Origin of the sequence: Streptomyces scabiei 87.22 (assembly GCF_000091305.1) — a bacterium.
In the GTDB taxonomy this organism is placed as follows: domain Bacteria; phylum Actinomycetota; class Actinomycetes; order Streptomycetales; family Streptomycetaceae; genus Streptomyces; species Streptomyces scabiei.
The window spans coordinates 8418190-8533532 of sequence record NC_013929.1 but is presented as its reverse complement, the minus strand read 5'-3'; the positions used below and the strand labels follow the sequence as shown (position 1 = coordinate 8533532).

97 protein-coding genes, 3 rRNA genes, 11 pseudogenes and 1 riboswitch (2 of these 112 only partly in view) are annotated in these 115343 nt (G+C 69.3%); of the genes and pseudogenes, 43 read left to right on the top strand and 68 right to left on the bottom strand.

Features of this window, described 5'->3' with window-relative positions; all coding sequences use genetic code 11:
- From SCAB_RS36980 to SCAB_RS36970, 3 genes are all read left to right on the top strand, one after another.
- On the top strand, positions 1-430 hold the 3' portion of the coding sequence (locus tag SCAB_RS36980) for a glycoside hydrolase family 3 protein (protein ID WP_006378679.1). It extends 1406 nt beyond the left edge of the window; 430 of the gene's 1836 nt are visible here — the last part of the coding sequence; the start codon falls outside the window, past its left edge; its stop codon occupies positions 428-430.
- 43 nt (positions 431-473) lie between these two features.
- Entirely contained in the window at positions 474-2891 is a 2418-nt protein-coding gene (locus SCAB_RS36975; protein ID WP_223786224.1) for a glycoside hydrolase family 3 N-terminal domain-containing protein, read from the top strand.
- A 200-nt stretch (positions 2892-3091) separates the two neighbouring features.
- A complete protein-coding gene (locus SCAB_RS36970) occupies positions 3092-4705 on the top strand; it encodes a GH35 family beta-galactosidase (RefSeq protein WP_006379260.1) in 1614 nt (537 codons plus the stop codon).
- Here SCAB_RS36970 and SCAB_RS36965 read toward each other — a convergent pair.
- From SCAB_RS36965 to SCAB_RS48780, 7 genes and pseudogenes are all read right to left on the bottom strand, one after another.
- Complete coding sequence (locus SCAB_RS36965; RefSeq protein ID WP_010354077.1) at positions 4699-5469, bottom strand: SDR family NAD(P)-dependent oxidoreductase; 771 nt, start codon at positions 5467-5469, stop codon at positions 4699-4701. The genes SCAB_RS36970 and SCAB_RS36965 overlap by 7 nt on opposite strands.
- A 55-nt stretch (positions 5470-5524) precedes the next feature.
- Positions 5525-8422 carry a glycosyl hydrolase gene (locus SCAB_RS36960; protein WP_006378968.1) on the bottom strand — a complete coding sequence of 966 codons (2898 nt, stop codon included), beginning with the start codon at positions 8420-8422 and terminating at the stop codon, positions 5525-5527.
- A 181-nt stretch (positions 8423-8603) separates the two neighbouring features.
- A complete protein-coding gene (locus SCAB_RS36955) occupies positions 8604-8789 on the bottom strand; it encodes a hypothetical protein (protein WP_006378702.1) in 186 nt (61 codons plus the stop codon).
- Complete coding sequence (locus SCAB_RS45575) at positions 8731-8979, bottom strand: alpha/beta fold hydrolase (RefSeq protein WP_231885298.1); 249 nt, start codon at positions 8977-8979, stop codon at positions 8731-8733. Before SCAB_RS45575 ends, SCAB_RS36955 begins: the two co-directional genes overlap by 59 nt.
- A 243-nt stretch (positions 8980-9222) precedes the next feature.
- The gene (locus tag SCAB_RS36950) at positions 9223-10026 is read right to left on the bottom strand and encodes an IclR family transcriptional regulator (RefSeq protein ID WP_010354078.1); all 804 of its coding nucleotides are present in this window, start codon (positions 10024-10026) and stop codon (positions 9223-9225) included.
- A 224-nt stretch (positions 10027-10250) separates the two neighbouring features.
- A complete protein-coding gene (locus SCAB_RS48785) occupies positions 10251-10685 on the bottom strand; it encodes an FAD-binding protein (protein ID WP_306080762.1) in 435 nt (144 codons plus the stop codon).
- Between the two features lie 196 nt (positions 10686-10881).
- Positions 10882-11184: pseudogene (locus SCAB_RS48780) on the bottom strand (FAD-binding protein); the annotation flags it as partial.
- Between the two features lie 264 nt (positions 11185-11448).
- Here SCAB_RS48780 and SCAB_RS36940 point away from each other — a divergent pair.
- On the top strand, positions 11449-12450 hold the full coding sequence (locus SCAB_RS36940; protein WP_006378900.1) for a MarR family winged helix-turn-helix transcriptional regulator: 1002 nt from the start codon (positions 11449-11451) through the stop codon (positions 12448-12450).
- Here SCAB_RS36940 and SCAB_RS36935 read toward each other — a convergent pair.
- Both SCAB_RS36935 and SCAB_RS49115 read right to left on the bottom strand, forming a co-directional pair.
- Positions 12437-12733: an oxidoreductase C-terminal domain-containing protein gene (locus SCAB_RS36935; protein WP_006378921.1), complete on the bottom strand. Its 297-nt coding sequence runs from the start codon at positions 12731-12733 to the stop codon at positions 12437-12439. The genes SCAB_RS36940 and SCAB_RS36935 overlap by 14 nt on opposite strands.
- A 703-nt stretch (positions 12734-13436) precedes the next feature.
- Positions 13437-13562 (bottom strand): hypothetical protein, encoded by a 126-nt coding sequence (locus SCAB_RS49115; RefSeq protein ID WP_010354081.1) that lies wholly within the window; start codon positions 13560-13562, stop codon positions 13437-13439.
- A 102-nt stretch (positions 13563-13664) separates the two neighbouring features.
- On the opposite strand from SCAB_RS49115, the gene SCAB_RS48070 reads away from it, so the two are divergent.
- The 3 genes from SCAB_RS48070 (at position 13665) to SCAB_RS36910 (ending at position 15180) form a co-directional block, all read left to right on the top strand.
- Positions 13665-13958: a hypothetical protein gene (locus SCAB_RS48070; RefSeq protein WP_037727451.1), complete on the top strand. Its 294-nt coding sequence runs from the start codon at positions 13665-13667 to the stop codon at positions 13956-13958.
- 165 nt (positions 13959-14123) lie between these two features.
- A complete protein-coding gene (locus SCAB_RS48065; RefSeq protein ID WP_010354083.1) occupies positions 14124-14744 on the top strand; it encodes an enoyl-CoA hydratase/isomerase family protein in 621 nt (206 codons plus the stop codon).
- Between the two features lie 64 nt (positions 14745-14808).
- Entirely contained in the window at positions 14809-15180 is a 372-nt protein-coding gene (locus SCAB_RS36910; protein WP_010354084.1) for a hypothetical protein, read from the top strand.
- Between the two features lie 97 nt (positions 15181-15277).
- Here SCAB_RS36910 and SCAB_RS36905 read toward each other — a convergent pair.
- Positions 15278-16153, bottom strand: a pseudogene (locus tag SCAB_RS36905) (helix-turn-helix domain-containing protein); the annotation flags it as partial.
- A 455-nt stretch (positions 16154-16608) separates the two neighbouring features.
- Between SCAB_RS36905 and SCAB_RS36900 the strand changes: the two are divergent.
- Positions 16609-17799 carry an IS110 family RNA-guided transposase gene (locus tag SCAB_RS36900; RefSeq protein WP_006378715.1) on the top strand — a complete coding sequence of 397 codons (1191 nt, stop codon included), beginning with the start codon at positions 16609-16611 and terminating at the stop codon, positions 17797-17799.
- Positions 17800-17847: 48 nt separating this feature from the next.
- On the opposite strand, the gene SCAB_RS36895 is transcribed toward SCAB_RS36900, so the two are convergent.
- Both SCAB_RS36895 and SCAB_RS48775 read right to left on the bottom strand, forming a co-directional pair.
- Positions 17848-18285 carry a VOC family protein gene (locus SCAB_RS36895; protein WP_010361140.1) on the bottom strand — a complete coding sequence of 146 codons (438 nt, stop codon included), beginning with the start codon at positions 18283-18285 and terminating at the stop codon, positions 17848-17850.
- A 384-nt stretch (positions 18286-18669) separates the two neighbouring features.
- A complete protein-coding gene (locus tag SCAB_RS48775; protein ID WP_223786220.1) occupies positions 18670-18984 on the bottom strand; it encodes a hypothetical protein in 315 nt (104 codons plus the stop codon).
- Positions 18985-19594: 610 nt separating this feature from the next.
- Between SCAB_RS48775 and SCAB_RS45560 the strand changes: the two are divergent.
- Positions 19595-20832: pseudogene (locus tag SCAB_RS45560) on the top strand (IS256 family transposase).
- A 224-nt stretch (positions 20833-21056) separates the two neighbouring features.
- On the opposite strand, the gene SCAB_RS36885 reads toward SCAB_RS45560, so the two are convergent.
- On the bottom strand, positions 21057-21827 hold the full coding sequence (locus tag SCAB_RS36885) for a recombinase family protein (protein ID WP_006379225.1): 771 nt from the start codon (positions 21825-21827) through the stop codon (positions 21057-21059).
- Between the two features lie 134 nt (positions 21828-21961).
- Positions 21962-22237 (bottom strand): annotated as a pseudogene (locus tag SCAB_RS49565) (zinc finger domain-containing protein); the annotation flags it as partial.
- A 133-nt stretch (positions 22238-22370) separates the two neighbouring features.
- Here SCAB_RS49565 and SCAB_RS36880 point away from each other — a divergent pair.
- The 5 genes from SCAB_RS36880 to SCAB_RS47590 all read left to right on the top strand — a co-directional run bounded on the left by SCAB_RS36880 (position 22371) and on the right by SCAB_RS47590 (position 26322).
- The gene (locus tag SCAB_RS36880; protein WP_010358267.1) at positions 22371-23186 is read left to right on the top strand and encodes an oxidoreductase; all 816 of its coding nucleotides are present in this window, start codon (positions 22371-22373) and stop codon (positions 23184-23186) included.
- 76 nt (positions 23187-23262) lie between these two features.
- Positions 23263-24174, top strand: coding sequence for an alpha/beta hydrolase fold domain-containing protein (locus SCAB_RS36875; RefSeq protein WP_006378832.1), 912 nt, complete (start codon positions 23263-23265; stop codon positions 24172-24174).
- 74 nt (positions 24175-24248) lie between these two features.
- Positions 24249-25262, top strand: coding sequence for an NADP-dependent oxidoreductase (locus SCAB_RS36870; RefSeq protein WP_006378619.1), 1014 nt, complete (start codon positions 24249-24251; stop codon positions 25260-25262).
- A 137-nt stretch (positions 25263-25399) separates the two neighbouring features.
- On the top strand, positions 25400-25990 hold the full coding sequence (locus SCAB_RS36865) for a TetR/AcrR family transcriptional regulator (RefSeq protein ID WP_006378871.1): 591 nt from the start codon (positions 25400-25402) through the stop codon (positions 25988-25990).
- Between the two features lie 182 nt (positions 25991-26172).
- Positions 26173-26322 (top strand): hypothetical protein, encoded by a 150-nt coding sequence (locus SCAB_RS47590; RefSeq protein ID WP_162138053.1) that lies wholly within the window; start codon positions 26173-26175, stop codon positions 26320-26322.
- Positions 26323-26330: 8 nt separating this feature from the next.
- On the opposite strand, the gene SCAB_RS36860 is transcribed toward SCAB_RS47590, so the two are convergent.
- From SCAB_RS36860 to SCAB_RS36835, 6 genes are all read right to left on the bottom strand, one after another.
- Positions 26331-27026 (bottom strand): Tn3 family transposase, encoded by a 696-nt coding sequence (locus SCAB_RS36860; RefSeq protein WP_006378841.1) that lies wholly within the window; start codon positions 27024-27026, stop codon positions 26331-26333.
- A gap of 373 nt (positions 27027-27399) precedes the next feature.
- On the bottom strand, positions 27400-29910 hold the full coding sequence (locus tag SCAB_RS36855; protein ID WP_006378563.1) for an ABC transporter permease: 2511 nt from the start codon (positions 29908-29910) through the stop codon (positions 27400-27402).
- Positions 29911-29990: 80 nt separating this feature from the next.
- Positions 29991-30770, bottom strand: coding sequence for an ABC transporter ATP-binding protein (locus SCAB_RS36850; RefSeq protein ID WP_013005175.1), 780 nt, complete (start codon positions 30768-30770; stop codon positions 29991-29993).
- 1299 nt (positions 30771-32069) lie between these two features.
- Positions 32070-34226, bottom strand: a complete 2157-nt coding sequence (locus tag SCAB_RS36845; protein ID WP_006378768.1) for a DUF6351 family protein — start codon at positions 34224-34226, stop codon at positions 32070-32072.
- 237 nt (positions 34227-34463) lie between these two features.
- Entirely contained in the window at positions 34464-35471 is a 1008-nt protein-coding gene (locus tag SCAB_RS36840; RefSeq protein ID WP_010358260.1) for a Gfo/Idh/MocA family protein, read from the bottom strand.
- Between the two features lie 456 nt (positions 35472-35927).
- Positions 35928-37217 carry a glycoside hydrolase family 1 protein gene (locus SCAB_RS36835; RefSeq protein ID WP_010358259.1) on the bottom strand — a complete coding sequence of 430 codons (1290 nt, stop codon included), beginning with the start codon at positions 37215-37217 and terminating at the stop codon, positions 35928-35930.
- Positions 37218-37556: 339 nt separating this feature from the next.
- On the opposite strand from SCAB_RS36835, the gene SCAB_RS36830 reads away from it, so the two are divergent.
- Positions 37557-38564, top strand: coding sequence for a LacI family DNA-binding transcriptional regulator (locus tag SCAB_RS36830; RefSeq protein WP_006379104.1), 1008 nt, complete (start codon positions 37557-37559; stop codon positions 38562-38564).
- Positions 38565-38816: 252 nt separating this feature from the next.
- On the opposite strand, the gene SCAB_RS36825 is transcribed toward SCAB_RS36830, so the two are convergent.
- Positions 38817-39248: a TetR/AcrR family transcriptional regulator gene (locus tag SCAB_RS36825; RefSeq protein WP_006379224.1), complete on the bottom strand. Its 432-nt coding sequence runs from the start codon at positions 39246-39248 to the stop codon at positions 38817-38819.
- 154 nt (positions 39249-39402) lie between these two features.
- Between SCAB_RS36825 and SCAB_RS36820 the strand changes: the two genes are divergently transcribed.
- Positions 39403-39684 carry a metal-sensitive transcriptional regulator gene (locus tag SCAB_RS36820; protein ID WP_010358257.1) on the top strand — a complete coding sequence of 94 codons (282 nt, stop codon included), beginning with the start codon at positions 39403-39405 and terminating at the stop codon, positions 39682-39684.
- Between the two features lie 112 nt (positions 39685-39796).
- Here the strand turns inward: SCAB_RS36820 and SCAB_RS36815 are convergent, their stop codons facing one another.
- The 4 genes from SCAB_RS36815 to SCAB_RS36800 all read right to left on the bottom strand — a co-directional run bounded on the left by SCAB_RS36815 (position 39797) and on the right by SCAB_RS36800 (position 43014).
- The gene (locus SCAB_RS36815; protein ID WP_010358256.1) at positions 39797-40372 is read right to left on the bottom strand and encodes a rhodanese-like domain-containing protein; all 576 of its coding nucleotides are present in this window, start codon (positions 40370-40372) and stop codon (positions 39797-39799) included.
- 136 nt (positions 40373-40508) lie between these two features.
- Positions 40509-41252 (bottom strand): sulfite exporter TauE/SafE family protein, encoded by a 744-nt coding sequence (locus SCAB_RS36810; RefSeq protein WP_006378575.1) that lies wholly within the window; start codon positions 41250-41252, stop codon positions 40509-40511.
- A complete protein-coding gene (locus tag SCAB_RS36805; RefSeq protein ID WP_010358255.1) occupies positions 41249-41614 on the bottom strand; it encodes a rhodanese-like domain-containing protein in 366 nt (121 codons plus the stop codon). Before SCAB_RS36805 ends, SCAB_RS36810 begins: the two co-directional genes overlap by 4 nt.
- 35 nt (positions 41615-41649) lie before the next feature.
- On the bottom strand, positions 41650-43014 hold the full coding sequence (locus SCAB_RS36800) for an MBL fold metallo-hydrolase (protein WP_006378722.1): 1365 nt from the start codon (positions 43012-43014) through the stop codon (positions 41650-41652).
- Positions 43015-43210: 196 nt separating this feature from the next.
- Here SCAB_RS36800 and SCAB_RS45555 point away from each other — a divergent pair.
- Positions 43211-43599: pseudogene (locus SCAB_RS45555) on the top strand (DUF302 domain-containing protein); the annotation flags it as partial.
- A 52-nt stretch (positions 43600-43651) separates the two neighbouring features.
- Here SCAB_RS45555 and SCAB_RS36795 read toward each other — a convergent pair.
- From SCAB_RS36795 to SCAB_RS36780, 5 genes and pseudogenes are all read right to left on the bottom strand, one after another.
- Positions 43652-43927: pseudogene (locus tag SCAB_RS36795) on the bottom strand (4-hydroxy-2-oxovalerate aldolase); the annotation flags it as partial.
- Positions 43924-44376 (bottom strand): annotated as a pseudogene (locus SCAB_RS36790) (acetaldehyde dehydrogenase (acetylating)); the annotation flags it as partial. The pseudogenes SCAB_RS36790 and SCAB_RS36795, both read right to left, overlap by 4 nt.
- A 243-nt stretch (positions 44377-44619) precedes the next feature.
- Positions 44620-45258, bottom strand: a pseudogene (locus tag SCAB_RS36785) (LutC/YkgG family protein).
- Positions 45255-45847: pseudogene (locus tag SCAB_RS45550) on the bottom strand (lactate utilisation protein LutB domain-containing protein); the annotation flags it as partial. The pseudogenes SCAB_RS36785 and SCAB_RS45550, both read right to left, overlap by 4 nt.
- A gap of 180 nt (positions 45848-46027) precedes the next feature.
- Positions 46028-48298: an MMPL family transporter gene (locus tag SCAB_RS36780; RefSeq protein WP_006379207.1), complete on the bottom strand. Its 2271-nt coding sequence runs from the start codon at positions 48296-48298 to the stop codon at positions 46028-46030.
- A gap of 242 nt (positions 48299-48540) precedes the next feature.
- Here SCAB_RS36780 and SCAB_RS36775 point away from each other — a divergent pair, with 242 nt between their 5' ends.
- The 3 genes from SCAB_RS36775 (at position 48541) to SCAB_RS47130 (ending at position 50842) form a co-directional block, all read left to right on the top strand.
- Positions 48541-49269 carry a response regulator transcription factor gene (locus SCAB_RS36775; RefSeq protein ID WP_006378898.1) on the top strand — a complete coding sequence of 243 codons (729 nt, stop codon included), beginning with the start codon at positions 48541-48543 and terminating at the stop codon, positions 49267-49269.
- Positions 49263-50366: a sensor histidine kinase gene (locus tag SCAB_RS36770; RefSeq protein WP_010358252.1), complete on the top strand. Its 1104-nt coding sequence runs from the start codon at positions 49263-49265 to the stop codon at positions 50364-50366. The genes SCAB_RS36775 and SCAB_RS36770 overlap by 7 nt, the downstream gene beginning before the upstream one ends.
- 266 nt (positions 50367-50632) lie before the next feature.
- Positions 50633-50842, top strand: a complete 210-nt coding sequence (locus SCAB_RS47130; RefSeq protein WP_143673346.1) for a hypothetical protein — start codon at positions 50633-50635, stop codon at positions 50840-50842.
- 1682 nt (positions 50843-52524) lie between these two features.
- Here SCAB_RS47130 and SCAB_RS49465 read toward each other — a convergent pair.
- The 4 genes and pseudogenes from SCAB_RS49465 to SCAB_RS46705 form a co-directional block, all read right to left on the bottom strand.
- Positions 52525-52767 (bottom strand): annotated as a pseudogene (locus SCAB_RS49465) (ArsR family transcriptional regulator); the annotation flags it as partial.
- A gap of 6 nt (positions 52768-52773) precedes the next feature.
- Positions 52774-53634: a restriction system modified-DNA reader domain-containing protein gene (locus tag SCAB_RS36760; RefSeq protein WP_006378819.1), complete on the bottom strand. Its 861-nt coding sequence runs from the start codon at positions 53632-53634 to the stop codon at positions 52774-52776.
- Positions 53635-53743: 109 nt separating this feature from the next.
- Positions 53744-55327: an ATP-binding protein gene (locus SCAB_RS36755; RefSeq protein WP_225966632.1), complete on the bottom strand. Its 1584-nt coding sequence runs from the start codon at positions 55325-55327 to the stop codon at positions 53744-53746.
- A 234-nt stretch (positions 55328-55561) separates the two neighbouring features.
- A complete protein-coding gene (locus tag SCAB_RS46705; RefSeq protein ID WP_143673463.1) occupies positions 55562-55987 on the bottom strand; it encodes a hypothetical protein in 426 nt (141 codons plus the stop codon).
- 63 nt (positions 55988-56050) lie between these two features.
- Between SCAB_RS46705 and SCAB_RS45535 the strand changes: the two are divergent.
- From SCAB_RS45535 to SCAB_RS36740, 3 genes and pseudogenes are all read left to right on the top strand, one after another.
- Positions 56051-56191, top strand: a pseudogene (locus tag SCAB_RS45535) (undecaprenyl-diphosphatase); the annotation flags it as partial.
- Between the two features lie 100 nt (positions 56192-56291).
- Entirely contained in the window at positions 56292-56474 is a 183-nt protein-coding gene (locus SCAB_RS36745) for a hypothetical protein (RefSeq protein ID WP_013005172.1), read from the top strand.
- Positions 56471-57073 (top strand): chloramphenicol phosphotransferase CPT family protein, encoded by a 603-nt coding sequence (locus SCAB_RS36740; protein ID WP_013005171.1) that lies wholly within the window; start codon positions 56471-56473, stop codon positions 57071-57073. The genes SCAB_RS36745 and SCAB_RS36740 overlap by 4 nt, the downstream gene beginning before the upstream one ends.
- A gap of 333 nt (positions 57074-57406) precedes the next feature.
- On the opposite strand, the gene SCAB_RS36735 is transcribed toward SCAB_RS36740, so the two are convergent.
- The gene (locus SCAB_RS36735; RefSeq protein ID WP_013005170.1) at positions 57407-58147 is read right to left on the bottom strand and encodes an SDR family NAD(P)-dependent oxidoreductase; all 741 of its coding nucleotides are present in this window, start codon (positions 58145-58147) and stop codon (positions 57407-57409) included.
- Between the two features lie 222 nt (positions 58148-58369).
- Between SCAB_RS36735 and SCAB_RS36730 the strand changes: the two genes are divergently transcribed.
- On the top strand, positions 58370-59338 hold the full coding sequence (locus SCAB_RS36730; protein WP_013005169.1) for an expansin EXLX1 family cellulose-binding protein: 969 nt from the start codon (positions 58370-58372) through the stop codon (positions 59336-59338).
- 151 nt (positions 59339-59489) lie between these two features.
- A complete protein-coding gene (locus SCAB_RS36725) occupies positions 59490-60320 on the top strand; it encodes a DUF6585 family protein (RefSeq protein ID WP_041670070.1) in 831 nt (276 codons plus the stop codon).
- 32 nt (positions 60321-60352) lie between these two features.
- Here SCAB_RS36725 and SCAB_RS36720 read toward each other — a convergent pair whose 3' ends face one another.
- A complete protein-coding gene (locus SCAB_RS36720) occupies positions 60353-61003 on the bottom strand; it encodes a DUF4291 domain-containing protein (protein ID WP_013005167.1) in 651 nt (216 codons plus the stop codon).
- 182 nt (positions 61004-61185) lie between these two features.
- On the opposite strand from SCAB_RS36720, the gene SCAB_RS36715 reads away from it, so the two are divergent.
- Both SCAB_RS36715 and lnt read left to right on the top strand, forming a co-directional pair.
- Positions 61186-61680: a nuclear transport factor 2 family protein gene (locus SCAB_RS36715; RefSeq protein WP_013005166.1), complete on the top strand. Its 495-nt coding sequence runs from the start codon at positions 61186-61188 to the stop codon at positions 61678-61680.
- A 222-nt stretch (positions 61681-61902) separates the two neighbouring features.
- Positions 61903-63477, top strand: coding sequence for an apolipoprotein N-acyltransferase (gene lnt / locus SCAB_RS36710; protein ID WP_013005165.1), 1575 nt, complete (start codon positions 61903-61905; stop codon positions 63475-63477).
- Here the strand turns inward: lnt and SCAB_RS36705 are convergent.
- Entirely contained in the window at positions 63423-64331 is a 909-nt protein-coding gene (locus tag SCAB_RS36705) for a Gfo/Idh/MocA family protein (protein ID WP_013005164.1), read from the bottom strand. The genes lnt and SCAB_RS36705 overlap by 55 nt on opposite strands.
- A gap of 73 nt (positions 64332-64404) precedes the next feature.
- On the opposite strand from SCAB_RS36705, the gene SCAB_RS36700 reads away from it, so the two are divergent.
- On the top strand, positions 64405-64917 hold the full coding sequence (locus SCAB_RS36700) for a DinB family protein (protein WP_013005163.1): 513 nt from the start codon (positions 64405-64407) through the stop codon (positions 64915-64917).
- Positions 64918-65061: 144 nt separating this feature from the next.
- Entirely contained in the window at positions 65062-65574 is a 513-nt protein-coding gene (locus SCAB_RS36695) for a lipoprotein (protein ID WP_013005162.1), read from the top strand.
- A 27-nt stretch (positions 65575-65601) separates the two neighbouring features.
- On the opposite strand, the gene SCAB_RS36690 is transcribed toward SCAB_RS36695, so the two are convergent.
- The 7 genes from SCAB_RS36690 to SCAB_RS36660 form a co-directional block, all read right to left on the bottom strand.
- On the bottom strand, positions 65602-66144 hold the full coding sequence (locus tag SCAB_RS36690; protein WP_049875893.1) for a hypothetical protein: 543 nt from the start codon (positions 66142-66144) through the stop codon (positions 65602-65604).
- 197 nt (positions 66145-66341) lie between these two features.
- A complete protein-coding gene (locus tag SCAB_RS36685; RefSeq protein WP_013005160.1) occupies positions 66342-67025 on the bottom strand; it encodes a uracil-DNA glycosylase in 684 nt (227 codons plus the stop codon).
- A gap of 132 nt (positions 67026-67157) precedes the next feature.
- Positions 67158-68738 carry an ABC transporter substrate-binding protein gene (locus tag SCAB_RS36680; RefSeq protein ID WP_037729140.1) on the bottom strand — a complete coding sequence of 527 codons (1581 nt, stop codon included), beginning with the start codon at positions 68736-68738 and terminating at the stop codon, positions 67158-67160.
- A 188-nt stretch (positions 68739-68926) separates the two neighbouring features.
- Positions 68927-69694: an SDR family oxidoreductase gene (locus SCAB_RS36675; RefSeq protein WP_013005158.1), complete on the bottom strand. Its 768-nt coding sequence runs from the start codon at positions 69692-69694 to the stop codon at positions 68927-68929.
- A gap of 12 nt (positions 69695-69706) precedes the next feature.
- Entirely contained in the window at positions 69707-70468 is a 762-nt protein-coding gene (gene fabG, locus SCAB_RS36670) for a 3-oxoacyl-ACP reductase FabG (protein ID WP_013005157.1), read from the bottom strand.
- A gap of 176 nt (positions 70469-70644) precedes the next feature.
- Entirely contained in the window at positions 70645-71055 is a 411-nt protein-coding gene (locus SCAB_RS36665) for a DUF3037 domain-containing protein (protein WP_013005156.1), read from the bottom strand.
- The gene (locus SCAB_RS36660; RefSeq protein ID WP_013005155.1) at positions 71052-71807 is read right to left on the bottom strand and encodes a HipA family kinase; all 756 of its coding nucleotides are present in this window, start codon (positions 71805-71807) and stop codon (positions 71052-71054) included. The genes SCAB_RS36665 and SCAB_RS36660 overlap by 4 nt, the downstream gene beginning before the upstream one ends.
- 201 nt (positions 71808-72008) lie before the next feature.
- Here SCAB_RS36660 and SCAB_RS36655 point away from each other — a divergent pair, with 201 nt between their 5' ends.
- Positions 72009-72509: a Rieske (2Fe-2S) protein gene (locus SCAB_RS36655; protein ID WP_037729138.1), complete on the top strand. Its 501-nt coding sequence runs from the start codon at positions 72009-72011 to the stop codon at positions 72507-72509.
- On the opposite strand, the gene SCAB_RS36650 is transcribed toward SCAB_RS36655, so the two are convergent.
- A complete protein-coding gene (locus SCAB_RS36650; protein ID WP_013005153.1) occupies positions 72496-73170 on the bottom strand; it encodes a cysteine hydrolase in 675 nt (224 codons plus the stop codon). The two genes, SCAB_RS36655 and SCAB_RS36650, sit on opposite strands and share 14 nt — an antisense overlap.
- Before the next feature lie 109 nt (positions 73171-73279).
- Between SCAB_RS36650 and SCAB_RS36645 the strand changes: the two genes are divergently transcribed.
- A complete protein-coding gene (locus SCAB_RS36645; protein WP_037729353.1) occupies positions 73280-73741 on the top strand; it encodes a pyridoxamine 5'-phosphate oxidase family protein in 462 nt (153 codons plus the stop codon).
- Between the two features lie 73 nt (positions 73742-73814).
- Here the strand turns inward: SCAB_RS36645 and SCAB_RS36640 are convergent, their stop codons facing one another.
- Positions 73815-74723, bottom strand: a complete 909-nt coding sequence (locus SCAB_RS36640) for a LysR family transcriptional regulator (protein ID WP_013005151.1) — start codon at positions 74721-74723, stop codon at positions 73815-73817.
- A 74-nt stretch (positions 74724-74797) separates the two neighbouring features.
- On the opposite strand from SCAB_RS36640, the gene SCAB_RS36635 reads away from it, so the two are divergent.
- Positions 74798-75727: a DMT family transporter gene (locus SCAB_RS36635; protein WP_013005150.1), complete on the top strand. Its 930-nt coding sequence runs from the start codon at positions 74798-74800 to the stop codon at positions 75725-75727.
- Between the two features lie 15 nt (positions 75728-75742).
- On the opposite strand, the gene SCAB_RS36630 is transcribed toward SCAB_RS36635, so the two are convergent.
- Positions 75743-77074 (bottom strand): aminotransferase class I/II-fold pyridoxal phosphate-dependent enzyme, encoded by a 1332-nt coding sequence (locus tag SCAB_RS36630; protein ID WP_086022910.1) that lies wholly within the window; start codon positions 77072-77074, stop codon positions 75743-75745.
- Positions 77075-77109: 35 nt separating this feature from the next.
- Between SCAB_RS36630 and SCAB_RS36625 the strand changes: the two genes are divergently transcribed.
- Positions 77110-77796 carry a pyridoxamine 5'-phosphate oxidase family protein gene (locus SCAB_RS36625; protein ID WP_013005148.1) on the top strand — a complete coding sequence of 229 codons (687 nt, stop codon included), beginning with the start codon at positions 77110-77112 and terminating at the stop codon, positions 77794-77796.
- Positions 77797-77844: 48 nt separating this feature from the next.
- Here SCAB_RS36625 and SCAB_RS36620 read toward each other — a convergent pair whose 3' ends face one another.
- Together SCAB_RS36620 and SCAB_RS36615 are read right to left on the bottom strand one after the other, a co-directional pair.
- The gene (locus tag SCAB_RS36620) at positions 77845-78843 is read right to left on the bottom strand and encodes an EamA family transporter (RefSeq protein WP_037729137.1); all 999 of its coding nucleotides are present in this window, start codon (positions 78841-78843) and stop codon (positions 77845-77847) included.
- Between the two features lie 52 nt (positions 78844-78895).
- Positions 78896-79438, bottom strand: coding sequence for a Clp protease N-terminal domain-containing protein (locus SCAB_RS36615; protein WP_013005146.1), 543 nt, complete (start codon positions 79436-79438; stop codon positions 78896-78898).
- Between the two features lie 343 nt (positions 79439-79781).
- Between SCAB_RS36615 and SCAB_RS36610 the strand changes: the two genes are divergently transcribed.
- On the top strand, positions 79782-80210 hold the full coding sequence (locus tag SCAB_RS36610) for a type II toxin-antitoxin system Rv0910 family toxin (RefSeq protein WP_013005145.1): 429 nt from the start codon (positions 79782-79784) through the stop codon (positions 80208-80210).
- Between the two features lie 116 nt (positions 80211-80326).
- On the opposite strand, the gene SCAB_RS45530 is transcribed toward SCAB_RS36610, so the two are convergent.
- Positions 80327-80965: a PadR family transcriptional regulator gene (locus tag SCAB_RS45530; protein WP_078580248.1), complete on the bottom strand. Its 639-nt coding sequence runs from the start codon at positions 80963-80965 to the stop codon at positions 80327-80329.
- 110 nt (positions 80966-81075) lie between these two features.
- Here SCAB_RS45530 and SCAB_RS36600 point away from each other — a divergent pair, with 110 nt between their 5' ends.
- From SCAB_RS36600 to SCAB_RS36590, 3 genes are all read left to right on the top strand, one after another.
- Entirely contained in the window at positions 81076-81747 is a 672-nt protein-coding gene (locus SCAB_RS36600; protein WP_037729133.1) for an HAD family hydrolase, read from the top strand.
- A 9-nt stretch (positions 81748-81756) separates the two neighbouring features.
- On the top strand, positions 81757-82536 hold the full coding sequence (locus SCAB_RS36595; protein ID WP_013005142.1) for an SDR family NAD(P)-dependent oxidoreductase: 780 nt from the start codon (positions 81757-81759) through the stop codon (positions 82534-82536).
- A gap of 230 nt (positions 82537-82766) precedes the next feature.
- Complete coding sequence (locus tag SCAB_RS36590; RefSeq protein ID WP_013005141.1) at positions 82767-83576, top strand: PhzF family phenazine biosynthesis protein; 810 nt, start codon at positions 82767-82769, stop codon at positions 83574-83576.
- A gap of 13 nt (positions 83577-83589) precedes the next feature.
- Here the strand turns inward: SCAB_RS36590 and SCAB_RS36585 are convergent, their stop codons facing one another.
- Positions 83590-84390, bottom strand: a complete 801-nt coding sequence (locus tag SCAB_RS36585) for a CPBP family intramembrane glutamic endopeptidase (protein ID WP_013005140.1) — start codon at positions 84388-84390, stop codon at positions 83590-83592.
- A gap of 90 nt (positions 84391-84480) precedes the next feature.
- Entirely contained in the window at positions 84481-85995 is a 1515-nt protein-coding gene (locus SCAB_RS36580) for a glutamate--cysteine ligase (RefSeq protein WP_013005139.1), read from the bottom strand.
- A 570-nt stretch (positions 85996-86565) separates the two neighbouring features.
- Between SCAB_RS36580 and SCAB_RS36575 the strand changes: the two genes are divergently transcribed.
- Entirely contained in the window at positions 86566-87150 is a 585-nt protein-coding gene (locus SCAB_RS36575) for a hypothetical protein (protein WP_013005138.1), read from the top strand.
- 390 nt (positions 87151-87540) lie between these two features.
- Positions 87541-87741 (top strand): DUF5999 family protein, encoded by a 201-nt coding sequence (locus SCAB_RS36570; RefSeq protein WP_013005137.1) that lies wholly within the window; start codon positions 87541-87543, stop codon positions 87739-87741.
- Positions 87742-87856: 115 nt separating this feature from the next.
- Here SCAB_RS36570 and gcvP read toward each other — a convergent pair whose 3' ends face one another.
- Positions 87857-90742: an aminomethyl-transferring glycine dehydrogenase gene (gcvP, locus tag SCAB_RS36565; protein ID WP_013005136.1), complete on the bottom strand. Its 2886-nt coding sequence runs from the start codon at positions 90740-90742 to the stop codon at positions 87857-87859.
- A gap of 172 nt (positions 90743-90914) precedes the next feature.
- A riboswitch (glycine riboswitch) is annotated at positions 90915-91011 on the bottom strand.
- 123 nt (positions 91012-91134) lie between these two features.
- On the opposite strand from gcvP, the gene SCAB_RS36560 reads away from it, so the two are divergent.
- Positions 91135-91503, top strand: coding sequence for a PRC-barrel domain-containing protein (locus SCAB_RS36560; protein ID WP_013005135.1), 369 nt, complete (start codon positions 91135-91137; stop codon positions 91501-91503).
- A 78-nt stretch (positions 91504-91581) separates the two neighbouring features.
- Here the strand turns inward: SCAB_RS36560 and SCAB_RS36555 are convergent, their stop codons facing one another.
- The 13 genes from SCAB_RS36555 to SCAB_RS36495 all read right to left on the bottom strand — a co-directional run bounded on the left by SCAB_RS36555 (position 91582) and on the right by SCAB_RS36495 (position 107095).
- The gene (locus SCAB_RS36555) at positions 91582-92922 is read right to left on the bottom strand and encodes a DNA polymerase IV (protein WP_013005134.1); all 1341 of its coding nucleotides are present in this window, start codon (positions 92920-92922) and stop codon (positions 91582-91584) included.
- 123 nt (positions 92923-93045) lie between these two features.
- Positions 93046-93729 carry a MerR family transcriptional regulator gene (locus SCAB_RS36550; protein ID WP_173402936.1) on the bottom strand — a complete coding sequence of 228 codons (684 nt, stop codon included), beginning with the start codon at positions 93727-93729 and terminating at the stop codon, positions 93046-93048.
- 259 nt (positions 93730-93988) lie between these two features.
- Complete coding sequence (locus tag SCAB_RS36545) at positions 93989-94462, bottom strand: bifunctional nuclease family protein (RefSeq protein ID WP_005475662.1); 474 nt, start codon at positions 94460-94462, stop codon at positions 93989-93991.
- Between the two features lie 84 nt (positions 94463-94546).
- Positions 94547-95302, bottom strand: coding sequence for a transcriptional regulator FtsR (gene ftsR / locus SCAB_RS36540; RefSeq protein ID WP_013005131.1), 756 nt, complete (start codon positions 95300-95302; stop codon positions 94547-94549).
- Positions 95303-95343: 41 nt separating this feature from the next.
- A complete protein-coding gene (locus SCAB_RS45525; protein WP_078580247.1) occupies positions 95344-96315 on the bottom strand; it encodes an FHA domain-containing protein in 972 nt (323 codons plus the stop codon).
- 61 nt (positions 96316-96376) lie between these two features.
- Positions 96377-97258, bottom strand: coding sequence for a DUF881 domain-containing protein (locus SCAB_RS36530; RefSeq protein WP_013005129.1), 882 nt, complete (start codon positions 97256-97258; stop codon positions 96377-96379).
- A 5-nt stretch (positions 97259-97263) separates the two neighbouring features.
- Positions 97264-97596 (bottom strand): small basic family protein, encoded by a 333-nt coding sequence (locus SCAB_RS36525; RefSeq protein WP_009343209.1) that lies wholly within the window; start codon positions 97594-97596, stop codon positions 97264-97266.
- Complete coding sequence (locus SCAB_RS36520) at positions 97593-98498, bottom strand: DUF881 domain-containing protein (protein WP_086022909.1); 906 nt, start codon at positions 98496-98498, stop codon at positions 97593-97595. The genes SCAB_RS36525 and SCAB_RS36520 overlap by 4 nt, the downstream gene beginning before the upstream one ends.
- Before the next feature lie 98 nt (positions 98499-98596).
- Positions 98597-101092 carry a mannose-1-phosphate guanyltransferase gene (locus SCAB_RS36515; protein ID WP_013005127.1) on the bottom strand — a complete coding sequence of 832 codons (2496 nt, stop codon included), beginning with the start codon at positions 101090-101092 and terminating at the stop codon, positions 98597-98599.
- Between the two features lie 116 nt (positions 101093-101208).
- Positions 101209-101817, bottom strand: a complete 609-nt coding sequence (locus SCAB_RS36510) for a CDP-alcohol phosphatidyltransferase family protein (RefSeq protein WP_013005126.1) — start codon at positions 101815-101817, stop codon at positions 101209-101211.
- 109 nt (positions 101818-101926) lie between these two features.
- A 5S ribosomal RNA gene (rrf, locus tag SCAB_RS36505) occupies positions 101927-102043 on the bottom strand.
- A gap of 94 nt (positions 102044-102137) precedes the next feature.
- Positions 102138-105260: ribosomal RNA gene (locus SCAB_RS36500) — 23S ribosomal RNA — on the bottom strand.
- Positions 105261-105569: 309 nt separating this feature from the next.
- Positions 105570-107095, bottom strand: a 16S ribosomal RNA gene (locus tag SCAB_RS36495).
- The 16S, 23S and 5S rRNA genes sit together here, the layout of an rRNA operon.
- Before the next feature lie 533 nt (positions 107096-107628).
- Here SCAB_RS36495 and SCAB_RS36490 point away from each other — a divergent pair.
- Positions 107629-108078 carry a PTS sugar transporter subunit IIA gene (locus tag SCAB_RS36490; RefSeq protein WP_013005125.1) on the top strand — a complete coding sequence of 150 codons (450 nt, stop codon included), beginning with the start codon at positions 107629-107631 and terminating at the stop codon, positions 108076-108078.
- A gap of 77 nt (positions 108079-108155) precedes the next feature.
- On the top strand, positions 108156-109826 hold the full coding sequence (gene ptsP, locus SCAB_RS36485; protein ID WP_037728310.1) for a phosphoenolpyruvate--protein phosphotransferase: 1671 nt from the start codon (positions 108156-108158) through the stop codon (positions 109824-109826).
- Positions 109827-109888: 62 nt separating this feature from the next.
- On the opposite strand, the gene SCAB_RS36480 is transcribed toward ptsP, so the two are convergent.
- Together SCAB_RS36480 and SCAB_RS36475 are read right to left on the bottom strand one after the other, a co-directional pair.
- On the bottom strand, positions 109889-110797 hold the full coding sequence (locus tag SCAB_RS36480) for a hypothetical protein (RefSeq protein WP_041670065.1): 909 nt from the start codon (positions 110795-110797) through the stop codon (positions 109889-109891).
- A gap of 80 nt (positions 110798-110877) precedes the next feature.
- Positions 110878-112845 (bottom strand): acetoacetate--CoA ligase, encoded by a 1968-nt coding sequence (locus SCAB_RS36475; RefSeq protein WP_013005122.1) that lies wholly within the window; start codon positions 112843-112845, stop codon positions 110878-110880.
- A gap of 214 nt (positions 112846-113059) precedes the next feature.
- Between SCAB_RS36475 and SCAB_RS36470 the strand changes: the two genes are divergently transcribed.
- Positions 113060-115343, top strand: partial view of a glycoside hydrolase family 31 protein gene (locus tag SCAB_RS36470; protein WP_013005121.1) — the 5' portion only. Its footprint extends 89 nt past the window's final position; only the first 2284 of its 2373 coding nucleotides appear in the window; the start codon lies at positions 113060-113062; its stop codon lies beyond the right edge, outside the window.

Here is a 115343-nt window from a genome sequence, read left to right as displayed (position 1 = left end):
CGGCCGGGAGTTCACCCCCGTGACGACGCCGCAGGAGGCAGAACTGGCCATCGTGCGCATCGACGCACCGTTCGAGCCGCGGGACGACCTGTTCCTGGAGTCGTATTTCCACCAGGGGTCTCTTGACCTGCCCCCCGGCCTCGTACACCGACTGCGTAGGATCGCCCACTACGCCCCGCTGATCGTGGATGTCGCCTTGGACCGCCCGGCCATCCTCACGCCGCTCGTCGACGCGCTCGCCGGACTGACCGTCACCTTCGGTGTCTCGGATGACGCTCTGCTCACCGCCCTCACCGGCCGCATCGCTCCGGAGGGCAAACTTCCCGTCGAGCTTCCGCGGTCGATGCAGGCCGTACGAGAGTCCGCGCCGGACGCGCTGGCGGACACCGCCGACCCGCTGTTCCCCCTGGGATCGGGGCTGGAGATCTGATGTCCCGTTCGTGGAACCCGCACTCGCACAGAAGGATCACGTCATGACCGACGCACGTTCCCGCGCCATCGAGTTGCTCGGTCGCATGACCCTGCACGAAAAGGTCGCGCAGCTGACGTCGCTGATCCCGACAATGCTCTTCGACGCCAAAGGCATCCGCCCGGACGTCGCCGCGGCCAAGCTGGCGAATGGCATCGGCTACATCGAACCGCACATGGGGGGCTTTCCGGCGAACGCGGCCGAACTCGCCCGGCTCAACAACGCGGTACAGCGCCACCTGGTCGAGAACACCCGCCTGGGCATTCCCGCGATCATGCACATCGAGGCGCTGAACGGTGTGAACGCCCCCACCTTCACATCCTTCCCCACCGCGATCGCCCTCGCGGCCACCTGGGACACCACCGGGGTGGGCGAGATGGCCGCACTGACCCGTCGGCAGATGCGATCCGTGGGCCTGCACCACGCCCTGTCGCCGCTGCTCGACATCGCCCGCGACGCGCGATGGGGCCGAGTTCACGAGACGTACGGCGAGGATCCATACCTGGTCAGCGCGCTGGGAGTGTCCTTCGTACGCAATCTTCAAGGCGAGTCGCTGCTGGACGGGGTCATCGCCACCGGCAAGCACTTCCTCGGCTACGCAATGAGTGAGGCCGGTCTCAACATGGCGACCGTGCCGATGGGAGCGCGCGAGCTGCGGGAGGTGTACGCGCGCCCCTTCGCCGCCGCCATCCAGCTCGCGGGACTGGGCTCGATCATGAACTCGCTCGCCGACTGGGACGGAGTGCCCGCTGCCGCCGACCCTCGGGTGTTCCGCAAGATGTTGCGCGACCAACTCGGGTTCAACGGCACCGTCGTGTCGGACTGGCTGTCGATCGAGAACCTCGTGACCCATCATCGCGCCGCGCGCGATGCACGCGAAGCGGGCGTGCTCGGCATGCGGGCCGGCATCGACGTGGAAATGCCCGAGCCGTTCGGCTACGGCGACAACCTCGTCGAGGCCGTCCGCGACGGCGAGATTCCCGAAACGACCGTCGACGAGTCGGTCCTCCGCGTACTGACGCACAAGTTCCAACTGGGCCTGTTCGAGAACCCCTACGTGGAAACCGACCCGGTGGAGATCATGTCCGTGGCGCAGGAGGGCCGCGACCTCTCCCTGCGTCTTGCGCGCGAGTCCGTCACGCTCCTCAAGAACGACGACGGGGTGCTCCCACTCAGCGGCGCCCCGCGCATCGCGGTCGTCGGACCTCATGCCGAGGCTGTGGGCACGGCCTTCGCCCCGTACACCTTCCCCTCCTTCATCGAGCTGACCCGAGCACTGCTGAACGGCAAGACGAGTTCCATGGTCGGTGTCGAAAACCTCGACTCCTTCGGCCCCGACGACGCCTACGTGCACGAGGAGATCGGCGACCTGCTCGCCATGAGCGAGGACGAGTTCGCGAGGTCGCGCTACGAAGCGGTCTCCCTGGCGGACGCCCTCCAAGCCGCGCTACCCGACTCCGAAATCCTCGTCGCAACTGGATGCGGAGTCACCGACGGGGCCGAGGGGATCGGCGCGGCAGTCGACGTCGCGCGTGATGCGGATGTCGTGGTCCTGGCACTGGGCGGCGTGGCGCGATGGTTCTTCGGTGAACGGACGGAGGGTGAGGGTGCGGACACCGCCGATGTGACGCTGCCGGATGTACAGCGTCGGCTCGTGCACGAGATCGCCGCGCTCGGCAAGACGACCGTCGGCGTGATCTTCTCGGGCCGCCCTCTCGCCCTTGGTGACGTCGAGCCCGAGCTCGACGCCATCCTGCTCGGGTACTACGGCTCGCAGTTCGGCACACCTGCCGTCGCGGAGATCCTCAGCGGCACGGCCGAGCCGCAGGGCCGCCTGCCGTACACGATCCCCCGCTCCAGCGGTCAGGTCCCCCTCCATGCGGGCCAGCGGTTCGGCAGCGGATACCGCCGTCGGGAAGGCGATCCGCACGGCGGATACGTGGACGAGTCCGCGGCACCGCTCTACCCGTTCGGGCACGGCCTGACGTATACCGAATTCGTCTACTCCGACCTCCAGCTGAGCAGCACGTCGATCGCACCCGACCGCACCGTCGAGGTCACCGCGACCGTCACGAACACGGGCGACCGCCCAGGCGTAGAACTCATGCAGCTCTACGTCGAGGACGATGCGCCCGGCGTGTCGAGGCCGGCGCTCCAGCTCGCGGGGTTCCATCGCCTCGAACTGCAGCCAGGGGATCAGGCGACGGTGAGATTCGCTCTGGAACTCCCGCTGCTGGCCTACCTGTCCCTGGACGACAGATGGGTCGTGGATCCGGGCCCGATGTGGATCTCGGTCGGCTCGTCGTCGAGTGACCTTCGCCTGCGCGGTCGCCTGGACGTCGTCGGTGACACCGTGGACGTCACGCGACGGAGGGTGTACCTGACCCACTCTGCACGGACCGCTCCTACGACGGGAACGTGACACGCGAGACCGCCGCCCCGCCAGCAGCCCGTGGGGAGCGGACCTGACACCGCTCCCCACGGGCCTTCGCCTGGCCAACTATCCGGCATCGCGCCGCACCCCTGGGACGGCGATGGCTGAGAGCGCCGGCAGCGACCTGGCGCCGTCCGCCGCCCTCGCCCGAAGACACCGCTCAACCGGAAGACATCGATGGGAGCCCCTTGCAACACCACGGCATAGACCAGGCCACGGGCCAGCTGATCGTCGGCGGTACGCCGTACCTGATCCGCGGCATCGAGGTCCACAACTCCACCTCGTCCCACGCCGACTACCTGGAACCCGTGTGGAAGCGGTGTGCGGACGCAGCGGTCAACACCGTTCTTGCACCGGTCAGTTGGGAGCTTGTGGAACCGACGGAGGGAGAGTTCGACTTTCACTTGGTCGACGCCATGCTCTCCGGTGCGCGCGACCACGAGCTCAAGCTGGTGCTTCTCTGGTTCGGCAGCTGGAAGAACGCTTCGTCGAGCTACGTGCCGGCCTGGGTCAAGCTCGATCCGGTCCGTTTTCCGCTGCAGGTCGACGAGGCCGGCGATCCGCTGGACAACCTCAGCCCGTTCTCCACGAACAACCGCGACGCCGACGCGGCCGCTTTCGCGGCCTTCATGGAGCACCTCGCACGCGTCGACGGCCGCGAGAAGACCGTGATCATGGTGCAGGTCGAGAACGAGGTCGGGCTGCTCGGGGCACCGCGCTCCTACGGAGCGGACGCGGCAGCCGCATGGGCGGCTCCCGTTCCGGCAGCCCTTGCGGAAGCACTGCGCAACGGAGCCTCCCCGTACGTCCAGGCCCCGGACGAGCCGTCCACCCCGACGTGGGACCTCCTGACGGGCGACTCCGACCGGAAGGCCGAGTTGTTCATGGCCTGGCACTACGCCTGCTACATCGAGCACGTCGCCGCCGCAGGCCTGGCCCGCTACGACATCCCGCTGTTCGCCAACGCCTGGCTGGACTCGAGCGTGCCGAACGGATCGGAGTCCGCGAACATCGCCGTCGCCGGCGGCAGCGCGCCGGGGGTGTTCCCCAGTGGGGGGCCACTACCGCATGTCAGCGCTGCCTGGAAGCTGGCCGCTCCCTCGCTCGCGTTCCTCGCCCCAGACGTGTACTTCGGCGACTTCGACATCCCGTTCAAGCGCTACGCGGACACGAACACCACCTTGTTCGTGCCCGAGATGCGCGCCGACTGCCACGGGGTCTCGCACAGCTTCCTCGCCATCGGACAGTACGGTGCCATCGGGGTCTCGCCGTTCGGCTTCGACTCCCTCGACGATGACCGCACGGTGGAGCTGCGCCGTATCTATGCGCAGCTCGCGGCGCTGGAGAACGACATCCTTGCCGCACAGCCGCGAGGGCGCGTGCGCGGCTTCCGGGTCCCGGCCTCCAAGGAGGAGACGTTCGCCCTCGGCAAGTACGAGTTCGTGATCAGGGCCTATCCGGAACACGGCAACGGCGAGCGGTTCGGCTATGGGCTCCTGCTGCAGTTCGACGACGACGTGTTCATCGCCGTCGGCGACAACTTCACGGTCTGCCCGCGCTCGCCGGACGGCCGGCCGGTGGCCATCTTGCAGGCGGACGAACTCGTGGCAGGCACGGGCCGGCTCCGTCCGCGAAGGCGCCTCAATGGTGACGAGACGTTGTCCGGCACCGGCATCAGGATCGCGGAGCACCCGGCCCCGATGCACGGTTTCATGGCGACCAGCGGGATCCCGTCAGGGGTGGTGAGGTTCTCGCTGTACTTCCCCGGGGCGCCGAGGGGCACCGCCGCCCCGGACTACTGATGGGTGCCGCCGTCAATACGGATCTCCGTGCCGGAGATGAAGGCGCCGTCGTCGGAGATGAGCGTGGCCACGACTGCTGCCACCACCTCCGGCGACCCGTAGCGCTCCCGGACTGCGGGAGTGAGCTTCGCGAAGAGGCTCCAGTCGGTGTCCTCCGGCACCAGTGACGCGAAGTTCTCGGTCATGGCGCTGACGATGCCGCCAGGGCAGATGTTTACCGCGCGCAAGCCCTGCTTGGCGTACTCCTGGGCGATGCTGTGCGTGAAGGACAGGATCCCGCCCTTGCTGGCGGAGTACGCGGCCAGGAACGGATGGGCGAACTGGGCTGACGTGGAGCTGAAGTTGACCACGACGCCGTTACCCGTCTCCAGCAGCGCGGGCAACGCGGCCCGGGTGACCAGGAACGTGCCCGTGAGGTTCACGGCAAGGACGCGGTTCCACAGCTCGAGCGAGCACTGGTGTGTATGCGCTCCGCGCAGCATGCCGGCGATGTTCACGAGCGCGTCGAGCCCGCCGAGGGTGGCAATCGTTTCACCCACGACGTCGACGACCGCGTCCGCGTCCGCCACGTCCAGCGCCGCGGTGACGAGCCGCTCGCCGGTGCCGGCCTTCGCGGCCAGGCCGGCGGTCCCGCTGAGCCCCTCTTCCTCGATGTCCGTCGCGACGACCGCCGCTCCTTCCTCGAGCAGCCTCAACGTCGTCGAGCGTCCGATGCCCGAAGCGGCTCCGGTGACGAACACGCGTCTGCTGCTGAGTCGTTCCATGAGGTTCCTCCAGGTCTCGACGGTGCGCTTGCCCTGGCCGCGAATCGCCGCCCGCTCATTCCGGGATCGGTACCTGGCGGTACGGCGCGATACGGACCGGCCCCATGAGGCCGTATTGCTGCCGGGGCTTCTCGGCCTGACCCGGGAAGCCTTCCGTGACCCGAAGGCGATTGCGCAGCGGTGTCGCCACCCGGACCGTGATGCTGTTGTCTCCTTGCTTCACGTAGCCACTGAGATCGATCCGCCGGCCGACCTGGTCGGACGGTGGCAGCGTCGTGCCGTTGACCGTCACCTCGAAGGTGTCGGTGACCTGTCCGAGGTCGAGGTAGGCCCCGTCCAACCGCACGAGCCGTACCGTGGTGCGATAGGTGCCGACCCCGGAGACGTCCTCAAGGCCGGGGATGGCGGACCAGGGTGCAAGGCGGTTCAGGTGATGCTCGTGCTCGCTGACTTCGAGCTTGCCGTCCGGGCCTCGGTGCCAGTCCTCGACGGAGAGCTCCCACACGTTCAGCTCCTGGGCTGCCCCGGTGGGAGGAACGGTCACCCTCCGTTCGGAGCCGTCGTCAAGCTTCACGGTGTACGAACCAGCCGTTGAGCCCCGCAGGAGCAGACCGCCACCGGGCGCCGTCACGACCTCTCCGCCCGTGGTGGCGACCACATGACGGGCACTGCCCGGTACGAGAACGATGATGGTGGATTCGCCGGGTGCGAGCCGCACCGGGACTGTGATCCGCCCGCGTTCTGTTCGGTACTGGGCGACTGAGGTGACCGTGCCCGTCCAGGCATCCAGTTCGTAGGGGGTGCCTCGGCCCTCCAGGGCGACCTCCTCGGACACGGCTCTTTCCGAGGAGTTGTGCAGGTGATACAGCGCGCCTCGCGACAGTGTGCGACGCAGGGCGAGCACGGCGGGAGCGACGCGCGTGTCCGCTGCGGGACGGATGCCGAGCACCTCGAAGACGGCGGGCAACCCGCTCGGTTCGGCGACGTGGCGTACCGAGGCCTGCTTGAGCAACAGGTCCATCAACTCGGCCAGTGCCGCATCCTGCTGTGCCGCCCGGTGGGCGCCAGGCGTGCGGGTCGGCGGCGCACCGACGATCACTACGGGCAGGCCGCTGCGGGCGTGCGACAGCAGCAGTCGGGCGGTGGCTATGGGCAACGTGGGCTGGCGGTCGAGGATCAGCGCACGATAGGCGGGTCCTTCCGGGGCAAGGCGCCGGTCACGTACGCGGGTTCCGTCGAGTTGTGCCGGGCCGGCGAAGTCGTAAGTGAAGCCGTCCAGCCCGGCCGGGATGCGCATGCCGGTCCCGTAGGCGTGGCGGTAGACGACCAAGTCCACCGAAGGCCTGCCCTGGCGCAGGGCGAACTGCGTGCGCGCAGTCCAGTCGACGATCTTGCCGGTGTCGTTCCACGTGGGCTGGCGCGGCCCCCATGCCTCGGAGAAACCGTTGCCGCCCTGGAGGGTGAACGGTGAGAAGCCGGGCCAGGTGGTTCCCAGGCCCGCCTCGGTGGCGAAGCCGTGATAGACGACCTGGTTGACACCGTGGGCGAAGGCGGCGTTGAAGTGCTTGAGCATCTGCGGCCAGGTCTGCGCGTACGCCTCGCCGTAGATCGCGCAGCCTTCGAGCGAGAAGACGCGCTGCCCGGACAGGTGCACCGCACCGGACGAGAGCCATCGGTATGGCTCGTCGGTGTAGTCGGGCGCCGCGCCGAGCGACTCGGTCTCGTTGATGTCGAGGGCCGCGCCGATCGTGGGAACGTCGGTGGTGGTGCCGTAGGGCTGGGCCCGCAGTCTCAGGCCCATGGCGTGCGCCCAGGACTTCAGTGGCTCGACGTGCTCACTGATGTACAGGTCCGTGAGCGTGTGATAGTAGTCGTCGCGGACGCGGGCGCCACTGTCGTCGGTGAACGCGAAGTCCGGGGTGTCGTCGGGTGTCACGCTCGTGTACTGCCGGTGGATCCGGTCGATGAACAGCACCGGCAGGTTGTCGATCAAGGAGTAGCCGCGCAGCTTCTTGAAGCGCGCCGGAAGTTCCCGGGACCAGTGCTGGGCGGAGTCCAACTCCAGGGAATCTTCGAAGAGATCCCCTCCGTTGTCCTGCAGCAGACTGCGCAGGCGGGGCGTCAGGACGCGCTCGTCCCAGTAGCTGGTTACTGCCCGGGTACCGGCGGCACTGAAGTGGTCGACGACATACGCCGCCTCTGTCGTGGCGGCCTGGCCGACGACGGCGGCCTGGCCGGTGCCGCGCTGCCAGAACGCGAACAGCAGCCACTGCCCATCCGCTGGGGCGGTCCAGGCGAGGGTGCCGTCGCTCACCCGTCCTGTGAGGTCGATCCGGGAAGCCCGCTCGAGCAGTACGGGCTTCGCGTCGGTTGGGCCCGCGCAGCGAAACGCCTGGACCGCTATCAGGGTTTGCTCGGTGACGCCCGCGTGCGGCTGCGGGGCCGCCGGCACGGGCCCGTCGTATGCTTCGCCGCCCGCAAGGACCGCACGCCCGTAGGCGATCTCCTGGGCTGCTTCCGGGCTGTCCGGCGACAGCCCGGGGGCCACCAGCGGCCAGGCCGGGCCCACGGTGAGATCGATGCGCACCCCGTGCCTGTGACCGGCGGCGACCGCCTGCTCCAGGCGCTCGGTGAGCACAGCGCTGCCCCAGCCGTACTGCTGAGCGTCGGCGGTGACGATGCACTGGATCTCGACTGCGCCGAAACCTCGGCCTGCGATCGCCTCGATCTCCGCGTCGATGGTTTCCGCCGCGATCTCTCCGCACGGCCACCAGTAGCGGATCTTCGGCCGGGCATTCGCAGGCGGGTGAGCGAACCGCCGGACGAAGGCGCTGTCCAGCCCGGTCGACGAAGAGGCGGCAGCGCTCTTGGCCCCGGCCCACAAGGTCCCCGTGGGTGCCAGCGTCACCGCGGCCGCGGTCGCACAGAACTGTCTGCGGGAGAAACGGGACACAGCGGCTCCAGATGAAGTGATCCCCGGCAGTCGGGAGTTGGTGTGCCGGGCACCCTTTCATCGCCTGGGCCGTTCGGTGTCGGTCGATCCCGGTGACCGGGAGCGCCTCACGTGGTCCCTCAACCCTCAAGAAGAGGCAGCAGTCCCGCCGTCAGCAAAGTTGCGCCATCCGGCGGGGCGTTCAATCACCCTCGCCGCCGTCGAGCACCTGGTGCAACCAGGCGCGTTCGGCCTGGCTGATGCTGCGGACCATGAGCAGCATGCCGCGGCGGTAGGGATCGGCGGTCTCCTCCGCGGACAGCGGACGATCACCCTCGTAGAAGAAGCTCGCGGAAGTCTCCAGGAACTCCAGCCGGCGCCGCAGCACGGCGTGCTCGCCGGAAGAGCTCCGGTTTGCCGATCGCAAGCTGAAGTGCGACGACTCCGCCCATAGAGTTGCCGACAACGTCGGCCTGCTGCAGTCCGAGCCCGTCGAGCAGCGCTCGCACGGCCCGCGGCGCGGCCAGCATGGGGTGCCTGTCGGTCGGATCGCTGATACCGAAGCCAGGGAACTCCAGGACGAGACAGCGGAATTGCCGCGCAAGCGTCGGCAGGTTGTGCCGGAAGTTGCGCCAGCCGGTGACAACCGGGCCCCGACCCGTGCAGCAGGAGCGGGTCAGAGCGATCCAGAGAAGCGCTTCCTCCCGGGCGTGAACGCCCGGGGTTCCGCGCTAGATCAAGCTGAACTCCCCGGTCGCCGGCAGGGGGACCGGCGACCGGGGTCTGTACAGGGACCAGGAATCTACGCGCAGAGGCGCCGCTCAGGCCGTGCCTACGCGTGCCGTGCGCAGTGCGCTTTCGCCGAACAGGTCCAGAGTGATCCGCTGCGCCATGTCGTACACCAGCGGCGCGATGCGCTCCAGTGGCGACGCGTGCCCGGCGACCAGGGAAATAGCGCCGACCGGACCCTCAGGTCCCCGGATCGCCACGCCGACGCACGCGATCCCCTCGACGCACTCCCCCCGTTCGACGGCGAGCCCTCGGTCACGCCGGATACGGCCGAGTTCACGGTGAAGTGCGGGAAGGCCGTCGACGCTCGCGCCCGTCGCGGCCGGCACCCCGTCGGCGTACAACTCGTCGATCTCTTCCGGCGGCAGCCAGGCGAGCATCGCCTTGCCGAGCGCCGTGCAGTGCGCGGGTGCCCGGCCTCCGACACGGGAGGCGACAGCGGCAGCCCGGCGGCCGCCGACCTTGTCCAGGTACTCGACATACGTCTCGTCGAGGGTGCCCAGATGTACGACGAGGTCAGTCATGACGGCGAGCTCGTGCAGCCACGGCGCGGCGGCCGCGCGCAGATCCGAGTGCCCGCTCTCCCGCGCCCCCCAGGTCCGCACTCGCCGCCCGAGGTGGTAGCCAGAGCGGGTGTGCTCGACCCACTGCAGCCGCACGAGCTGGTCGAGGATGCGGTGCGCGGTCGACCTCGGAAGTCCGGTGCGGCGGGAGACCTCCTCCAACAGCAGCCGGGTCTTCGGTCCCTCGAAGCAGTCCATGATCAACGTCATTCGCTCGACCATCGAGGGCGGTCGCACCGCGACCTCCGGTCGTGACGACAGCGCCAGCGTCATTGTCAGCACCCTTCGGCCACTGGAATTGATTTCAATTCTAGTGACGCCACGGTTACTGCCAAGAGATGTGCATGCCTTTTATCAAGTAATTTTGAGCCCGCTTTCCTCCGCTACAGAATGGAGGAATCGGGCGAAATGGCCCCAACTTGAAGGACAGCTCGGACAGATGACTGTATGCAGCCAAGTAAGGTGTGCGCCCCTCGGGGAGTACCTTGGCAGGGCACTCAGCCCGCGGCGCTCTTCGCCGCGTGCTCCATCGCCAGGTAGCTGAACACCATGGCGGGACCAATCGTGGCTCCTGCCCCGGCGTACTCGTTGCCCATCACCGCGGCCGATGCGTTGCCCGTGGCGTACAGACCAGGGATCACGCTGCCGTCCGGCCGCAGCACGCGGCCCTGAGCGTCCGTCAGTACGCCGCCCTTGGTGCCCAGATCCCCCGCCTCCGATCCGGATCGCGTAGAAGGGTCCGCCGTCAATCGTGTCGAGATTGGGGTTCGGCAGTGAGTGGTCGCCGTAATAGTTGTCGTACGGACTGTCGCCGCGCCCGCAGTCCTCGTCCCTGCCCTTGGCCGCGAAGCCGTTGAAGCGAGCGACCGTGGCCTCCAGGGCGTCCGGCGGGACCGCGATCTTCTCGGCGAGTTCGCGCAGCGTGTCCGCATTCGCCACCAGGCCGCTGCGTAGAACGAGCAGCCACGGCGCGGCGGCCGCGCGCGAGACGACCCGCCAGGCCGCCACGCCCAGCATCCGCCGGGCCTTCCACTCGCGCCGGATCATCATGAGGTTACGCGCTTCGTAGCCCGTGAACCACAGACCGAGCGGCATGGGGACGTCCAGCGCTAGCAACTTCCGCTCCTCGTCCCCCAGTTTGCGGACGTCGATCGGACGCGGCTGGATGGTCCTGCCCGCCGCCCTGCCGCCGGGCAGCTCAGGGTGATAGTCGGAGTAACCGGGACACCAGGAGAACTCCATGTGCCGACTGACGCGATGCAGCATCTCGAGCACCTCGAGCCCGCAGTCGACGTAGGCGTCGATCCGATCGGCCGCGACGCGGTCGCCGACGACAGCCCGCAGATAGTGCCGCACGTCCTCGACATCGTCCGTCTGCCCCTCCTTGCGCGGGGTGGGATTGTTGGGGATCCAGATCCCTCCGCCGGACATCGCGGTCGAGCCGCCGATCCCGGCCGCCTTCTCGACCACGAGCGACGTGAGCCCGAAGGTGTTGGGCCGTGATGGCCCCGACCATTCCGCCGGCCCCGCTGCCGCCGATCAGTACGTCGACCTCGTGGTTCCAAATGGTCCCGTCAGTGCTGGGCACCGCTGCCGACTCTCTGCCACCCGCATGGATGTGCAATGCTTGATAGATGTCCCGTATCTCGGCATACGGGCTGCCGTTCATGGAGTGGTGGGGGAAGGGGAGTCCGCGTGGACCGGGTGCCCGAGGAGCTCGCGCTGGAGAGGGCGACGCTCAGACTCATCAACACGGTCGCCTTCATGTCCGGTACGCGGGCGCACAGCCGCGGGTTGCGAGCGGTGACCGGAACCGAACTGTCGCCCTCCGACCTGCGCTTCATCGAGCTCCTCGGCAGCCGTGGCGCGGTGCCGACCAGCACGGTGGCACGCGAGCTCGGCATCGATCTCGGCCAGACGAGCCGACAGGCGGCCCAGCTCGAGGCTGCCGGACACCTCGTACGCAGCACGGATCCTGCGGATCGCCGCCGGACCCTGTTGGAACTGTCGGAGCCGGCCGCGGCGACGCTCGACCGGTGGCTGCTCGCATGGAGCCGCGACTACCTGGTGGCGGAACCCCGGTGGTCCGCTGACGGCATCGCGGCGCTCGCCGAATGGTTCACGCTCGTGTATGACCGGCTGGTGACGGCGCTGCCCGACAGCCCCCGGTCCGCGGCCGCTGACCGCTGGACGGAGCTTGCGGGTGACGACTACGACGCCGGAACCCGCGCCTTCTTCCGCCCAGTCATCGGAATCGTCACCTGGGTCGGCCAGTCCAGCGGGTTCAACGATCTGCTGGAACTCATCGACGCGCCCGTACGGCAGACCGGGCTGTTCGCCCTCCAAGTGATCCAACGCAGCGGCCCTCTCCCCGTCGCAGAGGTCGCGGCCCGGCTCGCGATCGACCCTTCGCAGGCGAGCAAGCGCCTGCGCCAGCTCACCCAACTGCGGCTGGTGGACCGCGCGGTGGACGGGTTCGACCGCCGCAGCACACTGGTCCGCATCTCGCGCAAGGGGGCGGCGCTGCTCACGCGCGTGCTCGAAGTCCAGCTGACGGTATTCCAGAAGCTGATCGACGACCTCAGCTCCGAGGACCGACAGCGCTGGACGCCCTTGGTCGAGTCGTATGTCACCACGCTGCTCGACGCTCGGGGCTCGACCGGCCCGTCCGGAGGAGATCTGTTCAGCCGGAACTGACCGCATTCGCGGTCACCGCCTTGATGAGCGTCTTCAGCGATACGTCCGGATCCATGAGATCGGAAGCCGCGATCTCCGTTCCGGAGGCCAGCGCCTTCTTCAAGGCCATGAAGTCGGCGGTCGCGTTGACGGCCTCGACAGCCGCCAGTCGCCCGTCCCGGTAGTAGCCGACGAGGCATCTGTCGCGATCGCCGAATTGGCGTGTGACAGCAGTGTCGTCGCTCGCACGCAGTCCGACGATCCGGATGCGCAGGCTGCCCTGATCCGACCAGAACCACGGCACGCACGTGTACGGACGACGCTCGCCGAGGATCGTGGCGGCCGCGGCATCGGGCCGGGCCCTGCGCGGCGAGTTCCACCACGCGCACGCCCGCCAGCGGTCCGCTTCCGGTCGCCATCAGAACCCCTCGGGAGCGGTGCCGACGACGCCCTGCTCCACCAGGCCGGCGTACGCCTCCTCGGTCAGCCCCAGTTCACCGATCAGCACCTCGCGATTGTGTTCGCCCAGGGTCGACGGGCGCCGAGTGAGCCAGGCGGGCCGGCCTCGGTGGCGGAACGGGAGAGTCGGCAACGGAACCGTGCCGGCATAAGGCAGTTCGGCCGTTTCGTACGCGCCTCGTCCTGCGAGGTGAGGGTGCTCGTGCACCCACCGACTGTCGATGGACACGGCGGCGGGGACACCGGCCGCGAGGAGCAGACCGACGACTCATCGGCCTCACGCTCCGCGACCCAGGCGCCGATTCGGGCCTCCACCTCGTCCGCAGCCTGCCGGCCGTCACGGTCGGCTAGGGTTGGATCGGTGCGCCAGTACGTCGCCCGGCTTCCATGCCCGTCTCGACGGCCGCACCTGGCGGGTCGACGGCGCGATGTCGCACGATACGCGCGTGGCGCCGGGCGAGCGCCTGGCGCACCGAAGGGTCGTCCAGGACATACGAGCCATCAGGCGCCTTGGTCTCGGCGGCCCACGCCCGCACACTCGCGAGGATCTACTCGAAGGGCGCCGTGGCCACCACGGCGACGCGTTCGGTGTTGAGCTGACCGGTGATCATGGCCCAGCCGTTGTTCTCCCCACCGATGCAGTTCTCCACCGGCACCCGGACGTTGCGGAGCACTTTCTCCTTAGGGGAACAGGTCTTACTGTGTGGGACACATAACCGCTTCGCTGTTCGCAGGACACCTGCCAACAGCGCAGATGCGGGAGAACTAACGGCTTCATGACAAGCAAATTCCTGATGAGCGGCCGCCTGGAACTCACCGCAGCGGGCGCCCCGGTGACGCCGCTTCATGTCGTTCCGCTCGACGGCATGGACTGGGACGACCCCTTGCTCCCGCCTCGCGTAGCTCCTGCTCCGCTGCTCGTGGGCGTTGCCACCGCGCCGCTCCCACCCGAAGCGGTGCCGGTCGTCGAGCAGCTCACGGTCACCCTCGGCGGCGGACTCGCCCCGTACTGCGCGGGGACTGCTTCGGATGTCGACGCCGTCCGTGCCACGGTCGCCGGCGCTCCGTAGGCTGCGCTGACGCTGGACGAAACGCTCCGAGCGACGCCCAAGGCGACGGTCGCCGAAGGACTGCTCATCGAGTCCCTCTCATACTCGATACTGCTCGGCGCCAGGGAGTTCGCGGCTTGGCGATCGCGCTCCAAGCCGCGCCCCACGGCGGCCTGTGCGGATCCGGTGCTCCTCGACCGGGACGACGGCACGCTACGGATCACTCTCAACAAGCCCAAACGGCATAACGCGTTCGGCCACGCCGTGCGCGACGGGCTGCTCGAAGGGCTGGAGTTAGCGCTCCTCGATCGAAGCGTGGAACACGTTGTGGTGAGTGGCGCAGGCCCGTCGTTCTGCAGCGGTGGCGACCTGGACGAATTCGGCACGGCGCCGGACATGGCGACCGCTCACCTCCTCAGGCTGCACCGCTCCGCCGCGCGTCATGTCGCCGCTCTCGGCGACCGAATCCGCTTCGAGGTGCACGGTGCCCGCGTCGGCGCGGGCGTCGAAGTACCGTCCTTCGCACCCCGCGTGACGGCGGCAGACGACGCGTACTTTCGGTTGCCCGAGCTGGAGATGGGCCTGATCCCGGGAGCCGGGGGCACGGTTGGCGTCACACGCAGGATCGGGCGGTGGCGGACGGCGTATCTCGCGTTGACCGGGCACGCCATCGATGCGACGCCGGCGCTGGACTGGGGACTGGGGGACGCACGTGCCGAGAGAGGGGATCCGCACCGGCGGAGCATGGAGGAACTCCCGTGCCGACACGGTCTTCCGCGACGTCGAGGTCGACGGCCGAAGGGTTGACGTCCACGTACGCGGTGCGACCGTCGTGGCGGTCGGTTATATCACCCCCGTCGCAGGGGCAGAGGTGGTCGAGGGTCATGGCGACGCTCTGCTGCCCGGGCTGCACGACCACCATCTGCATCTCCTCGCGATGGCGGCCGCCGCGTCCTCCGTCGACTGCGGTGTCCACGCGGGCGACCCTGACGGGCTGGCCGCCGCGCTGCGCTCGGCCCCCGGCACCTGGGTGCGCGCCGTCGGCTACCACGAGCGCACAGCGGGCCACCTCGACCGGCAGGGTGCTCGACGCATGGGTGCCCGACCGGCCGTGCGTGTCCAGCACCGCAGCGGGGCCCTGTGGATTCTCAACTCCCCTGCGCTGGCTCTCGTCCACCACATCCTGGACCACTCACCCGAAGTGGAACGCGATGCCGTCGGCCGCCCCACGGGCCGACTGTGACGCTACGACGGCCCTGTTCTCGTATAGCTACGGCGAGGGGGCAAGTAGCTCAGTGTGATTTCAGGGCCTCTGCACGGAAGATTTCAAGTCCAGTGAGACGGTCGTACACCGGAGGGCCGGCGGCTTCTTGCATCCGCTTGGCTGCACTCCGCGCGTGCTTGATCCGGTCCTTCGCTTCAGCCTTGCGACCACCGCGCGCGGCAGAGACAGCAGCGCGCAGTTGCAATGTCCCCCAGGCCCGAACAGCCAGCGGGTCACCGCGGTCGTACTCTCGCTGCACGCTGCGAATCGCCTTGTCGGACAGGGCAACAGAGTCGTCCCAGTCTGCCGTTGCCCACATGTCCCACACGCGCATCCAGTCGGCGACGGCAGGCATCACCGGGTCGCCCGACAGCCGCGCAGACCAAGCAGCTCGTTCGCATGCCATGGCCACCAGCTCCGGGTGTCCAAGCGCGTGCGCGGCAGTGTGGGCGAACTTGCAGCACACCGCGTAGATGGCATACGCCTCTTCCTGCTCATGGCCCGTGGCGACTTCGGCCAGGGCGCGCGCCTCACGGAACAGGTCGGGGAGCACCTGCACGATCGCCACGTTCGCGGCAGCGTCGCGGAGGCGATGCAGGCGGGTGGTTTCCTGCCACAGCTGACCGGCTGTACGGGGCGTTCCGTCGAAGACGGGAGCGAGGTCGTAGCGGCGCAGCTCGCGCATGATCGCGGCGGCAGACACCTGCCACTGGTTCTCGGCCGGTGCGGTGTTGTTGTACGGACGCCCGATCAGGTCGTTCGGGTGTACATGCAGTTCCGAGGCGAGCAGGTTGAGCAGGCCGACGCGGTCGAGTTCGATGTGGCCGCGTTCCATCTTGGACACCCAACCCTGTGTTTTGCCCAGGGCGGCAGCGAGGTCGGCTTGCGTCATGCCAAGGCGGAGCCGTGCGCGACGTGCGCGACGGCCGATCTCTTCGGCTTCTTCCAGCATCAGCGCGCCCCCCTGGGGGTGAGGCGCCAGCGTTCGAGAGGGCGGCGAGGCATCGTGCTCCATCCATCAGGGCTTGTCCCCTTGACGGTACCGAGGTCGCTGGGCCGAGTGTGGAGTGCCCAGGGCAGGAGGTGACTACTTGTGGTGCCTGGGTCAGTCCAGCCCCGACGAACCGGCGGCTGGCTGCCATGGCTCCAGCCCAGCCTGCCGGGCTGCACTCAACAGTTCCCTACGTTGTCTGCGGGACAGGGCGAGCCCTTCGTATGGTTCTTCCACCCAGGGGCGTCGGGCGTGGCTTTCAAAGTTCTGCCGCTTGGGGCAACCAGCGATTGGCCACCCGACGCCCCACGACGACTCGGCTGCCAATTAGGAATTGCGAATGATCGCTCCGTAGGGAATCGACAGCGAGGTCGTCCGTCGGGAGGCACCGAGCACACCCACCGCACGGAGGCACCATGGCCGCGATCTGGGCCGGCATCGACGCAGGCAAAACCCACCACCACTGCGTCGCGATCAACGAGAGCGGCCACCGGCTGCTGTCCCGGCGCGTCGCCAATGACGAGCCCGAACTCCTAGAACTCCTCACCGACGTCCTAGCCCTTGGCGACGAGGTGACCTGGGGCATCGACCTGGCCGACGGCGGAGCCGCCCTGGCCATCACAGTCCTCTTCAACCACGACCAGCAGGTCCACTACATCTCCGGCCGCGCCATCCACCGCGCCTCCGAGAGCTACCGCGGCGAAGGCAAGACCGACGCCAAGGACGCCGCCGTCATCGCCGACCAGGTCCGCATCCGCCGCGACCTGAACCCCTTACGCACCGGCGACGAGACCGTCACCGACCTCAAGATCCTCACAGGTCGCCGTATAGACCTGGTCGCCGACCGCACCCGCATCGTCAACCGGCTCCGGGCCCAGCTGCCCGGCATCTTCCCCGGCCTGGAACGGGTCCTGGACCTCACCAACAAGGGCCCGCTGACCCTGCTGACCGGCTACCAGACCCCCGCGGCCATCCGCAGACTTGGCGCCAAGCGCCTGGAGACCTGGCTGCGGAACCGCAAGGTCCTCCGAGCCGACCAGCTCGCCGAGGCCGCGGTCGAAGCCGCCGAACGCCAGCACACCAGCCTGCCCGGCGAGAAGCTGACCGCCCAGATGGTGCACACCCTGGCGAAGGAGGTGATGGCCCTCAACGAGCAGGTCGCCGAGCTCGGAAAGCTCATCGAGGCCCGATTTCGCGATCACCGACACTTCGAGGTGATCACCAGCATGCCCGGCCTCGGCATCATCCTCGGTGCCGAGTTCCTGGCCGCCACCGGCGGTGACATGGCCGTCTTCGGAACCCCCGACCGCCTCGCCGCCTTCGGCGGCGTCGCCCCGGTCCCGCGCGACTCCGGCAAGATCAGCGGCAACCTGCGGCGCCCGCAACGCTACAACCGCCGGCTCCAGCGCGTGCTCTACACCTCCGCGCTGATCAGCATTCGGCGGTCCGAGGCATCCCGGCGGTTCTACGACCGCAAACGCGCCGAGGGCAAGCGCCATACCCAGGCCGTCCTTGCCCTCGCACGCCGCCGCGTCAACGTCCTCTGGGCCCTCCTCCGCGACGGACGGCGCTACGAGCCCGCTCCGCCGACAAGGGCTGCCGCATAGGAAGGGACGCGACACGCTGCGCGCGGCCAATTGGCCTGACCGACCCCGTCAGACCAGGCAAAACTCGTTACCTTCCGGGTCTGCCATCACCACGTGATCCGGCCTGCCCTGCAACTCGTCCTCGCGGACCACGGTCGCGCCCGCAGTGGTCAACCGCTGCACCGCCTCGACCACGCGCGGCCAGCGCACCTCCCACGGGGTTTCACGGCCGCCACCAACTTGCACGTCGATATGCAGCCGGTTCTTCGCCACCTTCGGCTCCGGCACCTTCAGGAAGGACAAGGTGGGGCCCACGCCATCCGGATCTGACAGGTACGCCCCGTCATCCCACTCGTCCTCCGGAACCTCATGATGCGAGAACCACTCCTCCCAGCTCCCGAACCCTGCGGGCGCGGGCTTCTCCGCGTAGCCCAACGCCAGCGCCCAGAACGCGGCCAGTTTCCCCGGGTACGCACAGTCGATCGTCAAGCTCCACTTGGTCGCCATGAGCCCTCCCCAGTCGGATGAACGGACTGTACCCCGCACCTCCGACACCTCCTGCCCGCTACCTCAGGCGTGCGCCACGGCTTGACGAACGGCATTAGGAATCGCCGACCGCAGCCCCCGTTTTTTGGGGCCCCGGCCACGTGCTGAGATCCAGGGCTTGCCGTCGGCCCTCACTCGTGTCGTGGTTCTGAGCGCGCCAATCCGGCATGACTCGGTTCGGTGGCAAAAAGACTAAGTTCAATTTCGAAACAATGAAATCCGGAGCTCACCCGAGACACCAGCCGGACTATAGATTTGCCCACCAAGAGCCACGGAAAGCGAAACGACCTGCCAACGGAGTCGGCAGGTCGTCACGAAGGATCGAGCTTCTTTAAGGCCAGTCAGCTACTTTCTCGTTATCCATATAGCAACCGACGACACCTGGTCATTCCACGGCAAATTGGGTATGCCTTGATCGAAATTGAAGCGCTGGGCATTGTTGGAGCTGCTCGCCCTGAACCGTGTTTCGTACTCTCCGAGCGGCACCTGCCCGCCATTGTCTCGATAAAATTGCTGATGAATCGTGACTGTTTCATTCGGGTGATTGGCGCGCGACATCACACTCCCGAGAATGCGAAAGGAGGACATGGTGTCGCTCTGGTCGCGGTACAGTTCATGGAGGTCAATTGTCGATACCGTCGGCCCGTCATCGAAATTCACTGACCATCTGCTACTCGAGCCACTACCTCCCGCACACTGGTAATTCGTGTCGCAATACCCCACAGCAGTGAAGGTGGAATTGGCGAACGCAGCGGAAGGATTTGCGACCACAACGCCCGACGCGGCGAGAATAGTCGCAAGGCTCGTAAGAACGCGACGCTTTGGCGAACTTGATTGAGTCTTTGGCGTCACTCCAGAGGTTCGCATGAGATCTCCAAGAGTGCGAATTTTCAGATTCACTACACGTCCTCTCTGCAGGCGAGGTGTTTTAAAAGGCGCTTTCAGGAAGAAGCATACCGGCCCAAGCACTGGTTGGCCCCCGTTACGTCCGGGGCTTCCGTTCGCGCTCATCTTCGCGCTGTCTCGGCGTGGGCACCTCGACCGAAAGGCCAGAAACCTGCAGACCTTGACCCGCAGTCTGGCCGAATGGCTGAGGCGATTGGCGATCTGAAGTGCTAGCAGTTCGCTCCCGCCGTGGTTGCGTCCATGGAGATGGTGTACGGGTTCGACCTGATCCGGGGGTTTGCTCCGGCGTCGGGATGAGGCCCGCATAGATGAACGGCCACCGGCTGATCTTCGAGGTGTCGAAGCCTCGAAGGAGATCAGCACGATGACCGCATCCGACAGTCTGCCCCTGCACGCCCTCGCCGAAGACAACCTCGCCGCGGCGAGTCCCGATCTGCTGCGCGCGATGGTCAAGACGTTCGCTGACGCGCTCATGTCCGCGGAGGCGGATGCCCTCTGCAATGCTGAATACGGGCAGGTCAGCGAAGAGAGAGTCAACCACCGGAACGGATATCGCCCGCGCGAGTGGGACACGAGGGCCGGCACCGTCGAACTCGCCATCCCCAAGCTCAGGAGCGGGAGTTACTTCCCGCACTGGCTGCTGGAGCGACGTCGCCGGGCCGAGCAGGCCCTCATCTCGGTGGTCGCCACCGCCTACCTGCTGGGCGTGTCCACCCGCCGTGTCGAGAAGCTCGCCGAGTCCCTCGGCGTCACCCAGCTGTCGAAGTCCCAGGTCAGCGCGATGGCGAAGCACCTGGACGAGCAGGTCGCCGCTTCCGCAACCGGCCCCTGGATCAGGGCCCTTACGCGTTCGTCTGGGTGGACGCGCTGACCCAGAAGGTCCGCGAGGGCGGCCGGATCATCAACGTCCACGCCTTGATCGCGGTCGGCGTCAACGCCGACGGGCACCGCGAGATCCTCGGCATCGATGTCGCCACCGCCGAGGACGGCGCCGGCTGGCTGGCCTTCCTGCGCTCGCTGATCGCCCGCGGCCTGTCCGGCGTCCAGCTGGTCATCTCCGACGCGCACGCCGGCCTGATCGACGCCATCGGCGCGGTCCTGCCCGGCGCGAGCTGGCAGCGATGCCGCACTCATTACGCCCGCAACCTGCTCAGCCAGGTCCCGAAATCGGCCCAGCCCTGGGTGGCCACGCTGCTGCGGACCGTCTTCGAACAACCCGACACCGACGCCGTGAAGGCCCAGATGCAGCACGTCCTGGACGCGCTGGAGGCCAAGTTTCCCAAGGCCGCAGCCCACTTGGACACCGCCCAGCACGACCTGCTGGCCTTCACCGCCTTCCCACGCGAGATCTGGCGGCAGATCTGGTCGAACAACCCGCAGGAACGGCTGAACAAGGAGATCCGCCGCCGCACCGACGTGGTCGGCATCTTCCCCGACCGCACCGCCGTCATCCGGCTCGTCGGCGCCGTGCTGGCCGAACAGAACGACGAGTGGACCGAGGCCCGCCGCTACATGGGACTCGACCTGCTGGCCAAAGCCTGCCTCCACCCGATCGAGTCAGAAACCCACGAGACCGACCTGCCCACCGAACTCACCGCATAGCCTCAAAAGGAGATCACCGAGTGGCCGTCAATACACCACTCCAGCGGACGTGACCCCCGCCGTGGTCGCCAGTCAGGGGCATTGCGTGAACGAGATCTGTCTGGGCGCGGCGATGTAGGTCTGGCGTCCGGCTGTCCTGGCGGAAGACGCTGATGGCGAGGTTGCGCAGGGAGGCCATGGCGCGGGGCAGCTTGCCGATTTCTCACACACACCGAGGGACCCTGCTATCCAGGCAGGGCCCCTCGAAGCAGCTCAGTCACCCAATTCGATACCCAAACTGTCCGCGAGTTCGCGGAGGTCTTCAACCGAGATCTGGGGGGCTTTCGCCGCTTGCCGAGATGCCCAACGCTCCAAAATTTCGTCCATGGCGGCTCTGACCTGCACTTTCTCCAAGTGTCTTGACTCAAGTATCTGACGGAAGGCTTGTGTCCCTTGCGCTTGCCGGTGGGGATGAACAGGTCGGGCTGGATCTGCCCGACGGACTCGCCGCCGGCCCGGCGCCGGAGCACGGTGTGCAGCATGTCGTCGGTCATCGCCGGGGGCCGGCCGCCGTGCTTGCCCTTGCGGGCCGCGGTGTCCAGGCCCTCCAACGTGGACTCGCGGATGTTCTCTCGCTCGGTCTCCGCCATCGCCGCGAAGTACGCGAACAGCAGCTTGCCCGGGCCAGTGGGGTCGTAGATGCCGGGCAGGGGTCCGGCGAGCATCTCCAGGACCAGGCCGTGGGCGGTGAGGTGGTCGGTGAGCGCGGTGAGTTCGGCGGCGTCGCGGCCGAGGCGCTTCATCTCGTACACGGTGAAGATGACCCGGCAGTGCGGGGCGTGCGCCTTGACCTCCCGCGCGGTTCGCAGCGCCTTCTCGAACCGGGGCCGGACCCGCACCCGGGTGCTGATCTTCTCGCTGAAGATCTTGCCCCTCGGGATGCCGTGCTTGCTGAGCGCGTCGAGCTGGGAGTTGAGCGTCGAGCATCGCGCGTTAGCCGATGTGGATGTCCGCACTCGGCAGGTCCGGGTCGATCGGCGCCGGTGGCGGGGTGCCGGGCCGCCACGGCCGACCCCGGCCCACGGTCGGCCGGGGTCGGCACCCGCAGCGCCTTCTTCAGCCGGGGCACCTTCGTGAAGCGGCGGGTGTGGTAGGCGGAGGCGACCGCGCCGCCGCGCGAGCGGCACGGGGAACCGGGCTGGGCGACGCACTTCGGACAGGCGTGCTGTTCGGCGTCGTCGGCGTCCGACCGGTCGGTTGAGGAAGGAAGCCGAGGGTCCGTCACGGGCCCGGATCTTCGCACAATGCAAGTCTCAGAAGGAGGCCCGTCCTGCTTCTTAGTGAGAACGGGTTCTGCGAACGAACCCGGGATCGGCGGGGGTCCGGCGGCCCGCGATTGATCTTGCTCGCGCAAAGGACTGTTCATGAGAGAGCTCTGGATGAGACGGGCAGGCCGGAGATGCCGGCGCCTTCGGAGCGGCCTTGCCATCCACTCCGCCCCGCAATAACATTACGACAGTAAGCCATACGATCGAAATTCAATGTGTAAGGAGTCCGTCATGGCGACACAACGGCCGGTAGCACTCGTGACGGGGGCGTCATCGGGGATCGGTAACGCAACCGCTCGGGCCTTCGTCACAGCCGGGTTCGAGGTGATCGGAACCGGACGGAACACCTCGGGGCTCACCCCGCCCGCCGGTGTGGCCTTCCTCGACCTCGACGTGACCAGCGACGAATCCGTCACCGCCGCGGTCCGGGAAGTGATCGAACGGTTCGGACGGATCGACGTCCTGGTCAACAACGCCGGTCTGGGCTCGGCCGGCGCCGCCGAGGAGAGCTCCGTCGCCCAGGCCCAGCGCCTCTTCAACCTCAACTTCTTCGGTCATGTCCGCATGGCGAAGGCCGTTCTGCCGCACATGCGCACCCAGGGCCGTGGACGTATCGTCAACGTCTCGTCCGTCCTCGGCGTCATCCCGCAGCCCTACATGGCCCTCTACGCCGCCGCGAAGCACGCCGTCGAGGGCTACTCCGAGTCCCTGGATCACGAGGTCCGCGAGCACGGCGTCCGCGTCCTGCTCGTCGAGCCCGGCTACACCCGGACCGCCTTCGATGCCAATGCCGCGCAGCCCGACACCCCGCTGCCGCTGTACGCGGAGCGGCGGCGTGTCTTCGACGAAGTGGTCGCCGCGGCGATGAAGACCGGCGACGACCCCGCCGTCGTCGCCAAGGAGATCGTCACGGCAGCCACCGCCTCGAAGCCGAAGCTGCGCTACACCGCCGGACCGCTCGCCTCACGCATCACCACCGCGCGACGCCTCGTCCCCGCCGGGATGTTCGACAAGCAGATCCGCAGGTTCAACCGGATGCCCGGCTGAAACGTCGCACCCGGCCCATCGACCCGCAGCGCGCGCGAGAGGCGCGTTCAGCTCTGACCTGACAAGGAGCATCACCATGGGAATGAGCACGGAAGCGCAGCAGTTCGCGCAGTTCCTCGACAGCGTGCGTGCGAAGGCGTCGACGCCGGGACTCGATCTGGCCGTCGTCCGCGACATCGTCGACACACATGCTTCGGCATCGACCGAGCCGGAAGGCGTCACCTACGCCGACGTGGACGCGGACGGCGTCCCCGCCCTGTGGGTCATCCCCGAGGGCGCCGACCCCGACAAGGCGCTGCTTCACTTCCATTTCGGCGGATCGGTCGCCGCCTCGATCGCATCGGACCGCAAGGCCGCCGGCCACATCGCCAAGGCGGCCGGAATCCGCTCACTCGTCGTGGGCTTCCGCCTGGCGCCCGAGCATCCCCACCCGGCGCAGATCGACGACGCCGAGACCGCCTACCGGTGGCTGCTCGCTCAGGGCTACGCGCCGCGGAACATCGGCAGCACCGGCCACTCCATCGGAGGCACCCTCGCGATCGCGCTGCCGCTGCGCCTGCTCGCCAAGGGCGAGGCAGTCCCCGGCGCGGTCGTCAGCATCTCGCCCTGGACCGACCTCACCATCAGTAACCCGAAGGTGGACGAGAACGAGGAACTCGACAGGATGCTCAGCCGGGGCATCCTCGAGCTGTTCCGAGCGGCTTGGCTGCAGGACCCCGGCGTGGACTTCACCGACCCCGCCATCAGCATCGTGAACGCCGACCTGACCGGCCTGCCGCCCACGGCCCTCCACTACGGCGAGCACGAAACGCTTGCCGGCGATGGCGCCGATTTCGGCCGCCGACTGACCGACTTCAAGATCGTCTCTGAGGTCCGCCCGCTGCCGGAGGGCCAGCACTCGTTCATCCTGGGCGCGGGACGCGTGCCCGAGGTGGACCGGGCGATCGAGCAGATGGGCCAGTGGCTTCGACGGCACCTCGGCCGCTGAGGTGGAAGCTGCCCGGACATGCGCATCGTCCGCCGAGAAGACAACCGAGAAGATCACGCGAAGGGACGGCTGACATGAAGGCGTTCGTCGTCGAGAAGTACGGCAAGGGCGGCCTGCGCGCCGCTGATGTTCCCGAGCCCACCGTCGGGGCCGGCGACGTCCTGGTCCAGGTGAGCGCTGCCAGCATCAACCCGCTGGACAAGATGGTCCGCAACGGGGAGTTCAAACGACTCCTGAAGTACGAGCTTCCGTTCGTGCTCGGCCATGACGTCGCCGGGATCGTGACGCAGGTCGGGCCGACCGTGCGCGGCTTGACGGTCGGCGACGAGGTCTACGCACGTCCCCGCGACCTGCGGGTCGGAGGCTTTGCCGAGTTCATTGCGGTCGACCAGGACGACGTCGCGCCCAAGCCGGCGTCACTCACGCTCCGCGAGGCGGCCGCGGTGCCGCTGGTGGCCCTGGCCGCCTGGCAGATCCTCGTGGAGCGCGCCCACGTGGTGCCGGGCCAGAAAGTGCTCGTCCACGCCGGTGCCGGTGGCCTCGGATCGACGGCCATCCAGCTCGCCAAGCACTTCGGTGCCACGGTGGCCACGACCACGAACTCCCGCGCCGAGGAGATGGTCAGGAGCCTCGGCGCCGACACCGTCGTCGACTACACGAAGGAGGACTTCTCGCAGGTGCTGTCCGGCTACGACCTGGTGCTGGACTCCCTTGGCGGGGCGAACCTCGAGAAGTCGCTGACTGTGCTGAAGCCGGGCGGCCTGGCCATCGGTGTCGCCGGCCCGCCGGACTCCGGGTTCGCCAGGCAACTCGGCGCGCCCTCGTTCATGGGCGTGGCCATGAACGCGCTCAGCCGCAAGGTGCGCAAGCAGGCCAAGGCCCTGGGTGTGCGCTATGAGTTCTTCTTCATGCAGGCCAGCGGCGCCCAGCTCCGTGAACTCGGCGCCCTGTACGACAGCGGACGGCTCCGCCCGGTCATCGACCGGACGTTCCCCTTCGACCGGACGCTCGAGGCGATGGCGTACGTCGAGCAGGGGCGTACCACGGCCGGAAAGGTCGTGATCTCGATGACGCCCGGCGACGACTGAACCAGGCCGGCCGCGCAGAAGGCGTGGCGGTGCTCCAAGACGCCGCCCGCACACCATTAGAGTGCGTTCGTAATCCAATATGATGGCGAGGCCGGCGGAAAGCGGGCGACCCTTCCGGCGCACGAAGGAGCGAGCGCGTGACTCGTTACGGGAAAGAGCACAAGCAGGCGACCAGGCAGCGGATCATCGAGACCGCCGGCCGCCGGTTCAAGCAGGACGGTATCGATGGCTCGGGCATCTCGACGCTGATGGCGGACGCCGGACTGACCAACGGTGCCTTCTACGCCCACTTCGCGTCCAAGGACGACCTCGTGGCCGCCTCGGTCGCGGACCAGCTGCGCACGCAGTACGCCAACGTCATCGACCAGGCGGCCCCCGGCATCGCAGGACTCGAGCAGATCGTGCGGTGGTATCTGTCGCCCCAGCACCGCGACAGCCCCGACGACGGCTGCCCCTCCGCCGCACTCCTCGATGAGATCGGGCGCTGCCCGCAGGAGACCAAGCAGGCGTACACCGACGGGGTGCTCGCCGTCATCGACGGCATCGCCGCCCGCCTGGCGCCCGCCGATCCGCGCTCGGCGCACACGAAGACCCTCAGCGTCTACGCCATGATGGTCGGGACACTGCAGCTCTCCCGCGCCCTGTCTGACCCGCGACTCTCCGACGAACTCCTCGAAGAGGGCATCCGCAACGCCCTCACGCTGCTCAGCGCACAGGAGTCCCGCTGACACGCCGCAGCAGCCTCGCCGAGCCGGCCCGGCGAAGCCGACATCCGAGGCAGCGGGCGCGCGCCCGAGACCGAACGGGCGGGAGAGACTTCGCCGGCTCATCGACACCGCCTGATCGATGAGCGGCCGTCCCCGCTCCGAGCGGTTCCCGGCGTCGGCCCGGCTCTCCCCACCGCCCGGCCGTGACCACGGGATTCTGGGTCGAAGCCGCAGCCGACGGCTTCGACCCGGAATCGCTGGCGCTACCGCTGCGCGGCGCTCTCCCCGGCGGGCGCCGACTGCGGTTCGTCCGCTCGCTGGCCCGGGACGACTACAGCCGACTGGAGATCTAGCCGGTTGCTCATGTCCAGCTCGAACCGGCCGTAGGGGTTGACGTGAGTCCAGAACAGCGGGGACAACGCGCGCCGATCGGCATCGCCGAGGCGCTCGACCCCCTTCGGCTCGGCCAGGACCTCTGCAGCAGCAGGGTGTTGACGTGGACAAGGGCAGCCTGCAGCAGGTGCAGGGCGAGCATCGAGATCTCCTGGCTCTCGCGGTCGGCGCCGGTCAGGTCCCCGTCCTTGCCGTAGAACAGGTCGTGGTTGGCGGAGTTCCAGTTCTCCACCACTTGCAGGCCCTCGTGGATCTCCCGCCGTAGTTCGGGGCTGGCCAGGTAGTCGCAGACGAACGCTGTCCGCACAGCGCGGCCGAGCTCCTCGATCGCCCGGTAGGTCGGGTGCTTCGGGCCGCCGCAGGTGAAGCGTCGTAGCACCTGCTCGGCCTCGGCCGTGCCCAGGCGGAGCGCGGTGGTGTATTTGACGATCTGGTCGTACTGCTGGCGGATCAGCTCCCAGTCGATCGTCTTGCTGGACAGCACCGGGGCCAGGTGCGGCCACGTCTCGTCCTCGCCGGCAACCGGCCGGTACAGCCGGGCCGAGCCCACGTTCTTCAACCGGGGCAGCAGGTTGAAGCCGAGCATGTGCGCGAAGGCGAATCCGACGAATGGACGGGCCGGGCGCTTGACGATGCGGTCCTGAGTGGTGTGGTCGACCGCCACGAGCCCGTGCTTGGGGCGGTAGCCGTCCCAGCACTTGAAAGTGGACGTAGCCGGTGACGGGCAGTCCGTCGTCGATCAGCCGGTGCACGACGCGCAGACCTGCTCGGATGTAGTCGATACGCTTACGTGCATCGCGGGATCCCGTCAGCGGGTGCGGGTGCGTCTTCCGCCAGTGAGACGACTTCCGCCTGGCGGTGCAGGGGCGGCAGGGCGAGCGACTGCGTCAGGCGGGGGCTGCGCAGGATGTGTGCAGGAGGAGTCAGTGGACCCACCGAAGACTGACCTGTTGGGCCTGGGGGCCCCGTGCTCGCCACACAACCGTACGGCCGTAGGCACATCGATGTGCCTACGGCCGTACGGCGATTCCCTCCGTCTAGTCGGTCTTGATGGCCATGAGCATGTTCAGTCGGGACGCGTTGCGGGCCGGCCACATGGCGGCCAGGAGTCCGACGAGCGCTGCCAGCAGCAGGAAGAGCGCGAACCGGCCCCACGGCAGCACCAGCGCGTACCCGGGGATGTCCGCCTTTACGATCTCGCAGACGGCCCAGCCCAGGAAGGAACCGACTCCGATGCCGATGACCGCGCCGAAGAGGGAGATGACCACGGCCTCCAGCTGGATCATCCGCGTCACGCCTCGCCGGTCGAGTCCGACGGCTCGCAGCATGCCGACCTCGCGCTGTCGTTCGAAGACTGACATCGCGAGGGTGTTCACCACTCCCAGCACCGCGATGGCCAGGGAGATCGCGAGCAGTGCGTACAAGACGTTGAGCGCAGCATCGTATGTGCCGCTGAACTCGTTGCGGATGGCCTGCTGGTCGTCGATCTTGATCCCCGGGCGCCCGGGGAGGGCGTCAGCGAGCGCCTTCCTGTCCGTGCTGCCGTCCGTCTTGACGTAGATCTTGGAGAGGGACGCCGCGAGGGTCGATTCGATCACGTCCGCGGAGACGACGACAGGGAAGACGACCTCGTTGGACTCGAAGATAGCCCCGACGGTCACCCTGCGCTTCTTGCCGGAGTCCCCGTACACCGCTGGCAGGGTGTCCCCCACCTTCCAACCGTGGGATCGCGCTTCGTCCTCGGCAACGGCGATCTGCCCCTTGGCGAGCGTGCCCTGTGAGCCGGAGACCACCGGAAGGTCGAGTGCCTTGTCGAACTCCGCCGGGGCGATGGCTGTTACATCCTCCTGGATGCCGTCGATCTGCATCCACGACTGCTGCTCTGGCGACACGGCCCTGACGCCGGGGAGCTTGCGCACGGCGGCGACCGCCGAGGTGTCCAGGTCCACAGCAGTGGTCGTGATCATATAGTCGGCCTTGACGATGTCCGTGGTCATCCTGTCCATGGACTGACCGACAGTGACGCCGAGCACGGTCAGAGCACTGACCAGTGTGAGGCCGATGGCCAGTGCGGAGGCGGTGGCGCCGGTACGGCGCGGGTTGCGTACGGCGTTCTGGCCCGCGAGCGTGCCGGAGACACCGAAGCCCCGCCGCAGCAGCGGCCGTACGAGCGCGATCACCGGCCGGGACAGCAACGGGATCAGCACGAGGACACCGATCACCGCGAGGAAGGCACCGAACCCGACGATCATCGCGCCGCGCGAGCCGCCGGTCCCGGCGCCCGCGACGACGACCGCCGCGCCGAGCAGCGTGAGGATGCCGCCGAACACGTTCCGCAGGATCAGGGACCTGATGGTGGAGGGCAGGTGTGCGCTGCTGATCGCCGCGACCGGCGGGATCTTCGCTGCGCGACGGGCCGGCAGCCAGGCGGCCACCATGGTGACCAGCACACCGACGAATGCTGAGACCAGGACAGTCGTCGACGTGACGATCAGCGGCCCGTCCGGGAGCTTCCCTCCGCCGAAATCGACCACTGACTGTGCTATGGCGGCCATGACGGCACCGAGCCCGAGCCCAGCGACCGCACCGGCCGCGCCGACCACCATCGCCTCGATCAGCACGGAACGGGTGACCTGCCTGCGGGAGGCGCCGACCGCACGCAGCAGAGCGAGTTCCCGGGTGCGCTGGGCAGCCAGCATGGTGAAGGTATTGGCGATCAAGAAGACGCTGACGAAGAGCGCGACACCGGCGAAGGCAAGCAGTATCCCACTGAGCAGCGAGGCGTCTCCCTCCGCCAATTTTGCCTCGGCGTCGGCGAGTTGTTGACCGGTCTCGGCCTTCGCGGAGTCCGGAAGTACCTTGCCGATGGCGGCGGCGAGCTTGGTGCTCGAAACGCCGGGGGCGGCGGTGACGGTGACGTTCTCGAAGAAGCCCGGCTGGAGGTAGAGCCGCTGTGCGGACGGTGTGTCGAACAGCACCAGGCTGCCGCCTCCTGCCACCAGCTGGTCCTCGGTGGTGAAGATGCCGGAGAGCTTGTACTTCTTGGCCGGACCCGTCAGAGCGACAGGCACGGTGTCGCCGACATGGTAGCCACCCTTGTCGGCGCTGTCCTTGTCGAGCGCGATCTGCATGGCCTCTGTGGGACCGCCACCCTCGGTGAACGCGTAGAGCGGGTCCTTGCCGTTCTTGCCCGGCGCGTAGTTGGCGCCCGAGTTGAACGCGCCGCCGATGAGTCCGCCGTCTCTGTCGGAGACGTAGGCGAGTCCGTCGACCCGCCCGGCGGCTTCGGCGACCCCGTCCACACGGGCGACCTCTTCGAGCGTCTTCCGACTGATGCCGGGGGAATCGGAGTAGTGGTTGGGGTCCGGGTCGACCTGGACGTCCACGTGGGCGAAACTCTTGGCTTTCTGGCTGCTGGAGGAGTTCGTGTAGGTGTCGGTGAAGATCAGAGTGCCGGAGACGAACGCGACGCCGAGCATGACGGCGAGCACGGTCATCAGCAGTCTGGCCTTGTGCGCGAGGACGTTGCGCAGCGCTGTGCGGAACATGGTGGTGTGATCCCGGTGAAGTGAGGGGAGCTGAGGACGGAGGGGGTGCGTACCGGTTGGTCGGCTCTGCTGCGGGCCGCTCAGCTCGTACGGAACGGGGTCTCGAACGACTTCATGAGGTCGAGGACCCCGTCCGCGGTGGGCTCGTACATCTCGTCGACGATCCGGCCGTCGGCGAGGAAAACGACCCGGTCCGCGTAGGAAGCGGCGACCGGATCATGGGTGACCATGACGACGGTCTGGCCCAGCTCCCGTACCGAGTCACGCAGGAAGCCGAGGACCTCGCCGCCCGAGCGTGAGTCCAGGTTGCCGGTCGGCTCATCCCCAAAGATGATGTCCGGCTTGGAGGCGAGCGCACGGGCGACGGCGACGCGCTGCTGCTGGCCGCCGGAGAGCTGGGCGGGGCGGTGGCTGAGCCGGCCCGACAGACCGACCATCCGAATGACGCTGTCCAGCCACTCCTTGTCCGGTGTCCGGCCCGCGATGTCCATCGGGAGCGTGATGTTCTCCAACGCGGTCAGGGTGGGCAGCAGGTTGAACGCCTGGAAGATGAAGCCGACCTTGTCCCGGCGGAGTTTGGTGAGTTGCCTGTCCGTCAGTGACCCGAGCTCGACATCACCGACGCGGACCGAGCCGGAGGAGAAGCTGTCCAGCCCCGCGACACAGTGCATCAGCGTGGACTTCCCGGACCCCGAAGGCCCCATGATCGCGGTGAACTGGGACTGCCCGAAGCCGACACTGACCTGATCGAGGGCCACCACATTGGTGTCGCCCTGTCCGTAGACCTTGGAGAGCTCAGTGGCGCGGGCGGCGATGGCAGGGGCGGCGGCGCGGGGGCCGGTGGACGGGCTAGTGATCATGGGTAGCACTCCGATCGGGATAGAGACAGCGAGGGGCACGTGCCACGGGCCGTGCAAACGGCCACAAGAGGCCCATGGACGCGAGAGTCCGGGTCCATCCCGCTGGGAACCTCTCTATCGTCCGGTTCCCACAGATCCTGCGGATCAGCTGAATTGCCGACCACCTGAGGCTGATGCGAGAAAGGGTTTCGTCAGCCTCAGGTATGTCGTCGCATCAGCTCCTGGGATGACGCCCAGCGAAACAGCCTGAGAAACTGGCACGCGGTAGGGATGGTGTCCCTGGATTGGCACGGCGTGCATGCCTGCACCCCGGGGCGTTAGGGCGCAGGTCAGGTGCCAAACTCACCTCGAGCTCACTGATGCAAGGCAGATCCCCGCACAGGAGACGCGCCAGAGGCTGCGACCTACGCGCGCGGGGTATCAGCCTTTCGGCCGAGGACGCTTGCGACCGCTTCGTTTCCTGGCCGTTCGGCCGAGGTGGGGCGGTTGGGCGGGCAAGCGGGCTCCCTGCCATGTCTACCGCACACCCAACTGCCCTCGTCGTCAGCCTGTGCATTCCCACGGCCCACACCGCAGTGGTCGCCTCTTCGGCCCGGACTCGGTGGATTGGCCGTCATCGCCCTTGATGATGGCAGACCGACCCTTGACTCTATAGGGGATCACCGCGCCTTCTGCTTCGCGCTGGCCGAGCACCTCTATCAGGACCTGTTCGGACCCGGCCAGGCGGAGATCCTGGTCCGGTTGCGTGCCGAGCACGCCGTCTGCTGGCCGCACGGGGTACCGGGGCGGCGGCGAAGCAGGGCTCCTGTGGGCCGAGGGGCGTGGGCTTGTGGTAGCACAGTCCGGTGCCGTGCAGACAGATGACCAGCAGGCGCGGCTGGCGTCGGCCGGTGCGCGTCTCCACCACGGGTTGCAGATGGTTTCCTCGGCGAGGACGGCGGCAGTTCGACCGGGCGCTTGCCGGGGCTACGGAGCCTACTGCGATCCGGGCCGATGTTGCTTGACGGGATGGTGCTGCGCGCGGACGTCCACCGTCTGGGTGGGACGGGGCCATGGCCGGTGCTGCCGAGTCGGCTGCTGAACGGCAAGCAGACCTCCTTCATGGCCAGGCCTCTCAATCTGTTGCCGCGGCCGAGCGCGGGCTCATGGCGATCATCCAGGACACGCGTGGCCGCTTCGTCTCCGAGGGCGAGTAGTACACCGGGTGGGACATCGAGACGTACAGGGTGCTGGGCGCCCACGGTGTAGCGCTTAGCTGGGGATGCGGGACACCGTGGGCACCGGATGAGGGGAAGCCTTTCAGGGTGTAGGGGCGGACTCCGGCGGAGCGCCCAGTGGCTGTCCGCCCGGCCCGCCGGAGAAGGTCAGCCACGGCAGAGAGGGTTGCTGGGCCACGCCTGGCTCGCGGTAGTCGCACACCCCCTCGGGGAAGGCCTTCCGCAGTCGGCCCCATTGGGCGTTGGAGAAGTCGACGGTGTAGTCGTCCCGGTTGAGTTCCTTGAGTTGGCACTTGAGGATGTTGTTGGCCGTCGGGCCCCCGGCCGCAGTCCGGGGCACACCGAAGTAAGGGTAGGTGGCGCGGCAGACGGACATATCGGAGATCTTGCGGTTGCCGATCCAGCACGCGTCGACAGCGTCGGCCGGCTTGTCGCGCACCACCTTGGTCTCGATCGGGTCGTTGGACGTGTCGGCTTCGATGCGGGTCAGCCATCTGTCCATGAGCAGGAACGCCTTCTCGCGGGCATCGCCGTCGGTTTGCACCGGAGGCACACCCGTCCAGATGATCTGATTGTCATGGCCACCGTTGGCCTGGTCGAAGCGGGCACGCATGGCGTAACTGTGGAAGTCGCTGTGGATCTCCCAGTTGCCGGGAGAGCGCAGATCGATGACGGGGACCTTGGCCGCCTCGCGGGGGTAGGTCACCCGACCGGAGCGGTATGCGACTTCCAGCGCCGCAGGGTCGGCTTCACTACGCTCCGGCTGCCACTTCCAGTCGATGTCGAGCCCGCCGACGCTCTCGTTGAGGTCGACGAACTGCTCAGCGGTGATCGTGCCGGACTCGACGGCCTTCAGGCCGTACTGGACACCGGTGTTGTCGTACGGCCGGTTGGCGAAACCGCGTTGGATGCGTTGTTCGACCGGCCCCCATGAACTCGCGGGCCTTCGGCCCCAGACGGCCACGGCGTAGTCCTGAAGAGTGCACCGCTCACCGGCAGGATTTGCCTCGGCGTCGTACACCCACGAGCGATTGGGCTCCAGAGTGGTGTGGCCGGCCAGGAATCCGCCGAGGCAGCCGGCCCCGTTGTCCGGGTCCAACCAGGTCTTGGAGTACTGCCCGTTGCCTGTCGGGTTGTCCCAGAGTGTCCGGCACACCGTCTCGAACGCGTGGCCGGTCACCGCGGTTCTGTGGGTGGTCAACGCCCACAATGGAGACCTGTCGAAGTGGTGGTCGAGTACGTGACAGTCCTCGGCCTCCTGCAGCGTGGACCAGACGTCGGGGAAGCTGCAGGAGGGCAGGATGCCGTCCAACAGACCGGGGTAGTTGGAGGTGATCCAGTGCTGCTGCATGGAACCGCCGGAGCAGCCTTGCCCGATGGTGTAGCGGATCGGGCCGTAGTTCTCGACGAAGTGCTCCTTGAGCATCACCAGCGCTTCGGTGGAGACCACGTCGTTGCAGTTCTGCCCCAGCATGTTCAGGTTGGACACCGCGACGGCGAACCCGCGGGACAGAGCCGTGTCGTTGAGAACGTTCTCCATGGGTGCGTCCTGTGAATGCCGCGGCGTGCAGTCGCCGCCGAACGGCACAAGGAGTTTTCCGTTGAAGCCGCCTTGCGGTGCCCACGGTTGCCACGGCTTGGCCGGGTCGTACAACACCGCGATGTCGTAGATGCCACGGTCCATCACGCCGCGTTCCCGGCGTACGACGTACGCGACCCGCTTGCCCTGGTCCGTCGTTGTGTATGCGAGGTCTGCGGGCGGTCTTTTCGGATCATATGCGGTGAACTGGCCGGTCAGCCAGGACTTGTAGAAGAGCTTGTACTTCGCTGGAGTATTGCACGCGACATCCTGCGGCTTCCCGAGGCCGTTCTCCTCGGTCGCGCACACCCACGGCTGTACCTGTGGCCCGGCGAACAGCGGTCCGCCGATGGGATGGCCGGTGATGGTAAGGCTTGCCGCGCCCCCCTGTGTCCGGGCCGTCATCCTGTTCTCGCCGACCTGGAGGCCGGTGACCAGGCCCAGGAAGCGGCCGTCCGGCCGGACGGCGAAAGCGGATGTCACATCCCGGCCGTCCACGTCCACGCGCACATTCTCTGGTGTTCCCCCGGAAGGCAGGGCCACCTCGACGAGGGCGTCGCCCCCGGACACCAGATCCGCGCGATTCGACAGCACCCTGATCTGAGGCGATTCCCCTGAGGCGGAGTACGCGATTCCAGTCAGCATGAGATCGAAAGCCATGACGAAAACAACCAGCCATCTGGTTCTGGCCCGTGGCGTGAGCCTGCCTGGGGGCCGTTCTGCACTGTGAGCCATCGGCTTCTCCGGCTTCGGTTGAGTAGCGACGCCGCAAGCGGCTCCACGGGTGCGGGCCACATCAGGCGGCGGAGATCCGTACCGATCCCCTCGGACGCGGTTACGGCAGCGGAGTGGCCGTAACCCCGAACGCATCCGTATGGCTGGCTGGTTGCGGGAACGTCAGTGAGTGGTGTAGCTCAGGCCGATCTGGTCGCGCACGGTGTCGAGCGTGCGCATCACCGCCACGGTCTCGTCCAGAGGCATGATCTCGCTCTCCAACTCCCCTGCGCGTAGCCGCTCCTGGACGTGCCGGATCTGGCGGTGCAGGCCGCCGCCCGCCGTGTCGTCGCCGTCGCCCTCGCGGGCGGCGGGCAGACTCAGGCGTTCGGTGGTGCCCCGCGTCTGCACGGTCAGTTCGTCCGGGCAGTGCATCAGGAACGGCAGTTCGATGTGACCTTCGGTGCCGGTGATACGGGCTGTGCAACCGAGGTTCGCCCGCATGGAACTCTGGGCCAGCGCGACCGCCCCACTGTCGTACCCGGAGAGGACAGCGACATGCTCGTCGACGCCGGTCGAGCCGAGTGTGCCGTACGCCGTGACCCGGTCGGGCGTACCCAGCACCATGCTGGCCAGCGATAGGGGATACACACCCAGGTCGAGCAGGGAACCGCCACCCAGCGCGCGATCGAACAGACGGTGTTCGGGGTCCGCCGGGAATTGGAAGCCGAAGTCGGCCTCCAGGGACTGGACTTCACCGATGACGTCCTCGGCGAGCAGTTCTCTGACTTTGACATAGGCCGGCAGGAACCGGCTCCACATCGCCTCCATCAGGAACAGGCCCCGTTCCCTGGACACAGCCACCATTTCAGCGGCCTGCTCCGCGTCCAGCGAGAACGCCTTCTCGCACAACACTGGACGCCCCGCGTTCAGGAACAGCAACGTGTGCTCGTGATGGTGGGAGTGGGGCGATGCGACGTAGACAATGTCGACAGTGTCATCGGCGGCCAGATCTTCGTACGAAGCGTGCCGGTGTCGCGCGGCGATGCCGTGCTTCTCGCCGAACGCGTCGGCCCCTTTCCGACTGCGGGAGCCGACGGCGACCAAGTGGGCGTCAGGCAACCGGCCCAACGCGTCCGCAAAACTGTTTGCTATGACACCAGTGCCGGCGATGCCCCAGCGGAACGACATGAGAACTCCTTGTTGCTGTGATGGTGATCATGGGATGGCGCTGTGGGCACCGGAACCACGAGGTGGGTGCGGCCTACGGCGGCGACGAACCGCCACCTGGCGTCGTTGGCTCTGATCCAAGGCCGACCGGGCGGTTGTCCTGCGGTACGGGGATGGTGGAGCCAGGCCAGGTGCGTTCGCCACAGTCCATGACGTTCATCGAGACGCCTGCTCCGCAGCCGCATGCAAATTAGGTCGCCCGCCTGACGCGCGCAGTGACCTGGACCGTGCGTGGCGCGATCTGGTCGTTCAGCGCCGCCGATATTCGTATGCGACGCTCGCCCTGGGCCAGTTGCGTGCATGTGGTATCGAAGACCTCAAGGCCTGTCGGCGCCGCTTCGAGGGCGGACTCGGCCACGCCACCCAGCGGGCGAACGGCTCATGCCGAGGTAGCCGTACCGTGTCCCAGGCGGCGGCTCATGTTGGCATCCGGTTGATCCGGGCCACGTCGCCATACCAATGTGCCGATGGTTTGACGACCCGCTCCTGAGTGCTGCGGTCGACCGCCACGAGCCCGTACTTGGGGCCGTAGCCGTCCCACCACTCGAAGTTGTCCAGCAGTGACCAGTGGACGTAGCCGGTGATGGGCAGTCCGTCGCCGATCAGCCGGTGCACGACGCGCAGACCTGCTCGAATGTAGTCGATACGCTCGCTGTCGACGTCGGTCGCGACACCGTGCTCGGTGAGGACGATCTCCTTGCCGGGGAAGAGGCCCGCCACTCGCCGGGTCGTGGCCTCGACCGCCTCAGGAGCCCACAGATATCCCATCTGGGTGCGGCGGCCCTCGCCGACGGGTGCTCCTTCCGCAGACACGGCTGCCGCTTGGCGGCGCAGGTACGGCAGGGCGAGCGACTGCGTAAGGCGACGGCTGCGCAGAAGCGCCGCGCTGAGGGGTTTGGTGATGCGGGGGGCGTTGACGTCGAGGCGGGTGTAGGTCTGGACGCCGATGAAGTCGTCGTCGGCGGTCTCGGCGAAGAACCTGTCTTCGTGGAGTTCCCGAGCCCATTCCATCGCTGGGACTCCGCCGGGATTGGCGTGCCAGTCCTGCAGCGCATGGGCCATGCCGACCTTGACGCCGGGTGCGAGTTCACGGATGACCTCTCGGGCATTGCGGTGTGCGGCGATCACTCCTGAGGCTGCGGCGTCGAACGCGTCGAGGTTCCGGACGAAGGGCGGAGTCGGGAAGGTGCCCAGATACCCCCGCGTGATCATGTTGCCGGGCTCGTTGATCGTGCAGATGTAGGGAGCACGGTTCTGTAGATGTTCCATCACGTGCCTGGTGTAGCGCGTGAACCAGGCCGGGAGTTCGGCATTGGTCCAGGCTCCGGCGTGGGTGACCCAGGCCGGCAACGTGAAGTGCTGCAGCGTGATCATCGGTGTGACGCCGTGGGTCAGGCAGGTCTCGACCATGTCGGCGTAGTGTTGGAGCGCCTCGCGGTCGAATTCTCCCTGGCGGGGCTCGACTCGTGCCCACTCCACGGAGAAGCGGTAGGTGTTCAGTCCGAGTTCCGCGAGCAGCGCGATGTCGTCCTTGTAACGGTTGAAGTGGTCGCACGCCATGCCGGAGGGCCCTGCCATGGGCGCCTTGGGCGCTGGGTCGGTCTCCCATTCCCACCAGTCGCTGTTCGCGTTGTTGCCTTCGACCTGATGTGCGGCTGTCGCGGCCCCCCAAAGGAAGCGCTCGGGGAAGATCAACGGTTCGGGCACGATCAGCAGCTCCTGAGGTTCTGAGTTCGTAGGGATCAGGCGCGCGGTCGTCGAGCAGAACGAATCTGCATGTCTGCGGACGACCTCGAACCCCGCACGGGCTGCGTGGGTTCTGCTCCGCCGGAACACGGAGCAGAACCGATCGTGCCCCTTCAGGGGTAAGCCGTGGATTGGCACCGGCCCCTCTCAGGGCCCTTAGGGGGTGGTTGTCGGAGCGGCATGACGAGTCCCCGTGGCCACGGGGACGCCCTACCGACTATTCATTCACTAACGCGCGTTAGTGAGTGCGGGTACAGTACATCAGGCGTGGTACACCCACAAGAGCGGAAGGGGCGATGGATGGCGGGCGAGGCCGCTGCTCGGCCGGAGGGCCGGGTCACCAGTTCCGACGTCGCCCGGGAGGCCGGAGTCTCCAGGGCCACTGTCAGCTTCGTGCTCAACGGCACCAAGGGGCAGACGATCTCCGAGTCGACGCGGCAGCGCGTCCTCGAAGCGGCGGCCCGGCTGCGCTATGCCCCCTCGGCGGAGGCCCGGACGCTCAGCCGCGGCCGGAGTGACGTCGTGCTCCTCTATCAGCCCCCTCAGTTGCCGCTGACCGACCTGGGCACACTGGTCGAGTTTCTCTCGGCGGAGTTCGCGGCCGTCGGGCTCACTGCGGTGATCCATCCGTGGTCCCGCAGGCCCGATGGTGATGTGTGGACCGTCATCACGCCCGTGGCCGTCCTCGCATGGGACCTGCCCGATAATGACGTCGCCGCGATGCGGCGCAATGGCGTACGCGCCGTGGTCTCTCTCACCGCCGAGTCCGACCCCGTCGCGCAGTGGATCTGGGGAGCCCGGGAAAACAGCATCGCCCGGCTGCAGGTCGAGCGACTGCTCAGGGCGGGGCACCGTCGGCTCGGCTACGCCCGCCCGCACGACGAACGCCTGGCCGAGGCGAGCGAGATGCGCCTGAAAGCACTGCAGGGAGCCTGCGCCGAGCACGGTGTGCCGGGCCCGGTGGCTCTGGCTGTTCCCTGCGACGAGGTGGGAGCCGGAGCCGCTGTCGAGGCATGGCGTGGGATGACCCCCGCCGTCACCGGCGTGTGCGCCCACGACGATGTGGCAGCCTTGGCCGTCCTCGCGGGTCTACGCGAGCAAGGACTAGCCGCGCCGTCGGACCTGGCCGTGATCGGCGCGGTCGATTCGCCGGCCGCACGCCTCGCAGCCCCGCCGTTGACGATGGTGGCAGTAGATATGCGGGACACCGCACGACATCTCGTCGAGGCGATCATCAGTCTCCTCGACGGACGGCCCGTCCCTATCGGTCCTGAGGTCACCCGGGTGATCGAGCGTCGCTCAGTCTGATCTCGGATCACGCCCCGCCGCGCCGCAGCAGGCTGGATGCTGTCTCCTCCGACCGCGGTGAGGGCGTAGGATGGCGCTTGCGCGCGCTACTAACGCGCTTTAGTTATTGTGGATGATGAGATCGAGACGGCAATGCCTCGTCGGCGCGAGGACCCGGGCGCGACTGGTTACTGCGGATCCGGCGACACGATGCGACGGTCAGGCGAGGCGCAGTCGTTGAGCCGGTCACCTCGCTGATCGCCACAAACGCCCTCACGGAAATCGTCTCCCTAAAGGCGGCCTAGAGGCGTCCCGGCCCAGGGTGTGTAGCACTGCCCGGCACAGCCTGTCCTCGGCGAACCGAAAGTGGTAGTCGGGGTTGACGGAATAGTCGACGGCGATGGCCCGTACCATCGCCGAGCACAGCAGGGGCCGGTCCAGCAAGGACCGGGTCAGGGCCACCAGCCGATCGCCGACGGTGGCGCCCGGATCGTTCCCAGGGGATTGCCAGCAGTCCTCAACAAAGCCGTCGATATGCGTCTTCCACAGCGCTGCGAACAAGTGCACCTTGGAGGGGAAGTAACGATAGAGCGTGCCGAGTGCCAGGTCGGCGGCCTTGGCGACCTCCTGCATCTGCACTCGTTCGTAGGCCACATCGGCGCCCAGCTCGGCAGCGACTTCCAGAATGCGTTCGCGCCGTGCCACCTCCGTCGATGACGGTCAGCTCGTACGGGCGGGCGTTGGCCTGATCGGCACTGAGGGCGGTGGTGGTGGAGCGACGGGGATTTTCCTTTGCCCGGGTGAGGTTACTCCTTCGGTAAGATACCCAAGGGGGTATCTTACCGAAGGAGTGTGGGTTGTGGAACTGGCGATGGCGGCTGAGGAACTGAAGACGGTGGTCAACCGGCTGCGCCGGGCGCAGGGTCAGATCGCCGGTGTGATCAAGATGATCGAGGAGGGGCGGGACTGCGAGGACGTCGTCACCCAGCTCGCCGCGGCGTCCAGGGCTTTGGACAAGGCCGGTTTCGCGATCATCGCCACGGGGCTGCAGCACTGCCTGACCGATGCGGACATGGCTGCTTCCGGTGACCGGGAGCAGATGCGTACTCGGCTGGAGAAGCTGTTCCTTTCTCTGGCCTGAGCTGTGGTGCCGCGACGCCGGATCACCCGCCCGGTTCGGAGCTGTTGGCCACATGGCCTGGATACGAAAGGGGAGGGATCCGGAGCCAGGTCCCTCCCCTTTGTGGTGTGGTTCAGCGGTTGCGTAGTGCGGCCAGTGTGTTGTCGAGGTCGGCGGCGCGGGGGCGGTTGTGGGGGAGCTTGGCGAGCATGGCGGCCATGCCGCAGGTGTTGGTCAGGGCGGAGTAGACCAGACCGCCCGCGATGCCGGCGGAGATGAGCTGGAAGGCGGGGTGGACGACGAGCCCGAGCAGCAGGCCGAGCAGCACGGTCACTCCTGCGGTGAGCCTCACCTGTCGCTCCATTCCCCAGGTGGCGCGGGAGGCGCCCTGGGGGCGGTGGAGCTCGTGGCCGTCGGCCGCCCAGGCACCGGTGCCTCCTGACAGGGTGGCGGTGGTGACGCCGTTCTCTGCGAGGATCTTGCAGGCGTTCTCGGAGCGGGCGCCCGAGGCGCAGACGACCAGGACGTCGCCGCGGTCGGTGGCGTGACGGATGTCGGGCAGCGCGCGCCGGATCTGGTCGAGGGGGATGTTGAGCGCGCCGGGGAGATGACCGCCGGCGTATTCGCCCGGGGTGCGCACGTCGATGATGGTCAGTTCGTGCAGGCGGGTGCGCGCCTCGTCGGTGGCGAGGGCCGTGGGTGTGGTCATGGCAGATGTCATCCTTGTGTGTCGGAGTGTGCTGAGCTTGATCTGGCGGGAGCCGGACTGAGGGCGGTCCTGAGATGCGCGGTGGGGCTGGAGAAGCTCTCCTGGTCCTGGTCTGAGCCGGTCGCGGCCCTCGTGTTCAGACGATCACGTCAACGAGCATGAAGGCCGCCACTGCCAGCAGTACGCCGGCGAAAACTCTCTGAAGAGTGGTGCCGGAGATCTTCGTCGCGAGGCGTTTGCCGTCCCAGGCTCCGAGGATCGCGGCTCCGGTGAAGGGGCCGATGACCTCCCAGTGGAGCCCGCCACCGGTGCCGGTGCGAGCGGCGAGCGCGGCGAGGGAGTTCACCGTGATGACGAGCAGGCTGGTGCCCACCGCCCGCCGCATGGCCAGTCCCAGGACGCCCACCAGGGCGGGCACGGCGAGGAATCCCCCGCCGACCCCCAGAAAGCCCGTCACGGCGCCGAGTCCGGCACCGGCGCCAGCCGCCCTGCCGGGACGGATCCGGTCCGGCGGCCCGGACGCGGACGGACGCAACATACGCAGAGCCGCCAGCGCGGCGATGACCGCGAACGCCGCCGTCAGCACCGCTTCGGGCAGGCGCCCTGCAACAGCTCCGGCGAGAAAGGCGGGGACGATGCCCGCCGCAGCGAACAACGCCCCTGTCTTCCATGCCACGTTCCCGCCGCGGGCGTGGGCGTACAGGGCGGTGGCGGAGGTGGCGGTGACGATGATCAGGCTGGCGGTGGTGGCGGCGGCCGGGGTGAAGCCGAGCAGATAGATCAGTGCCGGTACGGCAAGGACGCTGCCACCGCCGCCGAGGGCCCCGAGCGCGAGACCGATGACGGCCCCGGCGATGAGGGCGAGAACGAGTACGGTCACGCTATCCGGCCGCTGTTCCCGCGTTCGTCGACGACCGGGTGCCCGGCGGCGGCCCACGCGTTCATACCGCCCTCGACGTCCACCACCTGCGCTCCGCGGTCGGTGAGGAGCTTCGCGGCCTGCTGGGAGCGGTGTCCACTGCGGCAGATCACCACCAGCGGACGGCCCTGCGCCTCGGCGGGCAGGATGGCGCCGGCGACCAGGTTCGTCAGCGGTACGTGGATGGCGCCCGGGGCGTGGCCCGAGTTCCATTCGGGCTTCTCGCGGACGTCCAGCAGGACGGCGTCAGGCCGGTCGCCGCTGGTACGGCTGTGTGCCTCGTCGACCGTGACACGGGGCCCGTTTCGGCGAAAGAGGAACATCACACGCTTCCTTCCTTGCGGGAGATCGGCCGAACTCAGGCGGAGGCCAGGGGCAGCCCGGCATCCGCCGCGGCGTCGAAGGCGTCGTCGACGGCGACCACCTTGCGGCCGGCGGCATCGAGGAGGGAGGCGGCGATCGCCGCGCGCATCCCGCCGGCGCAGTGCACCCACACCGTCCCGTCCGGCACCTCGCCGATACGGCCGTGCAGCTCGTGGATCGGGATGTGGACCGAGCCGTCGATGTAGCCGCCTACGCGCTCCGAGTCCCGGCGCACATCCAGGACGACCACCTCGTCGCCGCGCTCGCGCACCTGGGCAAGGTCGGCGAAGCGGGCACGCGGGAAAGAAGCGAGCCTCTCGCCCTCATGGACCCAGCCGGCCGGGTCGCCGGTGGCGGCGGCGGCCGGGCGGTCGATGCCTACCCGCGCGAGTTCCCGCTGCGCGGCGCTGATCTGCTCCGGGGTGTCGGCGAGCAGGGTGACGGGCTTGCCCCAGGGGATCAGCCAGGCCAGGTAGGTGGCGAGCTTGCCCTCGCCCTCGAAGTTGAACGAGCCGGCCACGTGCCCCTCGGCGAAGGCCATGCGGCTGCGCAGGTCCACCACCCACTCACCGGCGGCCAGCCGGGAGGAGATTTCGCCTGCATCCGCACGCCTCGGCGGGGTGAGGTCGACGGGGGCGGGGCCGGCGGCGTTGGCCGGGCCCATGTGCGCGTAGTAGGCGGGCACGTCCTCCAGCCCGGCGAGCATCCGCTGAACGAAGGTGTCCACGTCCAGGGTGAGCGCGTCGTTGCTGGTGCGTTCCTTGCCGATCGTGGTCGCGTCCCCCTCGGCCTGGGCGGAGGAGCAGAAGCTGCCGAACCCGTGGGTGGGCAGCACCGGCACCTCGTCGTCCAGCTCGGCGGTCAGGCGGTGGGCGGAGGCGTGCTGGGCCCGGGCCAGCTGCTCCGTCAGCCGAGGCTCCACCAGGTCAGGGCGGCCCACCGTACCGATCAGCAGCGATCCGCCGGTGAACGCCGCCACGCCGCGCCCGTCCTGCTCCAGGACGTAGGAGGTGTGGTGCGGGGTGTGCCCGGGCGTGGCGATCGCACGCAGGACCAGACCCGCGTCCACGTCCACGGTGTCGCCATCGGCGACCGGGGTGCGGGCGAAGGACACGTGCGCCGCGGCCGGCACCAGATAGGAGGCGCCGGTGACGCGGGCCAACTCCAGGCCACCGGTGACGTAGTCGTTGTGCACGTGGGTCTCCGCCACGTACGCGATGCGCACCCCGCGCCTGGCGGCGGCGGCGATCACCTGGTCGATGTCGCGCGGCGGATCGATAACCACCGCGGCAGCGGCCCCGCCGGCCAGGTAGCTGCGGTTGCCCAGACCCTCGAACTCAAGAGTGTCGACGAAGAACACGACTGCGGCTCCTCCACAAGAACGGTGTACCCCGGGGGGTATTCGGCACCTACCCTAACAGGGGTACCCCGGGGGGTATTCCTGTGGTCCTGGACGTCCCCCATATCTCCGGGTGCGGCATTGCGTCCGCTGCGCCGGGTACCCGGCGGGGTATCAAGGAACCGGGTTTTCCGCCTCACCGAAGGAGCAGCGCACCGTGTCCTACGACCGCACCGTCCGACTGGCCGTCACCGACTTCGACGCCGCCACCGCCGCCGTCCGCCAGGCCTTGGCCGACCAGGGGTTCGGCATCCTCACCGAGATCGACGTCCAGGCCACGCTGAAGGCCAAGCTCGGCCACGACATGGAGAACTACCTAATCCTGGGCGCCTGCAACCCGCCGCTCGCCCACCACGCCCTGGAGGCCTACCGCTCCATCGGCCTGCTCCTGCCCTGCAACGTCGTCGTCCGCCGCGACGGCGACCACACGCTCGTCCAGGCCCTCGACCCGGACACCATGGTCACCTCACCGGCCTGGACGCCCTCAAGCCCGTCGCCGACGAAGCCACCGCCCGACTCGACGCCGCGCTCAGCGCCCTGGCCGCCACCTGCCCTCTCCCCGGTTCGGCATCTGGCCGACCCCGGCACGCGGTGCGCGGATCGTGCCCACGCCTGGCAGCAGGAGAGTGGTGAGCCGGGCCCGTTTCAGTACGGAGGCCGCGGTCTCGATCCACTCCCAGTCGGTGTGCGAGCCGGGCCCGTAGTTGACCGAACTGCCCGCCAGACCGTCGCCGTGTGCGATCTCGATCGCGTCCACGCCGGCCTCGTCGAGCGCTGTCACGATGCGGGCGACATCGACAGGGCTGATGCGGTGGCGAACGGCGTGCATGCCGTCCCGGAGGGTGACGTCCTGGACGTAGATCTGCGTGGTCATCGGCTGTCCGCCTTCGCTGCGGCGATCCGCTCGGCGACTTGGAGTCCCGCCGCGGTCATGATGTCGAGGTTGCCTGCGTAGGCGGGCAGATAGTGTGCGGCGCCCTCGACCTCCAGGAACACCGACACCTGATGGGTGGGGCGCCGGGTGCCGGCTTCGAGCAGGGTGTCCAGTGGCTGGTCGCCGGGGATCTCGGTGATCTGCGTCTGCTGTTTGAGCCGATACCCCGGGACGTAGGCCGCCACGTCGGCCACCATCTTCTCGATGCTCTGCCGGATATCGGACCAGGCGGCCGGGTCGGGGGCGTCGACCAGGACGAAGACCGTGTCACGCATGATCAGCGGCGGCTCGGCGGGGTTCAGGACGATGATCGCCTTGCCGCGCTGTGCGCCGCCGACCTTCTCGATCGCTCCGGCGGTCGTCGTGGTCTCGGATCGCACGAAGGCGCGGCCTGCTCGCGACTTTGGGTGAGCGAGCCGTGGCGGAGGCACGGCTGATGTTCCCGCATCAGCCTCCAAGCGCACGAGTCCGGCTGGACGCCCTCGGACCGAGCCTGGCGGACGAACTGGCACGGATGCACAGAAGGGCTCCGTTCCGCGGCAGCACGGCTCTCAGATCGTCGTTCTCCACGGACCTCAGACGATCCTGCTTTCCTACCGCAGGAGGTGAGCAGAGCCCGATGCGAGCATTTCCTACTCGCCATTCCTGTTCACCGGGATCACTTCCAGGGTGCGCGAACCGTGCACCCCCTCGACCCGGTCCAGCCCGACGTCGCTGGTCGCTGAAGAACCGGAGATCCACGTCAACGGACTTACCGGTTCGAGGCGTTCGAGGCCCTGCGGCACCGCGGAGACGACCTGGTCCGGGACCCGTACGACGCAGATGCGCTGGTCGGGCATGAGCGTGATGCGGCGGCGGCCCTGGCCGGGGGAGCCGTCGAGGACGACGGTGCCGGACTCGGCGACGGCCACCGCGCACGCCGTCACCACACTGTCGATCCGGTCCAGCTCGTGCGGGGTGCTCGGCCCGGTCCGGGACCTGCTCGGCGTCGGCGTCCGCGAGCCAGGACTGCTCCAGCCCCGACGGCACCAGGACCGTCTGGAACCCCGCGCCGCCGGCATCCCGGCGAGCGTCGCGGGCAGGTCCGCTGCGGTGCAGTGGTGCACGATCGCCCGGTAGTCGGCGAGGTTCTCGGCCAGGAGGTCCGCCGTCTCCTCGACGCCGCGGTCCCCGTGCTCCCGCAGATACGTCCGCTCGATCGGAGCGTCCTCGCCCGAGACATCGGACAGCGCGCGCCGCACCCGGCCCAGGATCCGCTCCCTGCTGCTCACTTCGAGCCCCCCTTCTCCGAGCGGCCGCCGTCGGTCCGCGGCCACCAGTCGCGGAACGGCTCCACGGGTAGGGCCGGAAGATCCCGGGTACCGCTCCAGGCCTGCCCGGCCCCGGAAGCGAACGCGGATGCAGCCGCCGGGTGCGCGAGGTCGGCCGCTGTCCGGTGCGCAGGACACCGGGGCGGGCGAACGCCCAGCGGGCCGCCCGCATCGCCGCCCGCTCGGCCGCGTGCCCCTTGGCGGGCTTGAGCACCACCTTGTTGCCCTCGCGGACCACCAGCCCGCCCTGAACGACCCGTTCCCGCAGATGCACCAGCACCTCGGGGATGTCGATGGCGACCGGGCAGACCTTGTAGCAGGCCCCGCACAGCGAGGAGGCGTACGGCAGCGGGGCGTCGATCTCGCTTTCCGTGCCGCGCAGTTGGGGGCTGAGGATCGCACCGATCGGGCCCGGTTAGACCGAGCCGCAGGCGTGGCCGGAAGCGTGGCCGCAGGCCCACTCGTAGACCGGGCAGACGTTGAGACAGGCCGAGCAGCAGATGCAGTGCAGGGCCTGGCGGCCGACCTCGTCGGCGACGGAATCGGAGCGAAGCGGCCGACTTCGAAGAATCGGCACGCTCAACAGGAACCGGGTCCAACGCCCGCGCGGATCACCCCCTGCAGGAGACAGGCATACTCGAATCCCGAACGTTGATAGTTTTCTGATGTGGACCACTTCCAGATCGGCGTGCGGTCAACTCCTGGCGCCGCCCACACGCCGATGGGCTCCTCAGTACCGTCGTGCACCCGCGCCGCTCACCGGGGCTGCCGCCCGGTCGGCGTCGCGCGGCTGCCGTGCCGCCCGATCCCATCCCGCCGGCCCGGACGCCTGCGTCAGCCTGCTCGTCAGTCGCTCCCCCTCGATGTCCATGTCCGGCAGCGCTCGGTGCAGGAACCGGGGCAGCCACCATGCCTTACGGCCCAGGACCGCCATCACGGCGGGGACAAGCGTCATCCGGACAACGAACGCGTCCAGGAGCACGCCGACGCCGAGCGCAAAGCCCATGCCTTTGATGACCTGCATGTCGGCGAAGACGAACGACCCGAACACCGCGATCATGATCAGCGCGGCAGCGATCACGACCTTCGCGCCGTGCCCGAATCCGCGGACCATCGCCTCGACCGGCGGCAGCCCATGGGCGTACTCCTCCCGCATCCGGGAGACGAGAAAGACCTCGTAGTCCATAGCGAGGCCGAAGAGGATGCCCACCAGCAGCATCGGCAGGAAACTCAGGACCGGGCCGGTGGTCTTGATGCCGAGCAGGTCGGAGAGCCAGCCCCACTGGAACACCGCCACCAGCGCGCCCAGCGAAGCACCGAGGGACAGCAGGAACCCCAGGGCCGCCTTGAGCGGGACGGCGAGGGCGCGGAACACCACGACGAGGAGGAGGAGCGCCAGGCCCATCACCAGCAGGCAGTACACGGGCAGGGCGGAGGAGAGCTTGTTCGCCACGTCGATGTTGACGGCGGTGGTGCCGGTGACATTGATCTCGGTGCCGCTGTTCTTCTCCACGGCGCCTCGGGCGTTCCGTATCTCTGCCAGGACCCGCTTGGTCGTCTCGGTCTCCGGGCCACCGGTGGATGTGACGCTGAGCAGTGCCGCATGACCGGACTCGGCACGGACCGCGGGGGTCACGGAGGCCACCCCAGGCAGGTCCCGCACCACACCGGCCATGCGCTCGGCGGCCGGGACGACCTCCGTCCTTTCACCCTGTACCAGCACGACCAGCGTGCCGCTGTAGCCGGGGCCGAATCCGTCGTCCACGAGCTTCTGTGCCCTGCCCGCGGAGGTGTCGGGATCCTGCGTGCCGCCGAGCCCCAGTCGGAGATCCGCCGCAGGGACAGCGAGGACGCCCAGGCCCACCAGAGAGACGAGCAAGACGCTCCACCGGCGGCGGGCCACCATGGCCGCCCAACGCTGCCCTGCGGGCTGACGTGCCGAGACGGGGGCGCGCTCGACGGAACGACGCAGGACGGGGACCGTGCTGGTGGCGATGTTCCGTCCCATCAGGCCGAGTACGGCCGGCAGCAGTGTGACGGCGATCGACACGGAGACGACGACCGTCGCCGCAGCACCCAGTCCCATGACGGTAAGGAACGGGATGTTCACCACGGAGAGCGCGGCCAGTGCGATGACGACGGTCGCGCCGGCGAAGACGACCGCTCCACCGGCCGTCCCGGTCGCCAGGCCGGCCGACTCCTCTGGTTCCATGCCCGCCCTGACCTGGGTCTGGTGCCTGGAGACGATGAACAGGGCGTAGTCGATGCCCACGGCCAGGCCCAGCATCACGGCGAGGATCACCGAGGTGCTGTCCATCGTGACGACGCTGGTCAGACTCAGCAGGCCGAGCACACCCACGGCAACCCCGACGAGCGCGGTCGCGACGGGAATGACCGCGGCACGCAGGGAGCGGAAGACGAAGACCAGAATGCCCAGGGCGATGAGCACGCCCACGGCTTCCCCGGGGCCCATCACCTTGACCTCGACCTTGGAGAAGGCGTCTCCGCCGATCTCCCCGGTCAGCCCCTCGCGACGTGCCTCGGCCACGAGTCGCTCGACGCCGTTGGTGGTCGCCTCGGAAAGGGTGCCGGTCTTGTCGGTGGTGAAGGTCAGTGCGGCGATGCCCGTCCGGCCGTCGGCCGAGACCGTCCCCGACGACGCGGAGGGTGCGGTGACCGACCTGACGCCCAGAACATCCGCCGCCTCATCGACCGTTCGCCGTACGATGCGGGCCACGTCGCCGGTCGTGAGGGTCTCACCGCGTGGGGCCCGAAAGACGATCCTTCCGGTGAGGTGGGACTGGTCGCTGGGGAACTCTGCCTGCACGACGTCGAGCGTGCGCTGGGCCTCGGTACCCGGGATGGTCGTCGAGGTGGTGAACGGCTTCATCAGGCCGAGGGCCGCCAGGACCGCGACGAGCAGCAGTACGGACCAAGCGCCGATGACGGACCATTTCCGCCGGTAGGCGAAACGGCCCAGGCGGTACAGCAGGGTGGACACGCGAAGACTCCCGATGGCCGGGGAATGGGAAATGAGCAGTGCCCCGACCGGTGGAGGACGCCAGTCGCCGAGGCCTGCCTTATCCACCGTAGGAACGCCTCCGGGCCACACTCCGCGAAACGGCCCTTCGGGACCGCTGTTCACACACAACTCCCATGGAACGCGCCACGCGGGTCGGAGACGATCAATTGAGCACCGAAGGCGGGCAGGGTCCCGCGGCACTGAGGAAAGGGTTGACGCGCATGCCCGACGAGAACGCCGCAGCCGTGGCGGAGTCCGAGCCACCGCTCGGGCGATTGCTCGTCGTCGACGACGAGCCGGCGATCCTGGACACCGTCGGCCGTTTCCTGCGGTTCATCGGCTACGAGGTCCGGACGGCCGCCACGGTGAAGGAAGCCCTTGCCGAGGCCCGCGACCACCTTCCCGAGCTCATCCTGCTGGACATCATGCTCCCGGACGGCGACGGCATCGAGGTCATGCGGCGGTTGCGCGCCGACGGCCTCCCGCACGCGGTTGTCTTCCTCACCGCACGTGACACACGTAAGGACCTGGTCAAGGCACTCGCAGCGGGTGGTGACGACTACGTCACCAAACCGTTCGGTCTCGACGAGGTGGCCGCCCGGATCGGTGCTGTGCTGCGCCGCACCCGCAGACCCGAGCACGAGAGCTCCGTCCTGCGGGTCGCCGACCTCGAACTCGACCCGGCCACCCACTCCGTACGCCGCGGCGGCACTGCGATCGGTCTCTCCCCGACCGAGTTCCGGCTGCTGCGCTACCTGATGCTGCACAGCGGTCGGATCGTGCCCCGGGCCCAACTCCTCGAACACGTCTGGTCGTACGACTTCAACGGCGACGACACCGTGGTCGCCACGTATATCAGCTACCTGCGCCGCAAACTCGACGCGCTCGGTCCACCCTTGATCCACACCCAGCGGGGCATCGGCTACGCCATCCGGGAGCCGGGATGCTGAAGCGGTTGCGCCGGTCGCCGCTTCGCGCGCGCCTGAGCATGGTCGTCACGGTGCTGTGCGCCGGCGCCATGGCAGCCACGGCACTCAGCTGGATTCTCAGCGGCGATCCGGCCGTGATCGTGCTCGTGGAACTGGCAGGGCTGACCGGTGTGGCCCTGGTGAGCACTACTGTCGTACGGCGGGAACTGCGCCCGCTGGAGCGGGCTGCGGACACGGCCGACACCATCGCCGCCGGCGACTTCGCCCAGCGGTTGACCGTAGCCGCCTCAGCACCCACCACGGAGGTCGGACGCCTCGCGGACGCCTTGAACGGGATGCTCGACCAGATCCAGGCCGCGCTCACCGCCCGCGAGCAGTCCGAGGAGCGGATGCGTCAGTTCGTGGCGGACGCCTCGCACGAACTGCGCACGCCGCTCCAATCCCTGCGCGGCTACGCCGAGTTGTACCAGAGCGGGGCGCTGCCGGACCGGGCCGCGGTGAACGAGGCGGTGGAGCGGATGCTCTCCGAGATCCATCGCATGACACGGCTGGTCGAGTCGCTCCTCGGGCTTGCCCGGTTCGACGAGCAGGACGAGGCAAGTCTTGAGCCGGTTGACCTGAGCGGGCTCGTACGCGACTGCTGCCGCGACGCCAGGGCAGTGGAGCCGTCACGGCCGACCGGGGCGTACATCGAGCCCGACGTGACAGTCAGCGGGGACGAGGCCCAGTTGCGGAGCCTGCTCAGCAATCTGCTCGGCAACGTCCGTATGCACACGGCACCGGATGTTCCCTGTCGGGTCACTCTGAGCACGTCGGGCGACGAGGTGATGCTACGGGTGGAGGACTTCGGCCCGGGTATCCCCCATGAGTCGCTCACCCACGTCTTCGACCGGTTCTATCGCGCCGACAAGGGCCGCAGCCGTGTCGACGGAGGCAGCGGGCTGGGACTGGCTATCGTGGCGGCGATCACGGACCTGCACCACGGCAGGATCCGTCTGGACAGCGTCCCCGGCCGTGGCACGCGGGTGGACGTCCTTCTGCCCGCGTCCCGCACCGGGTCGGTATCGGTCGATCGGGACACACTGCCGCGCTCGTCGGCAGATCGCGCTGAATGCTGACTTCGGCGGCCTGTCCCGGGGGCCCGCTCGTGACGAGCGGGCAGACCCGTCTGTCGGACACGGCCGTCCAAGGCCGCGAACTTCTTCTCCAGGTCAGCGAGGAAGCTGTCGCCACCGGGCAGCATCCCGGCGATGGCCCGGACCGTAGTGCCTGTGGAGCCCCTGAGCCGCCCTCGATGAAGGCGGCGGCCTCCGGGACGTATGCGGTCATCAGTTCCTTGAAGGCACGGGCCGCCTCTTCGCGGTCCAGCAGGTCGTCCATGCTCATGTCCACCGACAGGGGCGTTCGTTCGGCGGGGTCGGCGTCGAACGGAACCGTCCAGGTGTGGCGGCCCGAGCCCACCTCGACGCCGTCGCTGTCGCCGGGCAGGACAACCTCGGCGGCGGTGTTCGACGAGACGAGGGCCGTGACCGTCAGTTCGTGGTTGCCCTTCATCGTGGCAGAGTCCCGCGCCATGGACACGAACTACTGCTGAGCCACCGGCAATTCGCCCACGAGCTGTACCAGGTCGAGCACCGGGTGCTCAGGTTACTCGACGGGTTGCGTTGGTGACCCCGCGCTGGGCCGGATCCGAGAGGGCGGCAACCGCACTGTCGGCCTGGCCTTTCGTCGTACGCGGAAAGACCGCCCGAGATGTCGTCACTGGCGCCAGTCAGGATGCCATTCACCTCGTACCGCGAGGTGAATTCCGTCGACCGGCCCTGCTCGGCCGCCTCCACAGTGCCCCAGGTGTGTCGCCCCCTGAAGCGGGCTTCCAAGACTGCCCCGTTCGCCGCGGGCGCACGGGCGTCTGTCACGCGCGGCAGTGCCGATCTGGACACAGAAGATGTGAACTCCCCCAACTACCTTGCCATGAGCCGGACGTACATGAGCGTCACTCAAGGGTCCTCGCGGATCCATGAACTCTCCGAGGTACCAAGAGCTCCAGTTCGGCATTGGTGCCCGCGAGCCGACCGAGACTGCGCTGATATCGGCGCCAAGGAATGGCAGTTGTGGGGGTGTACCGGATAGCGCGAGAGCACCGGCTGCCGCGCGAGGCGGCGGGGCCTGTGCCACATGGCCCGACCACCGCGCGGCTCCTGGACGGCCCCTGACACGCCCGGCAGGTCGGTCTCGGCCAGGAACCATCAATCCCGGGCCGGCACGCATCAGCCGTCCCGCCTGAAGACATTTCCGCAGGCCGTGATCACGAAAGGCGACCGCCACCAGCAGCGAAGAATCCGCTGGCCAGCCCCCCGCCCCTGGCAGACGACCACCGCCACTCAGTGCCCCGTCAGCGGCTCATCGGCCCTACTGCTCGCCGCGCCACCCCCAGCCGCAAGGCGAATCAGTACACGACCTCGCACCACCCTGACCAGCGGCAATACGCTCCACAACCGAAAACGGTGCGGATTCGACCCGGATTCGCCCCGAGGGCCCCAGACTCCAAAACGAACAGTAGTTGACCTGCAGTGATGCTGATTCTTGCCGCTGTACCGAGCATCCACCGACAGAGGAGTCTCACAATTGAAACTAAGTGGACATTTTTGGGCGATTAGCGCCACGTAGCGAGTAGTCGCACCCGCCGGCGCCACCTCCGGCTCCCCCGAGCGCGAACCGAACAGCAGCACCACCCGGCGCTCCACTCTGGCGACTAGGGGGCTGACAGAACAGGGCTCTGACCAGCCCCTTTACGGAAGTCCTTCCGCCTGACAGAAGACGTCTTGCCGAGCCGATGCAAGCCTCACAACCCTGTTTCCAACCACGGCACGCGGGGCGACGGAGCCCCGCCGACAGAGACGGGAACTGCCATGCCGCACATCACCGCTTTTGCTGGAAACCAGTGGTTCTTGGCGGGAGCGATCAACGAGACGCTCTCGCAGTGATCACTTCCAGGGCCTGCCGCAGGGCGCCCCACCGGTGATCGAGTTCAGCCCGAGCTGGTCGACAAGAAGACACCTCGTACATGTACTTGTGAACCTGTCCGGCGCCTGGATGTCCACTACAGACCGATGCCGGACCACCTTCATCGCCCGGAATGACCGCATCTGCCGCATGTCGGTGGGACGGGAACGACAATACGCGAACCCGAATTCGACCCGGATTCGACCCCAAGTGTTTGTTTATCAATTAAACATAGCCTCTGACCTGCGGAAATACGGGGCGGCAGACGAGTCAGGCTATACGCCGGGTACTGGCCGGGGCGTCCAGCGCCACCAGCAGCCGGGCTCGGGCCCGGCCGACCAGAGCGGTCAGCGCGTCCGGTTGAGGGACGGTCTTTTGTTCGCCCCGCAGGGCGGCGGTGCCGCGGGCAGGGTAGATCAAGGTCCTGGGCCAGGGGTCTTCCAGGTGGGCGGCGATATTCCCGACGAAGACCGAAGGGATCAGCAGGAGACCGTCGCCGGCGAGGCGGACAGTTCCGCCCTGTCACACCGGTGCGGGTGGCGGGAAGTGCGTGGCGCGGAACTCGGCGAGGGTCTGCTCCACACCGGCGATGGTCAGACGCCAGAAATCCCAGCCGTCGATCTTGTTGCTGCCGGTCGCGGCCCTGGCGGCGGTGGTCGGGGTGCGCCAGGGGCGGCCCAGGACGTTGATCTGGCCCTCGTGGTTCAGGACCGCCTGGTGGACCTTCTTCTCGTGCCGGCCCGTGAAGGTGATGCCGGCCTTCAGGTCGTCCGGGTCCAGATGTTCCAGCAGGTCTTGCAGGTCGACTCGGGAGCGTTCCGGGTCGACGGTGGGTGTGGGCGTCGTTGCGGCCGGCGTGGGCGCGGCAGCGGGCCGGTCGCAGGCGCGCTGCAGGGCCAGGGCCATGGCGGCTGCTGAGCTGTATGGCGCCTTGGGCCCCACCTTGTCGTCGATCAGCTGCTGGATGGCGGGATCGTCCCCGTAGCGGGCGAGTACGGTGACCGCCCGCATGAGGCGGCTGCGGAGCGGGACGAGGTGGGAGTCGTTGAGCGCGAGGATCCGTATGGTTTCGTCGGCGCGGCACAGGCCGCGTTTCGCTTCGGCCTGCGAGTAGGGGGTGCTGCTGCGCCGGGCGTAGCCGGCGCTGTCGAAGCCGAGCAGGTCGGGGTCGCTGTGGTGGGCTGGGAGCAGCGGCTGTTCGCGGTCCAGGTCATCGGCTGATGCGCGGGCGCGGGTACCGCCTATGACCGGGAACTGGCTGCCCTTGGCGCGGCCTTCCCGGACACCGTTGTAGCGGGCTCCGCCGCTGTTGCAGTGTCTGCAGGCGATGCCGTAGTTCGACACGTCGCAGGCCAGCCACCAGTGACCCGGGTGGCCGGGCACGTCGCGTACTGGGCACCGAAGATCTCGGCTCCCGCACCGAACCCGTGCTGCTCCGGGAACACGGCCACGGGAGGAAGATCCGGGGGCGCTCCTGGCTGACTCCCGGCCGTCAGGCGCGCAGCAGGGTGACGGTGCGCCCGGAGGGCGTGGTCTGCTGCGAGAAGGCGGTGCGCTCGTGGACCGTGGCTGCTTGCGGGCGGGTGTCGAAGACGACGAGGGTGCCCGTGGACAGCTCCATGCGGTCCAGGTAGTCGTCCAACTGTGCCAGCCCCTCGGCGAGTGGGTCGGTGCGGCCCTGGCGCCACACCTTCAGCTCCAGCGCCTCGCGCTGCACCGCCCGCGAACGGTCGGCAGCGGTGTAGGGCTGGCGGATCAGCAGGTCCACGCGCCGCCGGCCGATCCCGTACTCCCGGTCGATGAAACCCGCCCCGTTCACGATCCGGTGCAGGTAGGCCATCATCACCAGCTGTGCCGCGGCCTCCGGGTAGGTCGAGGCGGTGGCCAGGATCTCGCCGTTCTCCCGCCAGAACTCGGCAAAGGAGCACAGCAGCTTGTCCATGTCGATCCGGCCGTCCGGCAGCCGGAAGCTGCTCGGGGCGGCGACGACCTGGCCCTCCGTGTTGTTCCCCAGGACCCGGACAATGACCTCCTGGTAGATCGGATTGGCCACCCGCACCGGCGCGTCCGGAGCGACCAACCCCAGGTCGCGCACGTACGCCAGATCGTCGTCGTACGTGTCCGTCGGCAGGAGCAGCTCGCCCGCGATCACCGGCTGGATCACCCGCCGTACCCGGTCCTCGCCCAACCTGGCGGCCAGCGAGTCCAGATGCGTCGCACGCGCCAGGATCAGCCGCTCCTTCGCCTCCTCCATGTGCTCGGCCGTGATCGGCGTGTCCGACGGCACTCCCATCTCCTCGACGACCTCCCGGGCCAGCGCGTTGACCAGCCACGGCTGTCCCTGGGTAAAGCCGAAGGCACACTCCAGCGCATCCACCGTGAAATCCTGGCCCGTCTGCGTGGTGTGCTGCCCGTACAGCTCGGCGACCTCGGCCTCGGTGAAGTCGCCCAACCGCAGCGACGCCACCTTGATGTTGAACGGACTCGACGTACCAAGGCGCCCCGGATCCCCGCCCGAGGCCGCCTTGTAGTCACGCACATCCCGCAGCCCGCACAGCACTACCGCATGCGGGAAGCCGCCACGGCTGACGGTGAAGCCATCGCGCAACTGGCGCAGCACACTGCGCAGGCTCTGCCCCCGCAGCGCGTCGATCTCGTCGAAGAACAGCACCAGCGGACGCGGACAGCTCCGCACCCACTCAGCCAGCCCCCGCGTGAGCCGGGACCCGGGCACCGCGTCGGGCCAGGATGCGGGGGGCGCGAGCTCATCAGGAAGCCCAGCGGACTCCGCGGACCGCCGAATCGCCTCCAGCACCAGCAGCTCGGCCTGGCCGTAGTCCTCCCCGGCCACCTCCCCGCTCTCGCACGAGAAGTGCAGCGCCGCGTACCGGCCCGATGCCGTCAGTTCCCGGGCCATCGCCGCCAGCACCGTCGTCTTCCCGGTCTGCCGTGGCGCGTGCACCACGAAGTACTGGCCCTGCTCGATGTACCCGCGGGCCCTGGGCAGCCGCTCCTGGGCCGGCACCATGTAGTGACGCGTGGGGACGCACGGCCCGGCCGTATTGAAGTAGCGCATACCGCGCACGCTAGCCGACGGCACCGACAACCTGAGGCGACCGTGCACCCGACCACCGGCTACACCGCCCCGTACGGGCACGAGTGCCAGAGCAGCGGTGCCCCGGTGCGGGGATCACCCGGCGGGCAGACGCAGAAACGCGGCCAGCGCCCGCCGGAGTGCGGTGACCGCTGGAGCGCCTCCGGCGACCGCCAGGGCATGCAGGTCACTGCCGCACAGATCTTCGCTTGCCGATCAGCTCATCCGGGGCACGTTGTCGTCCTCATCGTCCCAGTCGGTCTCATGCATCCTGCCCTTGCCGAAAATCTCATCCGGGCTGTTGAGCGACCGGGGCACGCACTGCGGCCAGGGCCTTGTCGGACAGTTTGGCCGCGGGTCAGGGGCCAGTTCCCCGCAACCGCGTACGCCGGAAAGCGGCTGTACCTGCTTCGTCACGGCGGCAAGGAGTGGCTGGACGAAGATCGACACAGTCGCATCGCCGTGGAGAAGCGCATGGGCCGCGAGGTCGCCGGCGTGGATGGTCTCTACTCGCACGTTGCCCTGGCCATGGAGCAGGAGATTGCAGGTTCGCTGCAAACCGGAGACTGCAGGTTCGCTGCACACCAGGTGGCTGCGTTTCGTGGCCAGCGAAGGAGAGCACTGGAAGGTGCCGTCTCCCACTGCTCTCACATTCGATCTTGAAAGTGGTGGAAAACCGCAGGTCAAGTCGGGTGGAGCAAAGTCGTCATAAACTTGTGTATGAAGTTCATCACCACCAAGAGCTTCATGCCGTTCGTCTGGTACCGCATCGCGCTCGGCATCGTCATCGTCGTCCTGGTGTCGATGGGCGTCCTGAGCCCGCACGCGGGCGAGTCGGCGGGCTGACACGGTCCGGTCCGCCCAACTCCCTTCAGTGACCAAGCACATACGGCATCCGTAGCCGCCCTGTAGCGCACGGTCAGTGCGGGCGCCTACTCTGGTCGGCATGTCCCCCGATCATCCTCTTGCGTGTGGTTCCGTACGGTCCGCCGCCGACCTGAACGACCGGATCCGCGCCCTGTGGCGGCGTGCCGGCGGGTCACTGTCGGCCGAGGAGCGTGCCGAGTACGAGCTGCTGGTCGCGGAGTGGGCCGCGGCGATGCGCGAAGACGTCGTCGAAGCCGCGTGACACCCGTACGGCCGGCCGTGGACACCGACGAGCCGGCGGGCGGCAGCGGCGGCCTCATCATCTTCCTCAACGGGACGTCCAGTTCGGGCAAGTCGAGCATCGCCGCGGAGTTGCTCCGCATTCTCGACGAGCCGTCCTTCCACATCCCGGTCGACGCGTTCCACGCCATGCGGACCGGCCGGGAGATTCCCGCCGACCGGCTCCCCGCCGTGCTGCACGACACCTGGCGGGGTTATCACCGCGCGATCGCCGGCATGGCCGCCGCGGGCAACCAGGTCGTCATGGACCACGTCCTGAGCGCGGAATGGCGGCTGCGGGACTGCCTCGACCTCTTCGTACCGCAGGACGTGGTGTTCGTCGGGGTGCACTGCCCCCGCGCCGAACTCGAACGACGCGAGCGAGAGCGGGGCGACCGGCCGCCGGGGCTGGCCGCGCGACAGCTGGCCCAGGTGCACGCGCACGGCCTCTACGACATCGAGTGCGACACGAGCCGGGCGGATCCGCGCCGGTGCGCCGCCCGCATCAAGGACTTCCTGGCCGACCGCCCCACCCCGACCGCGTTCCAGCGCCTGCGCACCAAACAGAACCCGGCCATCTGACAGCCCGCCTCACCACCAGCCCCGCCGAACGAACAACCCCCGGCCGACGCCACCCCCGACAGGGGCGCGGGGAACTGCGCGACCAGCCCCACGCCCCGCCGACCGGACAACCACCGGCCGACGCCACCTCCGCCAGGGGCGCGGGGAACTGCGCGACCAGCCCCCACAAACCCGCCGGCCGACCGACGACGGAATCCCCACACCTCACCATCAGCCCCGCCGAACGAACAACCCCCGGCCGACGCCACCCCCGACAGGGGCGCGGGGAACTGCGCGACCGGCCCCCACAACCCTCCCGCCGTCCGACAACCCCGCCCACCCGCGGCGCGAACGTCAGCGGCCGCCCGACACCCTCAGCACCGCGCCCGTCGTGTACGACGCCTCCGGGGACATGAGCCAGGCGATGGCCGAGGCGATCTCGTCGGCGCGGCCGGGCCGCCGGAGGGGGACGGACGCGGCGATACGCTCGGCCCGCTCCGGGTCCCCCATCCGCGCGTGGATCTCCGTGTCGATCACTCCGGGGGCGACCGCGTTGACCCGGATGCCGTCGGGCCCCAGTTCCTTCGCGAGCCCCGTCGTCAACGCGTCCACCGCCGCCTTGGTCGCCGCATAGTGGACGTACTCGCCGGGGCTGCCCAGCGTGGCCGCCGCCGAGGACACGTTCACGATGACTCCGCTCCCCGAGGCGGCCATCACCTTCGCCGCCCGGCGCGAACACAGCAGCACGCCGAGGAGATTGACCTCGACCACCCGCCGCAGCACATCGGTGCCGGTGTCCGCGAGCCTGCCGAACGGGCCGGTCACCCCGGCGTTGTTGACGAGCCCCGTCACCGGTCCGAGCCGCTCCGCCGCGGTCTCGAAGAGACGGTCCACGTCGGCCTCCACCGAGGTGTCCACCCGCACCGTGACACAGCGCGCCCCGTTCGCCCGCGCCCCCGTCGCGATCCACTCGGCGGCAGCCCCGTCGTTCACGTACCCCACGACGACGTCGTGGCCGTCCGCCGCGAGCCGCAGGCAGGTCGCCGCACCGATCCCCCGGCTTCCACCGGTGACCACCGTGACCGGACGTGACATCCCAACCTCCCCAAGACTCGGCGATCGATCATCCTACGATCGCAGCCCGGCCGACAGCTCACAGCGAGGGCAACCATTCCGGCCCCGGCGGCAACCCAGGAGTGCAAAGCTCCTCCACACGAGCCTCACACACATCACCGATGCTCCTGAACCACCCCTTTTCGGATCCGGACCACGCACAGAACCACGCAAGAACCACGCACAGAACCGAAGGACTTGACCGTGGCAGCCCGTTCCCACCGCTCCTCCCGCCGTCCGAAGCGGCGCACCGCCCTCATATCCGTCGCCGCCGTCGCGGTCGCCGGACTCGCCGCGTCGCTCGTCATCGCCTTCGGCCCCGACCGCGACAGCGGCACCGAGGCGTCCGAGAAGGTCGGCGCCGCACCCGCCGCGACCACCCCCGAGGCGACCGCACCCTCCCCCGAGGAACCGAAGCGGAAGCGGAAGCCGAAGGCCACGCCGTCGAAGTCCCCGTCCCCGTCCGCCTCGAAAAGCACCGAGCGGGCACGCAGGTCCCCCGCGCCCACTCCGCCGGAGCCCGCCGTCACCCGGCAGGCCGGTTCCGCGTCGGGACAGCTTGCCGGGCGGATCCGTCCCGGGGTCGACTACAAGGGCATCGCCACCTTCTACGACAGTGACGGCAGCGGAGCCTGCTCGTACGACCCGAGCTCCGACGTCATGACGGCGGCGATGAACACCACCGACTACGAGGTCTCCCAGGCATGCGGGGCCTACGTCCGGGTCCGCGCGGCGAGCGGGGCCACCGTGACGGTCCGCATCACCAACGAGTGCCCGGCGCCCTGCCGGCCCGGCCAACTCGACCTCAGCGCTGAGGCGTTCGCCAAGCTCGCGGCCCCCTCGCAGGGACAGATCCCGATCACATGGAGCCTGCTGAGCCCGGACACCTCCGAGCGGATCTCCATCCGGTACAAGACGGGCTCCAGCGCGTACTGGTGCGGTATCCAGGTGATCGGCCACCGCAACCCGGTGGCACGGCTGGAGGTCCGCGCCTCAGGCTCCTGGACCCGGCTGCCGCGAACCGAGTACAACTACTTCCTCTCCGAACAGGGCGGCGGGTGCGGCGGCGCCCTCAGGATCACCGACATCTACGGGGAGCAGCTCACCGTCGACAAGATCGCGGTGCGGCCGAACGTCGTCCAGCCCACCGGCGCGCAGTTCAGCGGGCACTGAGCACGCCGTCCCGTGCGCCCCGGCCGGGCACTGAGACACCTACCGCTTTTCAGCCGGACGCCGTAGCATCCCGAGTCACATTCCGATCTTCAACTCGGCTCGGGGAAAAGCCTGTTGAGGGTGAACGGCACGTACGGCGGGGGTGGCGACGATGGCCCGAAACCTGTGGGACGAGATCCCGGCGACAGTGACGGCAGCGGCGGCGGAGCGTCAGCTCGGTGACGGCCGGTACGCCTTTCGCACCCGGACGAGTTCGGTGTCCTGGTGGGGCGCGTTCATGCTGCTCCTGGTCACCGCGTTCTGCGTGATGATGGTCTTCGTCATCAGTGGTGAGAGCGAGTGGACGAACGCGATCCTCTTCATCGTCCTCGGCGCGGGCTCCTTCCTGGGAGCGATCGCCGTCCCCCTGGCCGCACGGTTCCGCCCGGTCGCCTGGTGCGGTGTCTTCGCGGGCGGCGTGGTCTACCAGTACGGTTCGCGGCCGCCGATCGCCGGGTCCTGGGACGAGATCACCGGATGCCAGCGCCATGTGACGGAGCAGGAACGCAACGGGATCACGGTGGCGACCACGCATTCCGTGCACGTCCAGATGCCGGCCGGCAATTTCATGGTGTCGGGCGACACCCCCGAGGCGCAGCAGGTGGGAACCCTCATCGCGGACGGCTGGCTCACGGCGCAGAGCCAGGGCGCGGAGGAGGAAGCGCGAGCGCAGCTGGCCGAACTCGCCACGGTGCTGGAGAGTGGCGGGCGCGCGGCGTTCGGCCCGTTCACGGTGAGCCTGGCCGGGCTGGAGCACGGGGGCCGGTACCTGGCCTGGGAGACGATCGGCGAAGTCGACCTGCTGGGTTCGACCATCCACGTCCTGGTCACCGGTGAACGCAAGCCGGCCGCACGGGAACCCGTCTCCGGCGTGCCGGACAGCGCCCTGTTCCTCACCGTCACGGACGCCCTGCGACGGTCGGCGCGGCAGCCCGCCGAGTAGGCGATCCCACCCGGGGCCGCGCCCCGCGAACCTCAACGCAGATGGGCCAGCACGTCCTCCGCCACCGGGTACGGCGGCTCCTGCGGCAGCAGCGCGGCGGCGCGGTCCAACGCCCCCGCCCGCACATGACCGTGCACCTCCCGGGCGAGCGGCGTCACGTCCTCGATCCCGACGATCCACTCGTCGGCGTACCTGGCCGCAGCCTCGCCCACCAGCCCCAGCTGGAGGGACCGGTACGGCAGCGGACCGAGACGCAGGCTCCGCTCCGGATCCCACTGCACCCGCGCCGGCGCCCGCCTCAACCGGCGCTTCCACTCCGCCTGGTCCGTATGCAGCTCAGGCACGAAGTGCGACAGACACGCGTGCCGCAAGGCCCATTCGAAGCCCTCCCGGCCGATCTCCACGGCCAGCACGGTCTCCTGACCTTCCTTCATGCCCCAGCCGCAGCGGTACATCATCCACAGGAAGGAGGGCTTGATCCATGTCATCCGGTCCCGCTTCCACGCGGCCGGAAAACGGCCGTCGCGCGCGGCCGGGCCGCCTATCTCCGGGCGGTACGCCTGGTAGACGGTGATCGTGTCGGTGGTATGACGGGCACGGATCCGGAACTTGGGTTCGGTCGGTGCGAGGTCTTCGGTCGGTGCGAGGTCTTCGTTCGGTCTGCGATGTTCGTTCTGCTTCACGGGGACCAGATTCGATCAGGGCCGCCCCTCACGGCCACCGATTATCGACGGCCGGGCCCCGCGGACCCGCTCCCCGCCCCCAGACCTGGACCTGACCCTGGCCCTGACCCCGTTCCCTGACATATCCCCCATCCCCGCGCACACCCCTTGGCGTGGCCCGGCTCCTGCCCCAAGCTGAGCCGATGACGCAGCGCGTGGAGCTCGCGACCGTGATGGACCGGCTTGCCGTCGACGGCCTGATCACCGAGTACGCGGTGGCGGTGGACGACGGGGACTGGACGGCCTACCGGGATCTGTTCGCACCGGGGGGACGCGCGGACTACCGCTCGGCCGGCGGCATCGAGGGCGACGCCGCCCAGGTCGCCGGATGGCTGGCCCGGAGTATGGAACTCTTCCCGATGCGGCAGCATCTGATCGTCAACCGGCGGGTGCGCTTCGGACACCTGGAGCAGGACACCGGCGACACCGCCGAGGTCCAGGCGGACTACATCAACCCGATGCGCTTCGCCGGACACGACGGCGGCTCCACCGCCCCCGACTTCGTCTGCGGCGGCCGCTACGCCTTCGCGGTGACCCGCACCCCCGACGGCTGGCGCCTCAGCGAGGTCCTCGTCCAGGAGAAATGGCGACGCGCCCCGGAGGGCCTCACCCCCGCCCAGCGCCCTGCACCGGCCTGAGCGCCCCGGCCTGAGCCGCCCCGGCCAAAGAGCACAGCCCCACCGACAGCCCCTGGCGGCACACCACCCGGTACTCCAGTCGGCCCAACCCCTTTCCCCCTCCACGTCCCCTTCCTCCCTCCCGTCACCGCCGCACCATCCCCACCCCGCCCACGCCCCCTGTCGGAGATCGTCCCCGGCGCGCACACTGGAGGGACGCACCGGGTGGCAGGGAGGCGCTGTATGAGGACGCCGGACTGGATCGCCTCCCCGTGGCGGCGACGGTCGGCCGTCGTCGTGGCGGGCGCCCTGCCCGTGCTCGCCTTCCCCGCTCCGGGCCTGTGGTGGTCGGCGTACGGGGCACTGGTGCCGTGGATCCTGTTGCTCCGCGCGGCCCCGACCGGCCGTCGGGCGGCGTACGACGGCTGGCTCGGCGGCTTCGCGTTCATGCTGGCGATGCACCACTGGCTGCTGCCGAACCTCCACGTCTTCACCTTCCTCATCGCCGGCCTGCTGGGCGCCTTATGGGCGCCCTGGGCATGGCTGGCGCACAGGTTCCTGGCCGGTTCGCCCTCGTCCGGGCGGGTCGCCGCCGCGCTGCTGGTCGTGCCCTCGGGCTGGCTGATGATCGAGCTCGTCCGCTCCTGGCAGGGCCTGGGCGGGCCTTGGGGCCTGCTGGGGTCCAGCCAGTGGGAGGTGGAGGCGGCACTGCGGCTGGCCTCGGTCGGCGGGGTCTGGCTGCTCAGTTTCCTGGTCGTGGCCGTCAACGTGGCGGTCACCGTGCTGGTTTCGGTACGGGCGTCCCGGGCGCCGGCGCTCGCCGGTCTGGTCGTCGTGGCGGTCGCGACCTCGGCGGTGTGGCTGTGGTCGCCGCGCCCCGACGTCCGGGGCGAGGTGCGGATCGCCGTCGTCCAGCCCGGCGTGACCGACGGCCCCGACGCCCGGTTCGCCCGTGAGGAGGCGCTCACCCGGCGGCTCGCCGGACAGGACGTCGATCTGATCGTGTGGGGCGAGAGCAGTGTCGGCCACGACCTGGCCGACCGCCCCGACCTGTCCGACCGGATCGCCGCGCTGGCCCGCGCGGCGGACAGCGACATCCTCGTGAACGTCGACGCCCGCCGCTCCGACCGTCCCGGCATCTACAAGAGTTCGGTGCTCGTCGGCCCGGACGGCCCCACCGGCGACCGGTACGACAAGATGCGCCTGGTGCCCTTCGGCGAGTACATCCCGATGCGCTCGCTGCTCGGCTGGGCCACCTCGGTCGGCGAGGCGGCCGGCGAGGACCGCCGGCGCGGCACCGAGCAGGTCGTGTTCGACGCCGGGAAGGGACTGCGGATCGGCCCCATGGTCTGCTTCGAGTCCGCGTTCCCGGACATGAGCCGTCAGCTCGCCCTGGACGGAGCCGAGTTGCTGCTCGCCCAGTCGGCGACCTCGTCGTTCCAGCAGAGCTGGGCACCCGAACAGCACGCCACGCTGGCCGCGCTGCGGGCCGCGGAGACCGGCCGCCCCATGGTCCACGCGACACTGACCGGCGTCTCGGCGGTGTACGGCCCGTCCGGCGAACGGGTCGGCCCGTGGCTGGGCACGGACGCGAGCGAGGCGGCGGTGTACCGGGTGCCGATGGCAGGCGGTACGACGCCGTACGTCCGCTTCGGCGAGTGGCCGGTCCAGGCCGCGCTGCTGGTCCTGGTCGCGTGGGGCGCCGTCGAGGGCGTACGGGCCCTGCGGCTGAGGCGGCAGGCGGGTCCTCGACCGCCAGCGGCTCAGTCGGCGGACCCCTCCTCGACCGCCCGCACCACCCGCTCGCACAGCTCGTGAGTGGCCAGGGCGTCCCGGGCGCTGAGCACCCTGCCCGCGCCCACGGCGTCGAGGAAGGCGAGGACGGCCTGTTCGACGCCGCGCTGCCGGGCCACCGGCACCCAGTCGCCGCGCCGCCGCACGGACGGCTGCCCCTTGTGGTCGACGACCTCGGCGAGGTTGACCACCTGCCGTTTGGTGTCCTGCCCCGAGACCTCCAGGATCTCCTCCGCCGAACCGCTGAGCCGGTTCATGACGCCCAGCGCGGTGAACCCGGCCCCGGAGAGCTGCAGGACGACATGGTGCAGCAGCCCGCCCTCGGTGCGGGCCCGCACGGTCACGTCCTCGACCTCCCCCGGCACCAGGAACCGCAGGGTGTCGACGACGTGGATGAAGTCGTCCAGGATCATCGTGCGCGGCAGCTCGGGCAGGCCGATGCGGTTCTTCTGCATGATGATCAACTCGCGCGGATGGTCGGCGCACTGGGCGTACCCGGGCGCGTACCGCCGGTTGAAGCCCACGGCGAGCGCGACGTTCCGCTCCTCGGCGAGCCGTACGAGCCGTTCCGAGGAGGCGAGTTCGTACGCGAGCGGCTTGTCGACGTACGTGGGCACGCCCGCCTCGATCAGCCGTTCCACGATCTCGGGATGGACCAGGGTCGGCGCGTGCACGAAGGCCGCGTCCAGGTCCTGGCCGAGCAGCGCGTCGAGATCGGTGTGCCGCTGCCCGGGCGGGAGGTGCAGGCCGTCGGCCACGCGGGCGAGCGTGGCCGGGGTCCGCGTCTGCAGGTGGAGTTCGAGCCCCGGCCGGGTTCCGAGGACCGGGAGATACGCCTTCTGCGCGATGTCGCCGAGCCCGATGCAGCCGACCTTCACTGGGGTCTCCCGTCCACGGTGTGCCGTCGAATTGCCTCGTCGGCAGCATACGGGGACTGCCAGGATGGCCGTCATGACCACCGAGCGCACTGAACCCTCCCTGACCGCCGACGAACGGACCATGCTCGAAGGCTGGCTCGACTACCACCGCGAGACACTGGCGATCAAGTGCGCGGGCCTGGACGACGCCCGGTTGCGGACCGCTGCGGTGCCGCCCTCGGAGCTGTCCCTGCTGGGGCTCGTCCGGCACATGGCGGAGGTCGAGCGCATCTGGTTCCGCAAGGTGCTCGTGGACGACGACCGGGGGCCGATCTACTTCAGCGAGGAGGACCCGGACGGGGAGTTCCATCTGACGGAGGCGGACACCTGGGAGGAGGCGTACGGCACCTGGCAGCGGGAGATCGCGGCCGCCCGGCGCAACGCGGAGGGGTTCGCCCCGGCCGACGTCGCCAGGGCCGTGCACCGGCGGACGGGCGAGGCACCCAGCCTGCGCTGGATCTACACCCACATGATCGAGGAGTACGCCCGCCACAACGGCCACGCCGACCTGCTCCGGGAGCGCCTCGACGGAACCACCGGCTACTGAGACGGAACCGGCGTCCACCGAACGGACCTGCCCCCGCATCGCCCACGGCCCCGGCGTCGCCCACGGTCCCCGGCGTCACCCGTGTGGGGGCATCATCCGCCCGTACCCTCCCCAAAGTCGCCCGGACGCAGCAGAGTTGCGCGCGTGCATCGACCGACCACCACCGCAACCGCAACGCTCCTGGTCACCGTGGCCGTCTCGGCCCTCAGCGGCTGCGTGACCACGCACCGGCCGCCCCCGCCGCAGGCGTCGCCCGTTCCGTCCCTGCCGTCCGAGCCCCGCCCGGACGGTACCGGCGGCACAGCGATCGTGCAGGCGCCGGCGCGGGAGGCGCTGGAGCTGATCGGCCCGCCGAGGAACCCCGCCCCGAGCGCCCCCACCACGCCCGGGCCCGCCGCGCCGGCCACCGCCTCCACCGACCCCCGGCCCGCCGCACCCGCTCCCGCGCCGCCGCCACGCGGGAAGCGCCAGGCTCCTCCCGAGCGGTACGGCCCGCCCCCCGGGTCCCGGCCGCGCCTCGACGTCCCGCCCCTCCCCGAGAACCTTCCGGCCCGGCCGCCCGGGAACTCCGACGTGTGCGCGCTCGGCCACAAGTACGGCGGCTGGGGCAGGGACACCCCGCAGGCGGCCATCTGCAGGGACGTCTACGGGCGCTGATCCGCGCCCCTCCGCTCTCACGCGAGCCTAGGGCCGCTGTCTCGGCGGCCCCGGCACGTCCCCTCCGCCGGGGCCCGCCTCGTCGAGCCGGGCCTCCAGGCGGCCCAGCGCGGTGCGGATGCCGTCGCCGTGCACACCGTCGTCCAGCACGGCCAGCGCGGCCCGGGCCAGCCGCAGATGGCTGCGGGCCGCGGCGGGGCGGCCCAGCTTGGCGTAGTCGGCGGCGAGGCTGAGGTGGAGCGAGGGATAGAAGGCACGCACCGCCAGCTCGTCCGGGCACTCCTCGGCACGGCCCCCGGGGCGGTCCGCGAGGCGGACCGCGGGCCGGTCCGTGGCGTGCCCGGCGCGCCGGCCGCCGGACAGCTCGTCGGCGGCCGACAACGCCCGCAGGTCCCAGGCCAGCTCGGTGTCCGGATCGTCCTGGGTGTCGGCCATGTAGTGCGCCAGCGTGCAGCGGTGGAGCGGGGTGCCGTCCTCGCCGATCTCCGCCCACAGCTGCAGCAGGCGGTGCCGGGCCTCCTCGCGGTCACCCCCGTGGTGCAGCATGACCGCCTGCCCGATCCGGGTCATCAGGGCGTCCGGTGCCACCTGCTCCTGTCGCTCCACCGCGTCCTCCGCACTCGTCGCCCCCTGGTCCGCCTGTCCCTCCCGACGCTAACGGCAGGTACCGGCATTCCCGGGCAGGCGGCCCCGTACGGCCGCGCGGGCGCCCCGGCGGCCGTACGGCGGACGGGCCGGCACGCGGTGGAGCGCGGACGAACCACGCGTCAGCCGAGGTTGGGGATCGTCCAGTCGATCGGCTCGTGGCCCTGCCGGGCGACGGCCTCGTTGATCTGCGTGAACGGCTGGGAGCCGAAGAACTTCTTGGCCGACAGCGGCGAGGGGTGCGCGCCCTTCACCACGATGTGGCGCTCCTCGTCGATCAGCGGGAGCTTCTTCTGCGCGTAATTGCCCCACAGCACGAAGACGGCCGGGTCGGGCCGGTCGGCGACCGCGCGGATCACGGCGTCGGTGAACTTCTCCCAGCCCTTGCCCTTGTGCGAGTTGGCCTCGCCGGAGCGGACCGTGAGGACCGCATTGAGCAGCAGCACGCCCTGCTGGGCCCACGGCATCAGATAACCGTTGTCCGGGATCGGGGTGCCCAGTTCGGCCTGCATCTCCTTGTAGATGTTGCGCAGGGAGGGCGGGGTCTTCACCCCCGGCCGCACCGAGAAGCACAGGCCGTGGCCCTGGCCCTCGCCGTGGTACGGGTCCTGGCCGAGGACGAGGACCTTCACGCTCTCGTACGGCGTGGCGTCGAGTGCGGCGAAGACCTGCTCACGGGGAGGGTGGACGGGACCCTTGGCACGCTCCTCCTCGACGAACTCGGTGAGTTCCTTGAAGTAGGGCTGCTGCAGCTCGTCCCCCAGGACCCCGCGCCAGGACTCGGGCAGCATGGCGATGTCGGTCACGTCAACTTCCTCCGGTGTGCGCTCACTTCACGGCCGCGGAGCACGCGGCCATGGGCAGCCGCGCGAGGCGCGGCCGCCGTCAGAGCACAGAACCTACAGGCGCCCACTGACAACGGGCGCCCGCACCCGGAATTACCAGCTGGTCTTCCAGGAGAGCTGCCACATGGTCATCATCGTCGCGGGGTCGATGACGTTCTCCAGTCCAGCGATCTCCTCGTTCGCGGCCGTGTACGCCTTGCCCTGCCAGAGCGGGATCAGACGGGCGTCGTCCACGAGGATCTGCTGGGCCTCCTCGAACTCCTCGGAGACGGCCCCGCGGTCGCTCTCGGCGCGCGACTCGGGAAGCAGCTTGTCGGTGATCTCCGGGGTCTTGTACGGGGTGCCGAGCGCGTTCTGCTCGCCCACGAACGGGGCGATGAAGTTGTCGGCGTCGTTGAAGTCGGGGTTCCAGCCACGCCCGAAGATGGGGTACTCGCCCTTCTGGTAGCCCTCCGAGTAGGTCTTCCAGGGACGGCTCTTGAGCGTGACCGAGAACAGGCCGGACGCCTCCAGCTGCCGCTTCAGCTCCTCGAAGGCCGGCTTGGTCTGGGAGCCGTACCGGTCCGAGGTGTACCAGAGCGTGAGAGGAACCGTTTCGGTGATGCCCGCCTCGGTCAGGATGGACTTCGCCTTGGTCGCGCTGGGGTTGCCGTAGTCGTCGAAGAAGCCGGTCGTGTGACCCACCAGACCCCTGGGGATCATGGAGTAGAGCGGCTCGACGGTGTCCTTGTAGATGTTGTGGGCGAGCGCCGGCCGGTCGAGGACTTGGGCGATCGCCTTGCGGACCGCGGGGTTCTTCGCCCAGGGGTCCTTGGGGTTGAACACCAGGTAGCTGATCTCGGTGGTGGGGCTCTCCACGATCTGGAGGTTCTCGTCGTCGTGGTGGGTCTGGATGTCCACGATGTCCGCGGCGCCCAGACCCCGGTAGATGACCGAGATCTTCTTGTCCTTGAGGGCCTTGACCATCTGGTCCGACTGCCCGAAGTACTCGATGGTGACGGCGGAGTTCTTGCGGTCGGCGAGGCCCTTGTAGTTCTCGTTGCCGACCAGCTCGGCCTTCTTGCCCTCGTCGTAGGAGTCGAGGTCGTAGGGCCCGGAGCCGGTGATCTCGGTGCCCTCGCGGAGCTTGTCCGCGGGATAGTCCGCGGGGTCCACGATCGACATGGCGGGCGTGGTGAGCACCAGCGGGAAGGTCGCGTCGGGCTGGCTGAGGTGGAAGACGACCTCGCGGTCGCCCTTCGTCTGCACGCGGGAGAGGGTGGTCAGCAGACCCGCGGGACCGCCGTTGACGTTGATCTTCTTGATCCGGTCGAACGAGTACTTGACCGCCTGCGCGTCCAGCGTGTGGCCGTTGGAGAACTTCAGGCCCTCGCGCAGCGTGCAGCTGTACACCGTGCTGGTGCTGTCCGTGAACTCGCAGCTCTCGGCGGCGTCGGGCTCGGGGTCGGAGCCGCCGGGCGCGTAGCCGAGCAGGGGTTGGAAGACGTTGCGCATCAGCTCCCAGGAGCTGTCCCAGGCCGCGGCCGGGTCCAGGGTGCTCGGGGCGCTGGTGGTGCCCACCACGATGGGGTCCGCGTCGTCGGGGGCGTCCGAGGAGAACACACCACATCCGGTCACCATGGATATGGACGCGATCACCGCGAGTGGCGGCAAGTATCGGTTCCGGTTGAACACGCGCATGCTCCTCGAAATGCCGTACCAAGAGTGGGCGAACGATACCGCAGGCCCCGCGAGCTGCTCCCGCTCGGCCGACGAAGCCCTTGATCAGTCCGCGAGTGACGGCGTTGTCGAGCCCCGGTGAGGGGTGCGGACGGGCGCCGGAGATGTTCGGTGAAGCATGCACCGGCGCCCGCCGTACTCTGTCAGGCGACCCCCGCGTTGAGGAAGATGCCGCCGTCGACCACGAGCGTCTGGCCGGTGATCCAGTCGGACTGCTCCGAGGTGAGGAAGGCCGCGGCGCCCCCGATGTCGGAGGGCACGCCGAGCCGGGCGAGCGGGTAGGCCGCGGCGGCCTCGGCCTCCCGGCCCTCGTAGAGGGCCTGCGCGAACTTGGTCTTCACCACGGCGGGCGCGATCGCGTTGACCCGGACCCCGGGCGCGTACTCGTGCGCCAGCTGCAGGGTCAGGTTGATCATGGCGGCCTTGCTGATGCCGTAGGCGCCGATGAACGGCGACGCGGAGACCCCGGCGACGGAGGCGATGTTGACGATCGCGCCGCCGTTCTCCTTCTGCCAGGCGTGCCAGGTCCGCTGGGCGAAGCCGAGGGCCGAGACGACGTTCGTCTCGAACACCTTGCGGGCGACGTCGAGGTCGAGGTCGGCGATCGGCCCGAAGACCGGGTTCGTGCCGGCGTTGTTGACCAGGAAGTCGATGCGGCCGAAGGCGTCCATCGTGCGTTCTACGGCGCGTGCCTGGTGGGCCTCGTCGTGGGCCTTGCCGGCGACACCGATGACCCGGTCGGCGCCGAGCTGCTCGACGGCCTTCTTGAGCGAGTCCTCGTCGCGGCCGGTGATGCAGACCCGGTCGCCGCGCGCGACGAGGGCCTCGGCGATGCCGTGGCCGATGCCGCGGCTGGCGCCGGTGATGAGGGCGACCTTGCCCGAGAGTTCGGGGAGTTGCACCGAAGTCATGTTCCCGTTCCCCTAGTTGAGCGGTCCGCCGGCCACGTACAGCACCTGGCCGGAGACGAACCCGGCGTCCTCGCCGGTGAAGTAGGCGATGGCGCCGGCGATGTCCTCGGGGCGGCCCACGCGCTGGACGGGGATCTGGGTGGCGGCGGCCGCCTGGAAGTCCTCGAAGCCCATGCCGACGCGGGCGGCGGTGGCGGCGGTCATGTCGGTGACGATGAAGCCGGGCGCCACGGCGTTGGCGGTGACGCCGAACTTGCCGAGTTCGATGGCGAGGGTCTTGGTGAAGCCCTGGAGACCGGCCTTGGCGGCGGAGTAGTTGGCCTGGCCCCGGTTGCCGAGCGCGGACGACGAGGACAGGTTGACGATCCGGCCGAACTTGGCCTCGACCATGTACTTCTGGACGGCCTTGGCCATCAGGAAGGCGCCCCGCAGATGCACGTTCATGACCGTGTCCCAGTCGGACGCGCCCATCTTGAACAGCAGGTTGTCGCGGAGCACGCCCGCGTTGTTCACCAGGATGGTCGGGGCGCCCAGCTCCTCGGCGATCCGGGTGACGGCGGCCTCGACCTGGGCCTCGTCGGAGACGTCGCAGCCGACCGCGAGCGCCTTGCCGCCGGCGGCCGTGATCTTCTCGACGGTGTCCTTGCACGCGGCCTCGTCGAGGTCGATCACCGCGACGGCACGGCCCTCGCCGGCCAGTCGTACGGCGGTCGCGGCACCGATGCCGCGCGCGCCACCGGTGACCACGGCGACACGCTGCTCAGTGGTGGACATTGCTGGTTCTCCTCGCCCTTGGGGTGCGGCTCCTGCGGCACGCCCCGATGAATGAGCGACCGCTTAGTACCTTCAGCACACGTGACGCTAGAAGTCCTGGCACCCGGTGTCAACGTTCCACCAGGTGTGATCCCTTACTCGGCCCCGACCGGGCCCGTCGACGCGCCGCGCGCCCGTCACTTCACCAGCAGGGCGAGCAGCCGCTCGGCCTCCGCCGCCGGATCCGCGGTGAGCCCCGTGTGCACGGGCCCCGCCCGGACGACCGTGGAGCGGGGCGCGACCAGCCACCGGAACCGCCGTCCGGCGTCGTCCCCCGCGGCCTGCCCGGCCGCGTCCCCGCCGGCGCACACGCCCTCGACGGCGCGCAGCGCGGCCCGTACGCCCCCCACGTCCGCCCCGGGGTCCAGGGCGAGGAGCTTGGCCTCGTCCAGATGCGTACGGGCGGCCACCAGGGCCCGGGAGCGGCTGTAGACGAGGACGCCCGCGTTGAAGCACTCCCCGCGCTCGATCCTGGGCACCACCCGCAGCAGCGCGTACTCGTAGACGTCCTGCCCGGTCGCCCCGGTGCTCAGGAAGCGGTCGCTCACGTGATCCCCTCGATGCGTTCGTGGATGTCGGCGGCGCGGGCGAGCAGCGGTTCGGCGTACGCCCGCCGCAGCGCGTCCGCGGTCGCGAAGCCGGGTTCGCCGGTCAGCCAGACGTCCGGGATCCGGGCGGTCACCTCGGCGAGCAGGTCCTCGGTGACGAGAGGCGCGAGCTCGGCGGCGGCCACGGCGACATCGGGGGCGAAGCGCGCCAGGGCATGGTCGGCGGCGGCGTACGGCTTGGCCGCGGAGGCGCGGGCGCCGGGCCAGTGGTGGTGCCAGATCATGGTGGCGCCGTGGTCGATGAGCCACAGCTCGCCGTTCCGGATCAGCAGGTTGGGGTTGCGCCAGGATCGGTCGACGTTGTTGATCAGCGCGTCGAACCAGACGACCCGCCCGGCCTCCTCGGGGCTCACCGCGAAGGCGAGCGGGTCGAAGCCGATCGCGCGGGCCAGGAAGTCCATGCCCAGGTTGGTGCCGCCGCTGGACTTGATCAGCTCCTGCACCTGCTCGTCCGGCTCGCCGAGGCCGAGGACGGGATCGAGGTCGAGGGTGACCAGGCCGGGCACGCGCAGACCGAGCCGCCGGGCCAGCTCGCCGCAGACGACCTCCGCCACCAGCGTCTTGCGGCCCTGCCCCGCGCCGGTGAACTTCAGGACGTACGTGCCGCGGTCGTCGGCCTCGACGAGCCCCGGCAGCGAACCGCCTTCCCGCAACGGCGTGATGTACCGGGTCACGCTGACTTCCTTGAGCATCGCCCCAGGCTACCGGCGTGCCGCGGGCACCCGGAGGCGACCCGTCCGCCGCCGGACCGGATCGACAGCTTCCGGACAGCTGCTTTTGACGTCGGCATGACCTCGGACAGGTCAGGATGTGCACCCTGTCTGAACGTTCGAGCACAGCCCCGACGTACCCATGGGCGACCGTGCAGAGCCATCTCGGGAGGAACCTCCGGCATGACCAGCGAAACGAACACACCCGCTTCGATCCCGGGCCGTCGCACCGTCATGGCGGCGGCGGGCGTGGCAGGACTCGCCGTCGCGCTGACCGCGTGCGGATCGGAGGACGCCCCGTCGACCTCGACCTCGAACTCGTCCGGTGCCGGAGCGGGGGCGGGCGGCGACTCGACCGCGGAGGCGAACGGCGGCAGCACGAGCGGCGGCGCCGGCGGCACGGCGATCGCCAAGACCTCGGACATACCCGAGGGCGGCGGCAAGATCTTCGAAGACGAGGGTGTCGTCATCACCCAGCCGGAGGCCGGCCAGTACAAGGCGTTCTCCGCCACCTGCACCCACCGCGGATGTGCCGTGAAGTCGATCGCCGACGGCGTGATCAACTGCCCCTGTCACAACAGCAACTTCTCGATCGCCGACGGCAGTGTGAAGAGCGGCCCGGCCACGAAGCCGCTGCCGGCCAAGAAGGTCAGTGTCGCGGGTGATTCGATCACGCTGGCCTGATCCTCGTCAGGCACGCCAGCACCTCGTCGGTGGTCGCGATCGTGGCGACCAGTGCGAGGGTGTGGCGGATCATCGCGGGGGTGTAGTCGGCAGGCACCCCCGCGATGGCGTCCCCGGGGACGACGACGCGGTAGCCGCGGTTCACCGCGTCGAACACGGCGTTCGGCACGGCCACGTTGGCCGAGACCCCGGTGACGATCAGTGTGCGGCACCCCAGATTGCGCAGCAGCGCGTCCACGTCGGTGCCCGCCAGCGGCGACAGCCCGTGCAGCCGCCGTACGACCAGGTCCTCCTCGGCGACCTCGACGGGCGGGGCGACCCGAACGGCCTCGGTGCCCGTCAACTGCCGTACGGGCAGCCGTTCCGCCGCACGGAACAGGCGGGCGTTGCGGTTGGCCCCCCGTCCGTCGGGCCGCCGTTCGGCGACGGCGTGCATGACCTGCACCCCGCTCCCGTGGGCCGCGTCGACCAGCCTGGCCACGTTGGCGAGCGCCCCCGACGAGCGTGCCTCGCGGGCGAGTTCGGGCAGCGCGCCGTCCGGCCCGACGACCCCGCGCTGACACTCGACGGTGAGCAGGACGGTGGTGGCGGGTTCGAGCAGCCCGTCCAGTTCCCGCCGTCTCCTGGAGTCGCTCGCGTCCTCGTTGGCGTACGACGGCATGCCGTTTCCCCTTGTCGCCGGCGATCGGGCGGGCGAGCGTAACGCCCCTTGCACATGGACGGAAGACGGCCGATGCTCTTCTGACGCCACGTCAGTGAAGGGGATGTCCATGACCGCCACGCAGCGCCGGGGCCGGAAGATCATGATGGAGCCCGCCGAACTCGACGAGTTCCTCGGCGCGCAGCGCACCTGCCGCGTCGCGACGGTCTCGTCCGACGGCTCCCCCCACATCAGCCCGCTCTGGTACGTCTGGGACGGCACCTCGCTCTGGCTCTACTCGATCACCCGCAGCAAGCGGTGGTCCGCGCTGCGCCGCGATCCGCGCTGCGCCGTCGTGGTCGACGCGGGCGAGGAGTACGGCGAACTGCGCGGTGCCGAGCTGTCCGGCACCGTCGAGTTCGTGGGCGAGGCACCTCGCACGGGCGAGCCGGTTCCCGAACTCGTCGAGGTGGAGCGGCGGTTCGCCCGCAAGAACTTCGGCATCGACGAGATGCCGCACGACGGCAGACACGCCTGGCTACGCCTGACGCCGGACGCGATCGCGTCCTGGGACTTCCGCAAGTTGGGATAGACCCCGGCCGGAGCACCTCCCGAGGCACACCGCCCGCCGGGCCCGGTCCCCGGACAGGGGGGCGGGCGCCCGTTCACCCCGAACCGCACGCGGCCCCCGCCGCCCGGAGCGCCTCGACCGCCGCCCTGATCGACGGCCGCCGGTCGGCGTCCGCACGCCATACGGCGTAGACGCTCCGGTGGACCCGGGGGCGCACGGGGACCGTCCGCATCCGGGCCGGCATCGGGTCGCGGCCGAGCCGGGGTGCGATGCAGACACCCAACCCGGCTGCTACCAGCGCCAGTTGGGTGTGGTGCTCACCGGCCCGGTGGGCGATCTGGGGCTCGATCCCGTTGGCACGCAGGGTGTAGAGCAGCCATTCGTGACAGAACTCCCCCTCGGGCCAGACGACCCATGGCTCCTCGGCCAGCTCCCGCAGGTCGATCTCGTCCCGCCCGGCGAGCGGGTGGTCGTCGGGCAGCGCCACCTCCACCGGGTCGTCGAGGATCGCGGCCCTGGCGAGGCCCTCGGGGACGGGCAGCGGCTTGTTGTACCAGTCGAGGACGACCGCCAGGTCGGCGTCGCCCCGGACCACCGCGTGGATGGCGAGTTCGGGCTCCAGCTCCCGTGAGCGCACGCGCAGCGCCGGATGGTCGTCCCGCAGTGCGCGGAAGAGGGCGGGGAACAGTCCCCGGACGGCCGTGGGGAACGCGGCCAGCCGCAGTTCGCCGACGACCTGCCCGCGCTGTGCCTCCAGGTCCGCCTGGGCCAGCTCGACCTGCGACAGGATGCGCGCGGCGTGCTCGGCGAGCAGCCGCCCCGCATCGGTGAGGCGCACGCCCCGCCCGTTCTTGGCGAGGAGCCGCTGTCCGACCTCCCGCTCCAGCTTGGCCATCTGCTGCGAGACGGCCGAGGTCGTCACATGCAGCCCCTCGGCCGCCCCGCTGACCGAACCGTGCCGGGCCAGCGCGTCGAGGGTACGCAGCCTCTCCAGATTCAACATGTAAGCGATGCTACGAGATTTAGCGCATGAATTCTCGCTTGTGCTACAAGATTGCCGGGCGCCATGGTGGGCGCATGACCACCGCCACGCCCACGCGCACCTCCGCCTCCCTGCCCGGACGCGCCCGCGTCACCGTCGACTGGCGCCTGCGTTTCGCCTTCCTCTCGCTCGTCTGGGGCTTCAGCTTCCTTCTGATCAAGGTGGGCACCCAGGCGTACGCGCCGTTCCAGGTCACCTTCGGGCGGCTGCTGTTCGGCACGCTGGTGCTCGCGGTGGCGATGGCGGTGAAGCGTGAGCGGCTGCCGAGCGGCGCCCGCACCTGGGGCCATCTCGCGGTGGCGGCCCTGCTCCTCAACGCTCTGCCGTTCTCCCTCTTCGCCTACGCGGAGCTGACCATCCCCTCCACGCTGGCGGGCATCTGCAACGCGACCTCGCCGCTGTGGGGGATGGCACTCTCCCTGGTGGCCCTCTCGGAGGACCGCCCGACCCGGGTCAGGGTCGCCGGTCTCGGCCTCGGCTTCCTCGGCGTGCTCACCGTGCTCGGCGCCTGGCAGGGCTTCAGCGGCCTGGACGCGCGGGGCACCATGATGGCGCTGTTGGCCTCCCTCAGCTACCCGGTCGGCTGGATCTACGTCCGCCGCACGCTGGCCGGCAGCAGCACCTCGCACCTGTCCCTCACCGGCGCCCAGCTCCTGCTGGCCACCGCTCAACTGGCCTGCGTCACCCCGCTGTTCACGACCCTGCCGAGCAGCTTCCCGGTCCTGCCCCTGCTGGCGGTGGTAGCCCTGGGCGTCCTCGGCACGGGTGTCGCCATGCTCCTCCAGTACGGCCTGGTCTCCGAGGTCGGCCCGACCACCGCCCAGATGGTCACCTACTTCATCCCGGTCATCGCCACGGCCGCCGGTGTGGTCCTGCTCGGCGAGTCCCTGGCCTGGTCGACGCCGGTCGGCGCGGTGATCGTCCTGGCGGGAGCCGCCCTGACCCAGGCCAGGCCGCGCTCCTGACCTTCCCGGGCGCCCTCACACCCGGCCGCCACCGGAGCCCGGCCGCACCGCCGCGGCCACCGCCTCCGCCACCCTCCCGATCTCCTCCTCGGTGAGGGCGGAGACCGTGATCCGGATCCCCGGCGGGGCGCTCATGCGGAAGCGCGCGCCGGGCGCCACGGCCCACCCCGCGTGGAGCAGCCGGGCGACCGCGCCGGTCTCGTCCGGGACCCGGACCCACACGTTCATCCCACTGGCCCCGTGCGCCTCGACCCCGTGCCGGGCGAGGGCGCCGATCAGCGCGTCGCGCCGCCTCCCGTACGCCGCCGCCACGGCCGCGGCGTCCACCCCGCCGCCGGTCCACAGCCGTACGACGGCCCGCTGCACCAGCCGGCTCACCCAGCCCGGCCCCAGCCGCTGCCGGCCCCGGACCCGGTCGACCGTGACGGCGTCCCCGGTGAGCACCGCGACCCGCAGGTCGGGGCCGTACGCCTTGGCGACCGACCGTACGAAGGCCCAGCTGCGGGTGGCCCCGGCGAGCGGATGGAGGGGCTGGTCGACGATCCGGTGGCCGTGGTCGTCCTCGATGAGCAGGGTCCCGGGATGCTCCTCCAACACGGACCGCAGGGCACGCGCCCGTGCGGCGCTCACGGCCGCACCGGTGGGGTTCTGCGCGCGGTCGGTGACGATCAGGGCCCGCGCCCCGGCCTCCAGCGCCCCGCGGACGTCGTCGGCGAGCGGCCCCTCGTCGTCGACGCCGACCGGCACCAGGCGCAGCCCGAGGGCCGGTACGAGGTCGAGCACGCTGCCCCACCCCGGGTCCTCGACGGCGACGGCGTCCCCGGGCTTGAGGTGGGCGGCCAGGACGCGTTCGATCGCGTCGAGCGAACCGGAGGTGACGGCCACCGGCCCGTCCGGCACCCCGTCGGCGTCCAGCTCGGCCCGCGCGATGCGGGCCAGCTCGGGCTCCACGGAACCCGCCCCGTACAGCACCGGCTCGCGGTCGCCCTGCCGGGCGGCGGCCGCGAACGCCTCGGCGAGGGACGGCAGCAGGGCGGTGTCGGGATTGCCGTCGGCCAGATCCCGCACGCCCTCCGGCACCTCCACCCGGATGTACTCGCGCCCCGTCGTCGCCGGCCGGGGCCGCACACGGCTCCCCCGCCGACCGGCCGTCTCGATGACCCCGCGCTCACGCAGGGTGCGGTAGGCGGCCGCGACCGTGTTCGCGTTCACCCCGAGCCTCTCCGCCAGCTCCCGCATGGGGGGCAGCAGCTGACCGGGGGGCAGCTCACCCGCACCGACCGCCCGCTCGACGCTCGCCGCGATATCCGCCGCGCGCCGCCCGGCGATCATGTATTCTCCTAGCACAAACAAAACTATGCACTAGTGCAATGGGGAGCGCAATGACGGGGACACCGCAGCCGACGACACCGGCGGCCGCCGCCTACCACCCCACCGACCGCACCGCCCCCACCCGGGGCAGGGAGAAGGCGTCGTACGACAGGGAGCTGGTCCACGCGATACTCGACGAGGGGTACGTCTGCCATCTCGGGTTCGTCCGCGACGGCGCCCCGGTGGTGCTCCCCACGCTGTACGGCCGGGTCGGCGAGACGCTCTACGTGCACGGTTCGACGGGTTCGCGCCCGCTGCGGATGACGGGCCAGGCCGACCCGGGACTCCCGGTGTGCCTGACGGTGACCCACGTGGACGGGCTGGTCCTGGCCCGCTCCGCCTTCCACCACTCGATCAACTACCGCTCGGTGGTGGTGCACGGCATCGCCCACGAGGTCACGGACCCGCAGGAGCGGCGGATCGCCCTGGACGCGCTCGTCGACCACGTCGTACCGGGCCGCTCGCGGGACTCCCGGCCCGCCAACCCCAAGGAGTTCGCGGCCACCGCCGTGATCCGCCTCGACCTGAACGAGGTCTCGGCCAAGACCCGCACCGGCGGCGTCAACGAGGAACCCGAAGACGTCACCCTCCCCCACTGGGCCGGCGTCGTCCCCCTGCGCAAGGGGTACGACACCCCGATCCCGGAGCCCGACCTGCCCGCCGGCACGGAGCTCCCGGACTACCTCAGGAGCCTGTAGGACGCGCCCCCGGGCCCGCCTCGACGGCGAGGCGCCACCCCGGGGCCTTCAGGGGCGCACCGACAGTTCCGGCTCGGCCTCCTCCTCGACGGCCCCGGCCGGCGGTCGCGACACCGTCTCCCCCACCGCGGACCGCTGCGCGACGAACGCCCCGACCAGCACCACCGCCCCGCCCAGGATCTGCGGCGCCGACAGATGCTCCCCCAGCAGCACCCACGCGAGCACCGTCGCCACGACCGCCTCCAGGCACCCCACGACCCCGGCCACCTGCGGCGAAAGCCGCCGCACGGCCACCACCCCGGTCCCGTACGCGATCACCGTGGCGAGCAGCACCACCCAGCAGAGCAGCACCCACGCCGGAACGGCCGTACCGTCCATCGACGCATCACCCCCGAGCACCCCCCACTCCATCCCCCACGGCCGCGCCACCACCGTGAGCACCACGGCGCCCACCAGCAGGCCGTAGGCGATCACCCCGAGCGGATCCGGCGCCCCGGCCCCCTCGTCGCCGCCCTGGTCGGACAGGACGAAGTACCCGGCCTGGCAGCAGGCGGCCCCGAACGCCAGCAGCAGCCCGAGCGGGTCGAAGCTCAGCCCCGACCAGATCTCCACGACACAGGCGAGGCCGCCGACGGCGAGGACGACACCGACCGCGGCGGCCCGCGTCACCGGCCGCCGCTGCACGAACCGCACCCAGCCGAGGACGATGGCCGGTCCGAGGTACTCCACGAGGAGCGCGACACCGACGGGGATCCGGGAGATCGAGGCGAAGTAGAACGCCTGCACACCGGCCACGGCGAACAGCCCGAACCCGACGAGCAGCGCGGGCCGCCTGCGCACCAGATCGCGGTGGCGCACGGCCAGCGGCAGCATCACCAACGCGGCACCGACGACCCTCAGCCACACCACGTGCAGCGGGTCGAGCCCGGCCTCGATGAGCGGCTTGGCCGCCGTACCCGATCCGCCGAAGGCGACCGCGGATCCCAGCGCGAGCACCAGCCCGACGCCACGCCCGCGATGCCCCTGACTCCCCTGAGACGTATGCACCGCCCCATGATGTCAGCCGACGACAGGAGCGTCACCCCCGATGACTCCTGTCTCAGTGGCTGGACGGGGGCGGAGCGTTATCGACTGCACCCCCGTCACCGGTCTCCGCGCCGCACTCCGTGGCGCCGCGCCCGCCGGCCTGCGCGATGCGTCGCGCCACCGCCTCCCCGTCGACCCCGACCTGGCCCAGCACCTCCACGGCCCGCGAACCGCCGGCCACGACGAGCACCGCGAGAAGATCGACGCCGTGGGCCGACTCCGCGCCGCGCAGCACGGCACGGTCGTACGCCCGGGTCATCGCCCGGGACGCCACGGGCGACCAGCCGGGCCTGCCCGGCCCGTCCGGGACGGCACCGGCGTCCTCGACACCGATCCGCCAGCGCAGCCCGTACCCGATGCTGCGCTGCACGAGATAGCCGAGGAGCCGGGCGACCTGCGGACCGTCGAAAGCGGCACGGACCTCGGGGTCCGACTCCACGAGGGAGTGCAGCAGATGGGCGGTGTCGATCTGCCGGTCCCCGTCCCGCAGGGCCCGTCTGCGCGCACCGGCGACCACCGAGGCCAGCTCATCCGTGAGCACGCCCTCGATCTCCACGCGATCCGGACCATGGTCTACGGCCGACTGCCGGGGAATACGGGGTAGCACGCCTCCCACCCCATCAGCCCCGGTACCTCCGGGACATCCACGGGAGGAAGCATTTTCGCCTCCGGCACAGGTTGCGCAGGGAGGAGCCGCATCTCCTCCCTACGGATGAGATCCCACCCGCTCGCCTCAGGGGCGCGCACCGCCCTGCCCCGCGCCCAGCACGGCACCGGACCGGCCACCGGACACCAGACACCAGACACCAGACACTTCCTGACGGTTCATCAGTATTGAATGTTCCGGGCCTCGCGGCTACGTTCCGCGACACCACCGTCCGAGACGAAGGGGTTGTCGCATGGCCGACGTCAGCGCCGAGGCACGCATCGAGGCACCCGCCGAGCAGGTCTGGGCCCGGCTCGTCGACTGGCCCTCGCACGGCGAGTGGAACACCACCCACACCGGCTTCCCCAAGGGCGGCCCCGAGGTCCTCACGGTCGGCGGCACGTTCCAGGAGAACCTCAGGATGATGGGCTTCCCCGCCGAGGTCGAGTGGACCATCGCCGAACTGGAACCCGCCCGCACCCTGGCCCTCCGCGGCAAGGGCCCCATGGCCGTGGACCTCGCCACCCGCTACACGCTCACCCCCGACGGCGACGCCACCACGGTCCGCATCGACGGCCGGTTCACCGGCGCCGCCGTCTCCCTGATGGCGGGCAAGCTCAGGGACTCCGCCACGGCCGCGCTCGCCGAGTCCCTGCGCAAGCTGGGCGGCCTCGTGACCTGACCGCACGCCCGCCCGCACCCCCGCCCGCCGCTCGCACGCCCCACGCACACGAAAGCGCCCCGCGGAGATCCCTCTCCACGGGGCGCCCTCTCGTAGCGGTCACCCGCACACTGCCGTCAGTCCTCGTCGGCGAGGATGAGGTACAGCTTCTTGCGGGCTTCGTTGATCACCGTCAGCGCCTTGTCGCGCTGATCCTTGTCACCGGTCTTCCAGACCTGGCCGAACGCCTCCATCAGACCGAAGCCGGCCTGCCGGATCTCGCTCAGCGCCTCCCAGTCGACCCCGCGCGAGGCCTCTTCCCACGGGGCCTCCGGCCCCTCGTCGGCCGCGGCGCGGCCGGCCTCGGTGAGCGAGAACAGCTTCTTGCCGCCCTCGCTCGCACTGGCGATCAGCCCCTCGTCCTCCAGCAGCTGAAGGGTGGGGTACACCGAACCGGGGCTGGGCTTCCACGCCCCGCCACTGCGCTCGGCGATCTCCTGGATCATCTCGTAGCCGTGCATGGGCCTGTCCTTGAGAAGGGCCAGGATCGACGCGCGCACGTCGCCCCGCCTCGCCCTCCCCCGAGGGCCGCCCCGGCCGCGCCCACCCCAGGGGCCTCCACCGAAGGGCCCGAACGGTCCGGGGCCACCATGGCCCGGCCCGAACGGCCCGAAGGCGGCGCGCAGCGCCTCGGCGTCATCTCGGCCGCGGGGGTGCTCCCCACCACGGCGTCCATGTCCACGCTCGAATCCGAAGTCCTGTCCACGGGAACGCATCGCAATCACTCCATTCCATCGTTGATCTGTCGCGATGCCTCAACGATATATCGGAACCTGTCGTCTGACAACCCCCGGTGCGAGAACACCGTCGTGATCTACTGCCGCGCATGCCTCTGCTGCTGCTCGACCTGGACAACACCCTGATCGACCGCGACGCGGCCTTCCGGGCCGCCGTGGCCGCCTTCCTGAGCGCACACGGCCTGCCCGCCACCGATCTGTCCTGGGTGACGGCCGTCGACGCGGGCGGCTACACCCCCCGCCATGAGGTCGCCGCCACCCTCACCGACCGGTACGCGGACGTGCTGCCGCCGGGCGCCGTCCGCGTCCTGCTCGACACCGGCGCCGCCGACCGCGTGGTCCTGGCTCCGCCCACCCGCGAGGCACTCGACCGTGCGCGCGGCGGCGGCTGGACCTGCGTGATCGTCACCAACGGGCGAACCGTCCAGCAGGAGACGAAGATCCGCCGCACCGGACTCGACCGGCTCGTGCGGGGCTGGGTCGTCTCGCAAGCCGTCGGCCACCAGAAGCCCGAGCCGGAGATCTTCCACGCGGCGGCCGCCGTCGCCGGACTCCCGCTCGCCGGTGCCTGGGTCGTCGGTGACGCGGCCCACGCCGACATCGCGGGCGCCGACGCTCTCGGCCTGCGCAGCGTCTGGGTGGCGCACGGCCGCCCCTGGACGGAGGCCGCCTACCGGCCCACCCACATCGCGGCCGACGTCACCTCCGCCATCGACCACGTCATCGACACCGGGAGACGAGCCGCCGAGGCACCCCTCTAGGGCTCGGGAATGATCTCCGACAGCTATCTCTCCGCCCTGTTCTCGCTGGACGGCCGGGTCGCCGTGGTGACGGGCGGCAGCTCCGGCATCGGCAAGGCCATCGCCTCGGCTCTCGCCCGGGCCGGCGCGAGCGTGGTGATCGTCGCGCGCAAGGAGGCCGAGCTGACGGCGACGGTCGACGAGCTGACGGCGGACGGCTGCCGGGTGGCTTGGGTGAGCGGCGACCTGAGCACCCGTGCCGGTGTGCGCGCGGCGGCCGAGCGGGCGGTCGAGGCGTTCGGGGAGCCCGACATCCTCGTCAACAGCGCCGGCGTCAACCTGCGGCCGCCGTTGGGCGAACTGGACGAGGATGTGTGGGACACCACCATGGCCGTGAACCTGGACGCGCCCTTCCTGCTGGGCCAGCGCTTCGGCCCGGGCATGGCCGAGCGCGGCTACGGCCGCATCATCCACATCACCTCGCAGCAGGCGCACCGGGCATTCGTCCGCAGCGGCGCGTACGGCGTCTCCAAGGGCGCGCTGGAGTCACTGGCCCGCTCGCAGGCCGAGGAGTGGTCGCCGCACGGCGTCACCTGCAACACCCTGGTCCCCGGCTTCGTCCCGACCCCGCTCAACACCCGGCTCTCGTCCGACCCGGAGAAGGTGGCGGCCCTCGCCGCCCGCACCCTGGCCGGACGCAACGGCGTGGCCGAGGACTTCGCCGGCGCCGCCGTCTTCCTGGCAGGCCGCTCGGCCGGTTACCTCACCGGCCAGTCGGTCTTCGTCGACGGCGGCTTCTCCGTCCACTAGGGCCTGTCGTTTGGATCACGCCTGGGCCGCGGGGCTTGGCACGCACATCTGCGGTCATCAGACACTCTGGCCCGAAGCCTGCATGATCCAAACGACAGACCCCAGCAGACCGCACCCTCGCAGGGGGCGGGCCGCCGACCGGCCCCCTGCGCGACTGGCCCCCGAAAACCAGTCCAGCATCCCGGGATTGGCCTTGGTCCGCCGCTCCACCGACGCCCTAGCGTCGTCCCATGCGCATTCGTATCGTGGACGCCTTCACCGACCGCCCCTTCGCCGGCAACCCGGCCGGAGTCCTCCTCCTCGACGCCTTTCCGGAGGACACCTGGCTGCAGGACGTGGCCAGAGAGGTCAACCACGCCGAGACCGCGTTCGCCCATCCCCTCCCGCCGGGCGGCGAGGCCGACTGGGCACTGCGCTGGTTCACGCCGGTCGCCGAAGTGGCCCTGTGCGGCCACGCCACACTGGCCACAGCACACGTCCTGAACAGCACGAACGCCCATGAAGGCCCCGTACGGTTCGCCACGCGCAGCGGCGTCCTCCTCGCCACCCCCCGCCCGGACGGCTCGCTCACCCTCGACTTCCCGACCGCGCCCCTCACCCCGGTCGCCGTCCCCGACGGGGTCGGCGAGGCGCTGGGCGCCGAGCCGCTGAACGCGGTCGACACCGGTCCGAACGTGGGCGACCTGCTGGTGGAGCTGGCCGACGAGAAGACGGTCCTGGGTCTCGCCCCCGACCTCCGGTCGCTCGGCCGCTACTCCGAGCGCGGCATCATCGCCACGGCCCGCGCCGAGGACCCCGCCGCCGGGTACGACTACGTCTCGCGGTGCTTCTTCCCGAACCTCGGCATCGACGAGGACCCCGTCACGGGCAGCGCCCACACCGCTCTCGCCCCCTACTGGTCCGCGCGCCTGGGCTCCCCGGACCTCACCGGCCTGCAGGCGTCCCCCCGCTCCGGCCGCGTGCGCACCGAACTCCGCGGCGGGCGCACCCTGCTCTCCGGCCGTGCGGTCACGGTCATCGACGGCGAACTGACGGCGTGAGCGTACGGCCGCCTCACGCGGTGGGCAGCCAGCCCACCTTCCCCGCCAGCAGCGCGTACCCCACGAACGCCCCGATGTCGAGCAGCGAGTGGGCCACCACGAGCGGCCCCACCCGCCCCCACCGCCGGTACAGGTAGACGAAGACCACGCCCATCACCATGTTGCCGACGAAGCCGCCGATGCCCTGATAGAGGTGGTACGACCCGCGCAGCACCGAGCTGGCGGCGAGCGCGCTCACCGGTGACCAGCCGAGCTGCTGGAGCCGGCGCAGCAGGTACGCGAGCACGATGACCTCTTCGAGGACCGCGTTCTGGATCGCGGAGAGGATCAGTACGGGGTACTTCCACCACACCTCGGGCAGCGCCTCCGGCACGACCGTGAGGTTGAACCCGAGGCCGCGGGCCGCCAGATAGAAGGCGATGCCCGTGCTGCCGATCACCGCGGCGACCGCCGCGCCCCGGCCGAGGTCGAACCACGGCTTCGTCCGGTCGAACCCGAGCGTGCGCAGCCCCGCGCCCTCGCGCAGCAGGAAGTGCGCGACCAGCGCGACCGGGACCAGGGCGGCGGTGATCCCGAACAGCTGCCAGGCGAGGTCGAGCCAGGGCCTGCCCGGCGCGGCCGAGGCGTTCATGGTGGCCGCCTGGTCCTTCAGTCCGCCCGGCTTGGTGACCGATCCGATGAAGCTGATCAGCGCGGACACCCCGCTCGCGCCGAGCGAGAGCCCGAGCACGAGCAGTGTCTCGTCCCGCAGGATCCGCCGGCCCGGCCGCTCCCACGGCACCGCGCCCTCCGCCGCCTCCGCCTGCCCCTGCACCCACGCCTCCAGTTGTCCGGCCCCGCCGAGGGTCCATCATGACCCGCGGCGGTCCGGGACTTTCCGGCGGCTGCCCCTGCGGGCGGCTCCTCAGCCCAGCGGCACCGGCTCCGGCAGTCCGACCGGCCAGCTGTGGACGGGCTCCCCGGAATGCATCAGCTCGCCGTAGCGCTTCGTGGTGGCGGCCAGCGCCGCGTCCCGTCCCAAGCCCTTGGCCAGCGCCCGATGGAACGTTTCCACCTGCCAGGACGCTCCGTTGGCCCGTCGTCGGCAGCGCTCCTCGATCACCCCGAGATAGAAGTCCCGGTCGGCCGGCTCCACCCCCCAGGCGTCCAGTCCGACCTCGGCGAGCGGCAGCAGCTCGTCGCGCACGAGGTTCACGGCGTCCACCGGCCCCACCCCGCCGTACCGCCCCCGGGGCCACTGCAGCCGTGCGTCGATCCCGTGGCGGCACGCCTCGTCGAAGTTGGCCGCGGCGGCCTCGAACGGCAGCCGGGTCCACACGGGCCGCGACTCCTCCGCCAGCGCGCGGACGACCCCGTAGTAGAAGGCCGCGTTGGCGATCACGTCCGTGATGGTCGGCCCCGCGGGCAGCACCCGGTTCTCGACCCGCAGGTGCGGGACCCCGTCGGCGATGCCGTAGACGGGACGGTTCCAGCGGTAGATGGTGCCGTTGTGGAGGGTGAGTTCGGCGAGCGAGGGGATGCCGCCCCCGTCGAGGACGGCGATCGGGTCCTCGTCGTCGCAGATGGGCAGCAGGGCCGGGAAGAAGCGCAGGTTCTCCTCGAAGAGTTCGTACGCCGAGGAGATCCACCTCTCCCCGAACCAGGTGCGCGGCCGCACCCCCTGGGCCTGGAGCTCGGGCGGCCGGGTGTCGGTGGACTGCTGGAACAGGGGCGGCCGGGACTCCCGCCACAGTTCGTGCCCGAACAGGAACGGCGAGTTGGCCCCGATGGCGACCTGCGCGGCGGCGACCGCCTGGGCGGCGTTCCACACATCCGCGAACCGGCCCGGCGTCACCTGCAGATGCAGTTGCACGGAGGTGCAGGCGGCTTCCGGCGCGATGGACTTCGAGGTGCAGACGAGCCGCTCCACCCCGTCGATGTCCAGGGTGAAGTCCTCGCCGCGGGCGGCGACGATCTGGTCGTTCAGCAGGGTGTAGCGGTCGCCGGCGGAGAGGTTCGAGGAGACCAGGTCGTCGCGGCCCAGGGTGGGGAGAATGCCGATCATCACGATCCCCGCGCCCACCTCGACCGCCTTGCGGTCGGCATAGGCGAGGGAGGTGCGCAGCTCCTCGGAAAGCTGGTCGAATACCCGGCCGTCCAGTCGGTGTGGAGCTATGTTGACTTCCAGGTTGAACATGGCGAGTTCTGTTTGGAAGTCTCGGCTCGCAATGCGTTCGAGTACTTGCGCATTCATCATTCTCGGCAAACCGTCGCCGTCGACGAGGTTCAGCTCGATCTCCACACCCATGAGGTTCCTGGGGCGGTCGAACCGCTTCTCCTCCAACAGCCGCGCCAGCCCCGTCAGACACTGCCGGAGCTTGTCGCGGTACTGCTGGCGATCGGAGAGGCCAAACGGCCCCGCCACGACCTTCTCCCCCATCGAAGTGTCCTTCCTCGGATGGGCGGGCCGACGTCTCGGCCGCGGGGTGTACCGGGTCCACGGTTCATGATGCCCAGGCAGAGCCAGCGATAACGTCCCACGCGGGATCAGCACACGCTAGGCTGAGCGCGGTCTTCTCCGACCTTATTTCCCCGGCATGCTTCTGGCACATTCACTGGGCAAGAAAGAGAACGCGCTTTCTGGCCGATGGGCTTTCGTGAAAAGCGCCGACGAGAACCGGCCGTCCCGTACGCGACGGTAATCCGAGGTCACCGGCGCGCTCCCACCGAAAATAAGGGTGGCCCGCTTGTTCCGGCGACCTGATACGGCCTTGTTCTTCATATCCGGAACGGCTAGACGAAACACTGCGTGAACACGTGTCGTATAAACTCTGCAAACGAGGCTGAGAGGCGGCACCCGCGGTCCTCGGTCCTGCCGTCGGACCACCGCGGCGGACCCCACCCACGCACCGGACCCCGGGCACCCGTCTCTTCGATCCCAGAGAGCTGACAGCGCCGTCCGCCCCCGCCCTCGCATCACCGTGCCTGCCGAATGGAGAGGCCACTCACCATGCCGCTGCATGTCCCCCCGGCTCCCGCGCCCGCCCTGCGCACCGTCCTCACGGCCCTCGGTTCTCCCACCGCCGTCCACGAGGCGCGCACTCCCGCCCTCAAGAACGCGCAGGGTCCCGTCACGCCCGAACTCCCGCTGCCCGTCCACGTGCTCGACCGGATCACCCCGGAGGGGACGGGCACCGCCCGGCTCACCGGATGGCGGTTCCTGATCCGCTGCGGCGACCGCGCCGTGGCCGCCGCCGAGACCCGGCTCACCCCGGACGGCTGGGTGTTCTCGCACTTCTTCGAAGGCCCGTACATCACCTCGACCGAGCTCGCCCTGCGCCAGGCCGACCTCATGCAGCAGCCCTACCAGCCGCGCCTGCTGTCAGTGCCCGAGCTGTACATGCTCACGCTCTGGCTGCACGCCGACCCCACCGCCGACGCCGCCGGCGGGCACCCGGCCCCGGCCGACGTACTGGTCCCGCTGGCGCCCGCGCCGCCCGGCATCGCCGCCCACCGGCCGCACCCGGCCGCCGATCTCCTCCCGGTGCTGACCACCCGGCTGACACCCGCGCCCCTACTGGGTTCGCCCGCCTGAAAAAAACCGGACCGCACCACTCCCGCCCCGTCACCGATATACGGTGACGGGGCGCTCATTCATCGCTACGCGGAATTACCGCTCTTACGGGCGCCAAAACGCTCGTACGAGCTATTCCCGCGCCTTCCCCACACCGGACTAGCCCCATCCGACCATGGCGCACCACCCGAAAGGACAGTGCGGCGGGGATGAACCATCCGGGCGGGCGTTGCGTCATCAACCTGTGAAGAAGTCGTGCTGCGAAATGCCTGCGGATTCACGCTCGTGGGGCAACACTGGGACCGGACCGATTTATCACAACGGGGGGCGGCCATGAACGGGGCTTCACGCCGCGGGACAGACAAAACAGCCATCTCAGACCAGACGACCGACCGAAAGATCCCAACAACCATGTGCCAGCACCAGCCACTGTGCCCGACCGCCGAATCCGCCGACCGGGAAGGCGCCCGTCTCGTGGCGCACCACCCGGAGCAGGGATGGAGCCTGCTCTGCAACGGCGTTCTGCTCTTCGAGGACACCGGTGAGCTCCTGCCGGACGGCCAGATCATCGCGCCGCACCGCCCGATGGGCACCGTGGTGACCGCCGCCTGAGCCGCACCCACGTGCGCGCAGGGCGAGCGTCCCGCACAGGACGCCTGCCCGGACAGAAGAGGGGCCGGCCGGAGAAGCACTCTCCGAACCGGCCCCGACGCGTATCCGACCGCGACTACGCTTCGTAAGCGTCCAGCGGCGGGCAGGAACAGACCAGGTTCCGGTCACCGAACGCCTGGTCGATCCGGCGCACCGGCGGCCAGTACTTGTCCGCGCGCGAGACCCCGGCCGGGAAGACCGCCTCCTCACGCGTGTAGGCGTGGTTCCACTCCCCGCCCAGCGCGCCCGCGGTGTGCGGGGCGTTGCGCAGCGGGTTGTCGTCCGCGGGCCACTCGCCCGAGCCGACCTTCTCGATCTCCGCGCGGATCGCGATCATGGCCTCGCAGAACCGGTCCAGCTCCCCGAGGTCCTCGGACTCGGTCGGCTCGATCATCAGCGTCCCGGCCACCGGGAACGACATCGTCGGCGCGTGGAAGCCGTAGTCGATCAGCCGCTTGGCGATGTCGTCGACGCTCACTCCGGTCGACTTGGCCAGCGGCCGCAGGTCGATGATGCACTCGTGCGCCACGAGTCCGCCCGGACCGGTGTACAGCACCGGGTAGTGCGGCTCCAGCCGCTTGGCGATGTAGTTCGCGCTGAGCACCGCCACCTGCGTGGCCCGCTTCAGCCCCTCACCGCCCATGAGCCGGACGTACGCCCAGGAGATCGGCAGGATGCCCGCCGAACCCCAGGGCGCCGCCGAGATCGGACCGACGCCCGTCTCCGGCCCTGCCGCAGGCTGCAGCGGGTGGTTCGGCAGATACGGCGCCAGGTGCGCGCGCACCCCGACCGGCCCGACCCCGGGCCCGCCGCCGCCGTGCGGGATGCAGAACGTCTTGTGCAGGTTGAGGTGCGAGACGTCGCCGCCGAAGTGGCCCGGCTTGGCCAGACCCACCAGGGCGTTGAGGTTGGCGCCGTCGACGTACACCTGGCCGCCCGCGTCGTGCACCTGCGCGCAGATGTCGGCCACGTGCTCCTCGAACACCCCGTGCGTCGACGGGTACGTGATCATCAGCACGGACAGCTCGTCACGGTACTGCTCGATCTTCGCCCGCAGGTCCTCGACGTCGATCTCGCCGTCGTCGGCGGTCTTCACGACGACGACCTTCATCCCGGCCATGACGGCGCTCGCCGCGTTGGTGCCGTGTGCGGAGGACGGGATCAGGCACACCGTCCGCTGCGCGTCACCGTTCGCGCGGTGGTACGCGCGCACGGCCAGGAGCCCCGCCAGCTCACCCTGCGAGCCCGCGTTGGGCTGCAGCGACACCTTGTCGTACCCGGTGGCCTCCGCCAGCCGCTCCTCCAGCTCACGGATGAGCGTGAGGTACCCCTGCGCCTGCGCGGCGGGCGCGAACGGGTGCAGCTGCCCGAACTCGGGCCACGTCACCGGCTCCATCTCGGTGGTCGCGTTGAGCTTCATCGTGCAGGAGCCGAGCGGGATCATGCCCCGGTCCAGCGCGTAGTCCCGGTCCGCGAGCCGGCGCAGGTAGCGCAGCATCGCGGTCTCGGAGCGGTGGTCGTGGAACACCGGGTGCGCCAGGTAGTCGTCCGACCGCAGCAGCCCCTCGGGCAGCGTGTCCGCGGCGGAGGCGTCCAGCGCCTCCACGTCGCCCTCCACGCCGAACGCGGCCCACACGGCGCCCAGCTGCGCCCGTGTGGTGGTCTCGTCGCAGGAGACCGACACCAGGTCGGCGTCCACGAGGTGCAGGTTCACGCCATGTTCCCGCGCGGCGGCCACGACCTCACCGGCCCGGCCCGGCACCCGCACCGTGAGCGTGTCGAAGTACGACCCGTGCACGACCTCGATGCCCCCGGCCGCGAGCCCCGCGGCCAGCACCGTGGCGTACCGGTGGGTACGGCGGGCGATCGTCCGCAGCCCTTCCGGCCCGTGGTAGACGGCGTACATGCCGGCCATCACCGCCAGCAGCACCTGCGCCGTGCAGATGTTGCTGGTCGCCTTCTCCCGGCGGATGTGCTGCTCCCGCGTCTGCAGGGCGAGCCGGTACGCCTTGTGCCCGTCCGCGTCCACGGACACGCCGACGAGCCGTCCGGGCAGGCTGCGCGCGAACTTCTCCTGGACGGCCATGTAGCCCGCGTGCGGTCCGCCGAAGCCCATCGGCACACCGAAGCGCTGCGTCGTGCCCACCGCGATGTCGGCGCCCAGCTCACCGGGCGAGGTCAGCAGGGTCAGGGCCAGCAGGTCGGCGGCGACGGTGACCAGCGCACCGAGTGCGTGCGCCTGCTCGACGACCGGCTTCAGATCCCGTACGACACCGGAGGCGCCCGGGTACTGCAGCAGCACGCCGTTGATGTCACGCGCGGCGATGTCGGCGGGGATGCCCTCGCTCAGGTCGGCGACGACGACCTCGACGCCGGCCGGCTCGGCGCGGGTCTCGATCACGGCGACGGTCTGCGGCAGCGTGTCCGCGTCGACGAGGAACAGGCCCTTCTTGTTCTTGCCCATGCGCCGCGACAACGCCATGGCCTCGGCGGCGGCGGTGCCCTCGTCCAGCAGCGAGGCCCCGGAGGTGGGCAGCCCGGTCAGCTCGGCGACCATGGTCTGGAAGTTCAGCAGGGCTTCCAGCCGCCCCTGGGAGATCTCGGGCTGGTACGGGGTGTAGGCGGTGTACCAGGCAGGGTTCTCCATGACGTTGCGCAGGATGACGGGCGGCGTGAACGTCCCGTAGTACCCGAGCCCGATCATGGACCCCAGCACCTGGTTGCGGTCCGCGAGCGAGCGCAGCTCGGCGAGCACCTCGGCCTCGGTCCGTGCGCCGGGCAGGTCCAGCGCCTCGGCGTTCTTGATCACATCCGGGACCGCGGCCGCCGTCAGCTCGTCCAGCGAGCCGTAGCCGACGTGCGCGAGCATCTTGGCCCGGGCCCCGGCGTCCGGGCCGATGTGGCGCCGCTCGAAGGGGATGCCCTGTTCGAGCTCGGAAAGCGGAATGCGATGGGCGGTCATTGCGGAGGCCTCCTGGTCTGACACGACCTTCGAGGGGCACCACGGCACGGGCACCCCGACGGCCTCCCCCTCTGTCATCTCAACCTGAGAGCTTCACCGGTCCAGGTACGGACCGGCTTTCACCGTCGGTGAGAGCGGGAGCCGTGACACCCGCCCTGCTTTCCAGAGTGACCTCGTCCGCGCGGTACGTGAGCCTGAGAGATTCCGGGGAGGATTTGCTCCTTCGGCGCCTCCGGATGGTGTCCGGAGGACTCTCCCGCACGGGGTCGACAGCCGCTGCCAGAGTATCAGCGCGGGCAACGCACAGGTCTTCGAGTGGCCGCTCCCCTCAATGTGCCCTTTCGTAGGGGTGAGAGACGATGTACCACCCCTTGCGACCACTTGGAGGGCCCGTGCAGACCGACATCGATCCGCGCAACCTGATCGGCCGCAAGGCGTTCGACCGCAAGGGCACCAGGATCGGCACCGTGGACGAGGTCTATCTGGACGACGCCACCGGCATCCCCGAGTGGGCCGCGATACGCATGGGCCTCTTCGGCCGCGACGCCTTCGTCCCTCTGGAGCCCAGCGAACTGGTCGAGGGCACCCTCCGCGTCCCCTTCGAGCGCGCCCTGATCAAGGACGCCCCCGACTTCGGTGTGGGCCGCCACCTCTCCCCCGAGCAGGAACTCCAGCTCTACCACCACTACGGCCTGGACATCGCCCCGCCCCCACCCCTCGACCATGACTTCGGGCACGTCACCGGCCAGGACGACACCTGAGGGATCCCGCGGCGCACACACCGCACGACACCACCGGACGGCCGAACCTCCCACACACGGTCCGGCGCCGCCCGGCCCTCACCCCGGCACCAGCGGCAACGGCTCCGCCGGCTCCAGCGCCTCGTCGTCCGTCCTGAACGTCCGCACCCGCCCCGGCCCCGCGTCGAGCGGCGTCTCGAACCGCACGGTCACCCGCCCGAGCCCGCTGCCCTGCACCCATCCGTGTCCGTACTCGGCGTGCCGCACATCGTGCCCGGCCCTCCACAGCCGTTCCCCGCCCGTGTGCTCCCGCACCGCGGCTACCTCCACGACTCCCTTGTTCTCCTCCTCGACCGGCTCCGGCTCCCCGGCCGCCTGGGCGAACAGGTCCTCCTGCGTGTAGTCGGCCAGCCCGCTCACCCCGACGCCCAGCAGCCTCACCCCACCGGTCGTGTCCACGGCCTCCAGCAGCCGGGCGGCGGCCTCCCGCACCACCGCGGGATCGTCCGTGGGCCCCCGCAGCGTCTCGGACCGGGTCAGGGTGGAGAAGTCGTACCGCCGCACCTTCAACTGGATCGTCCGCCCCGAGAGCCCGGCCTCCCGCAGCCTGCGCACACACCGCTCCGCGAGCCGCTGCACCTCCATGCGCACCCGAACCCGGTCATGGATGTCCACGTCGTAGGTGTCCTCCACCGACACCGACTTCGTGTCCCGCTCGGCGACCACCGCCCGGTCGTCCCGCGCCAGCGCCATCGCGTACAGCCCGTGCCCGTGGGACTTCCCGAGCAGCCGTACGACCTCGTCCTCGCCCGCCTCCACGATCTCCTCGACCGTGGTGATCCCGGCGCGCCGCAGATGGTCCCCGGTCGCGGGCCCCACACCGGGAAGGATCCGCACGGACATCGGCCCCAGCAACGCCCGCTCGGTGCCCGGCTCGATCAGCACCAGCCCGTCCGGCTTGGCCTGCTCGGAGCCGATCTTCGCGAGCATCTTGGAGGCCGCGAGCCCCACGGACCCCGTCAGCGCGGTCAGGGCCCGTATGTCGGCGCGCAACCGCTCCCCCGTCAGCCGAGCCGACCTCGCGTCCCGGGCCGCGCCCCCGGCCTCCAGATCCACGAAGGCCTCGTCCAGGCTCAACGGCTCCACCAGCGGCGACAGAGCCCGCAGCAGCCCCATGACCTGATCGCTGATCGCCCGGTAGAAGGAGAAGCGCGGAGTGAGGTACGCGGCGTTCGGCGCGAGCCGGCGCGCCTGCGCCATCGGCATCGCCGAGTGCACCCCGAAGACCCGCGCCTCGTAGGAGGCGGTGGCGACCACTCCGCGCGGCCCCAGCCCGCCGACCACAACGGCTTTCCCCCGCAGACTCGGCTTCGACGCCTGCTCCGCCGAGGCGTAGAAGGCATCCATGTCGAGATGCAGGATCGTGGGCGCGGTTCTCACATCTCCGATGCTGCCCTACGCCACTGACATTGCCCCGCACACCCGCTCCACCGGCCACGCCCGCACCGCGAACCGCCCCCGCCACCGGACCGGCCGCCCCGGACGCGCATTCCCCGGCGGCCCTCAGACCGCCCGGTTCCGGCGCCGCGCCAGCTCGTCGGCCGGATTGTGGCCCACGAGCGTCTCCCCCGTGTCGACCCGCTCCCCGTGCAGCTGGGAGAGAGCGCTTTCGACGTCACGCCAGACGACCCCCACGGCGATCCCGAAGACCCCCTGGCCGCCCTGGAGCAGGGCGTGGACCTCGTCGGGCGAGGTGCACTCGTAGACCGTCGCACCGTCGCTCATGAGCGTCATCCGCTCCAGATCGCTGAAGCCCCGCTCCCGCAGGTGCTGGATCGCCGTGCGGATGTTCTGCAGCGACACCCCCGTGTCGAGGAACCGTTTCACGATCTTCAGGACGACCACGTCCCGGAAGCTGTAGAGGCGCTGTGTCCCCGAGCCCTGGGCGGACCGCACACTCGGCTCCACGAGCCCGGTGCGGGCCCAGTAGTCGAGCTGACGGTAGGTGATGCCGGCGGCCGCGCACGCGGTGGGACCGCGGTAGCCGACCTTCTCGTACGGCTCGGGCGCCGCATCGGTGCTGTCCTGCACGGCCGCGGGCCGCTGCGGAGCGTGACCGGCCGCGCCGCCCTGCTGGGGGTCCCCCCAGCTCGGGCGCATCGAAGAGCCCGGGGAAGGGTACGGGCCGCCGCTCCCCAGCCTGCGTCCGGGGGCACCCCCAGCCGTACCGTCGCCGCTGCTTCTCACGCCGACCTCCGTCCTTGACCTGCCTCATCGACGGTAGGCAGCCACCAGGGGTGCGTCAACGACCATCGCACTCGCCACGCCGAGTGATAATCACCCTGAGAGTGGTTTCGCGTGCCCTCCCGCGGGGAAAGGCTAGCCGAATGCGCTCCCGCCGAGCCGCCCCGGCACACCGCACCGACGTGCCCGCCACCGACGGCGGCAGGCAGTGTCAGGACCCGTCAGCCCCGAAGGACGGCTCCGTGCGACCGTCCGCCCGGCCTCACTGACTGTTCGTCCCGAAGTCCTCGGGCGAGATCTGGTCGAGGAACTCGCGGAACTTCTCCACCTCGTCCTCCTGCTCGTCCGGGATCGCGATGCCCGCGTCGTCGAGCACCCCGTCACTGCCGAAGATCGGCGTCCCGGTACGCAGCGCCAGCGCTATGGCGTCGGAGGGCCGGGCACTCACCTCGACGCCACTGGCGAAGACCAGCTCCGCGTAGAAGACGCCCTCACGCAGATCCGTGATGCGCACTTCCGTGAGCTCCTGGCCGACGGCCTCCAGCACGTCCTTGAACAGGTCGTGGGTCAGCGGTCGCGCGGGGGCCATGCCCTGCTGGGCGAAAGCGATCGCCGTCGCCTCCCCCGGCCCGATCCAGATGGGGAGGTAACGGTCGCCTCCCACTTCGCGCAGGAGCACGATCGGTTGGTTGGAGGGCATTTCGACCCGGACACCTACGACATCGAGCTCGTTCACACAGCAACCCTAGGCCGTGCTCGGGATGTTTGGGTAGTCGGGCCCGGATCGGCCGGCCGATCCGCCACGGGCGAACACCACACCTCAGCGCGACCGCACACCCAGCGCACCGCGCACGAGGGCGGCGTGCAGCTTGACCGTCAGCCCCGCCAGCTCCCTCACCCGCTCCTCCGCATGCGCCCTGGTCTGCGGATTACGGTGCCGCCGCAGCGGTGCCACCACCTGGTCGACGAGCCCCGCCTCACGGTCGGCGGCGGCCCGCATCACCCTCAGATGCCGCGGCTCGATACCGAATCGTCCCAGTTCGACCACAAGCGTGGCGATGGTGAGAACGTCGGCGTCGTACGACCCGTCCGGCAGCGGGGCCACCAGCCCGTACGACTCCCACTCGGCGAGCTGCTCCTCGTCGATGCCGGCGCCGGCGATGAACTCGCCCCGCCCGATCCGTGCGGCCGCCGGTTCCTCGGGCTCGCCGAACAGCTCGCTCAGGCGCTCTCCGTCGCCCACGTCCCGCTGCCGCCCCACGGACGGCAGCCGGACGTCCTCCCCGCGCTCCAGGGCCTCCAGATGCTCACGGATCACCTTGAGCGGCAGATAGTGGTCCCGCTGCATCCTGAGGACGCGTCCGAGGCGCTCGACGTCCCCCGCGCTGAACTTCCGATACCCCGAGGGGGTCCGCCGCGGCTCGACGAGCCCCTCGGACTCCAGGAAACGGATCTTGGAGATGGTCACCTCGGGGAACTCGTCACGCAGTGCGTGGAGAACCGTGCCGATGCTCATCAGGTCACTGTCCGCGGCGGCGGTGCCGTGGTCGGCACCACCGCTCGTCGTTCGAAGCATGGACCTTCCCTGGGGTTCCCCGGAGCCGGTCCGGGGGAGGGTCAGTAGCCCCGCTGGCTCGCGTAGAAGACCAGCCGGTACTTGCCGATCTGCACCTCGTCGCCGTTGTGCAGGGCGACCTGGTCGATCCGCTCGCGGTTGACGTACGTCCCGTTCAGGCTGCCGACGTCGGCGACCGTGAACGAGCCGTCCTGGGCCCGCCGGAACTCCACATGGCGACGCGACACCGTCACGTCGTCGAGGAAGATGTCGCTCTGCGGGTGACGGCCGGCGGTGGTGAGGTCGCCGTCCAGCAGGAAGCGGCTGCCCGCGTTCGGACCGCGGCGCACCACCAGGAGCGCCGAACCGAGCGGCAGCGCGTCGACGGCGGCCTGCGCCTCGGGAGAGAGCGCCGGCAGCTGCGTCTGGCCGGTGACCTCGGAGTCGTAGGCTTCCAGGCCGGAGATGGAGATGGTCGAGGTCGTCTCGGACGGACGCTCGGCGGTCGCGCCGGCCCGCAGCGGAGCACCGCAGTTCGAGCAGAAGCGGCTGTTCTCCGCGTTGCGGTTACCGCACCTCGTACACACCAGGGCCGACATCGACGGATCCTCCTGCCGCGGCTGCCCCGCCGGGGCATGGGACGCATACGGGTCTGAGCTGAACCCTCCACCCGTACCTGAGGTTGACGGTTCCCCGAAACCTATGCGGCCCGACTGCGCAGGGTCAACAGACGGCGCGCCCTGACCTCCCGAAATGTCACCCCCCGGACCAGAGACCTGGTCCCGGAACATGGGGCGCTCGCCACCCTGGCCCTCCGCCTCGGAAGGCTGCGCGCGATGGCGGGAGGTCGCGTTGTCGCTGCCCTCTCGCGCGCTCTTGCCGAACAACTTCGCAAACAACTTCACGGGCGATTCCCCTTGACCGAAACAGACCCGCCCGTGGGGCAGGACGAACCCTGACTGAACACACCGGCCGACCCGGACAACCTCACAACGTCCGTATCCACCAGACAGTTTCCACCACGCACCACCCATTCGGTGCGCCGACCCCCCGCAACCTCATGCCCTCGCCGGACGGGCCCCATGCACCTGCGCTTCACCGGGAGGACGACCGAGCGTAGTCAGGCCGCTTCGCTGCTCGCAAGGCGTCCACGACGATCTTCTCCGCCCGCCGCACAGTCACGGTGGCCTGCTCCTTCTCCAGTGTCTGCACCACGCCTCCGGGGATGTTCAGTGCGGGCTCCAGGTCCTTCGGGTTGCCGATGACCTTGAAACGAAAAGGCTGGGTGATCTTGTTCCCGTCGACGCTGATCCCCTCACCGGACTCGGTGAGATAGGTGCTGGCCACGACCCGTACGCCGTTCACCTGGATCGCCTCGGCGCCGGCCGCGCGCAGCTCCTGGATGGCGTCGAGCAGCATGTCCGCCTCGACCGTTCCCTTCGTGTCGTCGACCGTCAGTGTGATGCCGGGTCCCTGCGCCGCCACCGTGCCCGCCAGAATGCCGAGTTGCCGTTCCTTCTCGACCGTCTGCCTGCGCGCCTCCTCGGCCTGGTCCGAACTGTTCTCCAGCTCGGTGCGCTGATCCTCGAGACCCTGCTTCTCCTCCTCCAGACGCTGCGTACGGTCATCGAGTTCATCGAGGATGCGTACGAGATCTTCCTGACGTGCTCCGCGCAGCGCGCTGTCGTCGTTGGTGGAGGCCACCTGGATCGCCAGCCCGAAGCCGAGGCCGAACAGCAGCAGCGCCACGATGAGTTGGGCGCGGGTGAAGCGCGGCGGCCACAGTCCCTGCGCCAGGCGCTGCCGCCCGGTCCGCCCGTCCTTGTCGTTCTCCTCCCGGGGAGCCTCACCGGGCTCCTGGGCGGCCGTGGAGGGCACCTCCTGAGGGAGCTCCCGGCGCAGCCTCGTCGTGGGCGCGTCGTCCTCTCCCCTGCCCTCGGTCGGCTCGGCTCCCGGCGTCTCGTCCCGCCCGTTCATCGGCCTCACGCCCGGAACACGTGCCGGCGGATCGCCGCGGCGTTGGAGAAGATGCGGATACCGAGGACGACCACGACGCCCGTGGACAGCTGGGCACCGACGCCCAACTTGTCGCCGAGGAAGACGATCAGGGCGGCCACGACGACGTTCGACAGGAACGAGACCACGAAGACCTTGTCGTCGAAGATGCCGTCCAGCATCGCGCGCAGGCCGCCGAAGACGGCGTCGAGAGCGGCGACCACGGCGATGGGGAGATACGGCTCGACGACCGCCGGTACCTCGGGCCGGACCAACAGTCCGGCCACGACTCCGAGGACGAGGCCCAGTACGGCGATCACGATGTGCCCTTCTCTGTGCTGGGTTCTGCTGTTCGTACGATCACGCTCGGTGCGGCCGGCACCTTGATGTCGTCCTCGACGGAGATGGTCGGCCTGATACCGAAGTTCTCCTTGAGGGCATGCAGGTACAGCCCGTCGGGGCTGTTCTGGAACCGGGTGCTCAGCCGCTGCCCGTCGCCCACCGCGAGGACCGTGTAGGGCGGCGCGAGTGGCTTGTTGTCGACCAGTATCGCGTCCCCGGCGGCCCTGATCGCCGACAGGGAGGTGAGCCGCTGTCCGTTGATCGAGACGGCCTCGGCGCCGGACGCCCACAGGCCGTTGACCACCCGCTGCATGTCCCGGTCGCGCACCCGGCCCGTGTCCGAGAACCCTGAGGTCTCGCGCGGGTCGCCGTCACCGCCCCGGGCGGCGTCCTTGGAGTCGTTGACGACGAGCCGGACCCCGGGGCCGTGCACCTCGACGGCGCCCGACAGGACGCTCACCAGGTCGTTCCCGTGACGGCCGCCGCCGTCCTCCAACGCCTTGCGCTGGCGCGCGCTCACATCGTCACGGAGCGCGTCCACGGACGTCTCCAGCTCGTCCGCGGTCGCCGTCTCCCGCTGGATGCGGTCGATGAGTTCCTCGCGCTCCTTGGCGACCACGGGAGCGCTTATCCGCGCCTGCGCCGCGCCCACCGTCACCACGAGCGCGGCCAGCACCAGGCCGGCCGCGAGCCCCAGCTTGGCCCGCACGGTCTTGGGCATGCCCTCGGCGCCCGCGGCCTTCCTGCGGGCGGCGGCCTCGGCGTATCCGTCGTCGAGGCTGTGGTCCATGACGTTGGTGAGCAGCGACATGGAGGCGTCCGGACGCGACGGGCGCGTGGGTGTGCTCCGAACGGGGGGCTGCTGCGGCATGCCGCACATCGTCGCACGTCGCGACCACTACCTCCGAACGGCCCCACCGGCGTGCCGGACAGGCCCCGTTGAGGGCACTTGTCCGGCACGCGCGCGTGCGGGGCCGTTCAGCGTCCGGCGCTGTCCACGACCGCCGCCCACTCGTCGAGCAGGGCCTGCGCGGAGGCGTCGTCGGGCCCCTCGGCCCACAGATGGGTGACGGCCTCGGCCGGGTCCGGCAGCACCATCACCCACCGCCCGTCGGTCTCCACGACCCGCACACCGTCGGTCGTGTCGACGAAGCGGTCTCCGGCCGCCTCCACGACCCGGCGCATCACCAGGCCCTTGACGGCCCACGGGGTGGCGAGGTCCCGCTTGAGGACGTGCGCCCGCGGAATCCGCGCGTCGATCTGGCTGAGCGTGAGCTGCGTCCGTGCCACGAGCCCGATGAGCCGTACGAAGGCCGCGGCCCCGTCGAAGACGCTGCTGAACTCCGGCACGATGAACCCGCCGCGCCCGTCACCGCCGAAGATGGTCGTCTCGTCCCCGCCGACCCGCGTGAGGTCGTCCGGAGACGTGGTCGTCCACTCGACCTGGGTGCCGTGGTACGCGGCGACCTGCTCACCGATCCGGGTGGTGGTCACCGGCAGTGCCACCCGGCCGCTGCGCCGCTCCGCCGCCACCAGGTCGAGCATGACCAGCAGGGCCCGGTCGTCCTCGACGATCCGCCCCTTCTCGTCCACGAGCGACAACCGCTCACCGACGGGGTCGAACCGCACACCGAACGCCGCCCGCGAGGACGCCACGATCTCGCCGAGCCGCACCAGCCCGGAGCGCCGCATGTCACCGGTCTCCGTCGGCCTCGACTCGTCGAGACCCGGGTTGATCGTCAACGAGTCGACACCCAGCTTGCCGAGCAGACTGGGCAGCACCAGGCCGGCGCTTCCGTTGGAGGCGTCCACGACGACCTTGAGCCCCGACTCGGCGATGCCGGTCGTGTCGACGTTGCGCAGCAGCGATCCGGTGTACGAGTCGAACACGCTGGCCGGGAAGTGCAGGTCCCCGATCTCCCCCGGGAACGCGCGCCGGTACTCCTGCCGCGCGAACACCCGGTCCAGCTTGCGCTGACTGCCCTGGGAGAGGTCGGCCCCCTGCCCGTCGAAGAACATGATGTCGACCGAGTCCGGCACCCCGGGGGTCGTCCGGATCATGATCCCGCCGGCACTGCCCCGCGCGGTCTGCTGCCGGGCCACCGGCAGCGGCACGTTCTCCAGGTCCCGGACGTCGATGGCGCTGGCCTGCAGCGCCGAGATGACCGCCCGCTTCAGCGCACGGGCGCCCCGGGAGTGGTCGCGGGCGGTGGTGACCGTGGAGCCCTTCTTGAGCGTCGTGGCGTACGCTCCGGCCAGTCTGACGGCCAGTTCGGGGGTGATCTCCACGTTCAGGATTCCGGAGACACCACGGGCGCCGAACAGGTGCGCCTGCCCCCGGGACTCCCAGATCACCGACGTGTTGACGAAGGCGCCGGCCTCGATCGTCTTGAAGGGATAGACGCGGACGTTCCCCTGGATGATCGATTCTTCGCCGACGAGGCACTCGTCGCCGATCACCGCGCCGTCCTCGATCCGCGCCGCCCGCATGATGTCGGTGTTCTTCCCGACCACGCATCCGCGCAGATTGCTGTGCTGCCCGACGTACACGTTGTCGTGGACCACGGCCTTGTGCAGGAAGGCCCCGCTCTTCACGACGACGTTCGAGCCCACGACGGTGTGCTCCCGGACCTCCGCGCCGGCTTCGACCTTGGCGTAGTCCCCGACATACAGCGGACCGCGCAGGACGGCGTCCGGATGTACCTCGGCGCCTTCGGCGATCCACACCCCGGGCGACAGCTCGAACCCATCGATCTCGACGTCCACCTTGCCCTCGAGCACGTCGGCCTGCGCCTTGACGTAGCTCTCGTGCGTACCGACATCCTCCCAGTAGCCCTCGGCGACGAAGCCGTAGACCGGCTTGCCCTCCTTCATCAGCTGCGGGAAGACGTCACCGGACCAGTCGACGGGAACGTCGGCCTCGACATAGTCGAAGACTTCGGGCTCCATCACGTAGATGCCCGTGTTCACGGTGTCCGAGAAGACCTGACCCCAGGTCGGCTTCTCCAGGAACCGCTCGACCTTGCCTTCTTCGTCGACGATCGTGATACCGAATTCCAGCGGATTCGGCACCCGCGTCAGGCAGACGGTGACCAGCGCGCCCTTTTCCTTGTGGAAATTGATGAGCTCGGTGAGGTCGAAGTCCGTGAGGGCGTCGCCGGAGATGACGAGGAACGCGTCGTCCTTCAGTGCCTCCTCGGCGTTCTTCACGCTCCCCGCGGTACCGAGTGGCTTCTCCTCGTTGGCATAGGTGAGCTCCATCCCGAGCTCCTCGCCGTCACCGAAATAGTTCTTGACGAGTGACGCCAGGAACTGGACTGTAACGACGGTCTCATTGAGCCCATGCTTTTTGAGCAGCCTCAGCACGTGCTCCATGATCGGGCGGTTCGCCACGGGCAGGAGCGGCTTGGGCATGCTCGAGGTCATGGGGCGAAGGCGTGTGCCTTCACCTCCGGCCATCACGACGGCCTTCATGTCGGAAGCGTCCTCCTTGAAGAGACGACGGTCTGGCCGACTTCACCCGTCCGGATTGTCCCGCACTTTTTCGAAGCGGGCCATCTGGCCACCTACGGCCGCCCTATCGGGCGGGCTCAATCGGCCATGGCGTCCGCACTGACGAGTCGGCGGACCTGAACCACGTAGAGGATCCCTGCCCACCAATAGAGCGTTGTACCCCATCCGGCGAACGCCCATCCGAAAATAGCAGCGAGTGACGGGATCCACCCGCTTCCGTCACTGAGCAGGAGCAACGGGAACGCGTACATCAAGTTGAAGGTGGCCGCCTTGCCGAGGAAGTTCACCTGGGGCGGCGGATAGCCGTGCCGCCGGAGGATGCCGACCATCACCAGCAGCACCAGCTCGCGCAAGAGAAGTACAGCGGTCAACCAGAATGGCAGAATCTCGCGCCAGGTGAGTCCGACCAGGGTCGACAGAATGTACAGCCTGTCCGCCGCGGGATCGAGGAGCCGGCCCAGGCTGCTGATCTGATTCCAGCGCCGCGCCAGCATGCCGTCCAGATAGTCACTGACGCCGCTGAGAGCGATCACCAGGAACGCCCAGCCGTCGACCTTGGGGCCGCCGAACTCGGGCCAGAGGATCAACCACAGGAAGACGGGCACACCAACGAGCCGCGCCATGCTGAGAATGTTCGGGATGGTGAGGACCCGGTCCGTCTGGACCCGGGTCTCCTGTACCTCCACCCGGGGGCCTCCTGTGGGAAATGAGCCAACGATGCCCCCTGACCCTACCTCAACGCAAAAAAGCTCTGGCTCCTGGGCGGTATGCCCAAGAGCCAGAGCTATAAAAGGAGTTCGGCGGCGTCCTACTCTCCCACAGGGTCCCCCCTGCAGTACCATCGGCGCTGTAAGGCTTAGCTTCCGGGTTCGGAATGTAACCGGGCGTTTCCCTCACGCTATGACCACCGAAACACTATGAAACACTCAACCGCACCATCCCCCGTGACCAAACGGGAATGGGGTTGTTCGTGGTTTCAGAACCAACACAGTGGACGCGAGCAACTGAGGACAAGCCCTCGGCCTATTAGTACCAGTCAACTCCACCCATTACTGGGCTTCCATATCTGGCCTATCAACCCAGTCGTCTACTGGGAGCCTTACCCCATCAAGTGGGTGGGAATACTCATCTCGAAGCAGGCTTCCCGCTTAGATGCTTTCAGCGGTTATCCCTCCCGAACGTAGCCAACCAGCCATGCCCTTGGCAGAACAACTGGCACACCAGAGGTTCGTCCGTCCCGGTCCTCTCGTACTAGGGACAGCCCTTCTCAATATTCCTGCGCGCGCAGCGGATAGGGACCGAACTGTCTCACGACGTTCTAAACCCAGCTCGCGTACCGCTTTAATGGGCGAACAGCCCAACCCTTGGGACCGACTCCAGCCCCAGGATGCGACGAGCCGACATCGAGGTGCCAAACCATCCCGTCGATATGGACTCTTGGGGAAGATCAGCCTGTTATCCCCGGGGTACCTTTTATCCGTTGAGCGACGGCGCTTCCACAAGCCACCGCCGGATCACTAGTCCCGACTTTCGTCCCTGCTCGACCCGTCGGTCTCACAGTCAAGCTCCCTTGTGCACTTACACTCACCACCTGATTGCCAACCAGGCTGAGGGAACCTTTGGGCGCCTCCGTTACCCTTTGGGAGGCAACCGCCCCAGTTAAACTACCCATCAGACACTGTCCCTGATCCGGATCACGGACCCAGGTTAGACATCCAGCACGACCAGACTGGTATTTCAACGACGACTCCACCCGAACTGGCGTCCGAGCTTCACAGTCTCCCAGCTATCCTACACAAGCCGAACCGAACACCAATATCAAACTGTAGTAAAGGTCCCGGGGTCTTTCCGTCCTGCTGCGCGAAACGAGCATCTTTACTCGTAGTGCAATTTCACCGGGCCTATGGTTGAGACAGTCGAGAAGTCGTTACGCCATTCGTGCAGGTCGGAACTTACCCGACAAGGAATTTCGCTACCTTAGGATGGTTATAGTTACCACCGCCGTTTACTGGCGCTTAAGTTCTCAGCTTCGCCACCCCGAAGAGTGACTAACCGGTCCCCTTAACGTTCCAGCACCGGGCAGGCGTCAGTCCGTATACATCGCCTTACGGCTTCGCACGGACCTGTGTTTTTAGTAAACAGTCGCTTCTCGCTGGTCTCTGCGGCCACCCCCAGCTCAAGCAGCAAGTGCTATCACCGGTGATGGCCCCCCTTCTCCCGAAGTTACGGGGGCATTTTGCCGAGTTCCTTAACCATAGTTCACCCGAACGCCTCGGTATTCTCTACCTGACCACCTGAGTCGGTTTAGGGTACGGGCCGCCATGAAACTCGCTAGAGGCTTTTCTCGACAGCATAGGATCATCCACTTCACCACAATCGGCTCGGCATCAGGTCTCAGCCTTGTGTGATCCGGATTTACCTAGATCACGGCCTACACCCTTACCCCGGGACAACCACCGCCCGGGATGGACTACCTTCCTGCGTCACCCCATCACTCACCTACTGCAAGTCTGGTTCGTCGGCTCCACCACTCCCCTTTGCCCGAAGGCTCCGGGACGGCTTCACGGACTTAGCATCGCCTGGTTCGATGTTTGACGCTTCACAGCGGGTACCGGAATATCAACCGGTTATCCATCGACTACGCCTGTCGGCCTCGCCTTAGGTCCCGACTTACCCTGGGCAGATCAGCTTGACCCAGGAACCCTTGGTCAATCGGCGCAAACGTTTCTCACGTTTGTATCGCTACTCATGCCTGCATTCTCACTCGTGAACCGTCCACCACTGCCTTCCGGCGCGGCTTCACCCGGCACACGACGCTCCCCTACCCATCCCAGCAGGCGTTGGCCCTATACGCTGGAATGACACGACTTCGGCGGTACGCTTGAGCCCCGCTACATTGTCGGCGCGGAATCACTAGACCAGTGAGCTATTACGCACTCTTTCAAGGGTGGCTGCTTCTAAGCCAACCTCCTGGTTGTCTCTGCGACTCCACATCCTTTCCCACTTAGCGTACGCTTAGGGGCCTTAGTCGATGCTCTGGGCTGTTTCCCTCTCGACCATGGAGCTTATCCCCCACAGTCTCACTGCCGCGCTCTCACTTACCGGCATTCGGAGTTTGGCTAAGGTCAGTAACCCGGTAGGGCCCATCGCCTATCCAGTGCTCTACCTCCGGCAAGAAACACACGACGCTGCACCTAAATGCATTTCGGGGAGAACCAGCTATCACGGAGTTTGATTGGCCTTTCACCCCTAACCACAGGTCATCCCCCAGGTTTTCAACCCTGGTGGGTTCGGTCCTCCACGAAGTCTTACCTCCGCTTCAACCTGCCCATGGCTAGATCACTCCGCTTCGGGTCTTGAGCGTGCTACTGAATCGCCCTGTTCGGACTCGCTTTCGCTACGGCTACCCCACTCGGGTTAACCTCGCAACACACCGCAAACTCGCAGGCTCATTCTTCAAAAGGCACGCAGTCACGACGCATTGAGTAAACTCAATGCGCGACGCTCCCACGGCTTGTAGGCACACGGTTTCAGGTACTATTTCACTCCGCTCCCGCGGTACTTTTCACCATTCCCTCACGGTACTATCCGCTATCGGTCACCAGGGAATATTTAGGCTTAGCGGGTGGTCCCGCCAGATTCACACGGGATTTCTCGGGCCCCGTGCTACTTGGGTGTCTCTCAAACGAGCCGCTGATGTTTCAGCTACGGGGGTCTTACCCTCTACGCCGGACCTTTCGCATGTCCTTCGCCTACATCAACGGTTTCTGACTCGTCTCACAGCCGGCAGACTGTGAAAGAGAGATCCCACAACCCCGTATACGCAACCCCTGCCGGGTCTCACACGCATACGGTTTGGCCTCATCCGGTTTCGCTCGCCACTACTCCCGGAATCACGGTTGTTTTCTCTTCCTGCGGGTACTGAGATGTTTCACTTCCCCGCGTTCCCTCCACTTGCCCTATGTGTTCAGGCAAGGGTGACAGCCCATGACGACTGCCGGGTTTCCCCATTCGGAAACCCCCGGATCAAAGCCTGGTTGACGACTCCCCGGGGACTATCGTGGCCTCCCACGTCCTTCATCGGTTCCTGGTGCCAAGGCATCCACCGTGCGCCCTTAAAAACTTGGCCACAGATGCTCGCGTCCACTGTGCAGTTCTCAAACAACGACCAACCACCCGTCACAACCCGCTTCACGCGAATTTTTACCGGGGCCGGCACTGAAGGCAGCCGTACGGCCATACCCTCAGACACCCAACAGCGTGCCCGACCAGTCTCTCGTCCGGAGATCATGCTTTCCACACCCACAAGGGGTAGTACTCACAGCCTCCGGCCCGACGAACCGGCCGAATAATCAACGTTCCACCCATGAGCAACCACCGTCGAACATTCGCCGACGTTGTGGCCCTGGCTGCCTTGCGGCAGCTAGATGCTCCTTAGAAAGGAGGTGATCCAGCCGCACCTTCCGGTACGGCTACCTTGTTACGACTTCGTCCCAATCGCCAGTCCCACCTTCGACAGCTCCCTCCCTTACGGGTTGGGCCACCGGCTTCGGGTGTTACCGACTTTCGTGACGTGACGGGCGGTGTGTACAAGGCCCGGGAACGTATTCACCGCAGCAATGCTGATCTGCGATTACTAGCAACTCCGACTTCATGGGGTCGAGTTGCAGACCCCAATCCGAACTGAGACAGGCTTTTTGAGATTCGCTCCGCCTCACGGCTTCGCAGCTCATTGTACCTGCCATTGTAGCACGTGTGCAGCCCAAGACATAAGGGGCATGATGACTTGACGTCGTCCCCACCTTCCTCCGAGTTGACCCCGGCAGTCTCCTGTGAGTCCCCATCACCCCGAAGGGCATGCTGGCAACACAGAACAAGGGTTGCGCTCGTTGCGGGACTTAACCCAACATCTCACGACACGAGCTGACGACAGCCATGCACCACCTGTACACCGACCACAAGGGGGCGACCATCTCTGGCCGTTTCCGGTGTATGTCAAGCCTTGGTAAGGTTCTTCGCGTTGCGTCGAATTAAGCCACATGCTCCGCTGCTTGTGCGGGCCCCCGTCAATTCCTTTGAGTTTTAGCCTTGCGGCCGTACTCCCCAGGCGGGGAACTTAATGCGTTAGCTGCGGCACCGACGACGTGGAATGTCGCCAACACCTAGTTCCCACCGTTTACGGCGTGGACTACCAGGGTATCTAATCCTGTTCGCTCCCCACGCTTTCGCTCCTCAGCGTCAGTAATGGCCCAGAGATCCGCCTTCGCCACCGGTGTTCCTCCTGATATCTGCGCATTTCACCGCTACACCAGGAATTCCGATCTCCCCTACCACACTCTAGTCTGCCCGTATCGAATGCAGACCCGGGGTTAAGCCCCGGGCTTTCACATCCGACGCGACAGACCGCCTACGAGCTCTTTACGCCCAATAATTCCGGACAACGCTCGCGCCCTACGTATTACCGCGGCTGCTGGCACGTAGTTAGCCGGCGCTTCTTCTGCAGGTACCGTCACTTTCGCTTCTTCCCTGCTGAAAGAGGTTTACAACCCGAAGGCCGTCATCCCTCACGCGGCGTCGCTGCATCAGGCTTTCGCCCATTGTGCAATATTCCCCACTGCTGCCTCCCGTAGGAGTCTGGGCCGTGTCTCAGTCCCAGTGTGGCCGGTCGCCCTCTCAGGCCGGCTACCCGTCGTCGCCTTGGTGAGCCGTTACCTCACCAACAAGCTGATAGGCCGCGGGCTCATCCTTCACCGCCGGAGCTTTCCACACTCATCGGATGCCCGAGAGTGTCGTATCCGGTATTAGACCCCGTTTCCAGGGCTTGTCCCAGAGTGAAGGGCAGATTGCCCACGTGTTACTCACCCGTTCGCCACTAATCCCCACCGAAGTGGTTCATCGTTCGACTTGCATGTGTTAAGCACGCCGCCAGCGTTCGTCCTGAGCCAGGATCAAACTCTCCGTGAATGTTTACCCGACTGTGCTTAATTAAAAGCGTCGGTGCACACATCACGAGAGCGGAACCACCAGAGGAATAGTCCGATGGTTCACAGCGTCCTCGCTGTGTTTTACTTCAAAGGAACCTCGTCCCAGCAGATGCTGGAGACGGGGTATCAACATATCTGGCGTTGATTTTTGGCACGCTGTTGAGTTCTCAAGGAACGGACGCTTCCTTTGTACTCACCCAAGAACTTTCTCAGGCTTTCCTCCGGGCGCTTCCCTTCGGTGTTCCAAACTCTATCAGCGTTTTTCCGGCCTCTTGACCACCGTCCTGCGGACATGCAGAAGGTGACCCCGAGAAGGATCTGACCGAGTTTGGTTCTGCCGGGCACGGACACAATGTGTCGCTCACCCCCAGGCAGGAGTACGACTGTACATGGGGCTCCGGAGCAGGGGCAAATCCCGCGCAGGGGTGGTCTAGACCTCTCGTGCGGAGCTATCGTGCGGAACGGGTCCTTCACCGACCTGCGCCGCTGATCACTCCACCCTGGAGGCTTCCCATGACCACCGTGACGTCCCCTCTTGTAGGACGCGCCATCGGACTGGCCGCCGTACCGGACCCCGTGTTCTCGGGGGCGATGGTCGGTCCCGGCACGGCGATCGACCCCGTGCGTGAGGCAGGTGAGGCCCTCGCCCCCGTGGACGGGGTCATCGTCTCCCTGCACCCGCACGCGTTCGTCGTGGTCGACGGTGAAGGCCATGGGGTGCTGATCCATCTCGGTATCGACACCGTTCAGCTCAACGGTGAGGGCTTCGAGCTGCTCGTCAACAAGGGCGACACCGTGCAACGGGGGCAGGCCGTGGTGCGCTGGGACCCCGCCGCGGTCGAGGCCGCCGGCAAGTCTCCTGTCTGTCCCGTCGTGGCACTGGAGGCCACGGCCGACTCCCTCTTCGACCTCCGCGAGGACGGCGAGGTGGCGTCCGGCGACGCGCTGTTCGGCTGGCGGTGACATCGGGGCCGTACCGGCCCGCACGTTCGACAACCACCGCGGTGGCGGGGCCCGCCGCACTATCGGAGACAGGTGAGATGGAGACAACGCTGCGAGGCGTCGGTGTGAGTCACGGCGTGGCCATCGGCGAGGTTCGGCACATGGGAACGGCGGTACTGGAGCCGCCCGCCAAGCAGATCGCTCCGGAGGACGCGGAGCGCGAACAGGGACGTGCCCGGAAGGCCGTGGACGCGGTCGCCGCCGACCTGACGGCGCGCGGCAACCTCGCCGGGGGCGAGGCGCAGGCCGTGCTGGAGGCCCAGGCCCTGATGGCCCAGGACCCCGAGCTGATGGCGGACGTGGAACGCCGTGTCGCCGTGGGGAGCACGGCGGAGCGCGCTGTCTACGACGCCTTCGCCGCGTACCGCGCGCTGCTGGCGGGGGCCGGTGAGTACCTCGCGGGCCGTGTCGCCGACCTCGACGACGTGCGGAATCGTATCGTCGCCCGGCTGCTCGGGGTGCCCATGCCGGGTGTGCCGGACAGTGACGAGCCGTACGTGCTCATCGCCCGTGACCTGGCGCCCGCGGACACCGCGCTGCTCGACCCGACGCTGGTGCTCGGGTTCGTGACCGAGGAGGGCGGACCCACCAGTCACAGCGCGATCCTGGCGCGGGCGCTCGGAGTGCCGGCCGTGGTCGCGCTGCCGGGAGCCGGGGAGCTCGCCGAGGGCACGGTGATCGCCGTGGACGGCAGCACCGGGGAGATCTTCGTGAATCCCGGTGCGGAGAAGAGGGCCGCACTGGAGGCCGCCGCCGCGGAGCGGAAGGCGGCGCTGGCGGCATCGAGCGGGCCGGGGACGACCTCCGACGGGCACCGGGTGCCGCTGCTGGCCAATGTGGGCGGTCCCGCCGACGTGCCGGCGGCGGTGGAGGCCGGGGCCGAGGGCGTCGGGCTGTTCCGTACCGAGTTCCTCTTCCTGGACGACAGCCGGACGGCGCCGTCGGAGGAGAAGCAGATCGAGGCGTACCGGCAGGTGCTGGAGGCGTTCCCGGAGGGGCGCGTGGTCGTGCGGGTGCTCGACGCCGGTGCCGACAAACCGCTGGAGTTCCTGACCCCGGCCGACGAGCCGAACCCGGCGCTCGGTGTGCGCGGGCTGCGGACGCTGCTCGACCACCCCGAGGTGCTGCGGACCCAGCTGACGGCGCTGGCGAAGGCCGCCGAGGGCCTGCCGGTCCATCTGGAGGTCATGGCGCCGATGGTCGCGGACCGCACGGACGCCAGGGCGTTCGCCGACGCGTGTCGTGAGGCGGGGCTGCACGCCAAGTTCGGCGCCATGGTGGAGATCCCGTCCGCGGCGCTGCGGGCGCGGTCGATCCTGCGGGAGGTCGAGTTCCTCTCGCTGGGCACGAACGACCTCGCGCAGTACACGTTCGCGGCGGACCGGCAGGTCGGCGCGGTGTCGCGGCTGCAGGACCCGTGGCAGCCCGCGCTGCTCGACCTGGTCGCGCTGTCCGCCGAGGCGGCGCGGGCCGAGGGCAAGAGCTGCGGGGTCTGCGGTGAGGCGGCTTCGGATCCGCTGCTCGCGTGTGTGCTGACCGGTCTGGGGGTCACCTCCCTGTCCATGGGGGCGGCGTCGATTCCGTATGTGCGGGGGACGCTGGCGAAGTACACGCTGGCGCAGTGCGAACGCGCGGCGGCCGCGGCGCGTGCGGCGGACACGGCCGAGGAGGCGCGCGGCGCTGCGCAGGCGGTGCTGTCCGGCGAGTAGTCCGCGACGAGCGGTCGGTGCCGAGGGGCGCTCCACCCGGGGGTGGGGCGCCCCTCACCCGTTCAGTGGGTGTGTCCGTTCCCGGCCGGGCCTCCCCCGGCGGTGTCGTGCCCGAGGTCGGGCGGGGTGCAGTAGTCGACTCCGGACTCCGGGGAGACCAGGTCTCCTGATTCCACGTCGGTGCAGTAGGCGTCGAAGACCTCTCCGGCGGTGAGGGGTTCGAGGCCGTCACCGCGCAGACGCCAGCCGTAGACGCGGTCGGTCGCGTCCGGGGCGGTGGTGCGCATGACGAGGCCGCCTGGGCTTCGGGTGGCGAGGCCGAGGGCGAGGACGGTGGCGAACTCCAGGGCTTCCGCCTCGTCGAGCCGGGTGGCCCCTTCGTGGTCGCGGTCGGCTTGGAGGACGGCGGCCAGGGCCTGGGGCTCGGCCGAGACGCTGCACACGAGGTGGCGTTCGCCGGGGCCGGCGGTGTCGAGGACGCGCCGGAGCAGGTGCATGGCGCGGGCGAAGGCGGCGCGGCCGATGTCCTCGCCGCAGGAGGCGCAGTCGCCGATCTGGGCGAGGAGTGTGGTGGCGTACTCCCAGGTGGCGAGGCGGACGGCTTCGTCGATGAGGTCGGGGACGAGTTGGGTGAGGGGCTGTCCCTCGTAGGGGACGGCGGCGCCGGTGGCCGCGAGTTCGGCCGTGAAGCGGGTGCGGCTGGAGGGGGTGTCGGGTTCGAGGCCGGTGTCGGCGCAGAACGCGGCGTACTCCTCCGGGTCGAAGAGGGCGACGGTGGTGTGGTTGCCCTGCTCGGCGAGGGTCCGGAGCAGGGCCTCCACTTGGCGGAGGTAGGTCGGATGGTCGTCGAAGGCGAAGCTGCGGTAGCGCCGCATCGCGCGGAAGTCGTGCTCGTCGGTGAGCAGGCCGATGGTGCCCGCGATCTCGCGGCGCAGGGCCTGGCGCGTGCTCGGGTGGCTGGTGCGTGTCATGGCTTCCCCCTGTGCGAGCCGTCGATCAATGCTCACTCACAGTAATCGGGGGCACTGACAACGCGGCCTCGTGAGGACGGTCAGGCTCGTTCGCGGGCCAGGTTCTCGTAGAAGCGCAGGAGGTCGAGGTTGTCGACCGAGCCCGGGTTGACCGCCTTTTCCAGCGGGGTGCCCTGGAGGAGTCGTTTGACGGGTACCTCGATGCGCTTGCCGGTGAGGGTGTGCGGGACTCCGGGGACTTCGATGACCTCGTCGGGGACGTGGCGGGGTGAGAGGTGTTCGCGGATCGTCCGCTTGATGCGGCCGAGGAGGGCTTCGTCGAGGGTCGCGCCGGGGGCGAGCTGGACGAAGAGGGGCATCCAGTAGCCGCCGTCGGGCTGTTCGATGCCGATGACGAGGGATTCCTTGATCTCGGGGAGGCGTTCCACGGCTTCGTAGATGTCGGCCGAGCCCATGCGGACGCCCTGGCGGTTGAGGGTGGAGTCGGAGCGGCCGTGGATGACGACGGAGCCGCGTGAGGTGAGGGTGATCCAGTCGCCGTGGCGCCAGACGCCGGGGTAGGTGTCGAAGTAGCTGTCGTGGTAGCGGCTGCCGTCGGGGTCGTTCCAGAAGTGGATCGGCATGGAGGGCATCGGGTTGGTGACGACGAGTTCGCCGACCTCGTCGATCAGGGGTGTGCCGCTGGGGTCCCAGGACTGGAGGTCGGTGCCGAGGCCGGGGGCCTGCAGTTCGCCGATGTGGACCGGGAGGGTGGGGACGGCTCCGGCGAAGCAGGAGCACACGTCGGTGCCGCCGCTGACGGAGGCGATCCAGAGGTCCTCGCGGACCTCGTCGTGGAGCCAGCGGAAGCCGTCGGGCGGGAGCGGGGAACCGGTGGTGCCGACGCACCGGACTCGGGAGAGGTCGTGGTCGCGGCCCGGGTGGACGCCGGCCTTGCGGCAGGCCATGACGTAGGCGGCGGAGGTGCCGAAGAGGGTGGCGCCGGTGCGTTCGGCGACGCTCCACTGGGCGCCGGTGTCGGGATGGCCGGGGCTGCCGTCGTACAGGACGACGGTGGTGCCGGTGAGGAGGCCGGAGACGAGGAAGTTCCACATCATCCAGCCGGTGGACGTGTACCAGAAGAAGCGGTCCTCGGGCCCGAGGTCGCAGTGCAGGCCGAGCTGTTTGAGGTGTTCGACCAGGATGCCGCCCTGGGACTGGACGATGGCCTTGGGCAGGCCGGTGGTGCCGGAGGAGTAGAGCACCCACAACGGGTGGTCGAACGGGACCTGTTCGAAGACCGGCGGGACGTCCGCGGCGGTCAGCGCGGACCATTCCAGGGCGCCCTCGGGGGCCTGGGTGCCGAGGAGGGGGATGTGGACGGCCGCGCGCAGGGTGGGCAGTTCGCGGCGGAGTTCGGCGACGGTGTCGCGGCGGTCGTGCTCCTTGCCGCCGTAGCGGTAGCCGTCGACGGTGAACAGGACGACGGGTTCGACCTGTTGGAAGCGGTCGAGGACGCTGCGGGCGCCGAAGTCCGGGGCGCAGGAGGTCCACACGCCGCCGACGGCGGCCGTGGCGAGGAGGGCGACGACGGCCTCGGGGATGTTCGGGAGGTAGCCGCTGACGCGGTCTCCGGGGCGTACGCCGAGGGCTCGCAGTTCGGCGGCGAGGGAGCCGACCTGGCGGCGCAGTTCGGCCCAGGTCACGGGGCGGGGCTCATGGGTCTCGTCGACGTGGAGCAGGGCCGGTTCGTCGGCGCGGGTGCCGGCGGCACGCAGGGCGTGTTCGGCGTAGTTGAGGGTGGCGCCGGGGAACCACTGGGCGCCGGGCATGGCGCGGTCGCCGAGCACGCGCGCGTAGGGGGTGGAGAACCGTACGTCGAACCACTCCGTGACGGCTTTCCAGAACGTCTCGAGTTCGTCGACGGACCAGCGGCGCAGGGCCGGGTAGCCGCCCTCGGCGGGGGCCCCGTGGTGTGCGGCCGCCCAGGACTGGAACGCGGTGATCTGGGCCCCGGCGACGCGGGCGGCGTCGGGCTGCCAGAGCGGCGAGGGGTTCGCTGAGGTCATGGGGCGTCTCCCGGGCTGTGCGCGTGGTCTGCGGCGGGCGCGTACGGGCAGGGGTGTGGGCGCGTACGCGGCTGACACGGACGATGCCATGTGATCGACTTCCGCACCAGGGTGGGCCGCGGACGGAGGGCTGCGTGAACATGTGCCCGGACCGCGGGTGAACGGTAGTTGAACGACTCACACAAATGGGCCGGGCAGTGGCAGGGTGAGCTGCATGGACGGTCGTGACCTGGTGCGTTCGGTGAAGGCGATCGGTTCGGCGGGGGTGGCCGAGGGGCTGCGGGCCGCGCGGGCCGCGTGGCGCGGGCGGCGTGCCGACGCTGCCGCGCTGCCGGCGCGGGGTGCCGAGCGGGCTCGGGTGCCCGGGGCGGTGGTGGGTGCGGAGCCGGGTCCGGGCGGCGGAGTCGTCCGGTTCGGCCGGTCGGCGCTGCGGGTCACCGTCGACGTGAACGGGGCGGTGTTCTGGGGCTGGGACGGGGCCGGTCCCGAGCCGTCGTACGCGCTCGCGGGCCGGTGCCCGGAGCCGGATCCGCGGGTCGTGCTGGAGCCGGACAAGGACGGCGGCTGGCGGGTCGTCGCCGAGCGGGTGACGGTCGTGGTGTCACGGCTCGGTGCCGTCGAGGTGTGTACGCCCGGTGGGGTGACACTGCGGCGTGATCTGCCGCCCCGGTGGTGGGAGCCGGTCGGTGCGGGCGAGGCGCGCTGGGTCCAGCGTTCCGAGGTGGGGGCGGACGCGCGGTTCTTCGGTCTGGGGGGCCGGGCGGCGGGGCCGCGGCTGCGGGGCGGGACGTACCGGTTGTGGAACACCGACCCCGGGCGCCCGTCGGTGCCCGGTGACGATCCGCTGTACCTGACGATGCCCGTGCAGATGGTGGTGGCCGACGCGGGCACGCATCTGGTGTTCCACGACACGACGTGGGACGGGACGGTGACGCTGCGCGAGGGCGAGGAGGGTGCCGGGTCCGGGCACGACCGGGCCGGGGCGTCGGAGCTGCGGATGGACGGGGGTCCGCTGCGCTGCTGGGTGATCGTGGGCACCCCCGCGCGCGTGCTGCATGCCTGGGCCGCCCTGACGGGGGCTCCGGCGCTGCCGCCCGCGTGGGCGTTGGGGCATCATCGCGCGGGGTGGGGTCTCGGTGACGAGCAGGAGGTGCGGCGGACGGTCGCGGGGTACCGGGAGCACGGTCTGCCGCTGGACGCGGTCCATCTGGACGCCGGCCACCAAGAGCGCCGTCAGGCGTTCACGGTGGACACGGAGAGGTTCCCCAAGCTGCCTGATCTCGCGGAGGCACTGCGGCGCGACGGGATCCGGCTGGTGTCGGTCGTCGACCCGGCGGTCAGGGCGCGGCCGGGTGACGCGGTGTACGACGCCGGAACGGCCGGGGACGCCTTCGTACGGGATGCCGCCGGGCAGGTGGTGAGGTGTGTCGTCAGGCCCGGCGAGTCGGTCTATCCGGACTTCACGCGCCCCGCGACGCGCGCGTGGTGGGGCGGTCTCCACGAGGAGCGGCTGGCGCAGGGATTCGCCGGGTTCTGGCACGACAGGAACGAGCCGACGTCGTTCACGGCGTTCGGCGGGCACACGTTGCCCCGGTCGGCCCGGCACGATCTGGAGGGCCGGGGCGGCGACCATCGCGAGGCGCACAACGTGTATGCGCTGTGCATGGCCCGGGCCGCCTACGAGGGGCTGCGCGAACTGGTGCCGCGGGAGCGGCCGTTCGTGCTCTCGCGTTCCGGGTGGGCCGGCGTCCAGCGCTACGGGGGGACGTGGTCGGGGGACGTGGCGACGGGCTGGGCCGGGCTGCGGGCGTCGCTCGCGCTGGCGCTGGGGCTCGGTCTGTGCGGGGTGCCGTACGCGGGCGGGGACGTGGGCGGGTCCGACGGGGGCGCGTCGGAGGAGCTGTATCTGCGGTGGCTGCAGCTCGGCGCCCATCTGCCGCTGTTCCGCACGCGCGCGGGTGCGGGTGCCGGGGCGGGGCGGCGGGAGCCGTGGGAGTTCGGGGAGGGGGTCGTCGGGCACGCGCGCGCGGCGCTCGTCGAGCGGCGGCGGCTGCTGCCGTACTTCATGACGCTGGCCCATCTGGCCCGCCGTACGGGGGCGCCCTATGTGCGTCCCCTGTGGTGGGGGGCGCCCGAGGACCGGGCGTTGCGGGACTGCGAGGACGCGTTCCTGCTGGGGGACGCTCTGCTGGTGGCGCCGGTGCTGGAGCCCGGGGTGGAGCGGCGTGCGGTGCGGCTGCCGCGAGGACTCTGGTACGACACGGTGACCGGGCAGGCGTACCAGGGGCCGGGGCAGGTGCTGCTCGACGCGCCCCTGTCGCGGATTCCGGTACTCGCGCGCGCGGGTGCCGTGCTGCCGGTCCGGGGCGCCGACGGCGGCCTGGAGCTGGAGGTGTGGGCACCCGCGCGCGGGCGGACGGGGAGCGGGCTCGTGGTGCCGGACGCGGGCGACGGCTGGGACGAGCCGGAGGTCGAGCGGTACACGGCGCGCCGGCAGG

Excerpts from the sequence above, each read along its gene's own strand:
- SCAB_RS36975 (WP_223786224.1), top strand. The coding sequence starts at position 474 with ATGACCGACGCACGTTCCCGCGCCATCGAGTTGCTCGGTCGCATGACC.
- gcvP (WP_013005136.1), bottom strand. The coding sequence starts at position 90,742 with ATGACCGCCCATCGCATTCCGCTTTCCGAGCTCGAACAGGGCATCCCC.
- SCAB_RS48070 (WP_037727451.1), top strand. The coding sequence starts at position 13,665 with ATGACAAGCAAATTCCTGATGAGCGGCCGCCTGGAACTCACCGCAGCG.
- SCAB_RS36635 (WP_013005150.1), top strand. The coding sequence starts at position 74,798 with ATGACCACCGCCACGCCCACGCGCACCTCCGCCTCCCTGCCCGGACGC.
- SCAB_RS36475 (WP_013005122.1), bottom strand. The coding sequence starts at position 112,845 with ATGACCTCAGCGAACCCCTCGCCGCTCTGGCAGCCCGACGCCGCCCGC.
- SCAB_RS36840 (WP_010358260.1), bottom strand. The coding sequence starts at position 35,471 with ATGTCGTTCCGCTGGGGCATCGCCGGCACTGGTGTCATAGCAAACAGT.
- SCAB_RS36735 (WP_013005170.1), bottom strand. The coding sequence starts at position 58,147 with ATGTCACGTCCGGTCACGGTGGTCACCGGTGGAAGCCGGGGGATCGGT.
- SCAB_RS36880 (WP_010358267.1), top strand. The coding sequence starts at position 22,371 with ATGGCGACACAACGGCCGGTAGCACTCGTGACGGGGGCGTCATCGGGG.
- SCAB_RS36580 (WP_013005139.1), bottom strand. The coding sequence starts at position 85,995 with ATGGGGGAGAAGGTCGTGGCGGGGCCGTTTGGCCTCTCCGATCGCCAG.
- SCAB_RS36675 (WP_013005158.1), bottom strand. The coding sequence starts at position 69,694 with ATGACTTCGGTGCAACTCCCCGAACTCTCGGGCAAGGTCGCCCTCATC.
- fabG (WP_013005157.1), bottom strand. The coding sequence starts at position 70,468 with ATGTCCACCACTGAGCAGCGTGTCGCCGTGGTCACCGGTGGCGCGCGC.
- SCAB_RS36700 (WP_013005163.1), top strand. The coding sequence starts at position 64,405 with ATGACCACCGAGCGCACTGAACCCTCCCTGACCGCCGACGAACGGACC.
- SCAB_RS36530 (WP_013005129.1), bottom strand. The coding sequence starts at position 97,258 with ATGAACGGGCGGGACGAGACGCCGGGAGCCGAGCCGACCGAGGGCAGG.
- SCAB_RS36725 (WP_041670070.1), top strand. The coding sequence starts at position 59,490 with ATGGCCCGAAACCTGTGGGACGAGATCCCGGCGACAGTGACGGCAGCG.
- SCAB_RS45525 (WP_078580247.1), bottom strand. The coding sequence starts at position 96,315 with ATGGGTGGTGCGTGGTGGAAACTGTCTGGTGGATACGGACGTTGTGAG.
- SCAB_RS36895 (WP_010361140.1), bottom strand. The coding sequence starts at position 18,285 with ATGGCGACCAAGTGGAGCTTGACGATCGACTGTGCGTACCCGGGGAAA.
- SCAB_RS36875 (WP_006378832.1), top strand. The coding sequence starts at position 23,263 with ATGGGAATGAGCACGGAAGCGCAGCAGTTCGCGCAGTTCCTCGACAGC.
- SCAB_RS36755 (WP_225966632.1), bottom strand. The coding sequence starts at position 55,327 with ATGCGCTACTTCAATACGGCCGGGCCGTGCGTCCCCACGCGTCACTAC.
- SCAB_RS36490 (WP_013005125.1), top strand. The coding sequence starts at position 107,629 with ATGACCACCGTGACGTCCCCTCTTGTAGGACGCGCCATCGGACTGGCC.
- SCAB_RS36870 (WP_006378619.1), top strand. The coding sequence starts at position 24,249 with ATGAAGGCGTTCGTCGTCGAGAAGTACGGCAAGGGCGGCCTGCGCGCC.
- SCAB_RS36575 (WP_013005138.1), top strand. The coding sequence starts at position 86,566 with ATGCCGCTGCATGTCCCCCCGGCTCCCGCGCCCGCCCTGCGCACCGTC.
- SCAB_RS36850 (WP_013005175.1), bottom strand. The coding sequence starts at position 30,770 with ATGATCACTAGCCCGTCCACCGGCCCCCGCGCCGCCGCCCCTGCCATC.
- SCAB_RS36805 (WP_010358255.1), bottom strand. The coding sequence starts at position 41,614 with ATGTTCCTCTTTCGCCGAAACGGGCCCCGTGTCACGGTCGACGAGGCA.
- SCAB_RS36610 (WP_013005145.1), top strand. The coding sequence starts at position 79,782 with ATGGCCGACGTCAGCGCCGAGGCACGCATCGAGGCACCCGCCGAGCAG.
- SCAB_RS36590 (WP_013005141.1), top strand. The coding sequence starts at position 82,767 with ATGCGCATTCGTATCGTGGACGCCTTCACCGACCGCCCCTTCGCCGGC.
- SCAB_RS47130 (WP_143673346.1), top strand. The coding sequence starts at position 50,633 with ATGTCCACCGACAGGGGCGTTCGTTCGGCGGGGTCGGCGTCGAACGGA.
- SCAB_RS36965 (WP_010354077.1), bottom strand. The coding sequence starts at position 5,469 with ATGGAACGACTCAGCAGCAGACGCGTGTTCGTCACCGGAGCCGCTTCG.
- SCAB_RS45530 (WP_078580248.1), bottom strand. The coding sequence starts at position 80,965 with ATGCGTTCCCGTGGACAGGACTTCGGATTCGAGCGTGGACATGGACGC.
- SCAB_RS36745 (WP_013005172.1), top strand. The coding sequence starts at position 56,292 with ATGTCCCCCGATCATCCTCTTGCGTGTGGTTCCGTACGGTCCGCCGCC.
- SCAB_RS36645 (WP_037729353.1), top strand. The coding sequence starts at position 73,280 with ATGACCGCCACGCAGCGCCGGGGCCGGAAGATCATGATGGAGCCCGCC.
- SCAB_RS36855 (WP_006378563.1), bottom strand. The coding sequence starts at position 29,910 with ATGTTCCGCACAGCGCTGCGCAACGTCCTCGCGCACAAGGCCAGACTG.
- SCAB_RS36480 (WP_041670065.1), bottom strand. The coding sequence starts at position 110,797 with ATGACACGCACCAGCCACCCGAGCACGCGCCAGGCCCTGCGCCGCGAG.
- SCAB_RS36775 (WP_006378898.1), top strand. The coding sequence starts at position 48,541 with ATGCCCGACGAGAACGCCGCAGCCGTGGCGGAGTCCGAGCCACCGCTC.
- SCAB_RS36950 (WP_010354078.1), bottom strand. The coding sequence starts at position 10,026 with ATGACGCTGGCGCTGTCGTCACGACCGGAGGTCGCGGTGCGACCGCCC.
- SCAB_RS36640 (WP_013005151.1), bottom strand. The coding sequence starts at position 74,723 with ATGTTGAATCTGGAGAGGCTGCGTACCCTCGACGCGCTGGCCCGGCAC.
- SCAB_RS36770 (WP_010358252.1), top strand. The coding sequence starts at position 49,263 with ATGCTGAAGCGGTTGCGCCGGTCGCCGCTTCGCGCGCGCCTGAGCATG.
- ftsR (WP_013005131.1), bottom strand. The coding sequence starts at position 95,302 with ATGCTTCGAACGACGAGCGGTGGTGCCGACCACGGCACCGCCGCCGCG.
- SCAB_RS36570 (WP_013005137.1), top strand. The coding sequence starts at position 87,541 with ATGTGCCAGCACCAGCCACTGTGCCCGACCGCCGAATCCGCCGACCGG.
- SCAB_RS36830 (WP_006379104.1), top strand. The coding sequence starts at position 37,557 with ATGGCGGGCGAGGCCGCTGCTCGGCCGGAGGGCCGGGTCACCAGTTCC.
- SCAB_RS36655 (WP_037729138.1), top strand. The coding sequence starts at position 72,009 with ATGACCAGCGAAACGAACACACCCGCTTCGATCCCGGGCCGTCGCACC.
- SCAB_RS36660 (WP_013005155.1), bottom strand. The coding sequence starts at position 71,807 with ATGCTCAAGGAAGTCAGCGTGACCCGGTACATCACGCCGTTGCGGGAA.
- SCAB_RS36625 (WP_013005148.1), top strand. The coding sequence starts at position 77,110 with ATGACGGGGACACCGCAGCCGACGACACCGGCGGCCGCCGCCTACCAC.
- SCAB_RS36815 (WP_010358256.1), bottom strand. The coding sequence starts at position 40,372 with ATGACCACACCCACGGCCCTCGCCACCGACGAGGCGCGCACCCGCCTG.
- SCAB_RS36715 (WP_013005166.1), top strand. The coding sequence starts at position 61,186 with ATGACGCAGCGCGTGGAGCTCGCGACCGTGATGGACCGGCTTGCCGTC.
- SCAB_RS36520 (WP_086022909.1), bottom strand. The coding sequence starts at position 98,498 with ATGTGCGGCATGCCGCAGCAGCCCCCCGTTCGGAGCACACCCACGCGC.
- SCAB_RS36845 (WP_006378768.1), bottom strand. The coding sequence starts at position 34,226 with ATGGCTTTCGATCTCATGCTGACTGGAATCGCGTACTCCGCCTCAGGG.
- ptsP (WP_037728310.1), top strand. The coding sequence starts at position 108,156 with ATGGAGACAACGCTGCGAGGCGTCGGTGTGAGTCACGGCGTGGCCATC.
- SCAB_RS36650 (WP_013005153.1), bottom strand. The coding sequence starts at position 73,170 with ATGCCGTCGTACGCCAACGAGGACGCGAGCGACTCCAGGAGACGGCGG.
- SCAB_RS36595 (WP_013005142.1), top strand. The coding sequence starts at position 81,757 with ATGATCTCCGACAGCTATCTCTCCGCCCTGTTCTCGCTGGACGGCCGG.
- SCAB_RS36600 (WP_037729133.1), top strand. The coding sequence starts at position 81,076 with ATGCCTCTGCTGCTGCTCGACCTGGACAACACCCTGATCGACCGCGAC.
- SCAB_RS36690 (WP_049875893.1), bottom strand. The coding sequence starts at position 66,144 with ATGACCCGGATCGGGCAGGCGGTCATGCTGCACCACGGGGGTGACCGC.
- SCAB_RS36900 (WP_006378715.1), top strand. The coding sequence starts at position 16,609 with ATGGCCGCGATCTGGGCCGGCATCGACGCAGGCAAAACCCACCACCAC.
- lnt (WP_013005165.1), top strand. The coding sequence starts at position 61,903 with ATGAGGACGCCGGACTGGATCGCCTCCCCGTGGCGGCGACGGTCGGCC.
- SCAB_RS36515 (WP_013005127.1), bottom strand. The coding sequence starts at position 101,092 with ATGAAGGCCGTCGTGATGGCCGGAGGTGAAGGCACACGCCTTCGCCCC.
- SCAB_RS48785 (WP_306080762.1), bottom strand. The coding sequence starts at position 10,685 with ATGCGGACACGCTGCGCGAACTCGCCGAGAAGATCGCGGTCCCGCCGG.